This window comes from Lacisediminimonas profundi (assembly GCF_008831265.1).
Classification (GTDB): Bacteria; Pseudomonadota; Gammaproteobacteria; order Burkholderiales; family Burkholderiaceae_D; genus Lacisediminimonas; species Lacisediminimonas profundi.
Genome location: NZ_VTTH01000004.1, coordinates 286566 through 399513, shown reverse-complemented (window position 1 = coordinate 399513; position 112948 = coordinate 286566). Strand labels below are relative to the sequence as shown.

Here is a 112948-nt window from a genome sequence, read left to right as displayed (position 1 = left end):
GTCGTGCGCAACATGGGGCCGGAAGACAACTTCTTGCACAAAGTGCGCAAGCTGGCGACCGAACGCAACATGGTCCTGATTTTCGACGAGTGCACATCCGGATTTCGCGAGACCTTCGGCGGCCTGCACAAGAAATACGGCGTCGAGCCTGACATGGCGATGTTCGGCAAAGCCATGGGCAACGGCTATGCGATTACGGCAACAATCGGACGACGCGAAGTCATGGAAGCGGCGCAGTCCACCTTCATCAGCAGCACATTCTGGACCGAACGCATTGGCCCGACGGCCGCGCTGGCGACCCTGGAGGTAATGGAACGCGTCAAATCGTGGGACACGATTACTGCCACCGGCCTCGAGATTCGTCGCCGCTGGCAGGAACTGGCGGACAAGCATGGTCTGCAGGTCGACCACTGGGGACTCCCGGCACTGACCGGCTACACTTTCCGCAGCCCGAATGCACTGGCATACAAGACGCTGGTCACGCAGGAAATGCTGGCCAAGGGATACCTCGCCGCCAACAGTGTGTACGTCTGCACCGAACACACACCCGAAGTGCTGGACGGATACTTCCAAGCGCTGGATCCCCTGTTCAAACTAATCAGGGAATGCGAGGACGGCCGCGACGTGTCGGCCCTGCTCAAGGGGCCGGTCTGCCACGGCGGCTTCAAGCGCCTGAACTGAAACACGCGTGAAAATCGTATTTCGCGTCGATGCGTCGAACCGGATCGGCACCGGACATGTGATGCGTTGCCTGACGCTAGCGGATGCATTGCGCGCGCTGGGCGCCACCTGCAGCTTCATCTGCCGCACGCACCCGGGCAACCTGTTGCACGCCATCGAAAAACGCGGATATGAAACAACAGCCCTGCAAGCTGGCGAGGATTGCGAGGCTGGGGCGCTCGCCGACGGCGCACTGGCCCACGCCGCATGGCTGGGCGCCGACTGGCAAACCGATGCACGCCAGACCCTGGCCGCAATCGGCGAACGACAGGCTGCATGGCTGGTGGTCGACCATTACGCGATCGACGCCCGCTGGGAGTCGGCCGTGCGTCCCGCATGCCACGCCCTGATGGCGATCGACGATCTGGCCGACCGGACGCACGATTGCGAGCTCCTGCTGGACCAGAACTGGTACGGCGCCAGCACGCCGGCGCGCTATGACCGGCTGGTGCCAGAAACTTGCGAAAAGCGGCTGGGACCGCGGCATGCGCTGCTGCGGCCAGAATATGCGCTGTTGCGGGAATGGATGCCCGCGCACGACGGCATCGTGCGCCGGTTGCTGATTTTCCTCGGCGGAAGCGACCCGACCAACGAAACCGCGAAGGTGCTGGACGTATTGGACCACCCGGCATTCGACGTGCTGGCAGCGGACGTCGTGCTTGGCCCCAATCATCCGGATCCGGACGGAATCGCGAGGCGGGTTGCGGGACGGCCCGCCACCTCTTTCCACCAGGGATTACCCAGCCTGGCCGGAATGATGGCGCGCGCCGACCTGATGATAGGTGCCGGCGGCTCAACCAGCTGGGAACGCATGTGCCTGGGCTTGCCCGCCATCGTCATCAGCATTGCCGACAACCAGACGCCCACCAACCTGGCGCTGATGGAGGAAGGCTATATCGACTTCCTCGGGGAGATGGGCGACGTGACCGTTGCCCATATCGCAGCGGCACTCAAACGCGCGATGGCCAATCCGGATGCCCTCCAGCTGCAAAGCCGCAAGATGCAGCAACTCGTTTCCGGAACCGGGGCCGGCGAGATTGCCGCAACCCTTTTGAACCGCACTTTACATAACCGACCATGCCATTAAGAACCCTGGCCGAAACCGATCTCGACACCGTGCGCGCGTGGCGCAATGCTCCCGAAGTTCGCAAGGGCATGTTTTCCACGCACGAAATCACGCAGGCCGAACACCTGGCATGGTTCGCCCGCATGAATCAGGATCCGCACGTCCGTTGGTACATGCACGAGGACATGCAGGGGCAGGCCGACGGCGTGGTCGGATTCACCCAATACAGGCCCGAAATGCGGACCGCGTTCTGGGGTTTTTACCTCAAGCCCGGCGCACAGCCCGGTGCCGGCTCCCGGCTCGGGCTGGACGGACTGGATCATGCTTTTTCCATGCTGAATCTGCACAAGCTGAACGCCGAGGTGATCGCCACCAACGAGCGCAGCCTGCGCTTCCACCAGCGGCTGGGGTTTCGCCAGGAAGGTCTGTTCCGGGATGCTCACTTCGATGGCAAGCAATTTGTCGACGTGCTGCGCTTCAGCATGCTGGAATCAGAATGGGCAGCGGCACATGCCGCACTTGAACAACTCGTGACAAGCCGCGAAGCCGCCGCGCAGGCAACCGAAAAGTAACAGGAGAATTATCCAATGACGATCATGATCGACGGCAGGAAGATCGGGCACGATGCCCCGCCCTTCATCATTGCCGAGCTGTCGGCGAACCATAACGGATCGCTAGATCGCGCACTGAAAACCATCGAAGCGGCCAAAGCCTGCGGCGCGGATGCGATCAAGTTGCAGACCTACACTGCCGACACCATGACCATCGACTTCGATGGTCCCGGGTTCGTCATCGATGGCGGCTTATGGAATGGCTACAAGCTCTACGACCTGTACAAGTGGGCGCAGACACCGTTCGACTGGCACCAGGCAATGTTCGCGCATGCGCGCAAGATAGGGGTGACCGTATTTTCAACGCCGTTCGACGAGTCCGCGGTGGACCTGCTCGAGAGCCTGGATGCGCCGGCCTACAAGATCGCCTCCTTCGAGGTGACCGACCTGCCGCTGATCCGCTATGTTGCCGCTACCGGCAAGCCAATGATCATGTCCACCGGGATGGCAAGCGAACTGGAGATCGAGGAAGCCGTGACGACCGCGCGCGAGTCCGGCTGCAAGGAGCTTGTGCTCCTGCACTGCATCAGCAGCTATCCGGCGCCGATGGAACAAGCCAACCTCAAGCAGATCACAGAACTGGAGCGCCGCTTCAATACGGTCCCCGGACTGTCCGACCATACCTTGGGTACCACCGCTTCGGTTGCCGCAGTGGCCCTTGGCGCTTGCGTCATCGAAAAGCATTTCACCTTGAGCCGGGCGGACAAGGGCGCGGATAGCGAGTTTTCCATCGAGCCGGCCGAGCTGGAACGCCTCTGCAAAGACACACGCGATGCATGGTCTGCGCTGGGCAAGACCGGCTACGAACGCCAGCAGGCAGAAGAAGCCAGCAAGGTATTCCGGCGTTCGATCTACTTCGTGCGCGACCTGCCCGCCGGCACCGTCATCACCCCCGAACACATACGCCGGATACGCCCGGGACTGGGCCTTCCGCCCAAGCATTACGATTCGCTGCTGGGTCGGCGCCTGAAGAAGGAAGTGACACGGGGAACGCCGACGGACTGGGAATGCTTTGATAAATGAAGCAGCCCTGCGCACAGCGTCGCCCGCGGACCGCGAAGGCCGCGGATTTGACACGTCGACCGTCACGAACCCGAAGGTGAAGCGGTAATGCGTTCTCACGCAGCAGTCGACGACAATAGCCAGCCTTTCCTGGCGGCCACTGCCCGCGAAGATTTCTGGGATACGACCCGGCCGCTCCTGTTCCTGGGAGAGTGGTGCCTGAAATTCGAGCGCCGGGCTGCAATGCACGATCTCCGGATAGCCGGTACGGTGTCGAATCCGTACAAGGATGCCGAGCTTGTCCAGCATGCCCTGAAGCGGGTAGGCGAACTGGTCGAGCGCACGCTGGCCGCGCTTGGCGCCCGGCTGAATGCGCTGCACGGCATCGAGCATGCCCCACGATCGTGGCGAATACTTCTCGGCCCCTGGCTGCAGCTGTATGTTTCGACCGCCTACGACCGCTACCTGCATATCAAGCAGGCACAACAATCGAGCCCCGGTTTCACGACCCTGCTGTTGTCGGAGAAATCGTTCACGGTTCCACGCGACACCCTCGAATTTGCCTGCCTCCTTTCCGAAGACACTTACAACCTGCAGCTGATCTCTAAACTGCTGGTCGCACTCGGCGAAGAATTTCCGGACAAGGCGATCGATGCCGGTCCCAATACCTTGTACGGGAAGCTGTCGGGCAGTTCATGGAAATACCGGGCTGCGAGCAAAACCTTGAGCCTGGTTGGCCGGCTCAGTTCGGCGCTTCGTCCCACTGTGCTGCTGCGCACGACCTACCTGCCACGCCAGGTGGAGATGAAGCTGGCGATCAAGAGCTTCGGCCGGATACTGCCAGTACTGGACCCGGCGTCGGCGCCAGAGGACCTTGGCACCGACGCCGCCAGCCGCAGGCAATTGCAGGCTCTCGATCTCGGGGACGGCGAATTCGAAATGTGTCTCGCGCGAATGCTGCCTTCCGACCTGCCGCTATGCTTCGTCGAGCGGTTTGACGACATCGGGCGCGCTGCATCGACGATATATCCCAAACGCGTCAGGGCTGCATTCAGCGCAAACGCCTGGTATTACGACGAAGCCTTCAAGAGAGCCGCGGCCCGCTTCAGCGAACAAGGTTCGTTGCTGCTGGGGACGCAACATGGCGGCAATTATGGCGCCTTGCTCAACATGCCCAGCGAGGACCATGAAACCGCCATCGTCGACCGATACTACTCATGGGGATGGCAGCGCAAGGATTGCCGGGCAGAGGTGGTGGCCATGCCAGCCAGCAAACTGGTCGGACGCAAACCCGTCGGCGTCGACAATGACAAGCAGGGGATCTTGTGGGTAGCGACTTCCGCCTCCCGCTACCTGACCCAATACCCTTTCGTGCCTTCGCAGTTCCGGGACTATCTGGACTGGCAGCGGCGATTTGCCGAAGCCCTCCCGCCAAGGCTGATGCCGGCGGTGCGCTTCCGCCCGCATTACGAGGACTATGGCTGGGGCATCACGGACCGCCTGAAATCCAGCGTGCCGGACATCCGCATCGAATCGTGGCAGGAACCCTTCACCAACAGCCTCGAGAACTGCCGGCTGTACGTGTGCGACCATTTGTCGACCACCTTCGTCGAGGCGCTATCGGCAAACAAGCCGGCGATCCTGTTCTGGAACCCGGCATCCAATGAATTGCGCCCGGATGCACGCCCCTTCTATGATGCCTTGCGCGAATCGGGCATCCTGTTCGACACGCCAGAAGCCGCGGCCAGTGCGGCTGACATGGCCTACGACGATGTGGAATCCTGGTGGCTGGCGCCGCAACGACAGCGGGCGGTGGACCGGTTCTGCAAGCAGTTCGCACGCACATCGGACGATGCGCTGGCCTTGTGGAACGCCGAGCTGCGCCGGGTTTCTGACCAGCCGTTGTCGTTGAAAACCTCCACCTGCTAGTGCCAGTGCATCCTGCCCATTCCCTGAGGACCAGGCTGCTGGTATCGATCGGCAGCAACATGCTGCGCGCCCTGCTCGGGTTCGCAACCGGCGTCCTGATTGCCCGCGGCCTGTCCCCTTCAGGCTATGGCAACCTGATGTTCCTGCTGGGCAGCTTTGCGGCGATCCGGTCCTTGCTCGACCTGGGCAGCTCGAGCGCGTTCTACACCTTCCTTTCGCAGCGCGCGCGCGACCGGCGGTTCTTCCTCCTGTATTTCTGCTGGATGGCGGCACAGTTCCTGCTCACCTTCGGCCTGGTGGCACTGATCATTCCCTCGTCGATGCTCCAGAAGATATGGCTCGGACATGAGCGGGGAACCATCCTTCTGGCCTTTGTGGCGGCCTTCCTGCAGCAGCAGTTGTGGCCCATGGCAGGGCAGATCGGGGAATCGATGCGCAAGACCGTCAAGGTCCAGCTGATGAGCCTGGGCCTCGCATTGACCTACTTTGTCGCCGCCGCGATCTTGCTGGGCCTGGGGTTGCTCGGCGTTCAAAACGTCCTTTGGCTGCTGGTCATCCTGTATGCTGGCGGCGCTGCGGTTTCCTGGGGCGTGTTGCACGACCCGTCCGCAAGCCGATCTCCGTCAGCCGAAGCGAGCGAACACGTCCTGCGCGACTATGTGCGCTACTGCAGGCCGCTGGCAATACTTGCCGTGATCAGCTTTCTTTACGACTTCGCCGACAAATGGATGCTGCAAAAATTCGGCGGTTCCGTACAGCAGGGATACTTCCAGATCGCGGGCCAATTCGCAGCCGTCAGCCTGCTCGCCACCACGTCCATCCTCAGCATCTTCTGGAAGGAGATTGCAGCCGCATCGGCGGCCGGCGAACATCAGCGGGTCGAACGACTGTACCGCAAGGCGAGCCGGGCGCTGGTTACGGCCGGCGCAGTCCTGACCGGGATGCTGATTCCCTGGGCGGAGCCAATCGTCCGGCTGGTGCTCGGGACAGCGTATGCCGGCGCTTGGCAGGTGCTGGCCATCATGTTCCTGTATCCGATCCACCAGGCACTTGGCCAGATCGGCGGCACAACATTGCTGGCCACCGGGCAGACAAAGCGCTACCTTGCAGTCAGCGTCAGCATGATGCTGCTTTCCATTCCCGTGTCGTACCTGGTACTGGCACCGGCGGCGCAAAGCGGAATCGGCGGGCTGGAACTGGGCGCCGTCGGCATGGCGTGGAAGATGGTCCTCTTGGGTGTGGTGAGCGCCAACCTGCAAGCCTGGGCGATCGCGCGCCTGAATGGATGGCAGTTCGACTGGATCTACCAGCCACTGGCGATATGCCTGATGCTGGCGCTGGGTTTCATGGCGAAATGGTTGTGCCAGCTGATCTGGCCGTTCGGCGACATGCACCTTGCCAGCATGGTCGTGGCCATGATGCTGACGGGCGCGTTCTACCTGACGCTGGCCGCAGCCGCTATTGCAGGCATGCCGTGGCTGGCGGGAATGACACATGAAGAAGCGAGAAAGCTGATGAAAGATTTGAAAGCAGGTGTTAAGGCGAGGTTTGCATGGAGTTGACCGAGGTACAGTTCTGGGAGGACTACTGGGCAGGCTGCAAGCTTCCAAGCGAAGTCGACCAGGATTTTTCGTTCGAGCGCTGCGTGGCGAGTGCCATCAAGGAGCATCTCCCACCGGTGACGGGCGATGTGCTGGAAGTCGGATGCGCGCCGGGCAAGTGGCTGGCGTTCATGGCCAAGGAATTCGGCCTGACGCCACACGGAATTGAATATTCGGAGGCCGGTAGCCGGGCGACCCTGAAGAATTTCGAACTGCTGGGCCTGCCATCCGGGCAGGTGCAGTCGGGTGACTTTTTCAAGTTGCAGCCCGGTCGCCAATATGACGTAGTCATGTCGTTCGGGTTCATCGAGCATTTTTCCGACGTCGACTCCGTGGTGGAGTCGCACCTGCAATGGCTCAAACCCGGCGGCGTGCTGATCCTCGGCGTGCCGAATTTCCGGGGTATCTATCACCCGCTGCAACGGGTGCTGGATCCGGGCATCCTGGACAAGCACAACCTGGAGATCATGCGGCCCGAGTATTTCAGGCACCTTGCGGTGCGTTACAATCTCACCCCTGATTTCATCGGATATGTCGGCTCGTTTGAGCCGTCCCTGCCAATAGCAAAACCGGGGAGCTCCCGCCCCGCGCAGCTGTTGGTGCGGGCCTTCCTGCGGGTCATGCGCAAGGTTCGAAACCTGCACATGCTCGACACGATCAACCATCCCACATTCAGCTCATACCTGCTGTCGATATACCGCAAGGGCCCAACGAATTGACAACCCGCCTGCTGATCTTCACGGAGAATTACGCCCGCGGCGGCGGCAACCGCTACATGGTGGACCTGGCCAACTCCGTCGCCGCCGATTTCGGCGAGGTGGAGTTCGCATCCAACGCCGGCGGCATCTATGCTGAAGATCTTGCACGCCTGTCCCGGACGGCGAGGACAAGAAACGCCTTTTTCGTCACGCGCGCGGGAATCAGCCGCCGCACCGCAAACTTGCCGCGCTGGCTGCAACCTGTATTGCGCACGGCGTTGACCGTGATCGAACCACTGCTGATGCTGCTGAACGTGATTCTGCTCGTGGCGTTGGTCAAGCAGGTCCGGCCCTCGCTCATCCTGGTATGCAACGGTGGCTATCCGGCGGCACAGGCCTGCCTGGCCATGGTACTGGCCGGCCACCTGTGCAAGGTCGATACCACACTGAGCATAGCCAGCATGCCCGCGCCCAGGCGCTCACACATGCGGCTTTACGAACGCATGCTGGACCGCCTGGTCTGGAAGTCCTGCAACCTCGTGGTGGTCAATGCCCGCGCCATCGTCGAAGCGCTGGTCTCGATGAGAGAATTGCCGGTAAGCAAGGTTGCAATCGTCCGCAACGGCATCGAAGACCTGCCGGCGCAGCAGGCAGCGGGCGCACCGCAAGATGCCGGGGAGCTCGTAATCGGCTGTGTCGCGCGGATGGATGTAATGAAGGGAGCGCTGCTATTGATCGAGGCTTTCATTGAACTGGCACCGGAACATCCGCACCTGCGACTGGTGCTCGCCGGCGAAGGCGATGCCTCTGCTCGTATCGCGCAAAGGGTGAAGGAGGCTGGCCTGGAACACCGCGTCAGCCTGCTCGGCCATTTCAGCGGAGATGTGGACAAACTGCTGAAAACCTTCGACGTGTTCGCTTTCCCGTCCCTGTGGGAAGGCTTCCCGTATAGCGTAGTCGAAGCGATGCGGGCTGGCTGCGCAATCATTGCCACCGACGTCGGAGGTATTCCGGAAGCTATCGAAAACGGACGCGACGGCATGCTGGTGACGGCCGGATCAAAAGATGCGCTGCTTGCCGGAATCCGGACCATGATCTCCGATGAGCAGTTCAGGAATCGGGTCGCGGCGAATGCGCGCAAGCGGTTCATGACCGAATTTTCGCTGCCCGAGATGCATCGCCGGGCGCGCGCAATATTGATGGCGGCACAATGAGCAATCCATCCGCTCTCAAACTACAGGGCCGCCCATGACAATCAAGGCGGCCATACTTGGTGCGGGATTCATCGGGATGAACTTCCTGCGCCATGCGCTCGACCTCGGCGGCGTGCTTCATGTCCTCGACCATAATCCGCCCCCGCCCGACCTGCAGGGCAAGCTGCGCTGGACCATCGGCGACCTGGGAGATGAGCAACAAGTTGCCCAAGTGCTTGACGGTGCCGATACCGTGTTCCACTTCATCTCCAGCACGGTACCAGGCGACCAGGTAAACATCGCCTCCGAATTGCAACAGAACGTTTTCCAGACCCTGCAATTGCTTAACCTTTGTGTACAGTTGCGCGTTCGCCGGATTATTTTCGTTTCGTCATCATCCGTATACGGCGTGCAGGACACCTTGCCGATTCCGGAGACGGCGGCGACCGATCCAATCAGCGCGCACGGCGTACACAAGCTGACCATCGAAAAATACCTGCAACTGTACCGGTACACGCATGGACTGGATTGCAAGATCCTGCGCTTGAGCAATCCCTACGGCCCGGGCCAGAACGTGCACGGCCGCCAGGGCTTCATTGCCATTGCGATAGGACGGATCATCGAAGGGAAAGAGATTGCGATACGCGGAGATGGAAAGATCATCCGGGACTTCATTTATATCCAGGATGTCTGCCATGCATTGCAGGCAGCGGCGACGACCCTGTCGGACGAACGGATCTTCAACATTGGCTGCGGACAGGGCTGCACGCTGAACCAGGTGATTGCGACCATGGAGGACGTGCTGGGCAGGAAACTGAATGTCGTGCATACCGAAAGCCGCTTCGTCGACATACCGGAAAGCGTGCTGGACATCAGTCGGTCACGCAATGTTCTTGGCCTGCCGCCTGCATTGTCGCTGCGCGAGGGCCTGGTCAGGACGCTATCGCATCACGGCCTGATCTGATCCAGGCGAGACCGTGATGATTTTGATTTCGAGGAATTCTCTGGAATGAGCAGTCAAGCAACCGAGTCCGTGATCGACGGGCTCCAGATCCACGACCTGAAGCAGATTGCCGACCAGCGAGGCGCGGTCCTGCACATGCTGCGCACGGACAGCGCCGGTTTCGCCGGATTCGGGGAATGCTATTTTTCCGAAGTTGCTCCCGGCGCGGTCAAGGCATGGAAGCTTCACCGGCGGCAGACCCAGAACCTCGCCGTTCCCGTCGGGACGCTGCAGCTGGTCGTGTTCGATGACAGGAAAGGTTCGAAATCTGAAGGCAGGCTTCAGGTCATGAAGCTTGGCAGGCCCGACAACTACCGGAGAGTCACGATCCCGCCCGGACTGTGGTACGGATTCTCCTGCCTGTCCGAAGTGCCCGCACTGCTCGCAAACTGCGCCGACATTCCCCACGACCCGCAAGAATCGACGACACTCCCGGTGGACGATCCCCGATTTCCTTTCCACTGGCCTTCAACCAAAATCAGCGACCAGACCGACAAAACATGAAAGTTGTAATCCTTTGCGGCGGGTACGGTACCCGCATCCGCGACGTTGCGGACGATATCCCCAAACCAATGATCCCGATCGGACCTTATCCGATCCTGTGGCACATCATGAAATACTACGCTTCCTTTGGGCTGCAGGAGTTCGTGCTGTGCCTGGGCTACAAGGGAAATGCGATCCGCGAATTTTTCCTCAACTACGAGGCTTACACGCGGGACGTGACGCTTGAGCTCGGGAACACGTCCGCCATGTCGTTCCACAGCCATCATGCAGAGTCGGACTGGAAGGTCACGCTGGCCGATACCGGACTTAATGCGATGACGGGCGCGCGGATCCGGAAGATTGCACGTTACGTGGGCGATGACGATTTCCTGCTGACCTACGGCGACGGCGTGGGGGATATAGACCTGAATGCCCTGCTTGCATTCCACCGCAGCCACGACAAGGTCCTGACCGTCACCGGCGTGCGCCCGCCCGGCCGCTTCGGCGAATTGCGCAGCGAAGCCGGACTGGTCACCGAATTCAACGAGAAGCCGCAAGCGACCGGCGGCCGGATTTCCGGCGGCTACTTCGTCGCCAACCGGCGCCTTTTCGATTACCTCGGCGACGGTGACGATCTCGTGTTCGAACAAGAGCCGATGCGCCGCCTCGTCAGCGAAGGCAACCTGATGGTGTATGAGCACGACGGCTTCTGGCAACCAATGGACACCAGCCGGGAATACCAGGTACTGAATTCGCTGTATGCACAAGGGGAGGCCCCATGGGTACGATGGTGATGGCAGACGCCCTGCAGGCGTATCGCGGCAAACGGGTATTCATCACCGGGCACACCGGCTTCAAGGGCTCGTGGCTTGCCCGGATACTGACCCAGCTTGGCGCCGAAGTGACTGGCTATGCGCTGCCGCCGGCGACCGAGGACAGCCACTTCGAGCGGCTTGGCCTGCGGCACCAGATCCAGCATATCGAGGGTGACATCCGCGATGCCGGCCACCTCGTGGAGGCGGTCCGCGCCTGCGCCCCGGAGTACCTGTTCCACCTGGCGGCGCAAGCGCTCGTGAAGCGTTCCTACTCCGATCCGGTCGAAACCTTCAGCACCAACGTGATGGGATCGGTGCACGTGCTGGAAGCGGTGCGTGCCACGCCCTCGATCAGATCGCTGGTCTACATCACTTCCGACAAGTGCTACGAGAACCATGAGTGGATCTGGGGCTACCGCGAAAATGACCAACTCGGCGGCCATGATCCGTACAGCGCGTCCAAGGCCGCGGCGGAAATAGCGTTCTCGGCCTACTCGCGCTCCTTCCTTTCGCAACGGGGCGATCTCGGGGCTGCCACGACACGTGCCGGCAACGTGATCGGGGGTGGCGACTGGGCAGCCGATCGCATCGTGCCCGACTGCGTGAGGGCGGTGGCCGCAGGCAAGGAAGTCCTCCTGCGCAATCCGCACGCAACGCGGCCATGGCAGCACGTGCTGGAGCCGCTGTCGGGCTACCTGTTGCTCGGAGCCTGCCTCCACGAAGATCCGAAGGGCTACGCCGGGTCATGGAATTTCGGGCCTCCGTCCACGCAATGCCGGACGGTCGGGGAAGTCGCGCAGACGCTCGTCACCCGGTTCGGGACGGGCGCGGTCGCTGTCGAGAAGGGGGTGCAACAGCAGCACGAAGCGCAATTGCTTCAGCTGAACTGCGACAAGGCACACCAGAAGCTGGGCTGGTATCCGCGCTGGAATATCGAGCAGACGCTGACTGCCACGGCGGACTGGTACAAGTCGGTACTGGACGGCGAAGACGCGAGCCAGGTCACCGGCCGCCAGATTCGCGAGTACTTCCCTGAAATCAACTGATGCCGGCAGGCGAATGAAGTTACTGGTAACCGGAGCGCGCGGCTACGTCGGTGGCCGGCTATGTCGATTCCTCGCGGAATACAGCTCGCACGAGGTCGTGTGCGGCTCGCGCAGTGCCATCCACGGCATGGCGGGAGCATTCGCCGCCGCGGTCACCGACTGGTCCAGTGAAGAAAACCTGTACAAGGCTTGCGAGGGCGTAGAGGCAGTCGTCCACCTGGCGGCCATGAACGCCGCCGATTGCGCTGCCGACCCTGCCGGCGCGCTGGCGATGAACGGTGTCGCAACCGCGCGCCTGCTGCAGGCGGCGAAGAAGGCCGGCGTGCGTCGTTTCATCTACCTGTCCACTGCGCACGTCTATGGCAGCCCGTTGACCGGCACCATCAGCGAGAACAGCTGGCCGTGCCCGGTCCACCCCTATGCAACCAGTCACCGCGCGGCGGAAGATATCGTCCTCGCTGCCGACAAGCTGGGGCAGATCGAAGGCATCGTGCTGAGAATGTCGAATGCATTCGGCGCACCTGCCGACCCGGATGCCAACTGCTGGGACCTGCTGTTCAATGACCTGTGCAGGCAAGCGGTCACAACCGGCAGCATGACCCTGCATTCAAGCGGCATGCAGCGTCGGGACTTCTTGCCAATGACCGATGTCTGCCGGGCCATCCTGCATTTCCTGGACTTGCCGCTGGCCCGACAAGACCGCCGTTTGTTCAACCTGGGCGGGAACTGGAGTCCGACGGTGTTCGAAGCTGCCAACATCGCTGCCGACCGCTGCGCGACCCTGCTGGGCGCACGACCGTCCGTGAGCCGGGTGCCGCCGGCCGTCGGCGAAGTGGCGGCCGACCTCAGCTACGTGACGGATGCCCTGCAACAAACGGGGTTCCGGCTCACGGCTGACCGCACGGCCGAAATCGACTCCCTGATTTCCTTCTGCATGAAAACCTATGGCGTATCCGCATGACTGAACGGCTGGTATCGATAATCATCCCGACTTACAACAGCGCGCCGCTTCTTTCGCGGGCGCTGAAGTCGGTCGTCAACCAGACTCATCAGGACTGGGAAGCGCTGGTTATTGACAACCACTCGGCCGACAATACCGACGAGGTGGTCGCCGGGTTCGCCGACCCGCGCATCCGGCTTCTGAAAGCCAACAACAAGGGGGTCATCGCAGTATCCCGCAACATCGGCCTCGGACAAGCCACCGGCAAGTGGGCCGCTTTCCTTGATGCAGACGACTGGTGGCTGCCAGAAAAACTGGCGCTGTCGCTGAACAGCCTGCAACAGGGTGCCGATATCGTTTACCACGACCTGCTCAGGGCCGGCCCCCGCCCTCATCCATTCTCGAGGCGCGTGATCAGGACCCGGGAATTGACCAGGCCGGTCTACGACGACCTGGTCCTGCACGGAAACGCCCTGCTGAATTCCAGCGTTGTCGTGCGGCGCGACCTGCTTGCGGCTGTCGGTGGATTGTCGGAAAATCCGCGGCTGGTGGCAGCGGAAGATTTCGAGTGCTGGCTGCGACTGGCCCGCCGCACCGAGGCCTTCTGCCGCATACCGGGGCGGCATGGCTACTACTGGATAGGCAACAGCAACACCTCGTCACCAACCCGTACCCTGACTTGCCTGGGCGAACTGCGCTCGCATTACCTTGCGCCGGATCCGGCGACCGGTGCCGCCCGTTCTCCTGGCTGGCTTTCCTTCGCACTGGCGAAGGCGCACTATGACCTCGGCAATCGGGAAGAAAGCCTTGCCGAACTCGCCGTATGCCGGGCACATGAAGCGCCCGCGTTGGTTCGCATGAAGGCAGCGCTGCTGAGGACACTGATCGCGATGGGCGCAGGATCGAAACGCCAATGAACACACCGACGCGCTCCTCACCAGCAGCATCCGGCGCCACCGATCGCGGAATGGACCTGTCCGCGGCCACCCAGCCCAGCTTGGCCACGACTGCCGGCGCGATATGCCTGTATGGCTTCTTCCTCCTGCTGCCGCTCACCTATGCGCTGCAGGTCCTCACGGGGCGAGCGGAAGTGGCGATCCTGACCTACGCACTCCTGACACTGGGAATTGCCCAGACACTCTGGGCTAATTTCAACCGTGACTCTATCCGGCTACCGCATCAGTCCTCATCGGTGCAATGGCTTCCGCTGGCGTTCACTTTCATCCTTGTCCATCACTTGATCTCCGTGGCGAGCGCGACGATTGCCGGGGATATCGACCTGCCCGTGCGCGGAATGCTGCTGTTCACCGTGCCGTTGCTACTGTTCTGGGTGGTACAGGTGATGCGGCCGACCCGCTTGAAGATGCTGCTGGTCTTGCTGGCGGCAGGTGGCCTCATTGTCGCCGTGGAGATGATTTACGAAAACTTCTCGGCTCGGATCCTGCTCAGGCCCACGGCGTTCCAGATCCTGAACCACGCTTATGCTACCGCCCGCAACAGCAGCGAAATGACGCAACTGCTTGGCATTGCCTATCGCCCCCCGGGACTGCTGGAGCACCTGCATGCGGTGACGATATTTGCGGCATTGGCAGCATACGCGCATGCGGTGCTGTACTGCCTTGAAGGCCGCTGGTACTGGCTGCTTGGCATGGCCGTGTGCGCATCTGGACTGCTCCTGCATGGGGTGCGCCTGCCGGTCGCCGCTGCAGCGGTCGCGTTTACCTTGATCGCATGCGTGTTCGCATGGCGGGAGAAGGACCGGATCATCCGCCGCCGCGGACTCGCCGTACTTGCCGTGATGGTGGCGCTGGTCCTGATACAACTTTTCGTGGATCCGCTCGGCACGTCCCGGGACTACTACTGGACGGCGCTTCGCCATGGCGATTTCCAGGTTCCCAACCAGACTGGCCTTCAACTGGTCCATCAAGAGGCAAGGACGCTATATACCCAGTCTGAATGGGGGAAACTTTTCCTGGGGCAGTCCAGCGACTTGCAGGGTGCGCTGCTTGGACACGGCATTATTGGATGGATGCAAGGCGCTTCCGGCTCGAGCGACGATTTGTTCGCGCTCGCTCTCCTTGCGCAATACGGCATTCTCGGCGCCGCAGTGTTCTTCGGCCTGCTGGCAACGACAATTTATCATGCTGTTGCCGGCCTGCTCCGGACCCGCGACATGGACGCAATGAGCCGGGCGCTGCTCTATTTTTCGGCTGGCACGCTGGTGATACTGGCACTCAGCATTGCGCACAGCGGCGTTTTGCAGCGTAAAGCCATTTATCCCTTCTTCCCGCTCGCAGCGGGCTTGGCCTGGCGCTTTTCCCGGCCCAGTACCGCCCCCGGACTGTGATGGATCAGCCAAATCAGGTCCGGGTCGTCACGAAGGACGCCCCCATGCAATTTCCTCCGCCAGTACCGACGATCGCGGTGTCCGGGGCAAGCGGCTACCTTGGCACCCGCTTGATTTCAGCGCTTGTCTCCGAAGGCGGCTACAGGGTACGCGCGCTGCGTCACCGGGCGGCAGCAGCGCACGATGCTTGCGTCGACGAGTTGCAAGGGAATTTGCTGCAACCGGAAACGCTGCCCCCCTGGCTGGCACCCGGCTGCACGGTCGTCCACCTGGCCTACATGTGGCACGCATCGCCCGAGGAAAATATCAGGGCCACGTCGAACCTGGTGGATGCCTGCGCCAGTGCCGGCGTTGCCCGTCTCGTGCATGTGAGTACCGCAGCCGTCATCGGCCGCGCCGCTACTTCCTGGGTGGATGAAAAGACCCCATGCAGCCCAACCACTCCCTATGGCCGTACCAAGCTGCGGATCGAGGAAGTGATCCATGAGGGCGCCCGTCGCCATGGATTCGACCTTGTCGTGGTGCGGCCGACGTCGGTCTACGGCCCGGGCGGCGCACCGCTGATGAAGCTTTGCCACGACCTGCAGCACGCCCGATGGCAGAAAAATTACCTGAAGAGCTGCCTGTTCGGACGGCGGGCGATGAACCTGGTTCATATCGATAACGTGGTCGCTGCATTGCGCTTCCTGATCGGGCAAGCGCAAAGCCTGGACGGCGCCACCTGCATCGTGTCCGAAGACGCCGATCGCGCCAACAACTTCCTGGACGTCGAGCAAGTCATCCGCAATACGCTCGGACTCCCCGCTTACCCAGTGCCCATCATGGCGCTGCCGCCAGCAGTGCTGGCGGCGACCCTGCGTGTGATGGGGCGAAACATCGTCGATCCACGGTGCCGCTTCAGCCAGGCCACCATCGAGTCACTGGGCTTTTCGCCGGTCCGGAGTTTCGCCGACGGCCTGGCAAATTTCCTTGACTGGTATCGCAAGGAAATGTCTGCGGACAAACGCTCGAATGCCCAGCCCGGAACCGCCAATGGATGACTCATGCAGGTATTGAACGTCGTCTCCATCCTTTCTGCCCGGGAGGGCGGTGGCAATGCGGAACGTACCATGCAACTGTCGCGCGCGATTTCCGCCGCCGGCGTCGGTTGCACTGTCCTGACGCTGGACATTGGCGACCCGCACGCGCGCCAGCCGCAACTGGGCGACGCCGAACTGGTGGTCCTGCCGACTTTGAACAAGCGTTACCAGGTCCCGCGGCTGCGCTGGAAGGCTGTTGAAGCACAGGTACGAAAGGCCGACGTAATCCACTTCATGGGCTACTGGAGCCTGCTGGCCGTCTTCGTGTTCCTCGTCGCCAGGCGCACCGGTGTGCCGTATGTCGTCAGCCCGGCCGGCGCCCTTGCAATCTTCGGCCGCTCCAAAGCACTGAAGCAATTGTTCAACCTTGTGTTCGGGCGGCGCTTGTTGCGCGGGGCTGCAGGGTGGATTGCGGTTACGGCCGGGGAGTTGCCGGATTTCGAGAGCCACGGCATCGACCCAGCCCGGGTGAAAGTGCTGCCTAACGGTGTGGTCGAGTCAGAATTCGAACCTGTGCCGGGCGTCTCCTTGCCGTGGCCCGGGATGATCGCATCGGACTCGTGCATCCTGTTCATGGGAAGGCTGGATCCGATCAAGGGCCCGGACCTGCTGCTGGAAGCTTTCATCCGGATCGCGCCCCAATTTCCCGGCGCCACGCTGGTATTTGCCGGCCCGGATGGCGGCTTGCAGGCCTCGCTTGAACAGCGTGCGCGCGAGGCGGCGCTGGCGCAGCGGGTGCACTTCGCGGGCTTCGTCTCCGGTCCGATGAAAACCGCGGCCTATCGCGAGGCAAGCATCCTGGTCGTTCCGTCCCGGCGCGAAGCAATGTCGATCGTGGCGGTCGAAGCCGGCGTCTGCGGCACTGCGGTCCTGATGACGGACCAGTGCGGACTGGACGACGTACGCGAGATCGAGCCGCGACTGGTGGTGCCGGCAACAGTGGAAGGCCTGGCAAGCGCCCTCTGCTTTGCGCTGGAGGACAAGGAGCGGCTGCAGGCATGGGGGGAGCGCTGGCAGGATATCGTCCGCCAACGCTACCTGTGGCGCGACATCGGACAGCGCTTTGCCGACTACTTGTCGATGCTGGCCCGGCAAAGGAGGACTTGAGTGCGCCTGCTCGTCCTGTCCCAGTACTTCTGGCCCGAATCGTTCCGCATCAATGAATTGACGGCCTCGCTCGTCGAACGAGGGATACAGACCGACGTCCTGACCGGCAAGCCAAATTATCCGGATGGCCAGGTCTTCCCTGGTTACCGCGCGGGCGGATGCACCCAGGAAAGCCGGGGCGGAGCGCGCATTTTCCGTGTTCCTCTGTTTCCGCGTGGCCGCAAAAGCAGGATACGCCTTGCCCTGAACTACCTGTCCTTCGTTGTCTCCGGCGCGGTGTTCGGCCCGTGGCAACTACGGGGCGTGCGCCCGGACGCGATCCTCGTCTATGCACCGTCTCCACTGCTGCAAGCATTGCCTGCCTTGCTGATCGGCCGTCTCAAAGGTGCTCCGGTGGTCCTGTATGTGCAGGATCTATGGCCCGAAAGCCTCGAGGCTACTGGCTACGTGAGCAGCCGTCCCATCATCTGGATGGTGGAACAGTTGGTGCGATTTATCTATCGCCGCGCGGACCTGATTCTGATATCGTCGCGGCCATTCGAGGCCTCGATCAAACGCTTTTCGCCTCGCGCCCGCATCATTTACTATCCGAATTCGGTAGACGCTTCGTTTTGCAATCCGGACACGGGCCTGCAACCAAAGGTGACGGAACTGGAGGACGGCTTCTCCGTCGTCTTTGCCGGCAATGTCGGTTCGGCGCAGGCGGTGAGCGTGATCGTCAAGGCCGCCTCGCTGCTCAAATCGCAGCCCGGGATTCGACTGGTGGTGTTGGGTTCTGGTAGCGAACTGGCATGGATGCAAGAGCAGAAACAGTTGCTCGGCCTCGACAATCTGTATCTGGCCGGGCGATTTCCGGTCGAGGCAATGCCTTACCTCCTGTCGAAGGCATCGGCGCTCCTGGTGACACTCGCCGCCCGCCCGATTTTCGCGGCAACCGTGCCGAGCAAGGTCCAGGCATACATGGCGGTGGGAAGGCCCATCATTGCGTGCATGAACGGTGAAGGAGCCCGGCTGGTCGAGGAAGCGCGTGCGGGGCTGGCGGTGCCGGCCGAAGATGCAGAAGGGCTGGCAACGGCCATTCTCCGGCTTTTTGCGATGCCCGCCGGAGAGCGGGCCCAGCTGGGAGCCAATGGAAGAACCTACTATCGCGAGCATTTCGACAACGACAAGCTCGTCTCGGAGCTGATCTCGCATCTGCAGGACGCGATTGGGAACAAATCATGAAAGTATTAATACTGGGTGCAAACGGAATGTTGGGAAGCATGATGCTGCATGTGCTCTCCGAAAGGCCGGAATGGAATGTGACCGGCACCGTGCGCAGTGACGCCGGCAAGCAGAAACTCGGCGCCTCCCTGGCAAACAAGCTCATCTCCGGCATCGACCTGACCAATACCGATCACGTGGCCGCGCTGTTCGATCGCGCCCGGCCGGATGTGGTCGTCAATTGCGCGGGCCTGACCAAGCATCTGCCCGAGGGCAATGCACCGATTCCGGCGCTGACGGTGAATGCGCTGCTTCCGCATCGGCTTTCACAGCTTTGCCGCCTGGTCGGCGCGCGACTGGTCCACGTCAGCACGGACTGCGTCTTTTCAGGAAAAACCGGGAATTACCGGGAAACCGACCAGCCCGACGCCAGCGATGTCTATGGACAAACCAAGCATCTCGGGGAAGTTTCCGGGCCCGGCATGATCACGCTGCGCTCCTCCATCATTGGCCCTGAACGGGGAAGCCAGTACGGCCTGCTCGAATGGTTCCTGGCCCAAAGCCAGTGCAAGGGGTTCAAACGGACGATATTTTCCGGCCTGCCCACGGTAGAATTTTCCCGCCTCGTACGCGATGTGATCATTCCGCGGCCTGAGCTTTACGGGCTGTATCACGTCGCCTCCCGGCCCATCGACAAATACTCGCTGCTCTGCCTGATCGCCCGCACATATGGCAAGGACACGAAAATCATGCCGGACGACGAACATGTGCTCGACCGGAGCCTGAACGCCGACCTGTTTACTTCGGTCACCGGATACCATCCTCCGGAATGGCCTGAACTGGTGCAGATGATGCACGACTATAAAATCTAGTAGAGGTTGTTAGATGTTTGACGACAAAGTATTGATGATCACAGGCGGGACCGGTTCATTTGGCAACACGGTCCTGAATCGGTTTCTGGATACCGGCGTGAAGGAAATCAGGATCTTCAGCCGCGACGAGAAAAAGCAGGAAGACATGAGGATTGCGCTGAACAATCCGAAGCTGCGCTTCTACATTGGCGACGTCCGGGATCCGGACAGCGTTTCGCAGGCAATGAAAGGCGTCGACTACGTTTTCCATGCCGCCGCGCTGAAGCAGGTTCCGTCCTGCGAGTTTTATCCGATGGAAGCGGTGCGCACCAATGTGATTGGCACCGAGAACGTGCTCAACGCCGCCACTGCGAACGGCGTGCAGCGGGTGGTGGTGCTCAGCACCGACAAGGCCGTCTATCCCATCAACGCCATGGGAATATCCAAGGCGATGGCAGAGAAATTGATGGTCGCCAAGGCCCGGCTCCAGGCCGCGGGCGAGACGGTGTTCTGCGCGACACGTTATGGCAACGTGATGGCGTCCCGGGGTTCGGTCATACCGCTGTTCGTGTCGCAACTGAAAGCGGGCAAGCCGGTCACCGTCACCGATCCGAACATGACTCGATTCCTGATGTCCCTCGAGGATTCCGTCGACCTGGTGCTGTACGCATTCACGCACGGCCGGCAGGGCGACATTTTCGTACAGAAGGCACCGGCTTCCACCGTCGGCGACCTGGCGGAGGCGCTGAAGGACATGTTCGGCGCAAAGAGCGAGACCCGGGTGATCGGCACGCGCCACGGCGAAAAGCTTTACGAATCCCTGATCTCGCGCGAAGAGATGGCCCATGCCGAGGATATGGGCGGCTACTACCGGATACCGGCCGACAATCGCGACCTGAATTATGCAAAATATTTCAGCGAGGGCGAGGAGACCATCTCCCATCTCGACGACTACACCTCGCACAACACGCAGCGGCTCGATGTCGAACAGGTCAAGGCCTTGCTGCTGAAGCTGGACTATATCGAGAAAGAACTCCGTGCTTAAAGTCATGACCATTGTGGGCACACGCCCCGAGCTGATCAAGATGTCGCGCGTGATCGCGGAGTTCGACCAGCACACGAAGCATGTGCTGGTGCACACCGGGCAAAACTACGATTACGAATTGAACCGGGTATTTTTCGAAGACCTGGGGATACGCGAGCCCGACCATTTCCTGGAAGCGGTCGGCGACAACGCTGCGCAAACCATCGCGCGAGTCATCGAGAAGTCCGATGCCGTGATGGAGCAGGAAAAGCCGGATGCGCTGCTGCTGTATGGCGACACCAATTCCTGCCTTGCCGTGATCGCCGCGAAACGACGCAAGATCCCGGTGTTTCACATGGAAGCCGGAAACCGCTGCTTCGACCAGCGGGTGCCCGAGGAACTGAATCGCAAGGTGCTTGACCACCTGAGCGACATCAACCTCGTGCTGACCGAGCACGCGCGGCGATACCTGATCGCCGAAGGCATACCGCCGGAGACGATCATCAAGACCGGCTCCCACATGCGCGAAGTGCTGGACTACTACCGGCCGGGCATACAGGCCTCGGACGCGCTCGATCGCATGCAACTGGAAAGCGGGCGCTACTTCATCGTCAGCTGCCATCGGGAAGAAAACGTCGACACGCCGCAGAACCTGCGCGACTTGCTGGAGACGCTGAACGCCTTGGCCGCGGCTTGGGACGTGCCGGTGATCGTATCCACCCATCCCCGTACCCGCAAGCGGCTCGACGCCATGGACCTCGGACCGATAGACCCGCGGATCCGCTTCCTGAAACCGTTCGGGTTTTCCGATTACGTCAGGCTGCAGATGGAAGCGCTGTGCGTGGTCTCTGACAGCGGCAGCCTGACTGAAGAGGCATCGCTGCTCAATCTTCCTGCGATCACCATCCGTCACACGCACGAGCGTCCGGAGGGAATGGACGTGGGCACGCTGGTGATGACCGGCCTGAAAAAAGATCGCGTGCTTGATGCGGTCAGGGTGGTCGTCGCCCAGCACGACCGTACGGTACGCGTGATGCCGCCGGTTCCGGACTACGAGGCCGGGCCTGTCTCCAAGCAGGTATTGCGGGTGGTGCTGAGCTACGTCGATTACGTAAACCGCACCGTGTGGTCCAAACCAGTCTGAAGCGAACCAGCGAAACGAGAATGTCAGCTGTCCTGGTCACCGGAGCCAACGGATTTGTCGGCCGCACACTCTGCCAATGCCTTGAGGCAAGCGGCAAGCAGGTCAGGCGCGCCGTGCGCCGTCCCGGCCCGGGCGCAGATGTCGTTGTTGGCGACATCGGGCCTGCGACCGACTGGCAGCTTGCGCTGGAAGGATGCAGCACGGTCATCCACCTCGCCGCGCGCGTGCACGTGATGCAGGACACCGCCACTGACCCGCTGGCAGCCTTTCGTGAAGTGAACACGCATGGCACGCTGAACCTGGCCCGACAGGCGGCCCGACAAGGGGTGCGCCGGCTGGTCTTCGTCAGCAGCGTAAAGGTAAATGGCGAAAGCGGGGCGTTCACCGGTCGCGACCAGCCTGCGCCCGAGGACCCGTACGGATGCTCCAAGGCCGAAGCCGAGCTGGGCTTGCAAGCCATCAGCAAGGAAACGGGCATCGAGATCGTCGTGGTCAGGCCGCCGCTGGTCTACGGCCCCGGCGTTGGCGCAAATTTCCTGCGCCTGGTTCGGGCAGTTGAGCGCGGACTGCCTTTGCCGTTCGGCGCCGTGGAAAACCGCCGCAGCCTGGTTTACATCGGCAACCTGGCCAGTGCGATTGCCATCTGCGCAGACCACCCCGCTGCGGCCGGAAAAACCTACCTTGTCAGCGACGGCAGCGATGTCTCGACCAGGGAACTGGTGCAGTTGATTGCTCGACAGTTGGGCCGTTCGCCACGTCTGGTGGGCGTACCCGCTCCCCTGCTCAGGCTGGCGGGCCGTATCTTTGGCAAGCAACAGGAAATCGAACGGCTGCTGGGCTCGCTGACCGTCGACAGCGGGGAAATACGGCGCGACCTGGGCTGGATCCCGCCCTTCACGCTGCAGCAAGGCCTGGAGCAGACAATTGAATGGTATCGCCGGACTGACGATCGATGAAACGCACTTTCGACCTGTTGCTCGCCATTGTCGCGGGCCTGATCCTGCTGCTGCCGCTCGCCGCCGTCGCATTGGCGATTCGACTGACCTCACCCGGCCCGGTGCTGTACTGGAGCGACAGGATAGGACGTGGCAATCACATATTCCGCATGCCGAAGTTTCGTAGCATGCGCGTTGGCACGCCGGCTGTGGCCACGCATCTGCTTGCCAACCCGGAAGCCCACCTGACCCCCATCGGCTCCTTCCTGCGAAAATCGAGCCTGGATGAACTTCCGCAACTGTGGAGCATCTTCAATGGCGACATGAGCTTCGTCGGTCCCCGGCCCGCCCTGTTCAACCAGGATGACCTGATCGCGCTGCGTACCGAGCAAGGCATTCATGAACTGGTCCCCGGCCTGACTGGATGGGCGCAGGTAAATGGGCGGGATGACCTGCCTATCCCTGACAAGGTCAAGCTGGACGCGGAATACCTCCGTTCCCGCTCTTTCCTGCTGGACCTGAAGATCCTGTGGCTTACCGCCGCCAAGGTCCTTGCCCGGGATGGCGTTTCGCACTGAACCGCGACATTAGCCGGCCAAGTGCCGGCGAGTACTTGCTATCGCGGCGATGCAGGCAATCTCCGGCCTGCCGCTTCGCCAAAGCCGTCGCCTTCGTTGCCATTTTCCAGATGCACCCAATCGACGATATCGCCGCTCGGGCTGTAGCCGGATACGAGTTGCGCCAGTAACTGGCGCATCACACCCACATCATTGATTTCGAGCGCCATCCGTAGCGCCTGCAGCTTTTCTTCCAGTTCACGCAATGGCAGGAAGCTTTCGCGAGCGCGCATGATTCGCGGGTGGGACGTCGCCTGCGGATTGTCACCGATCAGCAGCTCTTCATACAGTTTTTCACCCGGCCGCAGGCCTGTGATGTTGATGGCGATGTCGCCGTCCGGATTGCATTCGTCCTGTATCGTCAGCCCGGACAGTTCCGCCATGCGCCGCGCAAGGTCCACGATACGCACTGGCTCGCCCATATCGAGCACAAACACGTCTCCGCCTTTGGCCATCGCACCGGCCTGGATCACGAGTTGGGCCGCCTCGGGGATGGTCATGAAATAACGCGTGATATCCGGATGGGTCAGCGTGATCGGGCCGCCGTCCTTGATCTGCTGCCGGAATTTCGGCACCACGGAACCGGAGGAGCCCAGCACATTGCCAAATCGGACCATCGAGAGCTGGGTGCCCCGCTTGCCTGATTTCCCTTCATCGACCTCGGCTGACAGTGCCTGCAGCACCATCTCCGCCAGCCGCTTGCTTGCTCCCATTATGTTGGTGGGCCGCACCGCCTTGTCGGTACTGATCAGCACGAAATCGCTGGCGCCGGCATCGATCGCCGCCTTCGCGGTCGTATAGGTGCCAAACACGTTGTTCTTGATCCCCTCCGCAGGATTGTGCTCGACCAGCGGAACATGCTTGTAGGCAGCAGCGTGGTAGACGGTATGCGGCCGCCACGTGAGCATCACTTCCCGCATGCGCTCCTCGTCCTGCACCGAAGCAAGCAATGGCACCAGCTTCACGCCGGACAGTCCCTCCAGGACCAATTTTGCCAGCAATTCCTGATGCATCTCATACAAGGCGAATTCGCTCTGCTCGACCAGCAGCAATGTATGAGGCACCTGCATCACGATCTGACGGCAGAGTTCACTCCCGATCGACCCGCCGGCGCCCGTGATGAGCACTACCTTGCCCCGAACGTTCTTGCCCAGCAGGATATGGTTCGGCGTTACCGGATCACGTCCCAGCAGATCCTCGATCTCCAGCTCATGCACGTCTGTGGTCGAGACACGTCCCTGTGCAAGGTCGATCAGGGTGGGCAGGGTCCGGACTGAAACTTTGGCATCCAGCATCCCGTTGAGTATCTCGTTGCGCCGCTTGCGGGTCGCGGACGGAATGGCCAGCAGCACGTGGCTCACGCCAAGGGATTCGACCAGGGCGGCAACGTCATCCGGGCTGTATATGGGCAAGCCATTGAGCACGTTACCCTGCAGGCGGATGTCGTCATCCAGAAAACCGATGGCTTGCATTTCGTGACTATTGACCATCGCTGTGGCCAGTTCACGGCCTGCGCTGCCCGCGCCGTAGATCAGCACCTTCGGCAGGCGCGCACGCTGCAAATGGCTGCGATACATTCCGCCCAGCCAGAAAGTAGCAAGAGCCCGCGATGCGCCGACGGCGAGCAGGAGCAGGATTGGCTGTATCAGCCCTATCGTACGTGGCACGCCATGCATGCCAATGGCGGTAAAGATCGTGGCGTAAGCCAGCCCGTACACCAGGATTGCCTTCGTCACGGCCAGCAGGGCCGGCCATCCTGAGTATCGGAAGATCGCCCGGTAGAGCCCGGAGACGATGAAAATGGGCAGCGCAATACCGATCGAGGCCAGCAGCGCCTGCATGCCGTCGCCTCGCATGGAAGTCCATTCACCAAGGCGAAGGTAAAAAGCGAGCCACACCGTCAACGCACAAAGACTCGCGTCGACGATGAGTACCAGCAGCCGCTTGGCTAGGCGGGGAAGAGCAAGGACAGGGACAGCGACGCGTTGAAGGGACATCGAAATTTGAGTGAGTTGTTGGAGCGCCGCCCCGGAGTTGCCAGGCCAGCCCGTTTATTCAACGCGTCTGAGTCGAGCGGCCGGAATGGCCATGCGAACTGGCTTGCTGAGCAATTCGATCAGCACAAGCGCGCGGGCATCGCCATCCAGCATCTGGTACACCCCTTCCAGGCCTGCGAAAGGACCAACTGTGCAGCTAACCCGGTCGCCCGGCGTGAACAAGGTACGAGGCGGCTGTGCTTCGCGAGCCTGGAGCGACTCTATCAAGGTGTCGTCTATCCGGGCAGGCTGGTTGCCAAATGTAACAAGCCGGGAAACACCTTTTGTGGAACGGATAGGAGTCCAGCTCTTTCCGGTCACGGACGAATCAAGGCGTACGAACAAATAGCGTGGGAACAATGGCTCTTCAGCCATCTCCACACTGCCACCCCGGACCATCTGCATCCGCAGCACCGGAAGGAAACACGAATACCCTTGTTGCTCCAGATTCTGCAGGGCCCGAAATTCCTGACGTGGCTTCGTATGGACAACGTACCAGAACATGGAGAAACCCGATCGGGTAAAAGCCCGATTCTATATCGGCCACGGCCAGTGATCAAACCAAGGGTACCAAACGAACAACGAACGCGAGAACACACCGGGGGAAGAATGGAGGGGAGCAATGCGCCGGTCGTGGGATGGAATCGGAACAGTTCGCGCAAATCACCTGAAGGTCGCGCCCCTGCGCGTCCCGTCCCACGGCCGCCGCACTCTCTGGAAAGAGCATAGCGGCCGCCGCTGGCAAGGCTTTGTCGTCTGTCAACTGCAAACGCACCGAAAATCAAGCGAAGCAAGCCGATAGGCCGGATTCTGTTACGGCGACCGGCGAACCGGGCGCTATGACAGCCATTCATCTAGGCCTGCGATTGCTCGCAGGCTCAAGCTTCCTACCCGCACGCTCAGCGAGCAGCATCATCGCGTGCCTATTTGGAATTGCTCCGGGTGGAGGTTACCGCGTTTCACCCTTCGTGAGCGTTACCGGCTTGCGCCGCGCTCCCGAAGACTCGTCTCTGTGGCCCTGTTCCGCGCCTCACGGCGGACGGTCGTTAGCCGTCACCCTGCTCTGTGGAGTCCGGACCTTCCTCCCGCGCGAACTTGCATTCGCGCCAGCGGCTGTCTGGCTTGCTTCGGCAGTCATTGTATCCCACCGCCGGCCCGGCCGGTGTGCGGCCCGCGCCACCTCGATACGGACCGGCCGGCTTCGTCCCGGCGCGGGACCACGGACAGGCGAACCGCCTGCTCGGCGCGCAAGCGGAACACGGTGTCGACATCCAGGCCGGCCGGAACCCGCCTGGCAGTCACGATCAGGGTCAGGATGCCCTTCAAGCCATTGATGGCGTCCAGCAGACGCTTGCGACAGCCGGCGCGCAGTCCGGCGAAACAGTCATCCAGGATCAGGACGTCCGGCCGCTTCAGCAACGCGCGGGCAACACCGACGCATTGGCGTTCGACGAGATCAAGCAGCGCACCGCCCTCGCCGATGTCGGCGTGGTAGCCGTCGGGGTGCGCGCCCAGGGTCAGGTGCAGGTTCGCCAGCTGGCAGGCCTGCACCATGCGCTCGACATCGGCGTCCGGATTTGCCAGGCGCAGGTTGCTGAAGACCGATCCGCCAAACAGCATGGGCTCCCGCGGCACGAAGCCGATGCGGGGGCCCGGTCCAGGCAGTGGGTCGGCACACCAGCCGCCGACCCGGATCAGGCCCGACCGGGGCACATGGAGACCGCAGAGCATCTGGAGCAGCGTGGTCTTGCCGCACCCTGCCTCGCCCACCACTGCCGCCATCTCGCCCGCCCTGACATGCATGCACAGCCCCTCGAACAGCGCAGGCGCCTCCTCCGTATAGCCGAAACAGACACGATCGAGCACCACATCACCGGCGGAACGATTGTCCGGCTGTTTGTTCGGTTTCATCGATGAAGGGAAATGAGTATCAGGAAGGGCAAGGTAATCAAAAACCGCCCGCGCCGAACGCCATATTCATGGGATTTTTTGGAAGTATTAGTAATTGCACTTCCGGGGAGACGGTCAGCGAACGGAATGGCGAATATCGTCCTTGGCCATACGCGACACTACGGTCGCTCCCTCCCTTTCAAGGGGAGGGAGTTATAAGGTCGATCAGCCGTTGCGCACTTGCTGCGCCGAAAAACTGCCTGTCAGCTGAACTTGCTGAAATCCGCCTTGCGCTTCTCGAAGAATGCCGTAAAGGCTTCCTTCGCCTCGGGCGCCGTCAGCATGGCACTGAAATGGCTGGCTTCCTCGGCAATGACTGCCGGCAGGGTCTGGACCTGGGTGCTCTTCATCAGCCGCTTGGTGATACGCAGCGACGATGCCGGCAGTGCGGCCAGCGCCAGCGCCCTGGCGCGTGCATATGACGCCAACTCGCCCACTGGCAGGACCTTGTTGACCAGTCCCATCTGCAGGGCCTCTTCCGCTGAAAACGCTTCGCCAAGCAGCAGCTTTTCTGCGGCCCGATGATAGCCGGCCATCTGCGGCAGCAGGGCGCTGGAGGCAAATTCCGGGCACAGCCCGAGCTGGGTGAACGGCATCGAGAAGCGCGCATTGTCCGCCGCGTAGACCAGGTCGCAATGCAGCAGCATGGTAGTGCCGATGCCGACCGCCGGCCCGGCAACGGCGGCAATCACCGGCTTGCTGGCCTGCGACAGGTTGCGCATGAACTGGTACACCGGGCTGTCCGCGCCTTTGGGTGGCGTGCGCAGGAAGTCGTCCAGGTCGTTGCCGGCGGTGAACACCTCGGGCTTGCCCTGGAACAGCAATGCCCGCACTTCCGGATCGCGCTCGCCGTCGGCAATTGCATCCGCCATCAGCTGGTACATCACCGCAGTGATGGCATTTTTCTTGTCGGCCCGGTCGAACTCGATGACGAGTATGCCGTCTGCCTTGTTGATCGCAACGCTCATGTCCCCTCCCTGAAAAAAAGGCCGTACGACACAGGAATCGTACGGCCGCTACTGTTGCAATTGCCGGTCAGAGGCGCTCGAAAATGCCGGCGGCACCCATGCCGGTGCCGACGCACATGGTCACCATGCCGTACTTGAGGTTACGGCGCCGCATGGCGTGAATCGTCGTCGCGGCGCGGATCGCGCCGGTAGCGCCGAGCGGGTGGCCCAGCGCAATTGCGCCGCCCAGCGGATTCACCTTGGCCGGATCCATGCCCAGGTCGTTCATCACGGCCAGTGCCTGTGCGGCAAAGGCTTCGTTCAACTCGAACCAGTCGATCTGGTCCTGGCTCAGGCCGCCGGCGCGCAGCGCGGCCGGGATCGCCTCCTTGGGACCGATGCCCATGATTTCCGGCGGCACGCCGCGTACGGCGAACGAAACGAATCGCGCCAGCGGCGTCAGGTTGAACTGGCGCAGTATTTTTTCGCTGACCAGGATCAGGGCGCCGGCGCCGTCCGAGGTTTGCGAGCTGTTGCCGGCGGTGACGCTGCCCTTTGCAGCGAATACGGGCTTGAGCCGAGCCAGCGCTTCCAGGCTGGTGTCGGCGCGCGGACCTTCGTCGTCCGACACGGTGCGGGTGACAATGTCCACTTGGCCGTTTGCCAGGTTGGGAAATTTTTCGACAATCTCGACGGATGTCATCTCGTCGGCCCGCTCGCCGCTTTGCTGGGCGGCGATCGCTTTCAGGTGCGACTCCAGCGCGAATTGATCCTGCGCTTCGCGGCTGACCTTCCACTGCTTGGCGACGTTCTCCGCCGTCAGGCCCATGCCATAGGCCATGCCGACATTTTCATCCTTGAAAATGCCCATGTTCATGGAAGGATGATGGCCCATCATCGGCACCATCGACATCGACTCGGCGCCGCCGGCGATCATCACATCGGCCTCGCCGACGCGGATGCGGTCGGCGGCCATGGCGATCGCCGTCAGGCCGGATGCGCAGTAGCGGTTGACGGTCACGCCGCCCACCGAGCGCGGCAGGCCGGCCAGCAGCACCGCCATGCGCGCCATGTTCAAGCCTTGTTCAGCCTCCGGGAACGAACAGCCGATGATCGCGTCTTCGATCAGCGCCGGGTCAAGGCCGGGGACCTGCGCCACGGCGGACTGGATGGCCCGCACCAGCAGGTCATCCGGACGGACATTGCGGAACATGCCGCGCGGGGCCTTGCCGATCGGTGTGCGGGTTGCCGCTACGATGTAGGCGTCCTGAAGTTGTTTGCTCATTTGATGCTCTCCTGATTCGTTTGCGAGCCGCGCCAGCTCAGTTGCGCACCGGCTTCCCGGTCTGCATCATGCCCATGATGCGCTCCTGGGTTTTCGGGTGGCTCAACAATTCCATGAAGGCCTTGCGCTCAAGATCGAGCAGCCACTGTTCGTCGACCATGCTGCCCGGTTCGATATCGCCGCCGCTGACCACGCTGGCGATCATGCTGGCCAGTTTGTAGTCATGCGCCGAGATGAAACCACCGTCGCGCATGTTGACCAGCTGCGCAGTAATGGTCGCCATGCCGTAGCGGCCCGTGACCGGCACCAGCTTGCGTACCGGTGGCCGATATCCTGCCTCGTACATCGCGCGCGCCTGGCTGGTGGCCACGTGCAGCAGTTCATGCGGGTTGTAGACGATCACGTCGTCGGCGCGCAGGTAGCCCATCTGCTGCGCTTCCAGCGCGGACTTCGACACGTTGGCCATCGCGGCATTGGTGAAACCGGACTTCAGGAACTGCAGGATGTCGTTGCCCTTGGCCTCGGCTGCTGCGCGCAACGCCGCCTCCTTCAGGCCGCCGCCGGCCGGTATCAGGCCGACACCCACCTCGACCAGGCCGATATACGATTCGAGCGACGCCACCCGGCGTGCGGCGTGCATCAGCAGTTCGCAGCCACCACCCAGGGCCAGTCCGGCCACTGCCGCCACCACCGGCACATTGGCGTATTTCATGGAAAGGTGTGCCTGCTGCAGGCGCGACACTTCAGGTTCGATCGCCTTGACGCCGCCCGACATGAATACCGGCAGCATTGCCTGCAGGTCCGCGCCAGCCGAGAACGCGCCGCCTTCTGCAGCGTCGGCGTTCCAGATGACCAGTCCCTTGTAATTACTCTCCGCTTCGGCGATCGCACGCGCCAGGCCGTCGATGACGCCCGGGCTGATCACATGCATTTTGGTCTTCAGCGACAGCACGAGAACCTCGCCGTCCGGATGCCAGATGCGCACGGCTTCATCTTCGAACACCGTGGTGCCGCCGGTACGGCCGTCGGCCGCGCCCGATCCCAGCACCGGCGCCCGGAATACCTGGCGGCGGTACACCGGCAATTCGGAACTCGCCACGTTGCTGCGGCTTGCAGCAGACCAGGAACCATCGGCGCCGTGCACGCCGGTGCGGCCGTCGAAGACCCAATCCGGCAGCGGCGCCGTGGACAGCGCGCGGCCGGCGTCGATGTCTTCCTTGACCCAGGTCGCGACCTGTTGCCAGCCGGCTGCCTGCCAGCTCTCGAACGGGCCAAGATTCCATCCGAATCCCCAGCGCAGCGCCAGGTCGATATCGCGCGCGTTGTCGGCAATGCTCTCCAGATGGACCGCGATGTAATGGAAGCTGTCACGGAAAATCGCCCACAGGAACTGCGCCTGCGGATTGGTGGAGTCGTGCAGCGCCTTCATGCGCTTGGCAGGGTCCTTCTCCTTCAGGATGCGGCCCACCAGGTCGTCGGCCTTGCCCCCGCCGGCGACGTAGTCGCCCTTTACGGCGTCGATGCGCAGGATGTCCTTGCCCACTTTCTTGTAGAAGCCGGCGCCGGTCTTCTGGCCCAGCGCGCCGGCCTGCACCAGTTGCTGCAGGATGGCCGGGGTCTGGTAGACCGCGAAGAACGGGTCGTCCGCAAGATTGTCCTGCATGGTCTTGATCACATGACCCATGGTGTCCAGGCCGACCACGTCCGCCGTGCGGAAGGTGCCGGACTTGGCGCGCCCGAGCCGGGCGCCGGTCAGGTCATCCACCACGTCGACGCTGAGGCCGAATTTCTGGGCCTCGTGGATCGTGGCCAGCATGCCGAATACACCGACCCGGTTGGCGATGAAATTCGGCGTGTCCTTGGCGCGAACCACGCCCTTGCCCAGCGCCGTCGTAAGGAATCCTTCGAGCTGATCGAGGATGTCGGCACGGGTCGACGCGGTCGGGATCAATTCGACCAGATGCATGTAGCGCGGCGGGTTGAAAAAGTGCACGCCGCAGAAACGCGATTTCAGTTCTTCATCGAAGCCCTCCGACAGGCGGTTGATCGAAAGCCCCGAAGTATTGGTGGCAAAAATCGCGTTGGCAGCGATATGCGGCGCGACCTTCTTGTACAGGTCGTGCTTCCAGTCCATTCGCTCCGCGATCGCTTCGATGATCAGGTCGCAGCCTTGCAGCAGTGCCAGGTCGTCCTCGTAATTTGCGACCTGGATCAGCGATGCGTCGTCACGATTGCCCAGCGGCGCCGGGCTCAGCTTCTTGAGGTTCTCGATGGCACGCAGCACGATGCCGTTCTTCGGGCCTTCCTTGGCCGGCAGGTCGAACAGCACGACCGGCACACGGGCATTGACGCAATGGGCGGCGATCTGCGCGCCCATCACGCCGGCGCCCAGAACGGCCACTTTCCTGACGATGAAATTCGACATAAACAATCCTTGAGAGCAGTGGTATCAGTGCAGTGGAATCAGAACAAAGGCATCAGAGCAAAGGAATCAGAGCAAGTCTGCGTCCAGCGCCATCAGCGTGGCCGAACCGGCACGGGCCTGGCGGATCAGCATCGCCGTTTCAGGGAGCAGGCGCGCAAAATAGAATCGTGCGGTTCCCAGTTTCGACTTGTAGAAGTCATCTCCCGAGTCTTGCTTCTCGAGCGCGATCTTGGCCATGCGCGCAAAGAAGTAGGCGTACACCATATGACCCAGAACGCGCAGGTAAGGCACGGCGGCGGCGCCCACCTCGTCCTGGTTCTGGAACGCCTTCATGCCGATTTCCATCGTCAGCTTGGTCACCTTGTCGCCAAGGTCGGCCAGCGGCGTGATGAACTCGGACATCGCCTCGTCGGTGCCGTTTTCCTCGACAAAGGATTTCACCTGCTCGCCGAACTTGCGCAGCTTGGCGCCGTTGTCCATCAGGATCTTGCGGCCCAGCAGGTCCAGCGATTGCACCGTGTTCGTGCCTTCGTAGATCATGTTGATACGGGCGTCGCGCACATACTGCTCGATGCCGGATTCGACGATGTAGCCATGGCCGCCGAACACCTGCATCGCCTCCGAGGTGGCGATCCATGCGTTGTCGGTCAGGAAGGCCTTGATGACAGGCGTCAGCAGGGCGACCTGGTCAGCCGCATCCTTGCGTACCTCCTCGTCAGGATGGTTGAGTTCCTTGTCGATCTGCAGTGCGATATAGGTGCTGAACGCGCGCCCGCCTTCGGCATAGGCACGCGCCGTCAGCACCATGCGACGCACGTCCGGATGCACGATGATCGGATCAGCCGGCTTGTCAGGCGCTTTCACGCCCGACAGGCTGCGCATCTGCAGGCGCTCTTTGGCGTAGGCCAGGGCATTCTGGTACGCAACCTCGGTCAGGCCCAGCGACTGCATGCCCACGCCCAGGCGCGCGGCGTTCATCATCACGAACATCGCGTTCAGGCCCTTGTTCGGCTGGCCGATCAGCCAGCCGGTGGCGCCGTCCAGGTTGATCTGGCAAGTGGCATTGCCGTGTATGCCCATCTTCTCTTCGATCGCGCCGCAAAAAACCGGGTTGCGGGCGCCGAGCGTGCCATCCGCATCGGGAAGGAACTTCGGGACCAGGAACAAGGAAATGCCGCGCGTGCCGGTGGGCGCGTCCGGCAGCCGTGCCAGCACCAGGTGAATGATGTTGGCCGCCATGTCGTGTTCGCCGGCGGAGATGAATATCTTGCCGCCCGTGATCTTGTACGAGCCGTCGGCCTGCGGCTCTGCCTTGCTGCGCAGCAAGCCCAAGTCAGTGCCGCAATGCGGCTCCGTCAGGCACATGGTGCCGGTCCACTCGCCGGACACCAGCCTGGGCAGGTACAGCGCCTTCTGCTCGGGAGTGCCGTGCTCGTGCAGGCACTCGTAAGCGCCGTGCGACAGCCCCGGATACATGGTCCAGGCCTGGTTGGACGCGTTCAGCATTTCGTAGATGGCGTTATTGATCACCAGCGGCAGGCCCTGGCCGCCGTACTCCGGATCGCAGGACAAGGACGGCCAGCCCGCTTCCACATACTGCTGGTAAGCCTGCTTGAATCCGGTGGGCGTATGCACCTCGTGGGTTTCCTTGTCCAGCCGGCAGCCTTCCCGATCACCGACGTGATTCAGCGGGAACAGGACTTGCGAGGTGAACTTGCCGCCCTCATCGAGGACCTGGTTGATGATGTCGGCGTCGATTTCAGCGTGTTTCGGAAGCTGCTTGAGTTCGCTCTGGACATCCAGCAGTTCGTGCATCACGAACTGCATGTCACGCAGCGGCGGAACGTATTGACCCATGGATTTCTCTCCTGAATGGAATATTGTGCAGATCAGGCAGCGTTCTTGCGAACCGCAGCCTTCGTCGTTTTCGCAGGCACATCTCTTGCGGCTGGCGCACCGTAATTGCGGCAATCGGCAATCAGGCGTGCAAAGCCGGCCTCGGCGCGTTCGACGCTGCCGGGCCGCTTGATGAACCGGGCGTCGTGGTGCAGCGCCAGTACCAGTCCGTACATCTCGTAGACCAACTGCCCGGGATCGGTGTCCGGCTTCAGGTGGCCCAATTCAATCGCCTGCTCCACGCACCGGTGCAGCGCGTTTTGCCAGGCCCTGACCATGCCGACCAGCGCGTCCCGGATTTCGCCGGGCCGGTCGTCGTATTCCGCCGCTCCGCTAATGTAAATGCATCCGGAGTCGATCTCGACCGTCACGCGTTTGATCCAGCGCGCAAACATTGCTTCCAGCCGCGGCAAGCCGCGCTCGGCCTGCAGGCTCGGATAAAACACTTCCTGCTCGAACAGGTGGTGGTACAGCTTCAGCACTTCGATCTGCAGGTCGGTACGCGAACCGAAATGCGCGAACACGCCCGACTTGCTCATGTTCATCTTGTCTGCGAGCAGGCCAATGGTCAGGCCTTCCAGCCCATCGCGGCTGGCAAGACTCAAAGCGACATCGAGAATCGCGGCACGGGTGAGTTCGCCCTTGCGCATGAACTTTGTAGTGGTATCTGCCATGGGAATATTTGTGCGAACGTTCGTACTATTATTCAGCGCTCCGAAAATGTCAAAGGACATCGTTAGAGTGGGGTTTCTAAGTATTGGAGTGATTGGCGCAATCGAGGCGCATTGCAGCGCTCACAGCGCGGCCGGCCCGAAATTCTGCAGCGCAGCATCAGCCGCGGTCGAGCAGGCGCCGATCACGCTTGGTGGGACGCCCCTTGATCGCCATTGCTGGTTCGTGGAACAGGCGACGTTCCTCGGAGGCGGCTTCCCGTCGCGCCACGCTGTCGGCGGTTTCCTGGTAAAGGCCCTGCGCCACCGACGCGGGTCCGCGCTTGTCGGCCAGGCCGGTGACGACCACGTCGAAGCGCCCGCCTTCATTGTCAATGCGCAGGCTATCGCCCGGTTTGACGTTGCGCGCCGGCTTGATGCGCTCGTCAGCCAGCCGCACACGGCCGGATTCAACCGCCTGCGTTGCCAGCGAACGCGTCTTGAAGAATCGCGCCGCCCATAGCCATTTGTCGATCCTGACGCTATCCATGTTGCATCCTTCCTGGCCACGCCCTTGTTTGATTGCATGGCGCCAAGGAACAAGCGCCACGGCTCAATTATATTCACCCAGCGTGATGATCCGCATCACCGCACGGTAGAGCAGGAAGGCGACGCCGTGCCACAAACGCTGGTGCCACGGTGTGTTGCTGAATTCTTCCAGCCTGACCCTGGTTCCCTCGGCCACACCGGTCATGATGTGCTCGCGCAGTGAAGCCGCAAATCCGGCGTCGCGCACGACGATGTTGGCTTCCTGGTTGACGAACAGGCTGAGCCCATCGTAATTGCTGGAGCCGACCGTCGCCCATTCGCCGTCAATGACTGCGACCTTGCCGTGCAACTGGGTCTTGCGGTACTCGACGATACGCACGCCGGCACGCAGAAGCTTGGGGTAATAGGACTGCGCCACAGCATCCTGCATGACGAACTGGCCGACACCGAGCAGCAATGTCACTTCCACGCCGCGCAATGCCGCGGACTCCAGCGCCGCGCGCAGCTTGCGTCCGGGAGCAAAGTAGGGTGTGACCAGCAACGCCTCCCTGCGCGCATGCCCCAGCGCATGCAGGTAGGAGCGCTGGATCGTGGTGCGGTTGCGGAAGTTGTCGCGCACGACCAGGCCCGCGACTGCCGGCGCATCGCCGGATGCAGCCCGGGTGCCGCGCATGTTCGCCAGCCGCTCGATGCGCGCAATCAGGGGCAGCGGGCCAAGGCGTGCCCATTGCCCTTGCAACTCCTGCTGCAGCACGACCACCAGCGGCCCATTGATCTTGATCCCGAAGTCCCAGCGTGGCGCCGGCAGCCGCACCTGCGGGTCGCCGTCGTCCACCATGTCGTCGATGATGTTCAGGCCGCCCAGGAAGGCCACTGCACCATCGACCACGCACATCTTGCGGTGCATCCTGGTCAGGCCGCGGCGGAACCAGGGATTGAAGTTCCGGTGCGCGACGCCGGTCTGTCCGAACTCGCGTTTGAGTCTGGCCGACTCGCGATGACCGGTGCCAACCCAATCGGTCACCACATGCACCGCAACCCCACGGGCAGCCGCCCGTCCAAGGGCATTGCGTACTGCGTCACCGGTGCCATCGAGCGCAAAAATATATGTTTCAAGCCAGATCTCGGCCCGGGCCGCGTTGATGGCGCCGATCAGTTCAGGGAAATATTCATCTCCGCGATGCAGCAGCGTAATCTGGTTACCGGCAGTGTAGGTGACTGAACGCATCAGTGCGGGGGCGCAAGAAAGGACCAGCGCCATTCTATGCGCATTGGGATGCGGCCATGCCGGATTCAGGAAATGGCGGAGATCAGGGGGCGGAGATCAGGGGGCGGACATCAGGAGGCAGACGTCAGGTGGCGGACCTCAGGCGCAGCGTCGCAATCAGCGGTGCATGGTCGGACAGCCTGGCCCAGCGCACGCCGTGCAATACCTTGGCCGATTCGATCTCGAACCCGCGCACGTAGATCCGGTCCAGTTGCAGCATCGGCATCGCTGCGGGGAAGGTACGGGCCGGCTGGATTTTCGGACCACGGCCGGCAAGCCGGCGCAGATACGTGCCGAAGCCGCGGCTGGAAAGCCCTGCGTCCGACACCTCGCACACCTGGAGCTGGTCGAAGAGGGTCTGGCTCAGGCGGTTTTCCCAATCGTTGAAATCGCCGGCGATGATGACCGGCGCCCCTGCCGGCGCCGAATTCGCCACCGCCTCGACCAGCGCTTCGGTCTGCCGCTTGCGGCTCCCTGCGAACAGGCCAAGGTGAACGACAAAACAGTGGATATCGGTGTTTTCTGCCCGGGTCACGCAATGCAATATGCCGCGTGCCTCATAGGCGTGGTCCGACACATCCTGGTTACGCGAATGGATGATGGGAAAGTTGGACATCAGCGCATTGCCATGGTGTCCGTGGTCATAGGCCGCGTTCAGGCCATAGGCAACGTGCTGCCCCTCGCCAGCAAGGAAATCATGCTGCCCTTCCATCGGCCAGCTGCCGGCATAGCGCAGCGCATGCAGGTCGTGCCGCCCCTGGACTTCCTGCAGGAAGATGATGTCCGCATCCATCGAACCGATCGCGGCTTTCAGTTCTTGCACACGGGGACGGCTCCCGATCGAGGAAACGCCCTTGTGGATGTTGTAGGTGGCAATTTTCAGCTTCATCTGGTTCCGTTCTGATCATGCCTGCAAGCAGGCAACCGGGCCGGCAACTGCAAGATCGCTTCGGCGTTGGAGGGCGAGAAGCAGCGGTCAGCCGCTTCCCGCCAGGGCAGCCACAAATAGCGGCTGTGCTCACGCGGCGAAAGCGCCAGCGGCACCGTGCGCGGCACCTGCAGGCCGAACACATGTTCAAGGTTTTTCGTCACGCCGGGCGCATAGCGATGCCGCCACACAGGATAGATTTCATAGAAGTTCGAAAGTTGCCAGTCCACCAGGCATTCGGCCGGCACATTGCCGTCCGCGCCGATCCGGATACCGGTTTCTTCCTGCACCTCGCGCACCGCCGTCGTGCGCAACTCTTCCTCGGGAAAATCCTTGGATCCGGTCACCGATTGCCAGAAGTCTTGCCGGTCGGCTCTTTCCATCAGCAACACGTCCAGTTCGGGCGTGTGGATCACCACCAGGACCGACTCGGGGATCTTGTGCGTGCGCTCTTGCATGGAATGGAATCAGTGGAATAACAGGACAGAGACGAAATCGGGACAAACAGTGACAAAAAAAGGCGCGAGAAACTCGCGCCTTGATTATGCCGCATGCCGCCCGATCAGGCCTTGACTGCCGGTTCGACGTTGCGCAAGCGGATGTGCAGTTCGCGCAACTGCTTCTCGTCCACCGGCGACGGCGCCTGGGTCAACAGGCACTGGGCGCGCTGGGTTTTCGGGAAAGCAATCACGTCACGGATCGATTCGGCACCGGTCATCATCGTCACGATGCGGTCGAGGCCGAACGCCAGTCCGCCGTGCGGGGGCGCGCCGTACTGGAGGGCGTCGAGCAGGAAGCCGAATTTCAGTTGCGCCTCATCATCCTCGATCTTGAGTGCGCGGAACACCTTGCTCTGGACATCGGCACGGTGGATACGAACCGAGCCACCGCCCAGCTCCCAGCCGTTGAGCACCATGTCATAAGCCTGCGCGATCGCGCGGCCCGGATCAGTGTCGATGAAATTCTCGTGCCCCGGCTTGGGCGCCGTGAACGGATGATGCAACGCGACCCAGCGGTCAGCGCCCTCGTCATATTCGAACATCGGGAAGTCGACCACCCACAACGGGCGCCAGTCTTCGTCGAACAGGCCGTTCTTGCGGCCGAAGTCGCTGTGGCCGATCTTGACCCGCAGGGCGCCGATAGCGTCGTTGACTACCTTTGCCTTGTCGGCGCCGAAGAAAATCAGGTCGCCATCCTCGGCGCCGGTGAGTTCGACGATGCGCGCCAGGGCGGCGTCATGCAGGTTCTTGACGATCGGCGACTGCAAGCCCTCGCGCCCCTTGGCCTTTTCGTTGACCTTGATGTAGGCCAGCCCTTTGGCGCCATAGATTGCAACAAACTGGGTGTAGGCATCGATCTCCGAGCGCGGCATGCTGCCGCCGCCGGGAATGCGCAGGCCCACGACCCGCCCGCCCTCGGCATTGGCGGCGCCGGAAAACACCTTGAAATCGACATCCTTCATCACCTCGGTCAGCTCGGTGAACTGCAGCTTGACCCGCATGTCCGGCTTGTCCGACCCGTACATGCCCATGGCGGTGGCAAAGTCCATCACCGGGAAAGGACTTGGAAGCTCGACCCCCAGCGCATTGCGGAACACGGTTCGCAGCATGTCCTCGAACATGTCACGGATCTCCTGCTCGGTCAGGAAAGACGTCTCGCAATCGATCTGCGTGAATTCCGGCTGGCGATCGGCGCGCAGGTCTTCGTCGCGGAAGCATTTGGTGATCTGGTAATAGCGGTCAAAGTTGGCGACCATCAGCAGTTGCTTGAACAGCTGCGGCGACTGCGGCAGCGCAAAAAACTCTCCGGCATTCACCCGCGACGGAACCAGGTAGTCGCGCGCACCTTCCGGGGTCGACTTGGTCAGCATCGGCGTTTCGATGTCGATGAAGCCGTTCTGGTCCAGGTACTTGCGCACTTCCATCGTCACTTTGTAGCGCAGGCGCAGGTTCTTTTGCATCTGCGGCCGGCGCAGGTCGAGCACGCGGTGGGTCAGGCGCGTGGTTTCGGACAGGTTGTCGTCATCGAGCTGGAAAGGCGGCGTGACGGAAGGATTCAAGACCTCCAGTTCGTGGCACAGCACTTCAATCTTGCCCGACGTCAGGTTGGTGTTGGCCGTGCCTTCCGGACGCAGGCGAACGATGCCGGTCACACGCAGGCAGAATTCGTTGCGCACCGCCTCGGCCGCCTTGAAAACATCGGCGCGATCGGGGTCGCACACCACCTGCACCAGGCCTTCGCGGTCGCGCAGGTCGATGAAGATGACGCCGCCATGGTCGCGGCGGCGATGTACCCAGCCGCACAGGCTGACGGTTTGTCCAAGCAGCGCCTCGGTAGTCAGGCCGCAGTATTCAGTTCGCATTGACATGATTTTTTTCCAGTTCGTGTTCTTTTCCGGGCAGCGCCGGTCAATCGCCCGGCGGGTGCACTTTGGCCGGATCGATGATGTGGGTTTTTTCGAAATATTCCGGCGACACCACGCCCATCGAGACGATGTACTTCAGCGCCTGGTCGACGTTCATGTCGAGTTCGATGGTGTCCGCCCGCGGCACCATCAGGAAAAAGCCTGAGGTCGGGTTGGGGGTGGTCGGAACGTAAAGGCTGACGTAGTCGCCCTGCAGGTGGTTGCGCACATCGCCGCCAGGCGTGCCGGTAAGGAACGCGATGGTCCATGAGCCTTCGCGCGGATACTGGACCAGTACGGCCTTGCGAAATGCGTTGCCGGAGGACGAAAACAGCGTGTCGGAGACCTGCTTGACGCTGTTATAGATCGAATTGACGACCGGAATCCGCTTCAGCAGCAACTCCCACACATGCACCACCTGCTTGCCGACGAAATTGTGGGTCGCCAGTCCGGTGACAAAGATCACCAGCAGCGTGAGCACGGTGCCCACCCCCGGAATATTGAAGCCGAAAAACGCCGCAGGCCGCCATTTCTCGGGCAGCAGCAACAGCGACTGGTCCAGTGTTCCGATGATGAGGTTCAGCACCCACAGCGTAATCGCGAGGGGAACCAGTACCAGCAGGCCTGTAATGAAGTATTTGCGCATGGTGAAATCCTGCAGGTGGCTTTGGCTCGAATGTCAGGCGGCGGTATCGCCGGAGGAAGACGCCGGCGCGGCAGTGGCGGCGCTGCTGCTGCCGCTGCTGCTACTGGAACTTTCGGATTTTCCTGCGTCTGCGGCAACGGCGGGACTGGCCGGCACCGATGCCGGCTTTTTCGGGCCGTCCCGGAAATCGGTCACATACCAACCCGTGCCCTTTAGCTGGAAGCCGGCAGCGGTAAGCTGCTTGCTGAAGGTGGATTGATGGCACTCAGGACATTCGGTCAGCGCAGCGTCGGAGACTTTCTGCAGGACGTCCTTGGCAAAACCGCAGGAACTGCAGCGGTAAGCGTAAATAGGCATGAAGTCTTCCCTCGGGAAATCGTACAAAACCCTGAATTATAAAGGGTTTCGATCGAGGCTCGATGACTTTGCCGCCGGCGGCAGCGCAAACTGGTGATGCGGCACCCACTGTGGCAGCAGCGAGCCGGCCAGCATGCCGCCCAGACTGGCCAGTACGCCGACCAGTTGCGGCGGCCAGGTTCCGTCGGGCGCGAAAAGCTCCATCAGCACCCAACTAGAGAAAGCCAGCAGCACCGCCGCCAGTGCGCCCTGGCGGCTTGCGTGCTTCCAGTACATGCCAAAGGCGAGCGGCACGAAAGCGGCCACCAGCGTGATCTTGTAGGCATTCTCGACCATCTTGAAGATGCTGGATGTGGTGTTGAGCGCAAACAGGGTAACGATCACGGTAAAGACCAGCACCACGGTGCGCATCATGAACAGGAACTGGCGGTCCGTCTGCTTCGGCCACATTGCGCGCAGGATGTTTTCGCTGAAGGTGACCGACGGGGCCAGTAGCGTGGCGCTGGCGCAGCTCTTGATCGCCGACAACAGGGCACCGAAAAACAGCACCTGGGCCAACAGCGGAACCTTGGTCATGATCAGGGTGGGCAGGATCAGTTGCGGGTCCTTGTCGATCAGCTCGGCGACCATTGCCGGATCGATCATGGTTGCCGAATAGGCCAGGAACATCGGAATGAAGGCGAAGCAGAAATACATGACACCGCCGAGCACCGAGGCGCGGCCGGCGATCTGTTCCGTGGCGGAAGATGACACGCGCTGGAACACGTCCTGCTGGGGGATGGAACCGAGCATCATCGTGATCCATGCGGCGATGAACCACAACAGCTCCCTGGGCGTGGGCGACGGCCAGAATTCGAGCTTGCCGGCGGCCTTGGCATGGGCGATCACGTTGCCGGCGCCGCCGACCATGCCGGACACTTCCCATCCGATATACAGCATCCCGATGACGATGATGATCATCTGGAGGAAGTCGGTGATCGCGACCGACCACATGCCTCCCATCAGGGTGTACACCAGCACGCTTGCGGCGCCGATGATCATGCCGGTTTCCATCGAAATCGCGCCGCCCGACACAACGTTGAATACCAGGCCAAGCGCCTTGATCTGGGCCGCCACCCAGCCCAGGTAGGAGACGACGATGCACAGCGTGACCAGCACCTCGACCGTTCGCCCGTATTTCAGTTTGTAGTAGTCGCCGATCGTCAGCAGGTTCATCCGATACAGCGGCCGCGCGAAGAACAGGCCCACCAGGATCAGGCACATCGAGGAACCGAAAGGATCGGACACCACCCCGCTCAGCCCCTCCTTGACGAAGGTGGATGAAATGCCGAGCACGGTTTCGGAACCGAACCAGGTGGCGAATACGGTCGCGGTCACGACATACATCGGCAGCGAGCGGCCGGCGAGCGCAAAATCCTTGGAAGAATTGACCAGGCGCGCCGCATACAGGCCGATGCCGACGGAAATGACCCAGTAAATTATGACGAACCAGATCAGTGCATTCATGGGCGGTCCTTATGACGCCGGGCAGTGTCGATCGATTGGAACAGCGACGGATTATATCGAACGAATGACTGGAATCAACACATGCGGACACCGCAATTGATGCGAAAAACCGGTGCCGGCCTCAATGGAACCATTGAACCCAGCGCAATGCCAGTTGGACCACAAGCACCCCAAGCACCAAACCGCCCCCGAAGTAGATCGCCATCGACAGCAGCAGGTTGGTGCGCCGCTGTTCGGCGAGCAATTGCGCCAACAGCTGGTCCTGGCGCGAATCGCCGTGGACCGCCTTGGTCAGCGCCTGGTGCGCCAGCCGCGGCAACTGCGGCAACAGTTGACTGTAGCGCGGCGCTTCGGACTTGAGCCGCTCCAGCAGGCCGCGCCAGCCGACCTGCTCCTGCATCCAGCGTTCCAGGTAGGGTTTGGCAGTCTTCCACAGGTCCAGCTCGGGATCGAGCTGGCGGCCCAGGCCTTCGATATTCAGCAAGGTCTTCTGCAACAGCACCAGTTGCGGCTGGACTTCCACATTGAAGCGGCGCGACGCCTGGAACAGGCGCAGAAGCACCTGGCCGAACGAGATGTCCCGCAGCGGCCGGTTGATGATCGGCTCGCAGCAGGCGCGCACGGCTGCTTCCAGTTCGTCCACCCGGGTGTCTTTCGGCGCCCATCCCGATTCGATATGCGCCTCGGCCACCCGCTTGTAGTCCCGGCGGAAGAATGCCAGGAAGTTTTGCGACAGGTAGTCCTTGTCAAAGTCGGTGAGGGTGCCGACGATGCCGAAATCGAGCGCGATATAACGACCGAAAGTATCCGGAGCCACCGACACCAGGATATTCCCCGGATGCATGTCGGCGTGGAAAAAACCGTCGCGGAACACCTGGGTAAAGAAAATCTCGACGCCGTCGCTCGCCAGCTTCCTGAGATCCACGCCCTCGGCGACCAGGCGCTCCGTTTGCGAGATCGGAATGCCCTTCATTCGCTCCATCACGATCACCGATTCGGAACAATGATCCCAGATCATTTCGGGAACCATCAGCAGATTCGATCCGGCGAAATTGCGGCGCAGCTGGCTGGCATTTGCCGCCTCCCGCATCAGATCCAGCTCGTCATGCAGGTATTTGTCGAACTCCGCCACGACCGCCTGCGGACGCAGGCGCTTGCCGTCGGCCCACCAGCGCTCGACCCAACTCGCCGCAATGCGCAGCAGTTCAATATCCTCGTCGATCGAACGGTGCACGCCGGGGCGCAGCACTTTGACCGCAACCTCTGCACCGTTTTTCAGGACGGCGAAATGGACCTGCGCAATGGAGGCTGAAGCGACCGGCTCGCGCTCGAAAGTAGCAAACAGTTCGTCCGGATGCGCGCCGAGGGAACGACGAATCTGGTCGATCGCCAGGTGGGACGGAAACGGTGGCACCCGGTCCTGCAGGAGAGCCAGCTCATCGGCGACGTCGGGCGGCAACAGGTCGCGCCGGGTGGACAGCACCTGCCCGAACTTGACAAAGATAGGACCCAGCTCCTCGAGCGCCTGCCGCAGCCGCGCGCCGCGCGGGGCGGAAATGTCACGCCAGAAGAACACCTTGTCGATGAAACGGGCCAATCCCGGGGCGCCAAGCTCGGAGACCGCCATGTGGTCCAGGCCGTAGCGAAGGGTGACGCGGATAATTTTCAGTAGCCGCAGGAAACGCCGGATCATGCGCGCCCCTTCAGCTTGTCCAGGCGTTTGGCCAGACGCTCGACGTCGTCGCGCAGTTCGCTGACCGCGGCGCCGAAGTCGCGCAGCGATTGCTGGCGAACCAGGGTGGGATTTTCTTCCAGCAGGTATTCCGCCATATTTTCCATTACGCTCACATGGACGGAACGCACGGCGTCCCATCCTTTCCTGGCCGTGCCGGCAATCCGGACTGCCGCCAGGTCGCCGAACACGCGCGACAGGTCTTCCTCGGCGTCCCAGCGCAATCTGGTCAGCAGCTGCGACAGCACGCTGGCGAATTCGGCATCGCCCTCGATTCGCACATGCGAGAAGGCCCGTGTCCGGTCCTGCAGCAACAGCGGCAGGTCGCCCGCCTTGATGAAAATCGAAACATCCGGCGCTGCGGCAGGATCTGCCGCACTCACAGCACCCCCGGCCTCGACCGCCAGCCGCAGGTCGGCCACGCCAGCGTCGATGCGGGCAATCTTGCCGGCATGGGCTGCCAGCCGGCTCTTTTCAGCCGCATCCTGCTCAAGCAGATGGTTGATGGCGGCGGCGATCAGGGAAGGTGTCATCGGGATTGCAAAATAAAAAAACCGCCCGTGAGAACGGGCGGTTTCCAGTTTAACAGCTTGCACCTGCCCAACGGGCAGGCTGTGCGGATCAGTTCACTTGCTGGATCCCGGCAAGAATCCATCCGCCCTGTCCATTGACTGGCTTGACAAGGTTCCACACCTCGGTGAACGGCGCCGTGTTGGCGTCTGCGCTTTCGCGGATCAGCCCTTCGAAGCGGACGCTGGCTACGTAGTCGCTGCCCTCTTGCTCGATGCCCAGCAAATCGGCATTGACCGACACCACGTCAGTGACGTTGGCGGCCGCACCGCGCTCCTGGATTTCCAGCTTCAGTTCGGCGTACATCTCGGGGGTCGTGAACTCGGCCAGGTCCTTGATATCCGCCTTGTCCCATGCTGCTTGCAGGCGAATGAAATACGTCTTGGCATGGCGCAGGAAAGCCGGAACATCGAAATCCGCCGGTACGCCGAATGGCAGTGCGCCAGCCGGTGCGGCGGTACCGGAAGCAGCAGTATCGGCCTGGAATGCCGCCGGCTGCGCCGGTTGCTCAAGGCGTGAACCAATCTCCGGTGTCGACGAGCCCCCGTTGTAACCGCCCGCAAATGCCGGAGCAGACGGCTGGTTACCCGATTTCCGGGTGAAGAAGCGATACAGGAAGAATGCCGCCATCGCGATCAATGCAATCGTCAGGATGCTGCCGATTGCACTGGCCAGCGCGCCGCCCATCCCGAGATGCGACAGCAATGCGCCCAGGCCGAGGCCAAGCAGGGCGCCGCCCAGCATGCCGCGCCACGGGCTGGCGGGTTTTGGCGCTGCCGCGCCTGGTGCAGCAGCCGGCGCAGCCGGTTTTGCTGCCTGTTGCTGCATCGGCTGTGCCGCTTGCTTGCCGGCGGCCGGCGACTGGCGGCCGATCGAACTGCCACCGCCCAGGCGCTTGGCCTCCGCGTCGGCCACTACCATCGTCGCGCTGATGGCTACCATCATCATCGCAATAAATAATTTTTTCATAACCAACGTCTCCTAAAGTTTGATACCGGTGTGGAGTGCCGCCACACCCGCGGTCAAATTGAAATACTGAACCTGTTCAAGCCCGGCTTCCTGCATCATCTGCTTCAGGGTTTCCTGGTCCGGGTGCATCCGGATCGACTCTGCCAGATAGCGATAGCTTTCCGAGTCATTGGCGATCTTCTTGCCCAGCCACGGTAACACCGAAAACGAATACACGTCGTATGGCTTCTTCAACGGCTCCCAAACCTTCGAAAATTCAAGCACCAGGAGCTTTCCTCCCGGCTTCAGCACGCGCTGCATTTCAGCAAGCGCCCGATCCTTGTGCGTCATGTTGCGCAGCCCGAACGCAACGCTCACCCGGTCAAAATAGTTGCTGGGGAAGGGCAGGCGCTCTGCGTCACATAGCAAGGTGGGGGTAACCAGTCCGTCATTCAAGAGATTGTCGCGACCGACCCGAAGCATCGATTCGTTGATGTCGGTAAGCCAGACCTCTCCGCTGGGCCCTGCCTTGCGGGCAAATGCCCGGGCCAGGTCGCCGGTTCCACCGGCAATGTCCAGCACCTTGAATCCCGGCCGTATTCCGGCCTGGGCGACCGTAAACGCCTTCCAGATGCGATGCAGACCGGCTGACATCAGGTCGTTCATCACATCGTACTTACCCGCTACCGAGTGAAAAACCTCGGCGACCTTGTGTACCTTTTCTTCTTCAGCGACTGACTGATATCCGAAGTGCGTGGTATTGGGCATTGCTGGAAACCTGTTGACGAGAGCCGATTATAGAGTGCCGGCCCGGGAGTGGAAGGGGAGTTCTTGCGGTTTTACCGAAGTGTCATGCCGGGAAATTCTCAGTGCCCGCAGCCATGTCCGGGCTGACCGCCGGCGGCCACCATCGGCAGCTCGCGGCCGGCCTCGCGCCCAAGGCCGGCGTCGTCCAGTCGTTGCAGGTAGTTTTCCCACAACTCCGGCTGGTTCGAACCCAGCCAGTACAGGTAATCCCAGGAATAGATGCCGGTATTGTGGCTATCAGAGAAATGTGGCTGTACGGCATAGTTCCCCACCGGCTCCAGTGCCGTCAGGTCAACATTACGTTTGCCGGTTTGCAAGGTTTCCTGTCCGGGGCCATGTCCGCGCACCTCGGCCGATGGCGAGTACACGCGCAACAGTTCAAAGGGCAGTTCGAAGCGCTCCCCGCCCTCGAACTCCAGTTCCAGCAAACGCGACTGCCGGTGCACCGTGATGGCGGTCGGGACAGGTGCGGCTGAGGATGAAGCTTGTGGCATGACTACTCCTGGAGCATGGAAAATTGACGAACAAGCATGCTGCGCAGCGCCGGCAGCAGCGCCTGCCGCTGCGCCAGCGATTGCCGTTCGGGTTCACGCTGCGCCGCAGCCCAGATGGCGGCGGGGTAATGCGCGTCGTCAGAATAACGTGGAATCACATGCCAGTGCAGGTGCGGGGTCATGGTTCCGAAACTGGCGAGGTTGATCTTGTCCGGAGACATGACCTGCCGGATTGCCGCCTCGACCATGAATACCGCCCGCATCAGATGGGCACGCTCGTCCGGGGACAGGTCGGTCATCTCCCGGACATGCGCGTTCCAGATCACGCGGCAAAAGCCCGGGTAGGCCTGGTCCTCGACCAGGACCACGCGCAACCGGGCGTCCTGGCACAGCAATTCGCCGCCCGGGGCAGCGCACAATTCACAGTTTGCGCTCATCGCCTCAGACCAGGATGCGTTCGATGCCGCCGTCATTGGCGCGCGCAACATACTCGGGCAGCCAGTTCTCGCCCAGCAAGTGTTTCGCCATCTCGACCACAATGTAGTCGGCGGTGGTGCCGGCGTCCTCGTTGAAGCGCGACAGTCCCTGCAGGCAGGACGGGCAGGACGTCAGTATCTTCACGTCGCCGGCAAAACCGTCCTCGCGCAACTTCTGCGCGCCTTTTTCCATCTCGGATTCCTTGCGGAAGCGGACCTGGGTCGAAATGTCGGGCCGCGACACAGCCAGCGTGCCGGACTCGCCGCAGCAGCGTTCGTTCTTCTCGATTTTTGCCTGGCCGGCGGCAGCGATCAGCGAATTCACCGTCTTGAGCGGATCCTGCTGCTTCATCGGTGAATGGCAGGGATCGTGATACATGTAGCGTACACCGCCCACGCCTTCCATCCGCACCCCCTTTTCCAGCAGGTACTCGTGAATGTCGATGATGCGGCAGCCGGGGAATATCTGCTCGAATTCATAGCCCTGCAACTGGTCGTAGCAGGTTCCGCACGACACCACCACGGTCTTGATATCGAGGTAGTTCAGCGTATTGGCCATGCGGTGGAACAGCACCCGGTTGTCGGTGATGATCTTCTCGGCCTTGTCGAATTCGCCGTTGCCGCGTTGCGGATAGCCGCAGCACAGGTAACCCGGCGGCAATACCGTCTGCACACCGACGTGCCAGAGCATCGCCTGCGTGGCGAGTCCGACTTGCGAGAACAGCCGCTCGGATCCGCAGCCCGGGAAATAGAACACCGCCTCCGTCTCCGGCCCCGTGGCCTTCGGATCGCGGATGATCGGGACCATCTTGTTGTCTTCGATGTCCAGCAATGCGCGCGCGGTCTTCTTCGGCAGGTTGCCAGGCATTTTCTTGTTGATGAAATGGATCACCTGCTCGCGCACGGGCGCCTTGCCATGGGTCGCCGGCGGCGCCTTGGTCTGCTTGCGGGCGAATTTCTTCAGCACGTCATTGGCCAGGCGCTGCGCCTTGTAGCCCCAGCCTATCATCACCTGCCGGGTGGCATTGATGGTGGCGGGATCGGTGGCGTTCAGGAAGAACATCGATGCTGCCGTACCCGGCTTGAACGACTTCTTGTCCATCTTGCGCAGCAGGTTGCGCATGTTCATCGACACGTCGCCGAAATCGATATCCACCGGGCAGGGCGTCACGCATTTATGGCAGACGGTGCAGTGGTCCGCCACGTCCTCGAACTCCTCCCAGTGGCGGATCGAAATGCCGCGCCGGGTCTGCTCCTCATACAGGAAAGCCTCAACCAGCAGCGATGTCGCCAGGATCTTGTTGCGAGGCGAATAGAGCAGGTTGGCGCGCGGCACGTGCGTGGCGCACACCGGCTTGCATTTTCCGCAGCGCAGGCAGTCCTTGACGCTGCTGGCAATGGCGCCGATGTCGCTCTGCTGCATGATCAGCGATTCGTGCCCCATCAGTCCGAACGAAGGGGTGTAGGCATTGCGCAGGTCGGCATGCAGGCCGTCCAGGTTCAACAGCTTGCCCTTGTTGAAGCGTCCTTCCGGATCGACCCGCTGCTTGTACAGCCGGAAGTCGCGGATCTCGTCTTCGGTCAGGAATTCGAGCTTGGTGATGCCGATGCCGTGCTCGCCCGAGATCACGCCGTCCAGCGAACGGGCCAGCGCCATGATGCGTGCCACGGCTGCATGCGCATCCTGCAGCATCTGGTAGTGATCGGAGTTGACCGGCAGGTTGGTGTGGACGTTGCCGTCGCCAGCATGCATGTGCAGGGCCACGAACACGCGGCCGCGCAGCACGCTCTTGTGGATTGCGTTGCATTCGTCCAGGATCAGGCGGAACGCCGCGCCACTGAATATGTTCCGCAGGACACTGCGCACCTCCTTCTTCCACGACACGCGGATGCTGCGGTCCTGCACGACGTCGAACACGCGCGCGTCGGGCTGCTTCTCCAGCCGCAAGCCGAGTTCGGCTTCCAGCGCTTCCAGTCCGAGCCCGGCCAGTTGCGGAAGCGCATCGCGCAGCGGCAGGTCGAGTTGCGCCAGCAGCCAAGTCCAGCGGGCGCTGACTTGCTGCAGCAACTGATCAGCCTGGCTCACGCGGTCTTCCAGCACCTCGGCATCAGGAATGATCTCGCTTTCGGCGTCGTCGTTCTTGCCCAGCGGCAGGTGGCCTCGTGCAAAAAACTCCTTCAGTTCCTGCACAAGTTGCAGCTTGTTGCGTATCGAGAGCTCGATATTGATGCGCTCGATGCCGTCGGTGTACTCGCCCATGCGGTTAAGCGGGATCACCACGTCTTCATTGATCTTGAAAGCGTTGGTGTGCTTGGCGATGGCGGCAGTGCGCGCCCGGTCCAGCCAGAATTTCTTGCGCGACTCCGGACTGACGGCGACAAAGCCTTCGCCGACGCGCTGGTTGGCAATGCGAACCACCTCCGAGGCTGCCCGCGCCACCGCTTCATCGGTGTCGCCGACGATATCGCCGAACAAGGCCATTTTCGGCAGCACGCCACGCTTGGACTTGGTAGCATAGCCGACTGCCCGAAGGTAGCGCTCGTCCAGGTGTTCCAGGCCGGCCAGGATGGCGCCGCCCTGCCTGGTCTGCTCGTCCAGATAGTCCTTGATCTCGACGATTGACGGTATCGCATCGCGTGCCTGGCCGAAAAATTCCAGGCACACGGTGCGCGTGAACTTCGGCATCTTGTGCAGGATCCAGCGGCCGGACGTGATCAGGCCATCGCAGCCTTCCTTCTGTATGCCCGGCAGGCCTGCGAGGAATTTGTCGGTGACGTCCTTGCCCAGGCCCTCCTTGCGGAAGGTGCGCCCGGGAATTTCGAGCGTCTCGGTGCGAAATGGTGCCGCGGGCGCTGCGCTCCTGCCCTTTTCCGCCGGGTGGGTCCACTCGAGCTTGAAGCGCGCGACCGGCGCGTCATGGATCTTGCCCAGGTTGTGGTCCAGCCGCGTGACTTCCAGCCAGTCGCCGTTCGGGTCGACCATCCGCCAGCTGGCCAGGTTGTCGAGCGCCGTGCCCCACAGGACGGCCTTCTTGCCGCCCGCGTTCATCGCGATGTTGCCGCCGATGCAGGAAGCTTCGGCCGAAGTCGGATCGACCGCGAACACGAACCCGGCTTTCTCCGCCGCTTCCGCGACGCGCTTGGTGACGACACCCGCGCCCGAATAAATGGTCGCGTACTCGCGGTCGAGGCCGGGCAGGGTCGTCATTTCGACCGGCCCCAGGTGTTCCAGCTTCTCGGTATTGATCACCGCCGACATCGGCGTCAGCGGAATGGCGCCGCCGGTGTAGCCGGTGCCGCCTCCGCGCGGAATGATGGTCAGCCCGAGCTCGATGCAGGCCTTGACCAGGCCGGCCATCTCGTCTTCGCTGTCAGGCGTGAGCACAACGAACGGATACTCGACCCGCCAGTCGGTCGCGTCGGTGACATGGGAAACCCGCGACAGGCCGTCGAACTTGATGTTGTCACGCGCCGTGTAGCGCCCGAGCACGCGATAGGCCTTCTTGCGCAGGTCCCAGGTGCTGCGAAACTCTTCGGCGAAGGCGGAAACCGCCCCCTGTGCCGCCTTCAGCAGGATTCCGACGTTGGCGCTACGGGTCTCCGACTCGGCATCGCCGGCGTCGGCCACATCAGTCGTGACGCGCCGTTTATCGACCTCGCCCAGGCGATGGTACAAAGCCTCGATCAAGGCCTGGCGACGCTTGGGGTTGTCCAGCATGTCGTCCTGCAGGTACGGATTGCGGCGGACGACCCAGATATCGCCCAGCACTTCGTACAGCATGCGCGCCGAGCGCCCGGTCTGCCGCGCTGCGCGCAGCTTCTGCAGGAGCGTCCAGGCATCTTCCCCGAGCAGGCGGATGACAATCTCGCGATCGGAAAAGGAGGTGTAGTTGTAGGGAATTTCGCGCAGGCGGGCGCCGGCGTCGTGAGTTGACGTATCGGACAACAGGGCCTGGATTTGAGCGGGAGCGTTCATCGGTAAAAAAGGCGGGACGCTAAACATACATTCTAGCGTATTGCGTTGCACAAGCCGGGAACACCCCTACCGCGCAAGGGTTCTATCCGGCGCGATCGGCGGTAGGCAAAATGACAGGCAGTGCGGTCAGAACAGCTCGCCGACCCTCCTCCAGAACCCGTCCGGGACGTAAAGCAGCAGGCTGGTCATGCACAGGTAGCGCAGCATCTTGCCAATTGCCATATAGACCACGCACGGCCAGAACGGCAGCCGCAACCAGCCGCCCACCGTGCACAAGGGGTCGCCAATGCCGGGCAGCCAGGCCAGTAGCATGGCCTTGGCGCCAAAGCGCTGCAGCCAGCCAAACCAGACCGTCGAGCGCTGGCGCGCGAACGCCTGCTTGGCGCCGTAGCCCATCCAGTAGTCGACGATGCCGCCGGCCGTATTGCCCAGCGTCGCCACCCCAATGGCTGGCCAGAACAAGTCCGGATTGGCCTTGACGACGGCGAATACCGCCGGCTCCGACCCCAAGGGCAACAGGGTCGCGGAAATAAAGCTGATGATGAATACCGAGCCCAATCCCACGCTCGGAACGGCAAGAACGGCAAGCAACCACTCCACTGCGGTGACAAGCATAGAACCGGCGCTTTCCCTTGATCAAGGCGGTTGGTCTGAAGGCGTCCATTATAATGACCAGTTAGCTGCGACGGCTTTTCGCCGTCCTTCGCCGTTATTCGCCGTCATTCGCCGCAATCCGACCTCCCCCACCGAACCGCACAATGAGCATCGACTATCTGAAGAAAATCCTGACCGCCCGGGTCTACGATGTCGCGATCGAATCGCCACTCGATCCGGCGCCAACATTGTCTGCACGGATGGGCAATCAGATTTACTACAAGCGCGAGGACATGCAGAGCGTGTTCAGTTTCAAGCTGCGCGGCGCCTATAACAAGATGGCAAACCTGCCGCCGGCGCAATTGAAGCGCGGCGTGATCTGCGCCTCGGCCGGCAACCATGCGCAGGGCGTTGCGCTTTCGGCACGCAAGCTCGGCTGCCGAGCGGTGGTCGTGATGCCGACCACCACCCCGCAATTGAAGGTGGATGCGGTCAAGGCGCGCGGCGGCGAGGTGGTGCTGGCTGGCGATTCCTACAACGACGCCTACGACCATGCGCTCAAGCTGGAAAAGAAGCTGAAGCTGACTTTCGTTCATCCGTTCGACGACCCGGACGTCATCGCCGGCCAGGGAACGATCGCGATGGAAATACTGCACCAGCATTCGGGGCCGATACACGCAATTTTCGTCGCGATCGGCGGTGGCGGCCTGATCGCCGGCGTGGCCGCCTATGTCAAGGCGGTGCGTCCGGACATCAAGGTGATCGGCGTGCAAACCACGGACTCCGACGCCATGTCACGCAGCCTGAAAGCCGGTCGCCGGATCACCCTGAGCGAGGTCGGCTTGTTTTCGGACGGCACGGCCGTCAAGCTGGTCGGGGAGGAAACTTTCCGGCTGGCGCGCAAGTACGTCGACGAAATCATCCTGGTCGACACCGATGCGGTATGCGCCGCAATCAAGGATGTTTTCGAAGATACGCGCAGCATCCTCGAACCTGCCGGTGCGCTTGCCGTTGCGGGCGCGAAGGCCTACGTGGAGCGCGCGCGCAAGACGCGTTCGCCGGTGCGCGACCAGACGCTGGTCGCCATCGCCTGCGGCGCCAACATGAACTTCGACCGCCTGCGCTTCGTTGCCGAACGGGCGGAAGTGGGCGAAGCGCGGGAAGCCTTGTTTGCCGTGACGATACCCGAGGAGCACGGCAGCTTCCGGCGCCTGTGCGCACTGATCGGGCCACGCGCGGTGACTGAATTCAACTACCGCATCAGCGACGAGCGCTCCGCACATGTATTCGTCGGCCTGCAGGTCGCGAACCGGGACGACCCGCCAAGGCTGGCCAAGCAATTCGAGAAGCATGGATTCCCGACGCTCGACCTGACCCACAACGAAATGGCCAAGCTCCACATCCGGCACCTGGTGGGCGGCAAGAGCGTGCTGGCACAGGACGAGTTGCTGTACCGCTTCGAATTCCCCGAGCGGCCAGGTGCGCTGATCAACTTCCTGGAAAGCATGGCGCCCAACTGGAATATCAGCCTGTTCCATTACCGCAACCAGGGCGGCGACGTCGGCCGGGTGCTGGTCGGCCTGCAAGTGCCGAAGAAGGAAAAGAAAGAGCTGCAACAAGTGCTGGCCTCGTTGGGTCTTAACTTCCAGGACGAAACGGAGAACCCGGTCTACAAGATGTTCCTGTAGTGATGCCTCCGTGGCACCTCCATGGTGCCTTCGGCCTGCCCGATTCCTGCCCCGCGCTGCAGGCCGAATCAGCTATACAACGACCGAAACAAACGCAATGGCACAAGAACCGAACCAGTCCCCGCTAGGCAAACCCGCCGTCTACACCGCGGAATATGATCCGTCCCTGCTGTTTTCCATCCCGCGGGCGGACAAGCGGCTTGAACTGGGCATTACCGGCACCTTGCCGTTTTTCGGACTGGACATATGGAATGCCTATGAAGTCTCATGGCTGAACCAGCGCGGCAAGCCGCAAATCGCCATCGCGACGATCAATGTGCCCGCCGATTCCGCCAGCATCGTCGAGTCCAAATCCTTCAAGCTCTACCTGAATTCCTTCAACCAGAGCCGGCTGGCCAGTCCGGACGTGCTGCGTGAGGTGCTGAGCGCCGACCTGTCGGATGCCTTCGGCGGCCCGGTCCAGGTCAGCCTGGCGCTTCCCGAGCAATTCGGGCAACTGCCGCGCGGCGAGCTCAATGGCGTGCTGCTGGACCGGCTGGATATTGAAATCGACCGCTATGAACCGGACCCGGACCTGCTGACGGCGGCCCATCAGGCGGTTCCGGTCGAGGAAACGCTGGTATCGCATTTGCTGAAGTCGAATTGCCTGGTGACCGGGCAGCCTGATTGGGGCAGCGTGCAAATTCGCTACGCCGGACCGCAGATCGACCAGGAAGGGCTATTGAAATATCTGATCGGCTATCGCACCCACAACGAATTTCACGAGCAATGCGTGGAACGGATCTTCATGGATATACTGCGCCGGTGCCGGCCGCAGAAATTATCGGTTTACGCCCGCTACACGCGGCGAGGCGGGCTGGACATCAATCCCTGGCGCTCGAATTACACTACCGGAGAACGGCCATCGAATGCCCGATGTGGCCGCCAGTAGGCCCAGCGAAACAGTTGCCCAATATCATGGTGCTTGCGAAATTCAGGGAATAGAGTAACCGTCGCCAACCGAACAATTGGCGACAGAATTACATTGCCATTCAGGCCCCGGGGGTAATTTCGGGCATTGACATGAACGGATTAGGCCTATAATTCGGTCGAAAGCCACTTTTGTGCATCGCACCATGACGCATCTCAGCCAGATTCTCCCTCTCAAAAATGTCGTTCTCGACCTCGATGTCTCGAGCAAGAAAAGAGCGTTCGAGCAGGCTGGCCTGCTTTTCGAGAACAACTTCGGGATTGCCCGCTCGACAGTGTCCGACAACCTGTTCGCACGGGAGCGGCTCGGCTCGACCGGACTGGGTCACTCGGTGGCCGTGCCACATGGCCGGATCAAGGGATTGAAGGCGCCGCTCGCCGCATTCGTCCGCCTGGCCGAACCCATCCCTTTCGAGTCGCCCGACGGGCAGCCGGTCAAGTTGCTGATCTTCCTGTTGATCCCGGACCACGTCACGCAGCAGCACCTGGAGATCCTGTCCGAAGTGGGCGAAATGTTTTCGGATGACGGCTTCCGTACCGGCTTGGCCAACGACCCCGATGCGCAGGCTGCACATGCCCGGATTACCGGTTGGCAACCCAGTATGCAACACGTCGCCTGACCGCGGCCCGGCCCTTGCGTTCCTGATCGATGCCCCTCACCACCCCCCTTTCAATCCAGCAGCTCTACGACGAGAATCGTGAAGCCATGCAACTGGGCTGGTTTGCCGGATTTCCCGGCGGCGAGCGCCAGATTTCCGGCGATGCAGCCTCCGCCGCCGACATGGTCGGCCACCTCAACCTGATCCACCCCGGGCGGATACAGGTTTTCGGACATCAGGAAACCGACTATTACAGGCGGCTGTCGCCAGCTGCTCGCGAGCACCAGACCACCGAACTGGTCGCGGGCGAACCGCCGGCATTCATCATTGCGCAGGGACTGGAGACGCCGGAATATATCCTGACCATGTGCGACGAGAAGAACATCCCCTTGTTTTCGACGCCACTGCCTGCTGCGCAAGTCATCGACTACCTGCGCGTCTACCTTTCGAAGAAGCTGGCCGAGCGGGTCACGATGCATGGCGTCTTCATGGATGTGCTGGGCGTCGGCGTGCTGATTACCGGTGAATCGGGCCTGGGAAAAAGCGAGCTGGGGCTGGAACTGATTTCACGCAATCACGGGCTGGTAGCCGACGATGTGGTCGAATTCGCGCGCATCGCACCGCACATGATTGAAGGGCGCTGTCCGGCGCTGCTGCAAAACCTGCTCGAGGTACGCGGGCTGGGACTGCTCGATATCAAGACCATCTTCGGCGAGACCGCGGTACGCCGCAAGATGCGGCTGAAACTGATCGTGCACCTGGTCCGCCGGAGCACGCTCGAAGAAAACTACGAGCGTCTTCCACTGCATTCGCAGACTCAGGAGGTGCTCGGGCTCCAGATCCGCCAGGTCGTGATCCCGGTCGAAGCCGGCCGCAACCTGGCCGTGCTTCTGGAAGCCGCGGTCCGCAATACCATCCTGCAGCTACGCGGTATCGACACGCTGAAAGATTTCATGGAGCGGCAGCAGCGCGCCATGCTCAGCGACGACTAGCCGGTAGCGACCGGCGCGCGTCGCGCAGTGTCGGGTCTCGGGTCGTATCGGGCCGCTTGCGGTATCATCGACGACATGCGCATCATCCTCATTACCGGCATATCGGGCTCGGGTAAATCCGTGGGCCTGAATGCGCTCGAAGACGCCGGGTATTTCTGCGTCGACAACCTCCCTCCGTCACTGCTGCGCGCCCTGGTGGAGACGCGCAGCAGCGAAGGAGATCGCACGCTCGCCGTGGCGGTCGACGCCCGTAGTGCCGATTCGCTGGCAGGACTGCCAGCCGATATCCGCTGGTTGCAAGAGCAGGGACACGACCTCAAGGTCCTGTTCCTGACTGCGAAGACGGAATCGCTGATCACCCGCTTTTCCGAAACCCGCCGCAGCCATCCGCTTTCCCATCGGGTTGTAACCAAGGATGGCAAGCAGCCGACGCTGGTCGAATGCATACACGCAGAGCGCGAAATGCTGGCGGCCATTGAAGGCCAGGGCCATCTGATCGACACCTCGGGCGCATCGGCCAACAAGCTGCGGGCATGGATCCGCGACCTGGTCGCATCCGACCGCGCACCATTGACGTTGCTGTTTGAATCATTCGCCTACAAATTCGGCATACCTCTCGATGCAGACCTGGTGTTCGACGTCCGGGTCCTGCCCAATCCCTATTACGACCCGACACTGCGCCCCTTGACCGGCCGCGACCAGCCGGTGGTCAACTTTCTCAACGTCCAGCCCGAGGCAGCCGACCTGCTGGAAGATATCCGGAAATTCGTGGACAAATGGCTGCCGGCCTTCAAGAACGACAACCGCAGTTACCTGACCGTGGCGGTGGGCTGCACCGGCGGCCAGCACCGCTCCGTCTATATCACTGAAGCGCTTGCGCGCCATTTCGAAGACAAGGCCCGGGTGCTGCTGCGGCACCGCGAGCTTGTTGTCTGAGGAACGTGGCTTTTCCGACCTTGCCGCTCCCGACCATGCCTGCCGACCCTCGCTGGATTCCGCTCTTCCCCCTAAATACTGTCCTGTTCCCCGGTGGCGTGCTGCCGCTGCGCGTGTTCGAGACGCGCTATATCGACATGGTGCGCGAATGCATGCGGCGCGAACTGCCGTTTGGCGTGGTCCGGATTCTGGCGGGTTCTGAAGTGGGACAGGCGGCAGAACCGGATGCTGTCGGCTGCCTTGCCCGCATCGTCGAGTGGGACATGCCTGAACTCGGTGTCCTGATGCTGCGCACGCTCGGCGGCCAGCGCTTTCGCATACTTGAAAAGCGCGTGCTGAAAGACCAGCGGCTCGAGGCGCGGGTGGAAATGATCGAGGATGACGTGACCGAACTGGTGTCGCAATCGCACGTCGCCTGCGCGAGTGCATTGAAGACCGTGATCGCGGAAATCAACCAGAAGGGCCGTGCCGGGCACGGCGACGCTTTCATCAGCCCCTTCGACGAACCGCTGCGGCTGGACGATGCCGGCTGGGTGGCCAACCGCTGGTGCGAGATATTGCCGGTGTCATTGCAGGCAAAACAGAAGCTGCTGGAACTGGAGGACGCACAAAGCCGGCTCGCAATCGTGCACCAGTACCTGCAGCAACACAAAATCCTCTGAGGATCAGGCCCCGTCGGAGGCCAGTTCCGAAGCCAGATCTGCGGCGAAGTCCGGCAACTCCGGCTCAAGCAGCAGGCGCGCCAGCATTTTCCGGACTGGCGCGGGAAGGGGTGCACCGGGGAGCGATGCGGCGGCATGCCAGGCGAACGCCGATGGTTCGGATGTCATCACGCGCTTTTCCCGTACGCGCACCAGCCAGGGCCGGATGTGCAGGGTGAAGTGCGTAAATCCATGCGTCAACTGCTCAAGCCGGCCGGCCTGCGCTACCGGCCCGAAAGCGGATGCAAAGCTGACTACCTCGTCGTTCGCACCGACTTGCGTCCCCTCCTGCGCAGCAGCGGACGGTATCTCCGGCAAGGACAGCAAACCGCCCCAAATACCGCTTGGGCCGCGCTGCTCCAGCAGCACTTCGTCGCCGCATACGGCGATGATCATGTCGGTCCACTTTTCCGGCACAGGTTTGCGCGCCTTGCGGACCGGCAGCTCCGCAGTGCGCCCGGCGCTGCGGGCGACGCATCGTTGCTGTAGCGGGCACGCCTCGCACTTCGGCCGGCTGCGGGTGCAGACCGTCGCACCCAGGTCCATCAGGCCCTGGGTATAGGAATGGATGTCCTGTACCGGAAGCAGTGCCTCCGCCCGCATCCAGAGCAGGTTTTCGACGGCTTTTTCCCCGGGATAGCCGTCAATGCCGAATACCCGGCAGAACACGCGCTTGACGTTGCCGTCGAGGATGGCGGCACGCTCGGCATAGGCAAAAGCAGCGATTGCCGCTGCGGTCGAGCGGCCGATCCCCGGCAGGGTCGCCAGCGTCGTCGCTGCCGCGGGAAATACGCCTGAATGCTCGTCGCGAACCAGTTGCGCGCAACGATGCAGGTTGCGTGCGCGTGAGTAATAGCCCAGCCCGCTCCACAAGCCCATGACGTCGGAAACCGGTGCATCGGCAAGCGAAACAACTGTCGGAAATCGCTCCAGGAAGCGCAGATAGTAGGGAATGACTGCAGCGACCTGCGTCTGCTGCAGCATGATCTCGGACAGCCAGATGCGATAGGCGTCCGATGTGTTCTGCCAGGGCAGGCTATGCCGGCCGTGGCGCTGCTGCCACTCGATCACTTGCCGTGAAAAAGCGGGGTCTGCGAACGATCCGTTGATCGTCGCGGTCGAGGCCAGTCGCTTCATTGTCAGGCGGCACGACGCAGCAGCGCGAGCTCCGAATTCACGGCGCGTTCGAGATCGCTTTCGGCCCGTTCAAGGCTGCGGGACTGCTGTTCCAGCTGCTGTTGCATGGCTTCCAGCGCCTGCACCTTCTCTTCGAGTCCGTCGGTCGCGGCATGGATGCGCTCCACCGACAGCCGGCGTTGCTTGAGCTGTCCGCGATGCTCGCGTATCTGCGCTTCGAGCGGCGTCATCACCACCTTCAGCCACGCCTCGACATCGCGGTTGGCCTGATGGTAGGTGTGCTTCACCCGCGAGGCTATCGAATCGAAGAATTTCTGCATCAGGACGACCTGCGGCGTGGTCAGCATTGCCGTCGTCCCGAACTGCTTCTGGTAGATCGCTTCGGTGGCGCGAATTTCGTCGACGTAGCCCTGCATGGAGCACGGCATCGGCGCCGCCAGCGTCATCCCGTGCTCGGCAGAGAAGCGGCGATACATGACTGCCATCATCTCGGAAATTTCGTCGATCTTTGCTGCTGCAGCCGACAGGTTGACGGAGGCGTTGAGGAAAAACTCGCGCACCGCGTCGCGCATGCCAGTCGAAAACATGCTGCGGTCCACCGCTTCGCGCACGGCCAGGATCTCTCCCTTCAGCACGTCCATTCCGAGATGCTGGAACACCTCGGCCGACAGCCTGCTGAACACGGCACGCGTGCCCTGCAGTTTCATCAGGCTGTCGTCAAAATCTTTGCGCTCCATGTCGATGCGCTGCATCATGTGCAGCACGATATTCTGGTTCTTGCCGCGCAGGCTCTTCAGTTCCATCAATTGCTCGGCGACGTTGCGGATGCGGCCGCCCAGCATGGCTTCCCTGCTGGACTTGATGGCGGCGAGATCGGCGTGCAGCCGGGCACGGGCGATCTCCTGGCGCGCCGGGATCAGCTGCACCGACAGCGCGGTTTCCAGCGCCGGAATGCCGGACCGCGCAAGCAGCGCCGGGTCTTCGTTCACTTTGGCGACCAATCCTTTTTGCGCCGATACCGGGAACACCTGGCTGGGTTCGACCGACAGTGACTGAGCCACCGAGCGCAACTGGCCTTGAATCTGACGCTCGATTTCGGCGGGCGTACTCAACTCGTCCCACAGGCTGTCGATCTTGTTCATCACCACCAGCCGGCCAGGGCCGCCACCGACATGGTCGCGCCAGACCTCGGCATCGCTGCGGGTGACACCGGTGTCGGCGCCGACCACGAACAGCACGGCATGCGCGCTGGGAATCAGGTTCAGCGTCAGTTCAGGCTCGGTACCGAGCGCGTTCAGGCCCGGCGTATCGATGATCACCAGTCCCTGCCGAAGCAAAGGATGCGGAAAATTCACGATCGCGTGCCGCCACTGCGAGATTTCGACCAGCCCGTCGGCGCCGACCGCCTGCGCCATGCCGGGATCGTCATCGCGGTAAAGCCCGTAGCGGCGCGCATCCTCCACCGGCACCCGCTTGGTCATGCTGACCTGGCGGAACGCTTCGAGCATGCCGTCGCTGGAGGAAATATCGAGTGGAGTGACCGTCCACGCCTGGGCCTGGGAACGAAAATCGCTGGTCGATTGCGCTTGCGCCCGGGTCTCGATCGGCAACAGCCGGATCGATGGAGGCAGCGTCTCGTCGTACATCAATTCGGTCGGGCACATGGTGGTGCGACCGGCCGATGAGGGCAGGATGCGCTGGCCGTAATCGGCGAAAAATATTGCGTTGATCAGCTCGGATTTACCGCGCGAGAATTCTGCGACGAACGCAATCACCAGCCTGTCCTCGGACAGGAGAGCGATTGCGCGGTCGAGACGCTGTTCGAGGGCAGCATCCAGAAGATCCGCACCGGCGGCGGCGGAACGATACTGTCCAAGGACAGAAACAAGCGCCGTGCGCCACATGCTGTACTGCTCGAAACTTTGAACCAGGCTGTTCACATTACCCTCTCTGCCGATACCGTCACCGGATATCGTTTCCTGCTCGCAGATACGGGCAGGTTTCCTGACAGCACGTTAGCATCCGTTCCTACTTTTGACAATTTACGCAGTAGAAGGTGGAACGCTGTCCCTGGCGTATCTGGCGGATCGCTGCCCCGCAGTGCAGGCAAGGCTGGCCCGCCCGATCGTAGACAAAATAGCTTTGCTGGAAGTATCCGGCCCGGCCATCAGCGCCGACGAAATCGCGCAGGGTACTGCCGCCCTTCTCTATGGAAGCTGCGAGAATCCGGCGTATGGCAGCGGCCAGCCGCTCGTAACGGGCCAGTCCGATGCGGCGAGCAGGTGTGTTGGGATTGATGCCTGCTTCGAACAGGCTTTCCGACGCATAGATATTGCCAACCCCGACCACGATGTCTCCGGCAAGCAACACCTGTTTTACAGGCGCAGTGCGGTTCCTTGTGCTTTTGTACAAAAGCCCGGCCGAGAATTTTTCATCGAACGGTTCCACGCCGAGGCTGCGCAGCAGCAAATGGTTGTCAACCTCGCCGTCTTCCGCCGGATGCCACAACACCGCGCCGAACCTGCGCGGATCGTTCAGCCGCAAGCACTGACCGCCAAGCACCAGCTCGAAGTGGTCGTGGACACGCGCCGGAGAGGATGAGGGAAGCACGCGCAGGCTGCCCGACATGCCCAGATGCAAGATCAGCGTTCCGTGGTCGAAATGAAGCAGAAGGTATTTCCCCCTGCGGCCGGTGGCGCGCACGGTCCGGTTCAGCAGCATTTCGCGCAGTCCGGCCGGGAAAGGCCAGCGCAAGCCTTCATGCCGGAGCACCACATCGGTCACCAACCGGCCTTCCACATGCGGGGCGACTCCGCGACGGGTTACTTCGACTTCAGGTAGTTCGGGCATGCGGTCAGGAACATATCAAGGTGCACAGCGACAATAGGCAACACAATGCGGAAGAAGCGGCCTGCCCCCGGCGAGCCGCTTGAGCGTAAAATCAACTTTTGCTTTCCCGTAAAGAGTATGGCGGTGAAAAAACTGTTCCTCATTTTAACGCTGCCGGCCTTGCTGGCCGCATGCGCGAGCGCGCCGGCCAGCAAGGTTCCGGAGCAGGTGACGCCAGGCCAACCCCGGACCATCCCCCAACAGGCGGCGCCAACCCAGGCCCAGGCCACGCAACAGCAGGCTGCGCCAGCCCAGGCCCAAGCTCAAGCCCAGGCTACTCAGCAGCAGGCTGCAGCCCCGGCAAAAGCACGACGGGCGCGCCCCCCGGTGAAAGCAGCTGCGCCAGCCGTGGAAGAGTTGCCGTCCGTACCGCTCACCGCCGATGTGATGGTGAAATTCCTTGCTGCGGAGATCGCCAACCAGCGCGGCCGCTGGCAGGGTGCCTACGTCTACATGCTCGGACTGGCCCAACAGACCCGTGACCCGCGCATAGCGCGCCGGGCGGCAGAAATCGCCCTCAACGCGCGTCAGGCTCCGGAGGCACTTGCCGCCGTGCGCCTGTGGCGGGAGCTGGCACCCGCTTCAGACGAGGCAACCCAGTTCTACCTGGGCCTGCTGATGCTCGCGGACAATCTCACCGAAGCCCTTCCCCTGCTGCAGCAAAAACTCGCGGAGACCCGACCGGCCTTGCGCGGCTCGGCCATGCTGCAAATCCAGAGGCTGGGCTTGCGTGCACGTAACAAGGCGGCTGCATTCAACATGCTGGAGGACTTGTTCGCTCCGTACGACAATATCGCCGAAGCCCATGTGGCGCTGGCCCAGCAAGCATCCGCGATGGGCGACGGCGCCCGGGCTGTGCAGGAAGCGCGCAGGGCGCTGGCACTCAGCCCCGCATCCGAACTCGGCATACTCACGCTGGCACAGGTCCTGCCGGAGAAAGAGCAGTCGCTGCGCGTGGTTACCGACTTTCTTCGCGCCAATCCGAATGCGCGGGAAGTCAGGCTGGCTTACGCACGCATGCTGGTGGAGGAGAAACAATATGATGCCGCACGCGAGCAGTTCCACACCCTTCTCAAGTCCCAGCCGGAAGACCTGACTGTCCTGTATGCGCTCGGCCTGCTTGGAACCCAGCGCAACGACCTGGCAGAGGCCGAGCGTTACCTGACCGCCTATCTGAAAATATTGGCCTCCCATCCGGAGGACGAGCGCGACCCGACCCAAGCCTTGATGATCCTGTCGCAGGTGGCGGAGCAGCGCAATGACATCGCCGGCGCGCTCAAATGGCTGGACCAGATCGATCCTGCTTCGCAAAAAACCTACATCACCGCGCAAGTGAAACGGGCCCAGTTGCTGGCCAAGTCGGAAAAGCTGGCCGAGGCGCGTGCCGCCTTGCACGAAACGCGGGCGGAGGGCGAAGAAGACCGGGTGCAGTTGCTGGTCGCGGAAGCACAGATCCTGCGCAGCGCCAATCAGGTCGAGGAAGCGATGACGGTGCTTGAAGCCGGCATCGCGAAACTACCCGAGAATCCGGACCTGCTGTATGACTATGCGATGCTGGCCGAGAAGCTCGACAAGCTCGACGTGATGGAAACGGCGTTGCGCAAGGTGATCAGGATCTCGCCGACCAACCAGCACGCCTACAACGCGCTGGGCTACTCGCTGGCCGAAAGGAACATGCGGCTGGAGGAGGCATTCACGCTGATCGAGCGGGCGCTGAGCCTGGCGCCCGAGGATCCTTTCATCATGGACAGCATGGGCTGGGTGCAGTTCAGGCTCGGCCGCCTGAAGGAGGCCGAGGCATTGCTGCGCAAGGCGTATTCGATACGACCCGATCCGGAAATCGCCGTGCATCTCGGCGAGGTGCTTTGGGTAATCGGCCAGAGGGACGACGCCCGCAAGTTCTGGCGTGATGCGAGCACCAAGGACCCGAAAAACGACGTGCTGCGCAGCACGCTGGCGCGCTTGCAGGTGAAGCTCTGACCCATCCCGCGTTTCCAGGTTCGCCGTTTCCAATGCTCTCAGCTCTGGGTAGATATGTTGCGCTTGTGGCACTGGCCGGCATGCTGGGCGCATGCTCGCTGGCCCCGGTTCGCCCGGCCACGGATCAGCTGGCAAAGGCGCCACGCGTCTATCGTGACGCGATCGATATTGGCGGCCGCCTGTCGGTCCGCTACCAGCAACAGGGCGAGCAACTGGTCAACGGCAATTTCAGCTGGATCCAGCGCCCGGACGATACCGAGGTCACTTTGCTGTCGCCGTTCGGGCAATCGGTGGCTCGCATCACGATCAACCCCGGTCTTGCCAGTTTCGAGCTCGCCGGCAAGCCGCCCCAAACGGCGTCCGACGTCGATGAACTGGCCGCCAGGACGCTCGGCTGGCCGCTGCCGGTCAGCGGCTTGCGGTCATGGCTGCAAGGCTTTGTTTCGACCGCCGCAGGCATCCCGGTGGCAGCCAGCCCCATAGGGCAAACCGCGCTGACCAGCGCCGATGGCTGGCGCATCGTCTATAGCAGCTGGACTGAGGATGAATCGACTTTCGCCATGCGGCCGCGCCGCATCGACCTGCTCCGAAACACACCGGAAGCGGGCGAGGTGGAACTGCGCATCGTCATCGATACCTGGCAGCCGGTGACGAGGAGTGCGCCGCAATGAGCCACGAACCTGGTCGCCCCCTGAGCCACACATCGAGCCGCACACTGACCGGCTGCCTGGCACCGGCCAAGCTGAACCTGTTCCTGCACGTCGTGGGCCGCCGCGCGGACGGATTTCACCTGTTGCAGACAGTGTTCCAGCTCCTGGATTTCGGCGACAGCCTTGATTTTTCGGTACGCGAGGATGGCCGGATACACCGCATTACCGGCCTGGCGGGAGTGCCCGAGGATGCAGACCTCGTGATCCGGGCCGCCCGGCTGCTGCAAGAGACTTCCGGCTCGCCCCTGGGCGCGGACATTTCGCTGCACAAGCGACTGCCGATGGGCGGAGGACTGGGTGGCGGATCGTCCGACGCCGCCACCACCCTGATTGCACTGAACCACCTCTGGCAGACCGGCCTTTCACGCAGCCAGCTGATGCAACTTGGCCTGCGGCTCGGGGCCGACGTGCCTTTTTTCATCTTCGGCCAGAACGCTTTCGCCGAAGGGGTCGGCGAGCTGCTGTCGCCGGTCGATACGCCAGAAGCCTGGTTCGTGGTCGTGGAACCAGGCGTGCCGGTCTCGACCCCAATAATCTTTCGTTCGCAGGAATTGACACGCGACACGGAAATGGTCACAATAGCGGACTTTTCCAGAGCACCAACAAGCTTTGGGAGAAACGACCTGCAAGCTGTCGTCACTGGCATGTTCGCTCCCGTAGCCGAAGCGCTTGAAGCACTCGGCAGGTTCGGTGAAGCGAGGATGACTGGTTCTGGTTCCTGTGTATTCTGTGCCTTTGAAACTGAAGGCGCCGCCGATCAGGCAGTAGCAGCGCTCTCCGGAGCGTGGCGCGCCTGGAAAGCGCGAGGAATGAACCGGCACCCGATGTCGCAGTTGTTGGAGTCGTAACCGAATTCGTCAGGGCTGCATGGCTGTATTGATTGCGCAGTCCGGACAACAGGTTGTGTAGGGGAATCGCCAAGCTGGTTAAGGCACTGGATTTTGATTCCAGCATTCCAAGGTTCGAATCCTTGTTCCCCTGCCATTTAACGAGAAGTCAAAAAATAAAGCCGCCAATACGAGACACGCGAGACACGCAGTCCCGTATTGGCGGCTTTTCAAACTGGCTTTTGAATTCGCAACAAGCTCTCGCTCCAGGTACCCCCCAAATGGCAATCGAAAACCTGATGGTTTTTACCGGCAACGCAAATCCGGAACTAGCAGCGGGGGTCGCCAAACAGATGGGCATTCCGCTGGGCAAGGCGCTGGTTTCCCGCTTCTCCGATGGCGAGATCGTGGTCGAGATCAACGAAAACGTGCGCGGCAAGGACGTGGTGGTGCTGCAATCCACCTGCGCACCGACCAACGACCACCTGATGGAAATCATGTTGATGGTCGATGCGCTCAAGCGCGCATCCGCCGGTCGCATTACTGCCGCCATCCCCTATTTCGGCTATGCCCGCCAGGACCGCCGTCCGCGTTCCGCCCGTGTCGCGATCTCCGCCAAGGTAGTCGCCAACATGTTGCAGGAAGCCGGCGTCGACCGCGTACTGATCATGGACCTGCATGCCGACCAGATCCAGGGCTTCTTCGATATTCCGGTCGACAACATCTATGCGTCGCCGATCCTGTTGAGCGACCTGGTGAGCAAGAAGTACGAGGACCTGCTGGTCGTTTCGCCTGACGTCGGCGGCGTGGTTCGCGCCCGCGCCCTCGCCAAGCGGCTGTCCTGCGACCTGGCAATCATCGACAAGCGGCGTCCGAAGGCCAACGTGTCCGAGGTCATGAACATCATCGGCGAAGTAGAGGGCCGAAACTGCGTGATCATGGACGACATGGTGGACACCGCCGGCACCCTGACCAAGGCTGCCGAGGTGCTGAAGGAACGTGGCGCCAAGAAAGTAATCGCTTACTGCACGCATCCTGTCCTGTCCGGTCCTGCAATCGACCGCATTACCACTTCGCCGCTGGATGAGCTGGTCGTCACGGACACGATCCCGCTGTCCGCTGCCGCGCGCGCCTGCCCGAAGATCCGCCAACTGACCTGCGCCAGCCTGCTGGCCGAGACGCTCAAGCGGATCACCAAGGGCGACTCGGTGATGTCGCTGTTCGTTGACTGACCAGCAAGACTGAGCAGCGCGACTGACCAGCGCTGCAACAAGTATTTTTGAGCGTGGCCTCGGCCGCGCTTTCTTGATCTCCTGGTCGCGGGAGATCACAACCGCAGGGCAAATGCCCTGCAATTACTGGAGTTATCTCATGAAAGTTATTGCGTTCAAGCGCGATGAGCAGGGGACCGGAGCGAGCCGCCGCCTGCGTAAAGCCGGCAAAGTGCCTGGCATCATCTACGGTGGTACCGAAGCGCCGGTTTCGATCACTCTCGACCACAATGCAATGTTCCACGCATTGAAGAAAGAGACTTTCCACTCGTCGATCCTCGACATGGAAATCGACGGCAAAGTACAGCAAGTGCTGTTGCGCGACTTCCAGGTCCACGCATTCAAGGCCTTGGTCATGCACGCTGACTTCCAGCGCGTCGATGCGAGCCAGAAGATCCACGTCAAGGTGCCGTTGCACTTCGTCAACGCCGATGTGTCGCCAGCCGTGAAGCTGAGCGCCGCCGTCATCAGCCACGTGCTGGCCGAGCTGGACATCAGCTGCCTGCCGAAGGACCTGCCAGAGTTCATCGAGGTCGACCTGTCGACACTCGAAGCCGGCCAATCGCTGCACCTGTCCGGCGTCAAGCTGCCCGCAGGCGTGACGGCTGTGCTGCACCACGGCCAGGAAGACCTGACCATCGCAACCGCTGCAATCCCGGCTGGTAAAGTCGAAGCTGCTGGCGAAGCAGGCGCAGAGAAGAAGTAAAGAAGTAAAACTGTTGCCGTTGGCGCAGTACAGGAAGCCCGCCCGCAAGGCGGGTTTTTTGTATCCTGGGCCCGGAGTTGATCGGTTCCCCGAAAATGTCCATCCGACTGATTGTAGGCCTCGGCAATCCCGGGCCTGAATATGAGCAGACCCGGCACAATGCCGGCTTCTGGCTGGTCGACCGCCTGGCCGGCAAGCTGGGAGCGCCCTTGTCGCGCGAAACGCGCTACCAGGCTCTTGCTGCACGCGCCCGCATCGGCGGCGAGGAAGTGTGGCTGCTCGAACCGCAGACTTACATGAACCGCTCCGGCCAATCGGTCGGCGCACTGGCGCGTTTCTTCAAGATTGCGCCGGAAGAAGTGCTTGTCGTGCATGACGAGCTGGACCTGCCCCCGGGCGCCGCCAAGATCAAGAAAGGCGGCTCGGCGGCCGGCCATAATGGACTAAAGGACATCACCGCCGCGCTCGGCAGCCAGGATTACTGGCGGCTGCGGCTGGGTATCGGGCACCCGCGCGAACTCGGCCTGCAGCAGCCGGTCGTCGATTTCGTGCTGCACCGGCCGCGCAAGGATGAGCAGGAAGCCATCGAACGGGCGATCGACAAGAGTGTGGATGTGGTGCCGCTCCTGTGCGAGGGAAAATTCGAGGCGGCAACGATGCAGCTGCATTCCACCCGCTGACAGGGACTGGCATCCGGGGACGCGCTCTGGAGCCGGGACTGGCAGGTTGGTACAATGCTGCCTTGCCCGACAATATCAGGACAACGCGCCGCGCTGCTGCGCCGTCGCCTTCCTGCCGCAACATCCTGCATTTCCCCGCATTGTGCTTTTTTGAGCCATCCCGCCGGGTCTTTCAGGTTCACTGATTTCAAAGGAATTCCATGAGTCTCAAATGCGGAATCGTTGGCTTGCCGAATGTCGGCAAGTCCACCCTTTTCAACGCGCTGACCAAAGCTGGAATCGCAGCCGAGAACTATCCGTTCTGCACCATCGAGCCCAACGTCGGCATCGTCGAAGTGCCTGATCCGCGGCTCGATGCGCTGGCCGCGATCGTCAAGCCGGAGCGGGTCCTTCCCGCGACTGTCGAATTCGTCGACATCGCCGGCCTGGTCGCAGGCGCCTCCAAGGGTGAGGGCCTGGGCAACCAGTTCCTGGCCCACGTGCGCGAGACCGATGCGATCGTCAACGTCGTGCGCTGCTTCGTGGACGACAACGTCATTCACGTAGCCGGCCGCGTGAGCCCGCTCGACGACATCGAGGTGATCCAGACCGAACTGGCGCTGGCAGACCTGGGAACGGTCGAGAAAGCCGTCCATCGCGAGCAAAAGAAAGCCCGATCCGGCGACAAGGATGCCGCCAAGCTGGTCGCCCTGCTGGAACGCGTGGTGCCGCACCTGAATGAAGCCAGGCCGGTGCGCTCCATGGGCCTGGACGCCGAGGAAGAAGCGCTGATCAAACCCTTGTGCCTGATCACCGCCAAGCCAGCGATGTATGTGGCGAACGTGTCGGATACCGGTTTCACCGACAACCCGCTACTGGACCAGTTGACTGAATACGCCAAGACCCAGAACGCGCCCATCGTCGCGATTTGCGCATCGATGGAAGCCGAAATCGCGGATCTCGAGGATGAGGATAAGCAAGCATTCCTGGCCGACATGGGCCTGGAAGAGCCGGGACTGAACCGCCTGATCCGCTCGGCATACAAGCTGCTGGGTCTGCAAACCTACTTCACCGCTGGCGTGAAAGAGGTGCGGGCATGGACCATACACGTTGGCGACACCGCGCCGCAGGCGGCTGGCGTGATCCACACCGATTTCGAGCGCGGCTTCATTCGTGCGCAGACGATTTCGTTTGAGGACTTCATCACCTACAAAGGCGAACACGGTGCGAAGGAAGCCGGCAAGATGCGCGCCGAAGGCAAGGAATATGTGGTGAAGGATGGGGATGTGTTGAACTTCCTGTTCAACGTCTGACCACAGCCCGTTAATCACAGTCGCAAAAAGCCCCTTAAGGCCCCGCAAAGCTTTGCTTTAGCGGGGCTTTTTTGCGCTTCTATGGCTGCAGATCACCGCTCCCAGTCTCAACAAAAAAACGGGGGCGTTAGCATAGCGCCGGATGTGGAACTCCTGGATCATCAGATAGCCGGCCCGAGCCACGCGGCCGGCGACGCGCCCGAGCCAAGCGGTCCAGCCGGAATCTGCCCATTCCGGCTCACCCGGCATATCTTTGTCAAAATTACCGATTTATACCGAATTCGGCAAGAATTTCATCTGTATGTTGACCCAACCTCGGGGGAGGAGACTCTGCACACAAACGAGAACCAGAGAAATAGAATGGACTCATTACCTGAGGAACAGATCCCAGCGCCGGATCGTCAATATAACGAACCATGTCTCTATGTATTACCTGAGGTTCCTTGAAAACCTCGGGAATTGTATTGATCGGGCCAGCTGGAACGCCTACTTTTGACAATCTTTCCAACCACACACTACGCTCACGACTGCCAAATATCTGATCAAGAATTCCGTGCAGCGCCAACTTGTTTTCGACACGAGCAGAATTTTCCTTGAACCGCTGATCGAGAGCGAGATCAGGAATTTCCAATGCCTCACAAAGTCCAGCGAACTGCTTATCGTTACCAACCACAATTATCATATCCCCGTCCAGGCAGGAATATACCTTCTGTGGCTGTATATTGGGATGCGCATTACCGGTTCGAACAGGGGCTTTGTCCGACAGCAGGAAATTCATTGCCTGATTCGAAAGCACGCTGACTTGCACATCAAGCATAGCCATATCTATGTATTGCCCCTTCCCATTGGCATTACGATCAACAATAGCCGCTAGGATAGCGCAAGCACCATAAACCCCGGTCATCAAATCAACAATTGGGATACCAACCTTCTGTGGGCCGGCGCCGGGCTCACCATCAGGCACGCCGGTCACACTCATCAAGCCCCCCATCGCTTGAATCAGAAAATCATAGGCTGGCTCGTTTGATCTAGGACCAGTCTGGCCAAATCCTGTAATTGAACAATAAATCAGCTTCGGATTCAGCTTTTCGAGATCCTGCCACCCCAAACCATAACGCGAAAGCGTTCCGGTTTTGTAATTTTCCAAAACCACATCAACATGCTTGGAAAGTTCCTCTACCGTCGCACGACCATCAACCGTGCTCAGGTCCAATTCGATAGATCGCTTCCCACGGTTCGCAGCCAAGAAATACCCGGCACCAATCTTTCCCCCGTCGCGCGCCTCAAAAAATGGAGGTCCCCAGGTTCGCGTATCATCACCTTCGCCGGGACGCTCAACCTTTATTACATCAGCTCCGAGGTCCGCAAGAATCTGACCCGCCCAAGGTCCAGCCAGCACCCGACTAAGATCCAGCACCTTAATGCCGGCGAGAGGTTTAATCATATATCAATGCAATTCACTAAATAATTTGAAAAATAGCAATTTTCGGGCGATCAATTCAAGCAGGAAAATTGCCATTCAAAATCACGAAAAAAATCGAAGTCCTGACGTTTCAGCTATCCATTTGCAAAGGGCTTACTGCGCAGGCTACGGGAAACCAGCAAGCTCTTCGACCTTGACAATGATCAGATTGGATCCCAAGTGAAAACATCCCCACTTCGCTCCAGCTTGATAAACGAATTCTTGAATGAGGGCATCATCACATTTGCAAGAGAGTCAGCGGTCCAGCCGGTCGATGAATGAACACTTCGAATCGGGCGTGGTTGATCAAAAAGGAATATCTCATTCTTGCGACACCCGAAAATTTGCCCTGTGACTCCCTCCGACGAATCACTTGCGAGGAAGACCGCAAGTGGTGCAATTTTCTCGGCCGACATTGATTTAAGGCGTTCAACACGCAGCTTTTCTTCAGGTGTGTCAGCAGGTATGCTGTCAGTCATGCGGCTCCACGCAAATGGCGCAATGCAATTGGAGCGGACATTGTACCGCTCCATATCAAGCGCAATGGATTTTGAAAGACCAACCACACCCATTTTTGCCGATGCATAATTCGCCTGGCCGAAGTTTCCGATCAATCCAGACGTGGATGTAAAATGCACAAATTTTCCCCGCTGAACTTCTCTGAAATAATTTGCTGCGGCCCTGGATACATTCCAATAACCGTTCAGATGAACATCGATGACGGAGTTCCATTCATCGCTACTCATCTTGTGGAAAATTTTATCCCTCAGGAAACCGGCATTATTAACCACTGCATCGATTTTCCCGAATACTGAGATGGCTTGCTGCACCATTTCATCCGCCTGGGCAGGATCGGTAATATCCCCTGAATTGGCAACCGCGGTTCCACCAGCAGCGGCAATTTCTTTCACCAGGTCCTCTGCTACAGATGAGCTCTTACCCGACCCATCAGTACTGACACCCAAGTCATTTACAACAACCGAAGCACCTTCCTTGGCTGCCAAAAGTGCTATTTCACGACCAATACCCCGGCCTGCTCCAGTAACAAGAACAACTTGATTTTCCAAGCACTTAATCATTTCAGATTCTCAACCAATAGGAGATTGATGCAATAAAGAGTAATACTTACAGGCGCTCAAAAACTGCAGCCATCCCTTGCCCACTCCCGATGCACATTGTCTCGAGCGCATATCGTCCTTTACGGCGCTCCAACTCATGTAGCATGGTTGCAAGAATACGTCCGCCGGTCGCACCAATCGGATGACCAAGAGATATTCCTGATCCATTTACATTCAGACGTTCATCGCCAGAATCCAATCCCCATCCCTTCAATACAGCCAATACCTGGCAGGCGAAAGCCTCGTTAACTTCAATCAGATCCATCTGATCAAACCCGAGGCCAATCCTATTGAACAATTTCGCCACAGCAGGAACTGGACCAATACCCATCTTCGCTGGGTCACATCCTGCGGACGCCCACCCAACGAACATGCCCATGGGATCAAGATTGAGTTGACTTAATTTATCCTCAGCGACAACAAGACACGCTGCAGCCGCATCATTCTGCTGACATGCATTACCTGCAGTAACTGTGCCACCTCGCATCAGCGGATTAAGCTTCATGAGAGATTCAGCGGTGGTCTCCGGGCGGATACCTTCGTCTCTGCGGAAAACATGCTCAACCCCTTTCCGATCAACAGAAGTAACCGGGACAATTTCTGCATCAAATTTCCCTGATTCCCAAGCTTCAAATGCGCGCTTATGGCTCCGAGCTGCAAATTCATCCGCATCACATCTTGAGATGCCATACTCTTTTACGAGATTTTCGGCGGTTTCGATCATTCCGGATATGCGACCAAAGCGCCATTCAGGTTGAGAACGCTCTCTTCCCCTTTGCAGTCTGTCGTGCAGGGTTACTGACCCGGCCCGCTTTCCCCAACGCATGTCGGTGGTGTAGTACTCGATATTACTCATACTCTCGACACCACCCGCCAGGACAACATCTGCGGCACCGGTTTGAACCATCATTGCAGCATTTACAATCGCCTGCAGGCCACTGCCGCACCTGCGATCAACTTGATATCCGGAAACTTCGATGGGAAGATTCGCTTCCAATGCTGCGTAGCGGCCCATGCATGGAGCTTCAGCATTTCCGTACGACTGCGCAATAATTACTTCGTCTATCCTCTCTCCCGGCAAACCCGTGCGATCGAGAATCGCCTGAATAGTGGTAGCCATGATTTTTTCAGCCGGCACATTTCGAAGGGCACCCCCATAAATGGCGACTGGAGTGCGTACCGGACAAACAATTGCTGCGCGTCGTTGCTTCATAAGAACTCTAAATAAATAATCAATTTCAAACGCAATCAGTGAGAGAGGCAGAAGATGCCCCGCAACCTCGGGCTCAACCTGGATGGATGTCAGGCAGGAAGTTCAAGAACCTGTTTGGCGATAATGTCTCTTTGAATTTCATTTGTCCCGCTATAGATCGTCGGAAGGCGAGCGTTGTAATAAGCGCTCAAAACACTACGCGAATCTTTGCCGAACTCTGAAGTCTGTCTGATTGCAGCGTATGGTCCGGCGGTCTCGAATAGCAGATCAGCGATCTTTTGATATGTTTCCGTTGCCCAGATCTTTAACATGGACACATCTGACTTCAGATTGCCGCCGGATGTGGCGATTTCTGCGTATTTCTGATAAATCACAGACAGGTGCTCAACATCCAGCTGCAACTGGGCGTATTTATCTTGAAATATCGGATCAGCGGTCATGCGACGCTCTTGAGCAATATGCCTCAGCATCTGCAGTGCGTATTCAGGCAGCTTGGGGCTCCCAATGAAAATCCGCTCGAATCCAAGCAATGATTTTGCAACAGTCCACCCATTGTTAAGACCGCCCACAAGGTTGGATTTGTGAGTCTTTACATTATCAAAAAATACTTCGCAAAATTCCTCTCCTCCGTCCAGATTTTTAATCGGACGAATCGTGATCCCAGGTGTTGCCAGATCTACCAGAAGGAAACTGATTCCCATCTGCTTTTTCACATTGGCATCTGTCCTGGCCAAGACATAGATATGGGTGCAGTCATGCGCCATCGAAGTCCAGATCTTGTGGCCATTGATCACATAGTCATCGCCTTCGATTGAAGCAGAGGTACGAAGGCTTGCGAGGTCTGAACCCGCATTTGGCTCAGAATACCCCTGACACCAGCGATGCTCGCAACTAAGAATTCCGGGAAGGTACCGCTCTTGTTGCTCTGGCGTTCCATACTTGATCAGAACCGGGCCAACCATATGAATCCCATGGTCTGCAAATCGGCCCATCCCGATTCTTTCCTGCTCATCAAGGTAAATCAGTTGCTTTTTCGGAGAGATTCCGATCCCACCGTATTCCGCGGGCCAATTAGGAGCGATCCATCCTTTACTAGCAAGTCTTTGATACCAGGATCCATTTTCGGACCATTGCAGCCTTCTCTGAACATGCCGAAGATTTGGCGGATAGTTCTCTTCGAAAAATGCCCTCACATTCTGCCGGAAGTCTTCGTCAGACAGCACATCCCAATCAATCTCTTGCTCAATCCCGAATTTCATTTCATGCGCCTTTCATGCTTGCATAACGCGATCTATTAACAGCTCCATTACCAAGGTATGTGGAGAGCACTAGCGCTTTATTGAAATACAAGCTAAGGTCATATTCGTCGGTTACGCCAATCGCTCCATGCATCTGGACCGCTTGCTTGCCAACAAATAATGATGTGTCTGATGCTCGAGCTTTCGCTCCGCTGCTAACAGCTGAACGCGCTCTTGGATCGATATTCACATCATCCATATCTTCCGCTGCGGCAGCGGTAGCCGCCTTCGATATTTCCGTGTGCATCCACAAGTCAACGGCGCGATGTTTCAATGCCTGAAAACTACCGATCTGTTTCCCGAACTGTGTTCTTGTTTTCAGATAGTCCAGCGTTAACTCAAGCATTCGTTCGGTTACACCCGTCAGTTCAGCTGCAGCCGCTACCAGAGAAGTATCTATGGCAAAACCCAGAGCGTTAATGGCATTATCACCATCGTCTATCAGATTCGTGGAACTTACACGAACCGAGTCGAATGTGATCGAGCTATCGTAGCCCCAATCGGCACGTCGCTCCCTGTTCACAGTGACGCCATCCGTTGCAATTGGAACCCAGTACATCGCGAGCTCTCCGTCACGCAATGCCACGGCCACAACTGCATCCATGCCGCATGTCATCAGGGAGTTTGCAGTACCGGTAATAAGAATATCTGATCCTTCAGCAATTGCCTTCAGTGGCGTCTGCAGGGGATCAAGACTGCCACTTTCACTTTGCCAGGCAACTGCGCACAAGAGATCCCCTGACGCAATCAAAGCGAGCATGTCAATTGCCAACCCGCTTGCCTGACAGTTTGAAAGCAATGTTGCCGGCAGAACTGCTGCAGCGACATATGGCTCAGGAATTGCTGCGCGTCCTAGCTCATTAGCGACCACATTAGCTGCCGCACATCCCAAACCTAGACCACCCTTATCCTCTGAAACTAAAGCTGAAATCCAGCCTTGTTCGGCGATCCGACCCCAGACATTTTTATCAAAGCCATATTCTGACTCCCTTGCCTTGCGTACTCGTTTGGCACTGTCCTTTGTGAATGCGCATACCGCATCACGAAGCATCCTGAGTGTTTCGTCTTCCATTTTACCTATCCATCACTTGAATATTTCTGACCGGCGCAATGCTATCAAAATCCACGATCTCATGAATTACATGAAACTGGGGTCATCTATCTAATTATTGATTACCCGAAGCTCCATTGGGACTAGATATCAGTCAGCTTTCATATTCGCGCGCTGAACAATCTCTTCCCATTTTTTTATCTCACGCAACTGAAATACCTTCAATTCGTCAGGAGTGCTTCCGATTGGGTCCAGGCTTTGTGAAACAAGAGTCTTCCTTACATTTGGAAGCTTCAGAACACTAGAGACGTCTGCAGACAATTTCGCAACGATGTCTTTTGGGGTGTTCGCGGGAGCGAATAGTGCGAACCACGGAACCAACTCAAATCCTGGCACTCCAGCTTCAATCATGGTAGGAACATTGGGGGCTGCTGCACTCCGGGATGAACTGGTTACAGCAAGAGCCTTCAGGTTGCCTGCTTCTATATGCCGTGCTGATGCGTTCAATACGTTGAACATGATCTGTACATGCCCACCAAGCAAGTCAGTAAGGGCTGGAGCATTGCTCTTGTATGGGATGTGATTCATCTCGATTCCAGCAAGCATGTTCATCAGGGCGCCCCCAGCCTGCGCTGAACTGCTGCCGCCCGCGAAATTCACCTTACCCGGCCTTTTCTTCGCATGATCAATCAATTCTTTAACTGAGCTAACCGGGAGTGAAGGGTTACTCAGCAGCACCAACGGAGTAGTCGCCAGCAGGCTTACTGGCTCAAAGCTTGAGACAGGGTTATATGGCAGTTTTGAGTACATACTGGCATTTGCAGCATGTGACGATTGCGTTGCCAGGATTAGCGTATATCCATCTGCAGGAGATTTAGCTACATGTTGGGATGCAATAATCCCATTTGCACCTGGCTTGTTCTCAAGCACCACTGCGTGACCCCATTTGGCCCGCAGCTCCTCACTAAGCTGTCTGGCAAGCACATCTGTTGGCCCACCGGGTGCGAACGGAATAATGATGTGTACTGGTTTCGTGGGGTAGTTGTTTGCCAGGGAAATGTTAGAGAAAAAGACAATTCCCAACCCAGCCAATACTCGTAGAGTCTTTATTTTCAGTGATTTCATTCTGTCTCAATTAAAATCTAAAAAAATGGCTCCCAGGATGCATCCTGGATTTTCATGCCAGTTAATATTCATTGCTTTCAGTAATCTGCAGAATTCTCTATCCAGAGAAATACAACGTCCTTTAGACTCCTGCTTTTATTCCGCGCGAGTTTCATTCAGTGAAACAGGTATCGCTGTATGAGAAGTTACCCTTGTTTTAGATGGGCGTCAAGCTGAGAACGGGTTAAGAGCTGCTGAGTGACGAACCAAGCGGTGTCGGTACTAGACGAGGGTGACTCACGAACTGTTTGATCAACTCCCCGTCGACGCAAGTACCGGTTTTACCGGAATCGCAAACAACCCGAATTTTCTGTTGCACTGCAGCAGAGCATGCGCTATAGTTGAGTTGTCTCCTCCTCCCTTCCAAGGGTGGATTTAGCCCGCAGCCGCCGCAAGGCCTGCGGGCTTTTTTATTGCCGCGCAGCAGCCCACTGCTAGAATGGCCCGCTAAAATGCCCGTCCCCATCCCACCTTCCACCTTCCATTTGCCGGTATGCCCATCCTCACAGAACTCAACTTCTATCCGATCAAATCCTGCGCCGGAATCAGCTTGCGGGAGGCGACGCTTACCCCTGCCGGCCTGATGACCGATCACATCTACGACCGTGAGTGGATGGTGGTGGACCCGGATGGAAACTTCCTGACCCAACGCGAATACCCGAAGATGGCGACGATCCGTCCGCGGCTGCGCTTTGGTTCGCTGGAAGTGCGGGCGCCGGGCATGCTGCCGCTGAACATTCCGCTCGACCTGCCGGCGCCGGAAGATGAAAGAACGCTGGAGGTACAGGTCTGGAAGGACCGCGTTCTCGCCTACGATTGCGACGAGACGACCGCGGTGTGGTTCAGCAATGCCCTGGGCACCGCTTGCCGGCTGGCCCGCTTCCACCCGTCGGCGGCACGCACCGCCAATCCGGCGTGGACCGGAGGCGCCGAGGTGCCGACGCTCTTTTCCGATGGCTACCCGTTCCTGGTGATCTCGGAAGAGTCGCTGGACGACCTGAACCAGAAACTGCTGGCCGCGCAACGGCCTGCCTTGCCAATGGACCGGTTCCGGCCGAATATCGTGATGAAAGGCGCGGGGGCATTCGATGAGGACTTTGCAGCGGGGATTGCCGTGGGTCAGGCGGTTCTGCGGCCGGTCAAGCCCTGCCCGCGCTGCCCGATACCCTCAGTGGATCAGCAAACCGGCGAAATCGGCCCTGACCCGCTGGATATCCTGCGCACCTACCGGGCAGATGCCCGTGTGGACGGTGCGATTACTTTTGGAATGAACGCAATACTGGTGAGCGGCGAAGGCGCCGTCATCCGCGTCGGCCAGGACGTGGCCGTCGAACTGGCCGTCTAGACCATCTGGCACTGCCAGGGCTGCTAGACGGCAGCTGCTTGCTGCAGGCGCTCGTATTTGGCCTGCAGCTCTTCGGGCGATTCGCGCCAGGCCGGATTGAACGGGATGCAGGCGACCGGACAAACCTGCTGGCATTGCGGCTCGCTGAAATGCCCGACGCACTCGGTGCAGCGCGCCGGGTCTATCTGGTAGATCTCCGGGCCAAGAAAAATCGCGTCGTTCGGGCACTCGGGCTCGCATACGTCGCAATTGATGCAGTCATCGGTGATCATCAGGGCCATCTTGCCCGCCTGTCCTTACTTTTCCAGCGTTGCGATTTTTTCCTTGAGCCAGCGCTCGACGGAAGGAAACACGAACTTGGAAACGTCGCCGCCAAAGATCGCGATCTCGCGCACGATGGTTCCGGATATGAACTGATATTGGTCCGACGGCGTCAGGAACAAGGTTTCGACGTCGGGCAGCAGGTAACGGTTCATGCCGGCCATCTGGAATTCATATTCGAAGTCGGAGACAGCCCGCAGTCCGCGCATGATCACGCGGGCGTCATGCTGGCGGACAAAATCCTTAAGCAAGCCGGAAAAGCTGTGTACCTCGACATTCGGATAATGGCCGAGCACTTCGTTAGCGATCGTCAGCCGCTCATCCAGGGTGAAGAAGGGCTTCTTGTTCTTGCTGTCGGCGACGCCGACGATCAGCTTGTCAAACAGTCCGGAGGCGCGGCGCACCAGGTCTTCGTGACCTCGTGTCAGGGGATCGAACGTTCCGGGATAAACGGCTGTAACCATCTCTGCTCCTTGATCGAACGCGCATTATGCCACTTTAATGCACTGCAGCAAGCAGAAGTGGACTGAGCCGGCTTTGTCGCTCCTCACTGCTTGCCATCCCTCCATCCAGCCCGCTGGATGCTCTGGAAATGGCCGATCTGATTCAGCATATACCAGTCCGCCCGGCTTCAGAAGCGGCATGCAAGCCGGAAGCAAAGTGGGCAACAGGTCGAGCGAGTAGGGCGGGTCGAGGAAGATCACGTCAAAACTGGCAGCCGACGCGCTTCGCAAATACCTGGTCGCGTCTGCTTTCTGGATCACGACCTGTTGCGCATCCAGCTTGTCCTTCACCTCCTGCATGGCGCGCAAGGCGGTCACGGCATTTTCGATCATCACCACCTGTTGCGCTCCCCTGCTGGCGGCTTCGAAACCGAGGGCGCCAGTGCCAGCGAACAGATCGAGCACACGGCACCCTTCCCAACGGCCGTCGAGCAGATGGTGGAGCCAGTTGAAAACTGTTTCGCGCACCCGGTCAGGCGTGGGCCGCAAGCCCTCCGCCGACACCACCGGCAAGGGCGTCCTCTTCCAGTGGCCGCCAATGATCCGCACCTGGCGGGGGGCCGCGCTGCGGCGTCCTTTCACGGCGCTCACTGGGGCGCACCTACGATGACCGTGGACAGCGGGCTCGATCCCAGCTTGCGCCTGAACGCTGCCCGTATGTCCGCAACCGTCACCTTCTCGATGTTCGCTGTCCATGTGTCCAGGTAGTCCAGCGGCATTTCGTAAAAACCGATCATCGCCACGTTGTCGAGGATCTTGCGGTTGTTATCGATGCGCAGCGGAAAGCCGCCAACAAGGTTCGACTTCGCCGCCTTGACTTCCTTCGGAGTCGGGCCGTCGCGCAGGTAGCCGGCAATCACTTCCCGGACCAGTTTCAGGGCGTCGTCGGTGCGCTCCTTCTGGGTCTGCAGACCCGCCTGGAAAGGACCGGGCTGGGCCAGCGGGTTGAAGTAGCTGTACACGCTGTATGCAAGTCCGCGCTTCTCCCGCACTTGATGGGTCAGGCGCGACACGAAGCCGCCGCCCCCGAGCACGTAATTGCCGACCGTGAGCGGGAAGAAATCCGGGTCGCCGCGGGAAATCGCCGGCGTTCCGATCATGATGTGGGACTGCGATGCGGGATGGGGAATGCGTTGCTCGGTGCCGGTGGCCGGCTGGACCGCCGGCATGGCGGGCAGTGGCGCTCCCTGCGACAGGCGGCGGGTCAGTTCGCGGGCGATGGCATCCGCCTCCTCGCGCGTGATGTCCCCGATCATGGCAACCACTGCCCGGTTGGCAACGTAGTGCCGGCTGTGGAAGGCGACCAGGTCATCGCGGGTGACCGACTCGACCGTCTCCACCGTCTCCTGCCGGGCATAAGGGTGATCCTGGTAGAGCAGGCGCCAGAACGCCTTGCTGGCGATCGGCTCCGGCTTGGTCAGGTCTTCCCTGATCGACGACAGCGTCCTTGCCTTGTCGCGCTCGAACAGGGATTGCGGGAAGGCCGGATGGGCGAGCACCCGGGCCAGCAGGCTGACGGCGCGCTCGCGCTCCTCCTTGCTAGACAGGGTGCGCAGCGTGGCGCCCGCACGATCGATGCCGGCGCCACCGCCACGCTGTGCAGCGATGTCGGCAAAGCCGTCCGAAATCACGGCTTCCGCGACCTCGGGCTCGACCGATCCATCGGTCAGCTTTTGCTCGCGCAGGCCGCGGGCCAGCATGGCATTGGTGAGCTTGGCAACGCCGGCCTTTCCATCCGGGTCGCGGCGCGATCCGGCGTCGAACTCGACGCTGACATCAAGCACCGGAATCGAATGGTTTTCGACAAAATAAACCCGCACGCCGGTAGGCAGGGTCCATGTCTGCATTTTCAGGGTGGCATTGGCGGCGCCGGACGCAAGCAGCGCAAATGCAGACAGGATTACAAACGCAAATTTCTTGAACATGTGGAAAGGCCTCATGGTGTCGGGAAGCATCAATGCCGCGCGCCTGCAGGCGGGGCGGCTGGCTTCTGCGCCAGTGGCAGGGGAACCAGGGTGGCAATGGTCAGCGCATCATCGCCGAAATATTTCTGTGCAACCGCCTGCACCTGTTGCGCGCTGACCTGGCCGAGCCTCTCGATCAGGCGGTCGATCATGCGGTGCGGAATGCCGGACATTTCCATGGTGCCGATTTCCATCGCCTGGCCGAATATGGAGTCCCGCTTGTAAATCTGGCTTGCGATCAACTGGGTCTTTACCCGTTTGAGCTCGGACTCGGACACGCCCTCGCGCGCGATCCGCTCCACTTCGCCGCGCAGGTGTTTCTCCAGTTGCTCCGTAGTCGTCCCCTTGGCCGGCACGCCGTCGAGGATGAACAACACCGGTCCGCGGGCGATCGCATCATAGGAGGAGCCGGCAGAATTTGCCACCCGCTCGGTGCGCACCAGCCGCGCATTCAGCCGGGCGTTGTCATAGCCGTCGAGCACGGTGGACAGCACGTCGAGCGCCAGCGCCTCGTCATCCTTTTCCACATCCTTGAGCTGGGGAACCTTGAATGCCAGCGCGACATAGGGGTTCTCCGCTGGCGCCTTGACGATCACCCGGCGCAGCCCCGCCTGCGCCGGCTCGGCCTGGGGCTTGGTCACCGGAACCGACTTCGTCTTGATGCGGGAGAAATATTTCTCCGCCAGTCTGCGTACTTCTGCCGGGCTGACATCGCCTGTCACGACCAGCACGGCATTGTTGGGCGCATAGAACCGGTCGTGCCAGGCCCGTGCGTCCTCTACCGTCATGCTCTGCAGATCATTCATCCAGCCGACTACTGGATGGTGATAGGGGTGGGCGGTCCAGGCTGCCGCATTCAGCGCCTCGTGCACTTTGGAAATTGCCTGATCCTCCGTGCGCCAGCGGCGCTCCTCCATCACCACCTTGATCTCGCGTTCGAACTCGCTCTTGTCGAATTGCAGGTTCGCCATCCGGTCGGCCTCGAGCGCCATCACCTGCGCCAGCCGCGATTTCTCGATCTGCTGGAAATATGCGGTGAAGTCCCTGCTGGTAAACGCGTTTTCGCGGCCACCCAGCTCGGCGACGCGGGCGCTGAACTCGCCCGGCTTGAGCTTCTTCGTCCCCTTGAACATCATGTGCTCCAGGGCATGCGCCACGCCGGTGGTGCCGTTCACCTCGTCCATCGCGCCGATCCGGTACCAGACCATATGGGCAACAGTCGGGGCCCGGCGGTCTTCCTTCACGATCACCTTCATGCCGTTTTTCAACATGAATTCGGTAGCGGGGGCGGCACTGGCCGCGACGGCGCAACAGGAAGCAAGCAGCGCGAAAAGCAATCGACGCAGCGATTGCGGAAGCAACTGCAGGTAGAACCGGGCAACAGGATTTCTCATGACCTCACTCTGGTAAAATGACGCAGTCTCTCTTGCCCGACAGACACTGGATTCTGCAGGCAACGACAAAGGCCCTGATTTTAGCCCCATTGTCCCCGGCGTCGCCCGACGTCCACCACTCCCACTTCGCGCCTGATGTTTAGTTTCTTCAAAAGAAAGCCCAAAGATCTGCCGCCGCAGGAGCCCGCCCCGGTCACAACACCGGTGCAGCAGGAGCCGGCGCCTGCGCAATCGGCGCCAGCTGCGCCGATTGCCGTTGAACCGGCGGAACTGGCCCAAGCGGCCGTGGCGCCGGCCGCCGACGAGGAGATCGTTACCGCCGCGACCAGTGAACAGGAGAAAAAGTCCTGGTTCGCCCGGCTGAAAACCGGCCTGTCAAAAACTTCTTCCAGCCTGACCACGCTGTTCATCGGTGCCCGCATCGACGACGATCTCTACGAAGAGCTCGAGGCGGCGCTGCTGATGGCGGATGCCGGCGTCGACGCCACGCAGTCATTGCTCGATGACCTGAAGAAACGGGTAAAAGAGCAAAAGCTGACCGACGCGGCACAGGTAAAAACCGCGCTGCGCGACCTGATCGTCGAACTGCTCACGCCGCTCGAAAAACCAATGGTGCTGGGCCGGCACAAGCCGACGGTGATGATGATCGCGGGCGTCAATGGCGCCGGCAAGACCACGACCATCGGCAAGCTGGCCAAGCATTTGCAGTCGCACGGGCAAAGCGTGCTGCTGGCGGCGGGCGATACATTCCGCGCGGCCGCCCGCGAACAGCTGACCATCTGGGGCGAACGCAACAATGTCCACGTGATTTCCCAGCAATCGGGCGATCCGGCTGCAGTCGCCTTTGACGCCGTGCAATCGGCCCAGGCCCGATCCATCGACGTCGTGATGGTGGATACCGCCGGGCGGCTGCCAACCCAGCTGCACCTGATGGAGGAACTGCGCAAGGTGCGCCGGGTGATCGGCAAGGGCATGGAATCGGCGCCGCATGAGGTGCTGCTGGTAATTGATGGCAATACCGGCCAGAACGCGGTCGCCCAGGTCAAGGCTTTCGACGATGCACTGTCGCTGACCGGCCTGGTGGTGACCAAGCTGGACGGCACAGCCAAAGGCGGGGTGCTGGCAGCGATTGTGAAGGCCCGCCCGGTGCCGGTATATTTCATCGGTGTCGGCGAGAAGATCGAGGATCTCCAGCCGTTCAACGCACGCGAATTTGCCGACGCACTGCTCGGCTGAACGAGGCATGATCAAGTTCGAGAACGTTTCCAAGGATTACCCGGGCAGCGCCGGCGCACTGGCCGATGTCAGCCTGGCGGTCGCTCCCGGCAAGCTGCTGTTCCTGACCGGCCCTTCGGGCGCCGGCAAATCGAGCATGCTGAAGCTGATTGCCGCGATCGAGAAGCCGACCAGCGGTTCGGTCGTGGTGGGCGGACAGGATATCGGCAAGCTGCGGCCCTCCGCGCTACCGTGGCTGCGCCGCCGGCTCGGACTCATCTTCCAGCAGCAACGCCTGCTTTCCGACCGTAGCGTCCTTGCCAATGTGATGCTGCCGCTGCTGGTGACCGGAGGTCGTCGCGGCGATGCGCAAAAACGCGCGCTGGCTGCACTCGAAAAAGTGGGCCTGGCGCACAAGGCTAACCATTCACCCGTGACGCTGTCGGGCGGCGAGCAGCAGCGCGCCACCATTGCCCGCGCCATCGTGCACCGGCCCCAGATCATCCTTGCCGACGAACCCACCGCCAACCTCGACCGAGTAGCTGCTACCCGCGTGATGGAGCTGCTGCGGGATTTCAACCAGGCCGGCGTCACCTGCGTGATTGCGACCCACGACGAACATTTCCTCGATGCCGGCGATCATGTGCTGGAACTGAGCCAGGGCCGGCTGGTCAGCCATGCAGGGAGTATCGCGTGAGCGCCTGGTTGCGGCAGCATGCCGCCGCCTTCGCTGATGCCTGCAGGCGCGCGCGGCACACCTGGGGCAGCTTCCTGTTCAACGCGATCGTGATCGCGGCAGTGCTGATCTTGCCGTTTGCCGGACTTACCCTGCTTGATAACCTGCTGCCGGTGACGCGTGCGCTGGCCTCTGATCCGGAAATCACCGTGTTTCTCGCTCCCGCGGCAAATCCGTCCCGGACTCCGGCGCCAGCGAGCGAAATCCGGCGCCTGGCGCTGGCGGCGGACCCGCAGGCCCGGATCGAATTCATCTCCCGCGACCGCGCACTGGCTGGCCTCAAGAACCGCACTGCGATCGGTGAAGCGGTCGCGGTACTGGGCGAAAACCCGCTGCCCGACGCCTGGCTGCTGCGGCTGTCCGGCGCCGAAGAAGGCGTGCCGGCGCAACGCGCCGAAGCGCTCGCGGCCGCACTCGGCAAACTGGACGGCGTGGATCACGTGCAGGTCGATTCCGAATGGATCAGGCGACTGGCGGCGCTGGCCCGGATTTTCCGCCTGGCACTGATGATGGCCGGGCTTGCGCTCGGAATCGTGGTGGTGGCGGTGGTATTCAATACCGTGCGACTGCAGGTATTGACGCAGCGCGAGGAGATCGATCTTTGCCGCTTGTGCGGTGCGACCGATGCTTTCGTCAGCCGCCCCTTCTACTACGCCGGCGCCCTGCTGGGGCTGCTCAGCGGCGCGCTGGCCCTGGGCGCCGTCGCCGGCATGCTTCCCTGGCTCAACAGCAGCGTGGCCGAACTGGCCCGCTTGTACGGGTCGGAATTCCGGCTGCTGCCGCTGGGCCCGGCGCCGTCCGCCGGCTTGCTGGCGATGAGCGTCCTGCTCGGCTGCCTTGGCGCCGGCCTTTCGGTGCGTCGCCACCTTGGGCAATCCTGGACCTGAGCCGGAAACGCTGGCAGAACTGGCAGCTTCCGGCTTTGAGGCGCCGCAACTTCCAGGCATCCGGATACTCTAAAGTAGTTCGGTGCAATTCCAGCCGTACGGTTCATAGCAGCTAACTATTGGCAGCATGCCGCAATCAAATTAGCACTCTCTCTTTCGGAGTGCTAATATCGTCCCGAATGCTGCTTTGCAATGTGCGGATTTCCCGCAAATATGGAGAAGAACCTTATGGCTTCAACGTCTGCAACCGATGCTCTGGTCCCGACGGCCGGGAATCCGCTTGCACTCGGTTTTTCTGGCAATCTCGGCAACATCGACGCGTATATTTCCGCGGTCAACCGTCTGCCGATGCTGACCCATGAAGAAGAAATCGCGTTGGCTCAGCGCCTGCGCGAGAGCAACGACCTGGCGGCTGCCCAGAAGCTGATCCTTTCCCATCTGAGGCTGGTGGTTTCGATTGCCCGCGGTTATCTCGGGTACGGACTGCCGCATGCCGACCTGATCCAGGAAGGCAATATTGGCCTGATGAAAGCAGTCAAGCGCTTTGACCCGGACCAGGGAGTCCGGCTGGTGTCCTATGCGATGCACTGGATCAAGGCCGAGATGCACGAATACATCCTGAAAAACTGGCGCCTGGTCAAGGTGGCGACCACCAAGGCCCAGCGCAAGCTGTTCTTCAACCTGCGCAGCCACAAGGAAGGGCTGGACTCCATGTCGCCCAAGCAGGTCGACGACCTGGCCAGGATCCTGAACGTGAAGCGGGAAGAAGTCATCGAGATGGAAACCCGCCTTTCGGGACGGGACATCGCGCTGGAGTCGCCCACCGATGACGAGGACGACAAGTTCTCGCCTATCGCCTACCTGTCGTCCGAAAGCAGCGAGCCTACCCATGTCCTGGAGGCACGGCAGTTTGACCGCCTGCAATCCGAAGGGCTGGAGTCGGCGCTGGAGAAGCTCGACCCGCGTTCACGGCGCATCGTGGAAGCGCGTTGGCTGGCAAACGACGATGGCTCCGGCATGACCCTGCACCAGCTGGCGGACGAGTTCGGCGTGTCGGCCGAGCGGATCCGGCAAATCGAGGCATCGGCACTGAAGAAGATGAAAGGTTCGCTGGCAGCCTATATCTGATCTGCCCGTCCCAATCAAAAGCGCCCTTCAGTGTGTGAAGGGCGCTTTTTTATTTCCGTACTGGTCCGGCTTCAGGCCAGCGCGCTCACCTGGCTTCGGCCAGCAGTTGCTTGATATCGTGCGCGATCGGTTCGGAACCCTGCCCATGGCGGACGAAAAGCCGGATCCGTCCCTTGCCATCGAATACGTAGCTGCCGGCGGTGTGATCCATCGTGTAGCTCCCCGCCTGTTTGCCCGGCACTTTCTGGTAGAACACGCGAAATTCCTTGGCGACTTTCTCTGTCGCTGCCTGGTCTCCGCTGAGGCCAAGGAAACGGGAATCGAAAGCAGGGACGTATTTGGACAGCAGTTCGGGCGTATCGCGCTCGGGATCGACCGTGACGAACAGCACCTGCACACGAGATGCATCCGGCCCCAGTTGCTTCATCACTTCGGCCATTTCCGACATCGTGGTGGGACAGACGTCGGGACACTGGGTGTATCCGAAAAACATGACGACCACCTTGTCCCGGAAATCCTCCAGGCGGCGCGGCTTGCCATTGTGGTCGATCAGGTTGAAATCTTTGGCATAGCCGAGGCCGGTAACGTCAGTGTTCCTGAAAGAGGACTTGGCCGGCGACAGCAACATCTGGCCGCCTTCGCTGCCCTTGTCCTTGCAGCCGGCCAGCAGCAGCAATGCAAGCAGGGAACCGAACAGCAGGTGCGCGAACTTTTTCATCATAGCGGGATGTAATGGTCGACCAGCAGTGCCGCGAACAACAGCGACAGGTAGATGATCGACCAGGTGAAGGTCTTGCGTGCAATCAGGTCGGTGTAATGGCGCCAGATCTGCCACGAATGCCAGAGGAACACGGCGCCGAGCACGGCAGCGCTCACCAGGTAGATCACGCCGCTCATGCGCACGGCAAACGGCAGCATCGAGGTCGACACCAGCGCAATGGTGTAAAGCCAGACGTGAAACTGGGTGAATTTCAATCCGTGGGTCACGGGCAGCATGGGCAAGCCGGAGCGCGCGTAATCATCCCGGCGGTACATGGCCAATGCCCAGAAGTGTGGCGGCGTCCAGATGAATATGATCAGGACCAGGATCCATGCCTGCATCGGCACGTCGTTGGCGATTGCGGCCCATCCCAACGCCGGCGGCATGGCGCCGGAGAGGCCGCCAATCACGATGTTCTGCGGCGTGGCCGGCTTCAGGATGATCGTGTAGATGACCGCATAGCCGACGAAAGTGGCGAAGGTGAGCCACATGGTCAGCGGATTCACCAGGTTGTACAGCACCCACATGCCCATTCCGCCAATCACCCCCGAGAAAACCAGGGTCTGCACGACCGAGATTTCTCCGCGCGCCATCGGCCGGCGCGCAGTGCGCGCCATGCGGGCGTCGATCTCGCGTTCGACCAGGCAGTTCACGGCGAATGCGGCACCTGCCAGCAGCCAGATGCCAACCGTTGCCGCAACCACAATCTTCCAGTCGGGCAGGTCGGGCGTGGCGAGGAACATGCCAATGACGGCACAGAACACGGCCAGCTGCGTGACGCGCGGCTTGGTCAGTGCCCAGTACTGGGCGATGCGATTTTGTTCTATGGTCAATGTGGACATTGGCGAAAAATCAGACGGGGGCCGGGTGTGCAGACAACCCGCTTGCGTGGGGTGCGGAGCCGATGGCAACCCGAAAGTTTAACACGGTGAGCAGGACGACCATCAGGGCCGCGCCGCCGTTGTGCAGCACGGCGAGCGCCAGTGGCCAGTTGAGGAACACGGTCGCCATGCCGGTCAGCAACTGCAGCGCCAGCACGATCAGGATTGCGCGGGCCAACCGGCCCAGTTGCGGCACCTTCAGTGCGCGATGCGCCGTCCATCCAAGCACCAGCAGCACAGCGACCGCAAAATTCCGGTGCACCCAGTGGACTGCCGTCAGCGCGGATACCTGAAGATACTCGCCGCCTGCAGTCTTGCCCAGTTCGCGCCACAGGTGGAATCCGTTTTCCATGTCCATGTCCGGCACCAGTTTTCCATGGCAGAGCGGGAAATCCGGGCAGGCCAGCGCGGCATAATTGGTGCTCACCCAGCCGCCAAGCGCTATTTGCATGAAGACGACCACCAGCGCCGCCGCGGCTGGCAGGCGCAGGTCCCGAAAGGCGGAACCGTGCAATGCAGGAACCGGCAGCGGCGCCAGCCCCTGGCGCGAAGCATGCCAGGCCAGCATGGCCAGAAGCCCCATCCCCAGCAACAGGTGAATGGTGACGATCACCGGCTGCAATTTCAGAGTCACGGTCCATGCACCGAACGCCCCCTGCACGCAGACGAATACCAGTAACAGCATGGGAAAAGCCGGCGCAAAGCGCGCATCGGCCCGCCCCGACTGGCGCCACTTGCGCCAGGCGACGACCAGCAGCGTGATGATCAGCACGCCAACGGCCATCGCCAGGTAGCGGTGGATCATTTCTATCCATGCCTTGGCCACCGTGACCGGGCCGGTCGGCATCGCGGCCTGCGCAGCGCTGATCTGCTCATGCGCCAGGAACGGGTTCGATTCGCCATAGCAGCCGGGCCAGTCCGGACAGCCCAGGCCGGAATCCGTCAGCCGGGTAAAGGCGCCAAACATGACCAGGTCGAAAGTCAGGAACACCGTCACCCAGGCAAGCTTGCGATACTTGTCGGTGTCCTTCGACGCCCACACGATCGAAAGTGGCAACAGCGCGACCAGCAATCCCTTGATGGCAAGTTGGAGCAGCATGGTCGCGTCAGCCGATCTTGGAGGCTTTCAGCAGCTTGCCGAGGTCGCGCTTGACGCGATTCGGGTCGGCATCCTTTGGAAAACGCATCATCAGATTGCCCAAAGGGTCGATCATGTAAAGATGGTCGCTTGCGCTCGTGCCCTGTTCGACCGGAAGCCAGGCGCTGAGCTTGGCCGGGTCGACCCGCATCATGTGCGTGCCGTCGTACTCGCGCATGAGCATGGTGTCCAGCGGCTGCTTATCGGTAATCAGCCACACCCTTTCCACACGGGTCATTTCCTTGCCCTGGGTCAGGCGCAGCTGGCGCATTTCATACAGTTTCTTCTGGCAATACTGCTGGCAATCACCACTGTCTACCTGCAGGATGATCCACTTGCCCTTATAGGCATCGAGTTCCTGCGGCTTGTCGTCCAGTGTGCGCCCCTGCAGCGGGGGAATCGGGAAATTGCGCGGGTCGATCAGCGCGCCGTAGTTGTTGCGGCTTTGCGGCTTGATCACATAATAGGTGAGATAAGAGAGCAGCAGGGGCGCCGCACAAACGGCGATGACGGCCCAAAGGGCCCAATTGCCGCCTGCGCGGGGTTTACTTTGTTCCACTTCGAAATCCCGTGACAAGGAAAAACAGTAAAGCGGTCGCAGCGAGTGCGTACCACTGGAAAGCATAGCCCCGGTGCTTGTCGGAGCCGAACGATGGCTGCGGCCAGTCGCGCACCAGGCCATCGGCGTCCGGCCCGCTGACGCCGATGCCTGCCTGCTCGATTATAAAAGACAGGACTTGAATGCCGCTCGCCGCCGCGAAATCGGCCGGCGACAGGTTTTGCAGGATCGCGTTTGGCCTGATGGCGGCCGGCTGGCCCAACTGCAGCACCTGGCCGGGGTGACGCCGTATTGTCCCTCTTACCGTGACCGTACCGCGCGGGGTGCGCAAGTGCGGCAGCCGCGTGCGCTCCTGCGGGTCGCGAGGCAGCCATCCGCGCGAAACCAACACCACCGGCCCCGTACTGCCGATCCGAAACGGCATGACCAGGTAGAAGCCCGGCACCCCGCCGTGGGGCCGGTTGTCCAGGTAGACCGGCCAGTCGGCCAGGAATTCCCCGTCAGCAACGACCTGGCGGTATTCAAGCTCGGAAACCGGCGGCAGCGACTCGCCCGCCCGCAGCACCACCGGCGCGAGTACCGAGCGCTCGGCCAGCATGGCTGCAATGCCTTCCTTTTGAAGTGCGCGGCCGCGCTGCCACTCCCCCAGCGCAATGCCGACGCACATGACCAGCACGGTGGCGACGAATGGTATCCAGCGGAATCGAAAAGCGAATCGCATTACAATGACATCCCCCGGACCACCCGGCCCGCACAACCCACCTGCTTCGCCATTTCCGGCGTGCCGGACTGCATGTTCACAATGAAAATTCTCGTCGCAATAATCGGCTTTATCCTGATACTTGGCAGCCTCGGCGCCGCGCTGGTATTCCTGATGCGTGACAAAGGCAAGTCCAACCGTACTGTTACTGCGCTGGCAATGCGGGTCGGCTTTTCGATCCTGATGTTCGTGCTGATACTGGCGGCCTACAAGATGGGCTGGATCCAGCCGACCGGCATACGCTAGGCCCCAACAGTAAAAAAGCCGCACCGAAGTGCGGCTTTTTCATTTGCCTGTGTGCTTTACAGCCAGTACACGACGACATACAGGCCGAGCCAGACGACGTCGACGAAGTGCCAGTACCAGGCTGCGCCTTCGAATCCGAAATGTTGCTCCGCCGTGAAGTCACCGCGCAGCACCCGGCGCAAGACGACCGCCAGCATGATTGCGCCGAGCGTGACATGGAATCCGTGGAAGCCAGTCAGCATGTAGAAGGTGGAACCGTAGATGCCCGAGGTCAGTTTCAGGTTCAGTTCGCTGTAAGCATGCATGTACTCATAAGCCTGGAAGCCCATGAACACTGCACCCAGCACGATGGTGGCGAACAGCCAGAACGCAGTCTTGCTGCGATGGCCGGCGCGCAGGGCATGGTGCGAGATGGTCAGCGTCACGCCAGACAGCAACAGCAGCGCGGTGTTGATCGTAGGGATCGGGAACGGGCCCATCGTGGTGAACGGGTCGACGGTACCGGCCGGGCCGGCGTGACCCCACTGCCCGACGAAATCCGGCCAGATGAACTTGTGGTCGAGATCCGACAGCCATGGCATCGTGACCGAGCGCGCATAGAACAGGGCGCCGAAGAAGCCGGCAAAGAACATCACTTCCGAGAAGATGAACCAGCTCATGCTCCAGCGGAAGGAAAGGTCAACCCGCTGGCTGTACAGGCCGCCCTCGGATTCCTTGATTGCTTCGCCGAACCACTTGTACAGCACCACCAGCGTGGCGGCGATGCCGAGCAGGTTGGCGTACGAACCCCACGAGTAGCCATTGACCCAGGCCGAAGCGCCGATCATGGTCAGCAGGAGCGACGCGCCTGCAAGCACCGGCCAGGACGACGGACCGGGGACGAAATAGTAAGGTGCACTTCCGTGTTGAGAACTCATTTCCGCTCCATGTATAACTTTAATTCTTGTTGTGCCCTGGCTGCGGCCCTCAGGCCGGCGAAACCACAAGCTTCACCAGCAATACCAGCCCCGCGATGAACAGCGCGGCGCCAATCAGTCCTGCGATGATCACGTGCACCGGATTCAGCCGCTGCGAGTCCGACTCGTAATCGCTCTTCCTGCGCACGCCGAAAAAGGACCAGAACACCGCCTTCAACGTGGCCAGGAAGGACATCTTGCGCTGCGTGGCCTTCTTCAGATCGTCCATCTTGCCTCAACTCGCCTTCTTGCCGGTGCCGGCAACTTCGAAGAAGGTGTACGACAAGGTTATCGTCTTCACATCACGCGGCAGCGCCGGGTCTATATAGAACACCACCGGCATCTGCTTCGCTTCGTTCGCCTTCAATGTCTGCTGCCTGAAGCAGAAGCATTCAACTTTTTTCAGATGCTCGCCCGCCTGCTGCGGCGCATAACTTGGTATCGCCTGTCCATCGATGCTGCGCGGCTGCGTATTCACGACTTCGTACACAACCTGCGTCATCTCGCCAGGATGAACCGTCACGCTCGATACTGTCGGACGAAACCGCCACGGCCCCTGCGAATTCGCATCGAACTCGACCGTCACCGTCCGGCTCTTGTCGACCTGCGTATTGGTTGGCGCCTCGACCGTCACATCCTTTGGCGTCAGGAAATTTATGCCGGTGATCTCGCAGATCTTCTGGTAAATCGGCACCAGCGCATAGCCAAAACCGAACATCAGGACTGCAATCACCAGCAGCTTGCCCAGCATCTGTGCATTCAGATGCTTGCCGCCCGAACCGCCCCTTCCCTGTTCATCCATCTCAGCTGAACCAGGTACGCTTGATGAATACGCCGATAAAGAACACCACGGCGACAGACAGCAGGATCACTGCTGTCTTCAAATTGTTCGGCTGCTTGTTCGGCTGCTTGTCATCTGACATTTCTTTTGCGGACGGGCACCAGGCCCGCCCTCCTGCGTTGTATTTCCGAGGCCTTACTTGACCGTCGGCGGCACTTCAAACGTGTGGAAAGGTGCCGGGCTCGGTACCGTCCACTCCAGTCCTTCAGCGCCGTCCCATGGCTTGTCTTCCGCTTTCTTGCCGCCGCGAATCGACGGGATCACGACGAACAGCACGAAGTACACCTGGCTCAGGCCGAACAGCAGCGCGCCGATCGAGGCCACCACGTTGAAGTCGGTGAACTGCGCCGGATAATCGGCGTAACGACGCGGCATGCCAGCCAGCCCAAGGAAGTGCATCGGGAAGAAGGTCACGTTGAACCAGATGATGGAGTTCCAGAAGTGGAACTTGCCACGCCACTCGTTGTACATGAAGCCGGTCCACTTCGGGCTCCAGTAGTAGTAGCCCGCAAACAGGGCGAACAGCGAGCCGGCCACCAGCACATAGTGGAAGTGGGCCACGACGTAGTACGTGTCCTGCATCTGGATGTCGAGCGGCGTCACGGCCAGGATCAGGCCGGTGAAACCGCCGATCGTGAACACGAAGATGAAGCCGATCGCGAACAGCATCGGCGTCTCGAAAGTCATCGAGCCCCTCCACATGGTCGCGATCCAGTTGAATATCTTCACGCCGGTCGGCACTGCGATCAGCATCGTGGCGTACATGAAGAACAACTGGCCCGTCACCGGCATGCCGGTGGCAAACATGTGATGCGCCCAGACGATGAACGACAGGATGGCGATCGACGCGGTTGCATAGACCATCGATGCATAGCCGAACAGTTGCTTGCGTGCGAAAGCGGGGATGATCTGCGAAACGATGCCGAATGCCGGCAGGATCATGATGTACACCTCGGGGTGACCGAAGAACCAGAAAATATGCTGGTACATCACCGGGTCGCCGCCGCCTGCAGCGTTGAAGAACGAGGTGCCGAAATGGCGGTCAGTCAGCGTCATCGTGATCGCGCCAGCCAGGACCGGCATCACGGCGATCAGCAGGTAGGCGGTGATCAGCCAGGTCCAGCAGAACATCGGCATCTTCATCAGTGTCATGCCCGGGGCGCGCATGTTCAGCACGGTGGTGATGATGTTGATGGAGCCCATGATCGACGACGCGCCCATGATGTGCATCGCGAAGATACCCATGTCCATGCCGATGCCCATCTGGGTGCTCAGCGGCGCATACAGCGTCCAGCCGGCAGCGGTGGCGCCGCCAGGGACCAGGAACGAGGTCGCCAGCAGGATCGCGGCCGGCGGCAGCAGCCAGAACGAGAAGTTGTTCATCCGCGCAAACGCCATGTCGGATGCACCGATCTGCAGCGGGATCATCCAGTTTGCGAAGCCGACGAAGGCCGGCATGATGGCGCCGAACACCATGATCAGGCCGTGCATCGTGGTGAGCTGGTTGAAGAACTCGGGCCGGAACAGTTGCAGGCCGGGCTGGAACAGCTCGGCGCGGATTCCCAGCGCCAGCAGGCCGCCGATCATCAACATCGTGAACGAGAACCACAGGTACAGCGTACCGATGTCCTTGTGATTGGTGGCGTAAAGCCAGCGACGCCAGCCGTGGGGGTGGTCGTGCGCGTGGTCGTGAGAATGATCGTGTGCGTGATCAACGACGGTTGTGCTCATCTCGAACTCCTGATTTCAATTACTTGCGCGCAGCCACGACATCGGCCGGTTGAACGATGTTTTCCTGGGCCTTGTTGGACCAGCTATTACGGATGTAGGTCGAAACCGCAGCAATGTCGGTATCGGACAGTACACCCTTCCATGGCGGCATCGCCTTGCGCCCATTCAGGATGACCTCAACCTGCGGCTGCTTCGGACCGACCACGAGTTGCGCGCCGTCCAGAGGCGGGAATGCCGGCGGCACGCCCTTGCCGCTGGCCTGATGGCAGGCCACGCAATTGGCGGCATAGACTTTTTCGCCGCGCTGGGTCAGTTCCGCCACCGTCCAGGTCTTGTTCGGATCGTCGGCGGCAGCGGCCATGGCCTTCTTCTTGCCATCGACCCACTTCTTGTATTCGTCGTCGGACACGACATTCACGACGATAGGCATGAAAGCGTGGTCCTTGCCGCACAATTCAACGCAACTGCCGCGGTACACGCCAATCTTCTCGGCCTTGAACCAGGTGTCGCGCACGAAACCGGGGATCGCATCCTGCTTGACGCCGAACGACGGGATGGCCCACGAGTGGATGACGTCGTTGGCCGTGGTCACGATGCGGATCTTGCGATTGACCGGAACCACCACAGGATTGTCCACCTCGAGCAGGTAGTTGTCGCCCTTGGCCTTGACCGTGTCGACGATCTGTTCACGCGGCGTGGAAAGGTTGGACAGGAAGGCGATGCCTTCGCCCTCGCCCTTCAGGTAGTCGTAGCCCCATTTCCACTGCATGCCAGTGGCCTTGATGGTGATGTCGGCGTTGGACGTGTCCTTCATCGCGACCACGGTCTTGGTCGCCGGCAGCGCCATCAGGATGACGATGATGAAGGGGACGATCGTCCAGGCAATCTCGACCGCAGTGCTTTCATGGAAAGTCGCCGGCTTGTGGCCGAGCGATTTGCGGTGCTTGAAGATGGAGTAGAACATCACGCCAAACACGGCGAGGAAGATCACCATGCAGATGGCGAGCATCAGGTTGTGGAGCTGATAGATCTCCGACGCGATCCGGGTTACCGGTTCGTGGAAATTCAGCTGGCGGACCGCCGGACCTCCCTGGCTGTCGTTCACCGCCCAGGACGGCATGCCTGCGATCAGCAGCGATGCCCCGAGCATCAACGATTGAAGGCGCTTCGCATGTTTCATGTTTTCCTCAAATGCCCTAATTATGAATTCTTGTCATTCTTCGGCTACCGGCCCGACTGCATCAACACCAGGCTCGGCTCGCGTGTGAAATTCCGGCGCTGCATGTCACCGACTGGTCACCCGACTGGCGTGACGTGACTGCGCAATTACGCTTCAACACCCGGTCACGCCTCTGCACGGGACACGCTCCTTGCAGCATGGTTGGCCGCAGGCCATGCCACCCCCACCATTGCGGGAATCAGCCTGGTGATGCGTTGGCCAGCGTCCGGAGCATCATTGCAGTCCGCAACCGACCTGCCAGTTTGCCTGCTATCCCGGGTAAAAAGGACAGCGACGAACATGGATTACCTTGACCTGTATCAAGTAACCCCGGGAGTATAAGGCGGATGCGAAGCCGGAATCAAGGGAAAAGGGCGAAGCGCAACGCTCCGCCACGACTGGAAATCGACTGCTGCGGCTGATAGAGCGCTACTTTCGCGGCGCAAAACGCACGATGGACTCGCCTGCAGACGTCGTGCGCGGAACCGGCCGGAAGGCGTGGCCGTAGATCACTTCGATCGTCAGCGACAACTTGCCCCGGGCGTCGCGCCCCCCTTCCAGCGCACGGTAAAGATGATCCCTGGACGCGCGGCCGGCCAATCCCTGCGCTCGCGTCTGCAGCGGATTCCCGCCGAGTGCGCGCACGTCGGCAAGCATCTTCTCGACCGTGTCGTAAGTCAGGGTCAGTATCTCCATGTCCATGACGGGCGTCGCAAAACCGGCATGGACCAGCATGTCGCCAAGGTCGTGCATGTCGACAAAAGGCAGGACCTGCGGCACGCCATTCCGGTCCTTGCTCACCGCCCGCAACTCCCGGAACGTATCCGGGCCGAAGCAGGAGAACATCAGCAGCCCTTCATCGCGCAGCACGCGGCGCCACTCCGCAATGACTTCATCAGGCCGCGGGTGCCAGTGCAGGGCAAGGTTGGACCAGACCAGGCCGACGGTCGCAGGACCAAAAGGCAATCGCGCAAAATCGCCGCACAATAGTTCCGCCGGCTTCGAGCGCCCGCCTGCCGGACCTTTGGGAAGCAGCCGGGAAAACAGGCGGTTCATTGCAGTAAGCCCGCTGCGCTGGCGTTCGACCGCGCCGCCCAGCATCGCCAGCGAGCCATCGAGTCCGATCAGGCGCGCATCCGGATAACGCTGGCGCAGGACAGCAAGGTCGGCGCCTTCTCCGCAGCCCGCATCGAGCACAGCTTCGGGAGCGACGCGAATCAGGTCCAGCCGTTCGAACATTCGTCCCGCAATCTCGCGGCGCAAGAAATCCGACTCCGCAATCCGTTGCGGACGGCCGAACAAAGCACGGACATTTGCCAGCGAGATGGGGGCGCTGCCACCCTGCGCGGGCGGCGTATTGGATGTTATCAAGGCAGGCGTGGAGCAATGAGATAATTGCCGCCGAGTTTACACGTCCGGAGAATGTCACGCTGCTTGGCCGTCTGATCCCTTCCAGTTGCCCGCTGTGCTGCCAGGATTGCGAGCATGCAATCTGCGACAGTTGCTGGCGCCAGTATTTTGGCGTCGCCTGCAATCGCTGCTCGCAATGCGCGATGCCGCTTGCCGTGCGCGAGGACACGCATTGCGGAGCCTGCATCCAGCAGGCTCCCGCCTTCGATCGCACGCTGGCGGCCGTCGATTACAGCCCGCCGGTCGACCGCCTGGTGCTGGCCTTGAAATATGCAGGAAAGCTCGAACTGGCGCAGCTGTGCCGACAGGCTCTGGCCCCGCTGCTGGAGTCCGAACCGATGCGGCCGGATCTGCTCTGTGCGGTGCCGCTGGGTCCGCAACGCCTGGTGGAACGCGGCTACAACCAGGCGCTCGAGATTGCCCGTCCGCTGGCTCGTGCGCTGGACATTCCGCTGGCTGTCCGGCTGATCGAGCGGGTACGCGAAACGCAGGCACAGGCGCAATTGCCAGCCGTCTTGCGCCAGCAGAACCTGCGCAATGCCTTCGTGTTGATGCCGCGCGCAGCGGCAACAGTCGCGGGTCGTCATGTCGGCGTCGTCGACGACGTCATGACCACCGGCGCAACACTGGAGGAAATTGCCGCGACGCTGAAACGCTTCGGCGCGGCAAGAGTGACGAACATCGTCTTTGCGCGCACTCCGCCGCATTGACCTTCCTGTTTCATTGAATTTATTGCAGGTCGGGGATAGACGTAGGGAGCGTGTGGAGATCTGGGCGGAGGAGCGCAATCACATCGATTGACGATGAGCACCGAAGACCCCAGGATCGGCCCGCGCAGCAGCTCCCCCCAACCTGCCAAGGAGTCAGAATTGTTTCATGTCGTACTGGTGGAGCCGGAAATCCCGCCCAATACCGGCAACGTGATCCGGCTGTGCGCCAACACCGGCGCCTGCCTGCACCTGGTCGAGCCGCTCGGCTTTCCGCTGGACGATGCGCGGATGCGCCGGGCCGGGCTGGATTATCACGAGTATGCCGAGATGAAAGTGCATGCCGACTGGGCCGCATTCCTGGCCGCGCTCAAGCCTGACCCGGCGCGCATGTTTGCCATGACCACCCGCGGATCCAGTCCGTTCGCCGGCGTCGCATTCGAACCCGGCGACGTCTTTGTATTCGGGCCGGAGACCCGCGGCCTGCCGCCGGCGGTGCTCGACAGCTTCCCCGAAAGCCAACGCATCCGCCTGCCCATGCGACCGGGCAACCGCAGCCTGAACCTCTCCAATACCGTTGCGGTCGTCGTGTTCGAGGCTTGGCGCCAGCAAGGCTATGCGGGCGGCGCCTGAACGCTGGCATTGCTTATAATGCGGCTTGCCTTCATGTGCGCCGGCATCCGGCGCATGTCATTCTACAAACGAAAGTTGATCATGACGTTCCGCCTCCTGCCCGCGCTTGCAGCGCTCTTGTTTGCCGCCTCCGCACACAGCCATTCCTTTGACGTCGGCAGCCTGCATATCGATCATCCGTATGCCCGCCCCACTGTGGCGCAACAGCCGTCCGGAGCCGCTTTCCTGTCGATTGAAAATCGCGGGAAGACGGCTGACAAACTGGTGCGCGCCAGCGCCCCGGTAGCGAAGGAGGTACAGATTCATTCCATGAAAATGGAAGGCGATGTGATGCGCATGCGGGAACTTGACGCGCTCGAGGTCAATCCGGCCGCGACCGTCACGCTGCAACCCGGCGGCTACCACATCATGCTGATCGGACTGAAGCAGCCGCTGAAAACAGGTGACAAGTTCCCGCTGATGCTTACGTTCGAGAAAGCGGGGCAGGTCGAAGTGACCGTCGTGGTGGAAGAGCGCAGCAAAGGCGCGCCGGCCCCGGCGATGCAGCACAAGCACTAGCAGTGCCGGGCTGACCAAGGGCGGGCATCAAGCCCGCGCCCTGCATTTCAGCCTTGCGGAGACCGCACCTTCTGCAACAAACGCGTGGTCGACCGGTCGTGCTCGAAATCGATTGCCACCGCGCGCCCCCCGTATGCCTTGACGGCACGCCCTTCGGGAATGGCATCCATGTCGTAATCGCCGCCCTTGGCGTAAATATCCGGACGGCCGAGCAACACGGTTTCCAGCGCAGTATCCTCGGCGAACGGTACCACCAGCGACACCGACTCCAGCGCCGCCAGCACCGCCATCCGGTCCTCGCAAGCGTTGATCGGCCGGTCGTTGCCTTTGCCCAGGCGGCGCACCGACTCGTCGGTATTGACCGCCACCACCAGTGAAGCCCCAAGCGCGCGTGCCTGCGCAAGATAGGTCACGTGACCGCGGTGAAGTATGTCGAACACGCCGTTGGTCAGCACCACCGGTCCCGGGAGGGATGCAATGCGAGCCGCCAGTTCCTCGCGGCCGCAGATTTTTCGTTCGAAATCGGGCATGAAAAAAGCCGCGTCGAGCGCGGCTGCAAGAGTCGGCTAGGCCGGCTGGGCGCTGGCCGCGGCAGTGAGCCGAACGCCCACCTCCTTGCGGTAGCGGTTGAGTTCCTGGACCGTCGCGAATGACTTTTCGAACAGCAAGGACATGTTGTGCAGGATGCGCTCGATGACCTTCTTTTCCCAATCGCCGTCGAACTTGATCTGCTGGTCCAGCCACACCTCCAGCCAGTCCGGATCCGGCAGCCGGCTCTGTACCGTGTCATTCGGGAACAGGGCCTGGTTGACGTGCAGGTTGGTCGGGTGCAGCGGCTTCTCGGTACGGCGGGCGGAGCCCATCAGCACACCGATCTTGGCAAATGCGGCGCGGGCAACATCGCCCGATTCGTTCAGCGCTTTTTTCATGTAGCGCAGATAGGCGCCGCCGTGGCGCGCCTCGTCCTGGCTGATGATCTTGTAAATTTGCTTGATGACCGGCTCCGTATGCCAGTCGGAGGCGCAGCGGTACCAGTGATTGAGGCGGATCTCGCCGCAGAAATGCAGCATCAGGGTTTCCAGCGGTGGCGCCGGATCGAATTCGAACCGGACATTGTCCAGCTCTTCCTCGGTCGGCACCATGTCGGGCCGAAAGCGCCGCAGGTATTCCATCAGCACCAGCGAATGCTTCTGCTCCTCGAAGAACCAGACCGACATGAATGCGCAGAAATCGCTGTCGCCCCGGTTATCACGCAGGAACATTTCGGTGGCCGGCAATGCCGACCACTCGGTAATCGCGTTCATCTTGATCGTACGCGCCTGCTCATCGGTCAGGAGCGAGGCATCGAACTGGTCCCATGGAATGTCCGTTTCCATGTTCCAGCGAACCTGCTCGAGCGATTTGAATAGTTCCGGATACAACATAATGAAGCTCAACCATGAAGATGGGATAACCGCACGATTCTACCAAGAAATCGGGTGTCGAACGGGTAACGAAGGGCTAGCGACCAAAGTGCGGCCTGCCAGCAGACACCGCGGATGCGTTATAAGATCCGCAGCTTGACTCCTGCCACCAGAGTACCAGCCCATGATGAACGCTTTGTTACGCCTCATGCTCGCATCCGCACTCGCCGTGCCGGCCTCCGCCGCACTGGCACAGGCCAACCCGCCGGCGTGCGCCGGACTCTACAACCACCAGTTCAAGCGGCTGCAGGACGACGCGCCCCAGAACCTTTGCCAATACGACGGCAAGGTGGCGCTGGTGGTCAACACAGCCAGCTACTGCGGCTACACCAGCCAGTACGAAGGACTGGAGAAGCTGTACGCAAAGTACCGCGAGCGCGGACTGGTGGTGCTGGGATTTCCTTCCAATGACTTCGAACAGGAGCCGGGCGAGAGCAAGCAGATTGCCGATTTCTGCTTCAACACCTATGGCGTGAAGTTCCCGATGTTCTCCAAGTCACATGTGAAGGGCGATCAGGCAAACCCGCTGTACCAGGCGCTGGCGCGGGACAGCGGCACGGCACCGCGCTGGAATTTCCACAAATACCTGGTGGGCCGTGACGGCAAGCTGGTCGCCAACTACCCGAGCCGCGTGACGCCCGAAGACAAGTCGCTGACCGCCGCAATCGAACGGGCCCTGCAGCAGGCTCCGTCCGGACCGCGCGCCCGGTAAGAGTCAGGCGGCAGGGTGATTCGGCCAGCTCAGTAGGTGCCGGGAACCAGGATGCTTTTGTCCACCTTGCGAATATCGGTATGGCCGCAGAAGGCCATGGTGATATCCAGTTCGTTGCGGATGATTTCCAGCGCGCGGGTCACGCCGGCTTCGCCCATCGCCCCGAGTCCATAGAGAAAGGCGCGGCCGATATAGGTGCCCTTTGCGCCCAGAGCCATCGCCCTGAGCACATCCTGCCCGGAGCGGATGCCGCTGTCGAGGTGAACCTCGATCTGCGAGCCGACCGCCTCCACGATCCGCGGCAGCGCTTCAATCGACGACAAGGCGCCATCGAGCTGGCGTCCGCCGTGGTTCGACACAATCAGCGCATCCGCGCCACTTTTCACTGCCAGCCGCGCGTCTTCCTCGTCGATGATGCCCTTCAGGATCAATTTGCCGCCCCAGCGGTCCTTGATCCACTGCACGTCATCCCAGGAAAGCGCGGGATCGAACTGCTGCGCGGTCCACGATGACAGCGAAGACATGTCGCTGACGCTCTCCGCATGGCCGACGATATTGCCGAAAGTGCGGCGACGGGTGCCGAGCATGCCCAGGCACCACTGCGGCTTGGTCATCATGTTGATGATGTTGGGCAGCGTCAGGCGCGGCGGCGCCGACAGGCCGTTCTTGATGTCCTTGTGACGTTGTCCGAGAACCTGCAGGTCGAGCGTCAGCACCAGCGCGGAACATCTTGCCGCCTTGGCCCGGTCGATCAGGCGGTTGATGAAGGCGCGGTCCTTCATCACGTACAACTGGAACCAGAAAGGTGCGCTGGTGTTGGCTGCGATGTCTTCGATCGAGCAGATGCTCATGGTCGACAGCGTGAAGGGCACGCCGAATTTTTCGGCCGCCTTGGCCGCCAGGATTTCGCCATCGGCATGCTGCATGCCGGTCAGGCCGGTTGGCGCCAGCGCCACCGGCATCGCCGTCGCCTGCCCGGCCATGGTGGTCGCGAGGCTGCGGTTTTCCATGTTCATCGCCACCCGCTGGCGGAACTTGATCCGTCCGAAATCGGCGCTGTTGGCGCGATAGGTCGACTCGGTCCACGACCCGGAATCGGCATAGTCGTAAAACATGCGCGGCACGCGCTTTTGCGCGAGTACGCGCAGGTCTTCGATGTTGGTGATGGCAGCGGGCATGGCAATTCCTTTTTTTGCCCGTCACTTTACCCGAGCGGGCCGCTGCATGGCGGCCAGCAGGCGTGAAATTTCTTCACCCGATCGACCAGGATCCGGTCATCGCTGAAGAATTTCCCGGCTGCGCGAAGACGCGCGCCGGAGAAACTGGACGCCAGCCAGGTGGCGCCCATGAGGGAAAATCAGCCGATTAGTTGCCCGTTCCGGTGCCAGTGCCAGTTCCGGTGCCAGCAGCGGCAGCCGGTGCGCCGGAGTTGATGTTATTTGCCTCGACAAATGCCAGCACTCGTGTGTCCGTCGAATTGGTACTCACCCTGAAACGGACCGCGCTGCTCGCTACGCTGGGCTCGAAAGTAACCGTGCTTCCGTTGATGCTGGTCTCGATTCCGCCCAAGGTGATGGTCACCGCTCCAGTGCCGGCGGCCATGGAGAAATTCGTGCATTCCGGTGTCCTGGTGGGCGCGTCGATTCCCAGTGCAGCCCAATCGTTCGCGGCAACCGGGAATTGGCCTCTTTCCTGCACACTCACGGCAATGGCCGTCTTCAGCGCTGCAAAACAGCTGTGAACCTTGCTGAGTTTGGCGCGTATGGTGTAGTTCTGGTACTGCGGAATGGCGACAGCGGCCAGAATACCGATGATGGCCACGACGATCATCAGTTCGATCAGCGTGAAGCCGCGTTGAATCGATTTGTGTTGCATGGTGTTTCTCCTGGGATTGAAAAATGAAGCGAAGGCTTCTCGTCCTCAGGAGCAAATCAACTGCCAGTCAAAACCAGCCGATGTGCGAACTCTATTTCCTGCTGGCTCGGTCGGCAGCTCCCGGAGGGCTGCCACCCGCCAAGAACGGCAGGCTGATAAACACTGCCACCGTGATGGCAGTACATCCGGCCCTGCCAAGGAATCGCTCGCCTTCATGCAAGAAGTGGGGACGCTCCACAATTGAAGCGCCCGCACAATGCATGCAGCAGCGCATCCGAAATCCTGTGCCCGGCGCACGCCGACCGCGCCAGCCACATCAATCCAAGATTACGATCCTGCGCCAGTCCCGCGCCGTCCAGGTAGCACCGTCCCAGCCAGTGCATGGCGTCGCCGTGGCCGCTGCGTGCCGCCTGCTGCAGCCAGTACGCCGCGCCATCTGCCAGGCCGTGTTCAAGAAAGCACAAGGCGAGGTCGTTTTGCGATTCGGCACTCCCGGAATCGGCGCGGCAAAGCAAGGCCAGCCCTTCGCAATCCAGGCGCAGGCGCGCATGGGCTTCAATACTGCTCCAGGCCACCATTACCCGGCTGCCGCTGGCAACGCTGCCGATACGCGCGATCGATCCGGCAGACAGCCGGCGCCAGGCGGTACGTTCGCTCCAGCCGGTAATACTGACGACAGCGCCAAGCGTGATGGCCGGCCCTGCTTTCGCGACAATGGGGGTAAGCGGCTCTGCAAGAGATTCCATTCGTGATCCTTCCTGTGCATGCACAAGCGCAGCAAGATATGAACGAGGGGAGTAGCCGGACAGCCTTGTTAAGGCGACGCCTGGTCCTGACAGTGCAGAGTGCGCGGACAGCGCACGATGAACCAGCGGATAGACAACCCGAGCCTGTGATAACGTTGGCTTCAACTCAAGCAGCAATGACCAGTCAACAATTAGCGGCCAACAATTAGCGGCCAACAATTAGCGGCCAACAACAAGCAGCCAACAATAACCAGCATCAGCGAGGAGATCATGTTTCGCGCCATCTACCTGACCCGCAGTGAAGACAATCAGACCCACGCCGAAATCAAGGCGCTCGACGACAGCGCCCTGCCAGCCTTCGATGCCGGCGGCGTGACAGTCCAGGTCGACTACTCGACCATCAACTACAAGGACGGCCTGGCGATTACCGGGCGCTCGCCGGTCGTGCGGAAATTTCCCATGGTGCCTGGCATCGATTTTTGCGGAACCGTGACCGCCAGCGAACATGCAGGCTGGAAGGCTGGCGACAAGGTCATCCTCAACGGCTGGGGTGTGGGCGAAGCGTACTGGGGTGGCCTGGCGCAGCAGGCCCGGGTCAATGGCGACTGGCTAGTCCGATTGCCGGACGCTCTGACCGCTTTCGATGCAATGGCGGCGGGAACCGCGGGCTACACCGGAATGCTGTGCGTGATGGCGCTGCAGCGGCAAGGCGTGCAACCGGGGGACGGCGAGATACTGGTCACCGGCGCCACCGGCGGTGTCGGATCTTTCGCCGTTTCACTGTTGTCGGCGCTCGGCTACCGGGTGGTGGCATCGACCGGCAAGCAGGCTGAGGAGGGCTACCTCAAGTCCCTTGGCGCAGCGGAAATAATGGATCGGGCCGGCCTCTCGGCTCCGGGCAAGCCGCTGCAAAAGGAACGCTGGGCCGGTGTGGTCGACACCGTAGGCTCGCACACGCTGGCCAATGCCTGCGCCAGCACCCGTTATGGCGGGGTGGTGACGGCATGCGGACTGGCGCAGGGCATGGATTTTCCGGCCAGCGTTGCGCCCTTCATCCTGCGCGGCGTCAGCCTGATCGGCGTCGACAGCGTGATGGCACCAAGGGCACGTCGCGAAGAAGCATGGGCCCGGCTGGCGCGGGAGATGCCGCGCACAGCCTTGCTGGAAATTGCACAGGAGGTGTCGCTGGAGGAGGCGATCTCGGCCGCGCCGAAGATACTCGCCGGCGCAGTCAAGGGCAGGATCGTGGTTGACGTGAACCGCTAAGCGGATTGGGGCGGGAGCGGACGGCATGACACCGCTACCTGCCGCTTCCTGCCTCAGCCGCGCTTGCGACCGGCAGCCGGGCTGGCGCTGGCACGCGACCCGGCACTTCCGCCTTTTGCTTTTGCCTTTACCGCAGCCGACCTGGCCGGGCGGGCAGCGGCAGTGGTCTTTGCCGACTTTGCACTCTTCGCCGTCTTTGCATTCTTTACAGCCGTTGTGCTCTTTGCAGGCGTTGCAGGCTTGGCACCGCTGGCCGGCTTCTTCGTGGCGCCGGAAGCTTTTGCCGCCGGCCGTTTCCTTGCAGGGCCAGTCGCCGCGTCCGGCTCCATTGCTTTTTCGACCGCCTGCCTGAACTGGTCCTGCAGCAGGCTCCACCATCCGGCCGGATTGACGAATGGCGCCGCGGCGCCGGCCAGCACTGAATCGACACCGCTGCCCTCGCCAGCCGGGTCGGCCTCCTTCGCCACTGGCTCAGGCTCGGGAGCGGGCGGCTTTTCTGCGGTCGGCGGCGTGAAACTGAACGGACTGGCCGGCTGGACGGGCGCTTCTTCGGCAGGCGCCGCTCCGGCAGCAGCTGCCGCCGGCATCGCGCCCATCGGGTTCATTCCCGCCATCGATCCTGCCGCGCTCATTGCCGCGCCCATCGCTTGCTCCATCGAACCCATCGACTGGCCCATGGTCTGCCCCATCGATTGCAATGCAGTCAGCGTGGCGCTCTGCACTTCCAGCGCCTGTATCGTGCCGCGCAACATGTTCATGTTCAGCGCCAGCCAGCTTTCAACCGCCTTCAGGTCGGCGATCTGCTTGTTGATGTCGTCGACCGACAGGCTGGGCATGGTCATGCCCGGCATCTTCACGCCGCCCCACAGATCCTTCATGAAGCCGAGCGGGTCGGGCATCGGGCCCATCCCTGGTATCTCTGTGTTCGATGTCGACATCGCCGTTCTCCCGATCTCCGCTTGCGCCGTTCGCTTGGGCCGTTCGCTTAGCCGTTCACCCGTCCCGCTGTCATCAAGCCCCGTGCTGCGCACGAGGACGGGAACCATGGAGCAGCGTAGCAGATACCAACGCGTCTGGTTCGAATTCGCGCAATGGTCCTAGCGAAGCGCCGGCCGCGTCATCCTGCAACTGGTCGGCAAGGCCGTCTGTTCCTGCTTCAGGAACAAGACGGTCTGGAATCCGAAGCCGCTGCCTTCGTTATCGAAGCGCACCGACGCCTCGCCGGCGCGCCGCATTACCGAGACGTAAAGCGGCTGCAGCAACTGGTGGTCGTCGGCGCGCATTCGTGCCTGGTGGAATGCATTGGCGAATTTCCCGTTTTCGAGCGCGCGCGCAACCGCGGCCGCCTCGGTCGTCCTGGCGGTCTCGATGGCGTTGACCAGCATCTCCAGCATTACATGCATGCGCAAGTGCAGATAGTCCTCGCGCGGATCCGGGTAGCGCTGGCGGAAACTGCGGAAGTAGGCGTCGCTGGCGTCGCCGCCCACGTTCGGATGCCATTCCGCCACGGCCCGCACCTGGCCCACGCCGGCTTCGCCCAGCGCAGCCGGTGCGCCAAGGCTGTTGCCATAGAATGTATAGAATTTGACCCGCAGGCCGCTTTCGCGCGCCGCCTTTACCAGCAGGGTCAGGTCATTGCCCCAATTGCCGGTGATGACGGTGTCTGCCCCGCTGGCGCGAATCTTGGCAACGTAAGGCGCGAAATCCTTGACCTTGCCGATCGGGTGCAATTCGTCGCCGACCACCTGCATGTCCGGCCTCTTCGCCGCGAGTTGCGCACGGGCGGCACGCGCAATCTGCTGTCCGAAGCTGTAATCCTGGCCGATCAGGTAGACGCGGTGCGCCGAGTTGTCCTTGCGTATCACTTCGGTCAGCGCGTGCATGCGCATGTCGGCATGGGCGTCGAAGCGGAAATGCCAGAAACTGCACTTGTCGCCGGTCAGCGACGGATCGACCGCTGCATAGTTCAGGAATAGCACGCGATTATCGGGAACCCGTTCATTGTGCCGATTGACCGCTTCCACCAGCGCCAGCGCGACCGCCGAGCTGTTGCCCTGCAGAAGGAAGGGAATGCGGCGGTCCGTCAGGCGCCGGAATTCGATCAGCGACTCCTCGACCGCCTGCTTGTTGTCGAATGTTTCGAGACTCAGTTTATGCGCGCCATCTGGCAGCCGGACACCGCCCCGCTGGTTGATACGTTCAATGGCGAACCGAAGGTTGCGCACCACTGCATCGCCGGCGTTGGCAAACGGGCCGGAAAGGCCGTCGATCATGCCGATGCGTATCGGCGCCGGCTCCGCAGCTGCGCCTGCTGGCCCGGCTGCAAGGAAGACGCAGGCCAGCGCCAGCAAGCCTGCCCGCACAATACCTGCAACACCTGCAACACCTGAAATTCCGCGTGTGATCATCGTCATGGGTCCGGCTGAAAGGGTCGTATTCTAAGCGACCGGGGCAGCCGGCCCCGTGGCAGGCCGGCGACAACAATTCAAGCGCAGGGCCCGGCATTCGGGGTAGCGGCTAAACTACCGCGCATGTCCGCCTTTCCCCGCGCCCGCCTTCCTGCCAGATTCTCATTCAGTGCGCTGGCAGTACTGGCCCTGTCCATCCTGCTGCATGCCGTGACCCTGCGCACCGTCTCGACGCTGGGCGACGCTGGCAAGGATGGGGAACCGGCGCGCGCTCCGGATACGGTTGTCGTGCAACTGAGTCCGCAGGCCGAGCCAGCCGCCCTGCCTGTGCCGCGCGTGCGTCCCCCGAAAAAGCCAAGGCCCGCCAGGCCGAAACAAGGCCCGGTTGCCACCCCGGTTCCTCAGCCAGAGCTGGCGTCGTCAGCGCCAGTGCCGTCCGGGCCGCAGGATCAGTCCGCCGAAGTTGCGCCGGAAATCGCGCCAGCGCCCGATCTTGCGGAAATGGTCAATGACGGCCTGCCCGCAGACGAGGCGCCGCTGGCGGCCGTGCCCGACCTGGACGCACTGCAGCCGACCTATCTCGCCGATGCCCCGCCGCCGGCCGAGCTGCGCTATGCAGTGAAGGCGATCCGCGAAGGCGAGTCCTACCATGGCCGCGGCAAGATACAGTTCGTGCGGGAGCAGGGCACCTACACCATCATCGGTGAGGCAAAGCTGCTGTTCATCTCCGTCCTCGATTTTCGCAGCAACGGCGTGATCGGCGAGCGGGGGCTGGATCCGGCCATGTACACCGAGAAGCGCTTTCGCCGACCGGCGACCAACACGCATTTCCAGCGCGAGCGCAGCCTGATCAGCTTCTCGGCCTCGACCAAAACCTATCCGCGTCAGGGCGGCGAACAGGACCGCGCAAGCGTGGTCTGGCAACTGGCGGCGATCGGACGTGGCGAGCCATCGCAACTGGCCGCCGGCCAGCAGCTGACCCTGTTCGTCGCTGGCGTGCGGGATGGCGAACCGTGGATCCTGCGCGTGATCGGCGAAGAAGCCCTGGAGGTCGACGGCAAGCCGGTGCAGGCAGTCCATGTGGTGCGCTCGCCGCGTCCGGGGTCGTATGAACAGAAGCTCGATATCTGGCTCGCGCCCACGATGCAGTGGTATCCGGTAAAGTTGCTGTTTACCGAAACCAGCGGAGAGTATCTGGACATGTCCCTGTCCGAGCCACCGCTTGCGCTGCCGCGCCCCTGATCGCCCTCCATGCCACTTTTCCGTCGCGCAATTTTCATGCTGCTGTCACTTCTATTCCTGTCACTGCTCGCTTTCGGCCCGGCCGCAGCGGTGGCGGCCCCCGCCGCGGCCACGGTTAACATGCCGCCGAGCGCCCAGCTCAACTACTCGATCCAGGCCAGGCAAAGCGGCATCACGCTGTCCGGCCGCGCCCGTGTGCTGTGGCAGGTCGACGCCAGGAAATACCTGGCCAGTACCGAGACCAGCGCGATGCTCCTCGGCAAGATACTGGATGAGCGCAGCGAGGGCGCGGTGGATAGCCGCGGGCTGGTTCCCTTTGCGTACACCGAGAAGCGTTTCCGCAAGGAAGCCAGCACCACCAGCTTCGACCGCAATGCGCGCCTGATCCGTTTCGGCGACGCCCAGCATACCCAGGCGCTGCGGGGCGGTGAACAAGATCGGGCGAGTGCGATCTGGCAACTGATTTCGATCGTGCGTGCAGAGCGGAAGGCAATCAAACCCGGCGCCACATGGCGTTTCGTGGTGGCCGGCCAGCGCGATACCGATCCCTGGACCTTCACTGTCCGGGCGAAGCAGCGCATCAGCACAGCGCTGGGCGAACTGGAGACGGTGCACATCGTGCGTGCGCCGCCGGAGGACGCCAAGGAGCGGCGGCTGGACATCTGGCTGGCACCCTCGCTCGAATGGTATCCGGTGCGGCTGCGCTTCGAGGACAGCAACGGCGAATTCATCGAGCAATTCATCGAAGGGATAGAAAAGAAATGAGTACCACGACACCTGCGAGCGCGCCCGGCGGTGCGCTGGTACTTTTCTCCGGCGGCCAGGATTCCGCCACTTGCGCCGCCTGGGCGCTGGAGCGCTACCAGCGGGTCGAGACCATAGGCTTCGACTACGGCCAGCGCCATGCGGTTGAATTGCAGGTGCGCCCGGCGGTGCTGGACGGTTTGCGCGCGCTATCGCCGCTGTGGAACGAGCGCCTCGGCGCAGACCACATGATCGACCTGAAGGTCCTGGGCCAGATATCCGAAACCGCACTGACCAGCGACGCCGAAATCGAGATGCAGGCAAACGGCCTGCCCAACACCTTCGTTCCCGGCCGCAACCTGCTGTTCCTGACTCTGGCTGCCGCGCTTGCCTATCGCCGGGGCCTGGACGTGCTGGTGGGCGGCATGTGCGAAACGGATTATTCCGGCTATCCGGACTGCCGGGATGACACGGTGCGGGCGATGCAGACCGCGCTCAACCTGGGCATGGGAACCTCGCTGTCCATCGAGACGCCGCTGATGTGGCTGGACAAGGCGCAAACCTGGAAGCTGGCCGAAACCCTGGGCGGCCATGCGCTGGTCGAACTGATACGCACCGAAACCCATACCTGCTACCTGGGCGAGCGCGGGGCGCTGCATGACTGGGGCCATGGCTGCGGCCGCTGCCCGGCGTGCGTCTTACGGGCCCGCGGTTACGAGGCTTATGCGCGAGGCCAGTCCATGGCGGTGTAGCACACTCTGCAAGTACTCACTCTCGGCGAATACATTGCCAGACAAATGTTTATCAGTGAGCATCCCTTTTTCGGACAAGGTTGGGCTCAGACCACGCTACATAGCTAACCGCTATTGAATTTAAATAATCAATCAATTTCACATCAATGATGAGAATCATTATCATTTGATCGTTGAAAGGAGATTGAGATGGCAATAGCAGCAAAGTCGGTCAGTCAGGTCGTGGTCCACATGGCGATTTCGTTCACCCTGGCGTTTCTGCTCACGGGATCGGTGGCCTTCGGCGGGCTGGTGGCCGTGATCGAACCGGTCGTCAACGTCCTGCTCCTTCCGCTGCACGAGGCCGCCTGGCGTCGCATGCTGGCCAGCTGCCAGCCCGGCGGCCGGCTGGCGACGGCGTCAAAAAAAGCATCCCAGGCGGCGCTTCACTTCGTGGTCGCGGTGACGGTTCTCTATTGCGCAAGCGGCTCGTTGGCGCTTGGCGGCATGCTTGCCTTGATCGAACCGATCGCCAATGTGATCCTCCTCCCGCATCACGACCGGCTGTGGGATCGGTTGCTGGCTCGCCTCGGGACTACCACAACCGTCCGCGCCGGCAATGCAGGCCCGGCCCTGTCCTGATGCCGGACCGGCCATTTTGATGGCATCATGTTGCGCTCACCGCAACAGCTTGTGCCTGCATCCCGCAGGCGGGAACGGGCGGTGAAGCTGCCGCCTGCGCCCCTGAAGTGGAAGAACAAAACGCCCTGCCATTCCTTCGCGAGACACTGGTCTTCCTTGCCCTCGCCGGCATCCTGATTCCGCTGTTGCAGCGCTTGCGCATCAACCAGGTGCTCGGCTTCCTCGCCGTCGGCGCGCTGCTGGGGCCGGCCGGCCTTGGCCTCTGGAGCGATCGCTTTCCGTGGCTATCGCAATTGACCTTCACCGACCTGGAAGGGGTGAAGGTCCTGGGCGAGCTGGGCGTGCTGTTCCTGATGTTCATGATCGGCCTGGAACTGTCCGCCGCCCGCTTGTGGTCGCTGCGCGGCTGGGTATTCGGGGCCGGCACGGCGCAGGTCACGCTGTGCGGCCTGGCAATCGGCTTCATCGCCTGGCTGTTCGGAAATTCGCCGGGCACCTCGCTGCTGCTGGGACTGGCACTGTCGCTGTCGTCGACGGCAGTGGTGATGCAATTGCTGACCAATAGCCGTTCGCTGGCGCAGCCGCTGGGACAGGCCGGTTTCTCCATCCTGATGCTGCAGGACCTGGCCGTGGTGCCGCTGTTCCTGTTGATTGCTGTGCTGTCCGACACTGGCAACACGTCGGTCACTTCGATGGTTCTCGGCGCGATGACCAAGTCGGTACTTGCGATCACCCTGATCTACCTGCTCGGCCGGCGCGTGATCCGGCCGCTGTTTCGTTCGCTGGTCGGGCAGCATCAGCCAGAGGTTTTCATGGCACTCACCCTGCTGTGCACGCTGGGTATTGCGGGCCTGACTGCGATGGCCGGCCTGTCGCTGGCGCTGGGCGCCCTGCTGGCCGGACTGCTGCTGGCGGAGACCGAGTTCCGCCATGAGGTGGAAGTCACGATAGAACCGTTCAAGGGCTTGCTGATGGGCCTGTTCTTCATGTGGGTAGGGATGCAGACCGACATCCGGGAAATCATGAAGGCGCCAGTGCTGTTGCCGCTGTCGGTGCTCGGACTGTTCGCCATCAAGTCAACGCTGACCAGCCTGATACTGCGCGCGGGTGGCTTCAGCTGGGGCCGTGCGTTCGAGGGCGGCCTGTTGCTGGGGCAGGGCGGCGAATTCGCTTTCATCGTGGTCGGCGCGGCAATGACCGCAACGATCATGGACCGACCGACTGGCCAGTTCGTGATGCTGGTGGTTGCCCTGTCGATGTTCGCCACGCCGCTGCTGGCCCGGCTTGGCACGGCGCTGCGCAAACGCCTGGAACACCGGGAGCGGCAAAGCAGTGGCGGCGGCTTTGCCATCGAAGGGCTGGCGCCGCTGTCGGAACACGTGATCATCGTCGGATACGGCCGGGTCGGGCAGTTGCTGAGCCAGGTACTGGAGAGCCAGGGCGTGCCCTTCGTCGCGATCGAGAACGATGCCGATGTCGTCGCCCGCCTGCATCCGGCCGGGGTACCGATCTATTTCGGCAACGCCGGACGCACCGAACTGCTGGACCGGGTGCATGCGGCCCATGCGGCGGCGATTGTCCTGACCATGGACGATCCGGATTCGGCGTTGCGAGCGGTAGAGGCGATCCGGCGCAGCTATCCGGAGCTGCCACTATTTGCCCGCGCGCGCGACGAAGGCCATGCGTTCCTGCTGCTCAAGGCCGGTGCTTCGCAGGTGATTCCCGAGACGCTGGAGACCGGACTTCAACTGGCAGTCTTCGCACTGCAGTCGCTGGGCATTGCCGAAAGCGAAGCAGCGCACCTGACGCAACTGGAACGCGAACGACGGATTGCGTGCATTGACAGCGCAAGCTGATCGCAGCGCCGCCATGCTGCATGTCAGCGCTCGGCGCCTGCGCCCGGCACTTCGATAGCGCGCCGGGCAGCGGCCCTGGCGGCGGCAACCGGATCCTCGCTGCCGCCACCCGCCGGAATGGCCAATGGACCGGCAACCCCGCCAGAAGCGGCACTGAAAACTGAAGCCGTCGCAGCGGCAGCCTGGCTTGCCACGCCGGCCTGCGTCACGCCTCCGGCACTGGCCCCCGAGAACGGTGCCGGAGGCTCTGTGTCGCCAATGTACAGGGTGCCATCCGCGCCGCGCCGCACGATCCATGCGCCTTCGGCTCCGGCACTGCTGTCGCCAGGATCCCGCCACAACTCGCCGGGATCGGCCAGCATTTCGAAGCGCGGCGGCAGTGGAAAGCGCGCCTTCGCATCGAGCCGCGCCTCTTGCAGCAGTGTCCGGTAGAAATCACCAACCAGGTTGAGCGCATTGTGCGCGCCCTGCCCCCAGTAGTTGCTGCGCAAGCTCACCCGGCCATCGTTGAAACCGACCCAGGCGCCAGCAACCAGCTCCGGATGCATCATGATGAACCAGCCGTCCGTGTTGTACTGCGTGGTGCCGGTCTTCCCCGCGACGTCGGCCTGGATGCCGAAGCGGGATCTGATATTCCGCCCGGTGCCACGTGTGACCACACCGCGCATCATGTCGATCAGTTCGCGCGCCGTCGCTTCCGACATCGCCCGCGTGGGCTCGGCGCCAAACTTCGCCAGCAGGCGGCCTTTGCGATCGGTGATGCGCGTGACCACGAGCGGCTCCAGATACTGTCCGCTGCTGGCGATGGTGGAATAGGCCGAGACCATCTCC

At 61.2% G+C, this 112948-nt stretch carries 110 protein-coding genes, 1 tRNA gene and 1 other RNA gene (2 of these 112 only partly in view); 53 read left to right on the top strand and 59 right to left on the bottom strand.

Features of this window, described 5'->3' with window-relative positions:
• The 23 genes from FVE66_RS14220 to FVE66_RS14110 form a co-directional block, all read left to right on the top strand.
• On the top strand, nucleotides 1-681 hold the end of the coding sequence (locus FVE66_RS14220; protein ID WP_151448102.1) for an aminotransferase class III-fold pyridoxal phosphate-dependent enzyme. Its footprint begins 1347 nt before the window's first position; the window shows 681 of its 2028 coding nt (coding positions 1348-2028); the start codon falls outside the window, past its left edge; its stop codon occupies nucleotides 679-681.
• Nucleotides 682-688: 7 nt separating this feature from the next.
• The gene (pseG, locus tag FVE66_RS14215) at nucleotides 689-1807 is read left to right on the top strand and encodes a UDP-2,4-diacetamido-2,4,6-trideoxy-beta-L-altropyranose hydrolase (RefSeq protein WP_151448101.1); all 1119 of its coding nucleotides are present in this window, start codon (nucleotides 689-691) and stop codon (nucleotides 1805-1807) included.
• On the top strand, nucleotides 1798-2358 hold the full coding sequence (pseH, locus tag FVE66_RS14210) for a UDP-4-amino-4,6-dideoxy-N-acetyl-beta-L-altrosamine N-acetyltransferase (RefSeq protein ID WP_151448100.1): 561 nt from the start codon (nucleotides 1798-1800) through the stop codon (nucleotides 2356-2358). The genes pseG and pseH overlap by 10 nt, the downstream gene beginning before the upstream one ends.
• Nucleotides 2359-2373: 15 nt before the next feature.
• Nucleotides 2374-3420 (top strand): pseudaminic acid synthase, encoded by a 1047-nt coding sequence (gene pseI / locus FVE66_RS14205; protein ID WP_151448099.1) that lies wholly within the window; start codon nucleotides 2374-2376, stop codon nucleotides 3418-3420.
• A gap of 87 nt (nucleotides 3421-3507) precedes the next feature.
• Complete coding sequence (locus FVE66_RS14200) at nucleotides 3508-5328, top strand: LIC12162 family transferase (RefSeq protein ID WP_151448098.1); 1821 nt, start codon at nucleotides 3508-3510, stop codon at nucleotides 5326-5328.
• A gap of 5 nt (nucleotides 5329-5333) precedes the next feature.
• A complete protein-coding gene (locus tag FVE66_RS14195) occupies nucleotides 5334-6890 on the top strand; it encodes a lipopolysaccharide biosynthesis protein (RefSeq protein WP_151448097.1) in 1557 nt (518 codons plus the stop codon).
• Entirely contained in the window at nucleotides 6881-7648 is a 768-nt protein-coding gene (locus FVE66_RS14190) for a class I SAM-dependent methyltransferase (RefSeq protein WP_151448096.1), read from the top strand. Before FVE66_RS14195 ends, FVE66_RS14190 begins: the two co-directional genes overlap by 10 nt.
• The gene (locus FVE66_RS14185) at nucleotides 7645-8841 is read left to right on the top strand and encodes a glycosyltransferase family 4 protein (RefSeq protein ID WP_151448095.1); all 1197 of its coding nucleotides are present in this window, start codon (nucleotides 7645-7647) and stop codon (nucleotides 8839-8841) included. Before FVE66_RS14190 ends, FVE66_RS14185 begins: the two co-directional genes overlap by 4 nt.
• A gap of 34 nt (nucleotides 8842-8875) precedes the next feature.
• The gene (locus tag FVE66_RS14180) at nucleotides 8876-9784 is read left to right on the top strand and encodes an NAD-dependent epimerase/dehydratase family protein (protein WP_151448094.1); all 909 of its coding nucleotides are present in this window, start codon (nucleotides 8876-8878) and stop codon (nucleotides 9782-9784) included.
• Nucleotides 9785-9829: 45 nt separating this feature from the next.
• A complete protein-coding gene (locus FVE66_RS14175) occupies nucleotides 9830-10327 on the top strand; it encodes a dTDP-4-dehydrorhamnose 3,5-epimerase family protein (RefSeq protein ID WP_151448093.1) in 498 nt (165 codons plus the stop codon).
• Nucleotides 10324-11100, top strand: coding sequence for a glucose-1-phosphate cytidylyltransferase (rfbF, locus tag FVE66_RS14170; RefSeq protein ID WP_151448092.1), 777 nt, complete (start codon nucleotides 10324-10326; stop codon nucleotides 11098-11100). Before FVE66_RS14175 ends, rfbF begins: the two co-directional genes overlap by 4 nt.
• Entirely contained in the window at nucleotides 11085-12167 is a 1083-nt protein-coding gene (rfbG, locus tag FVE66_RS14165) for a CDP-glucose 4,6-dehydratase (protein ID WP_241673219.1), read from the top strand. The genes rfbF and rfbG overlap by 16 nt, the downstream gene beginning before the upstream one ends.
• 13 nt (nucleotides 12168-12180) lie before the next feature.
• Complete coding sequence (locus tag FVE66_RS14160; RefSeq protein ID WP_151448091.1) at nucleotides 12181-13128, top strand: SDR family oxidoreductase; 948 nt, start codon at nucleotides 12181-12183, stop codon at nucleotides 13126-13128.
• Nucleotides 13125-14024 (top strand): glycosyltransferase family 2 protein, encoded by a 900-nt coding sequence (locus FVE66_RS14155; RefSeq protein WP_151448090.1) that lies wholly within the window; start codon nucleotides 13125-13127, stop codon nucleotides 14022-14024. The genes FVE66_RS14160 and FVE66_RS14155 overlap by 4 nt, the downstream gene beginning before the upstream one ends.
• On the top strand, nucleotides 14021-15454 hold the full coding sequence (locus FVE66_RS14150; protein WP_151448089.1) for a hypothetical protein: 1434 nt from the start codon (nucleotides 14021-14023) through the stop codon (nucleotides 15452-15454). The genes FVE66_RS14155 and FVE66_RS14150 overlap by 4 nt, the downstream gene beginning before the upstream one ends.
• Before the next feature lie 44 nt (nucleotides 15455-15498).
• Nucleotides 15499-16494, top strand: a complete 996-nt coding sequence (locus tag FVE66_RS14145; protein ID WP_161993278.1) for an NAD-dependent epimerase/dehydratase family protein — start codon at nucleotides 15499-15501, stop codon at nucleotides 16492-16494.
• Nucleotides 16495-16497: 3 nt separating this feature from the next.
• The gene (locus FVE66_RS14140) at nucleotides 16498-17640 is read left to right on the top strand and encodes a glycosyltransferase (RefSeq protein WP_151448087.1); all 1143 of its coding nucleotides are present in this window, start codon (nucleotides 16498-16500) and stop codon (nucleotides 17638-17640) included.
• Entirely contained in the window at nucleotides 17641-18864 is a 1224-nt protein-coding gene (locus FVE66_RS14135; RefSeq protein WP_151448086.1) for a glycosyltransferase family 4 protein, read from the top strand.
• A complete protein-coding gene (locus tag FVE66_RS14130; RefSeq protein WP_151448085.1) occupies nucleotides 18861-19715 on the top strand; it encodes a dTDP-4-dehydrorhamnose reductase family protein in 855 nt (284 codons plus the stop codon). The genes FVE66_RS14135 and FVE66_RS14130 overlap by 4 nt, the downstream gene beginning before the upstream one ends.
• A 13-nt stretch (nucleotides 19716-19728) precedes the next feature.
• Nucleotides 19729-20739: a nucleoside-diphosphate sugar epimerase/dehydratase gene (locus tag FVE66_RS14125; protein ID WP_151448084.1), complete on the top strand. Its 1011-nt coding sequence runs from the start codon at nucleotides 19729-19731 to the stop codon at nucleotides 20737-20739.
• Nucleotides 20732-21862, top strand: coding sequence for a non-hydrolyzing UDP-N-acetylglucosamine 2-epimerase (gene wecB / locus FVE66_RS14120; RefSeq protein WP_151448083.1), 1131 nt, complete (start codon nucleotides 20732-20734; stop codon nucleotides 21860-21862). Before FVE66_RS14125 ends, wecB begins: the two co-directional genes overlap by 8 nt.
• Nucleotides 21863-21882: 20 nt before the next feature.
• Complete coding sequence (locus tag FVE66_RS14115; protein ID WP_151448082.1) at nucleotides 21883-22818, top strand: UDP-glucose 4-epimerase family protein; 936 nt, start codon at nucleotides 21883-21885, stop codon at nucleotides 22816-22818.
• Entirely contained in the window at nucleotides 22815-23375 is a 561-nt protein-coding gene (locus tag FVE66_RS14110) for a sugar transferase (RefSeq protein ID WP_151448081.1), read from the top strand. Before FVE66_RS14115 ends, FVE66_RS14110 begins: the two co-directional genes overlap by 4 nt.
• A 38-nt stretch (nucleotides 23376-23413) precedes the next feature.
• On the opposite strand, the gene FVE66_RS14105 is transcribed toward FVE66_RS14110, so the two are convergent.
• The 25 genes from FVE66_RS14105 to FVE66_RS13985 all read right to left on the bottom strand — a co-directional run bounded on the left by FVE66_RS14105 (nucleotide 23414) and on the right by FVE66_RS13985 (nucleotide 51878).
• Nucleotides 23414-25411, bottom strand: coding sequence for a polysaccharide biosynthesis protein (locus tag FVE66_RS14105; RefSeq protein ID WP_151448080.1), 1998 nt, complete (start codon nucleotides 25409-25411; stop codon nucleotides 23414-23416).
• A gap of 54 nt (nucleotides 25412-25465) precedes the next feature.
• The gene (rfaH, locus tag FVE66_RS14100; protein ID WP_151448079.1) at nucleotides 25466-25954 is read right to left on the bottom strand and encodes a transcription/translation regulatory transformer protein RfaH; all 489 of its coding nucleotides are present in this window, start codon (nucleotides 25952-25954) and stop codon (nucleotides 25466-25468) included.
• A gap of 279 nt (nucleotides 25955-26233) precedes the next feature.
• Nucleotides 26234-26579, bottom strand: an RNA gene (rnpB, locus tag FVE66_RS14095) — RNase P RNA component class A.
• 5 nt (nucleotides 26580-26584) lie between these two features.
• Nucleotides 26585-27361, bottom strand: a complete 777-nt coding sequence (locus tag FVE66_RS14090; protein ID WP_151448078.1) for an ATP-binding cassette domain-containing protein — start codon at nucleotides 27359-27361, stop codon at nucleotides 26585-26587.
• Nucleotides 27362-27603: 242 nt separating this feature from the next.
• Entirely contained in the window at nucleotides 27604-28368 is a 765-nt protein-coding gene (locus tag FVE66_RS14085; protein ID WP_151448077.1) for an enoyl-CoA hydratase, read from the bottom strand.
• Between the two features lie 67 nt (nucleotides 28369-28435).
• Nucleotides 28436-29632, bottom strand: a complete 1197-nt coding sequence (locus tag FVE66_RS14080) for an acetyl-CoA C-acyltransferase (protein WP_151448076.1) — start codon at nucleotides 29630-29632, stop codon at nucleotides 28436-28438.
• Nucleotides 29633-29669: 37 nt separating this feature from the next.
• A complete protein-coding gene (locus FVE66_RS14075; RefSeq protein ID WP_151448075.1) occupies nucleotides 29670-32057 on the bottom strand; it encodes a 3-hydroxyacyl-CoA dehydrogenase/enoyl-CoA hydratase family protein in 2388 nt (795 codons plus the stop codon).
• 66 nt (nucleotides 32058-32123) lie between these two features.
• The gene (locus FVE66_RS14070) at nucleotides 32124-33914 is read right to left on the bottom strand and encodes an acyl-CoA dehydrogenase C-terminal domain-containing protein (protein ID WP_151448074.1); all 1791 of its coding nucleotides are present in this window, start codon (nucleotides 33912-33914) and stop codon (nucleotides 32124-32126) included.
• A gap of 32 nt (nucleotides 33915-33946) precedes the next feature.
• On the bottom strand, nucleotides 33947-34603 hold the full coding sequence (locus FVE66_RS14065; protein ID WP_151448172.1) for a TetR/AcrR family transcriptional regulator: 657 nt from the start codon (nucleotides 34601-34603) through the stop codon (nucleotides 33947-33949).
• A 181-nt stretch (nucleotides 34604-34784) separates the two neighbouring features.
• Entirely contained in the window at nucleotides 34785-35153 is a 369-nt protein-coding gene (locus FVE66_RS14060; RefSeq protein ID WP_151448073.1) for an RNA-binding S4 domain-containing protein, read from the bottom strand.
• 63 nt (nucleotides 35154-35216) lie between these two features.
• Complete coding sequence (locus FVE66_RS14055; RefSeq protein WP_151448171.1) at nucleotides 35217-36380, bottom strand: phospholipase D-like domain-containing protein; 1164 nt, start codon at nucleotides 36378-36380, stop codon at nucleotides 35217-35219.
• 124 nt (nucleotides 36381-36504) lie between these two features.
• Nucleotides 36505-37308, bottom strand: coding sequence for an endonuclease/exonuclease/phosphatase family protein (locus tag FVE66_RS14050; RefSeq protein WP_151448072.1), 804 nt, complete (start codon nucleotides 37306-37308; stop codon nucleotides 36505-36507).
• Nucleotides 37305-37805, bottom strand: a complete 501-nt coding sequence (gene nudB / locus FVE66_RS14045; protein ID WP_151448071.1) for a dihydroneopterin triphosphate diphosphatase — start codon at nucleotides 37803-37805, stop codon at nucleotides 37305-37307. The genes FVE66_RS14050 and nudB overlap by 4 nt, the downstream gene beginning before the upstream one ends.
• Before the next feature lie 104 nt (nucleotides 37806-37909).
• Nucleotides 37910-39715 carry an aspartate--tRNA ligase gene (gene aspS / locus FVE66_RS14040; RefSeq protein ID WP_151448070.1) on the bottom strand — a complete coding sequence of 602 codons (1806 nt, stop codon included), beginning with the start codon at nucleotides 39713-39715 and terminating at the stop codon, nucleotides 37910-37912.
• Between the two features lie 40 nt (nucleotides 39716-39755).
• Nucleotides 39756-40397: a DUF502 domain-containing protein gene (locus FVE66_RS14035; RefSeq protein WP_151448069.1), complete on the bottom strand. Its 642-nt coding sequence runs from the start codon at nucleotides 40395-40397 to the stop codon at nucleotides 39756-39758.
• A gap of 33 nt (nucleotides 40398-40430) precedes the next feature.
• Complete coding sequence (locus FVE66_RS14030) at nucleotides 40431-40754, bottom strand: FmdB family zinc ribbon protein (protein WP_151448068.1); 324 nt, start codon at nucleotides 40752-40754, stop codon at nucleotides 40431-40433.
• Nucleotides 40755-40790: 36 nt separating this feature from the next.
• Entirely contained in the window at nucleotides 40791-42260 is a 1470-nt protein-coding gene (locus tag FVE66_RS14025; protein WP_151448067.1) for a high affinity choline transporter 1, read from the bottom strand.
• 121 nt (nucleotides 42261-42381) lie between these two features.
• Complete coding sequence (ubiB, locus tag FVE66_RS14020; protein WP_151448066.1) at nucleotides 42382-43953, bottom strand: ubiquinone biosynthesis regulatory protein kinase UbiB; 1572 nt, start codon at nucleotides 43951-43953, stop codon at nucleotides 42382-42384.
• Nucleotides 43950-44525 (bottom strand): ubiquinone biosynthesis accessory factor UbiJ, encoded by a 576-nt coding sequence (locus FVE66_RS14015; protein WP_151448065.1) that lies wholly within the window; start codon nucleotides 44523-44525, stop codon nucleotides 43950-43952. Before FVE66_RS14015 ends, ubiB begins: the two co-directional genes overlap by 4 nt.
• A gap of 88 nt (nucleotides 44526-44613) precedes the next feature.
• Nucleotides 44614-45531, bottom strand: a complete 918-nt coding sequence (locus FVE66_RS14010) for a Tim44 domain-containing protein (RefSeq protein ID WP_151448064.1) — start codon at nucleotides 45529-45531, stop codon at nucleotides 44614-44616.
• Nucleotides 45532-45543: 12 nt separating this feature from the next.
• Nucleotides 45544-46278 carry a bifunctional demethylmenaquinone methyltransferase/2-methoxy-6-polyprenyl-1,4-benzoquinol methylase UbiE gene (gene ubiE, locus FVE66_RS14005; protein WP_151448063.1) on the bottom strand — a complete coding sequence of 245 codons (735 nt, stop codon included), beginning with the start codon at nucleotides 46276-46278 and terminating at the stop codon, nucleotides 45544-45546.
• Between the two features lie 98 nt (nucleotides 46279-46376).
• On the bottom strand, nucleotides 46377-46811 hold the full coding sequence (locus FVE66_RS14000; RefSeq protein ID WP_151448062.1) for a gamma-butyrobetaine hydroxylase family protein: 435 nt from the start codon (nucleotides 46809-46811) through the stop codon (nucleotides 46377-46379).
• A gap of 2 nt (nucleotides 46812-46813) precedes the next feature.
• Nucleotides 46814-47248 (bottom strand): HIT family protein, encoded by a 435-nt coding sequence (locus tag FVE66_RS13995; protein WP_151448061.1) that lies wholly within the window; start codon nucleotides 47246-47248, stop codon nucleotides 46814-46816.
• Between the two features lie 4 nt (nucleotides 47249-47252).
• Nucleotides 47253-51263 carry a DUF3683 domain-containing protein gene (locus tag FVE66_RS13990; protein WP_151448060.1) on the bottom strand — a complete coding sequence of 1337 codons (4011 nt, stop codon included), beginning with the start codon at nucleotides 51261-51263 and terminating at the stop codon, nucleotides 47253-47255.
• Nucleotides 51264-51389: 126 nt separating this feature from the next.
• Nucleotides 51390-51878, bottom strand: a complete 489-nt coding sequence (locus tag FVE66_RS13985) for a YqaA family protein (RefSeq protein WP_151448059.1) — start codon at nucleotides 51876-51878, stop codon at nucleotides 51390-51392.
• Between the two features lie 143 nt (nucleotides 51879-52021).
• Between FVE66_RS13985 and ilvA the strand changes: the two genes are divergently transcribed.
• From ilvA to FVE66_RS13955, 6 genes are all read left to right on the top strand, one after another.
• A complete protein-coding gene (gene ilvA / locus FVE66_RS13980) occupies nucleotides 52022-53545 on the top strand; it encodes a threonine ammonia-lyase, biosynthetic (protein WP_151448058.1) in 1524 nt (507 codons plus the stop codon).
• A gap of 97 nt (nucleotides 53546-53642) precedes the next feature.
• Nucleotides 53643-54476, top strand: coding sequence for an NADPH-dependent 7-cyano-7-deazaguanine reductase QueF (gene queF / locus FVE66_RS13975; protein WP_151448057.1), 834 nt, complete (start codon nucleotides 53643-53645; stop codon nucleotides 54474-54476).
• Between the two features lie 184 nt (nucleotides 54477-54660).
• Nucleotides 54661-55134 carry a PTS sugar transporter subunit IIA gene (locus FVE66_RS13970; RefSeq protein ID WP_151448056.1) on the top strand — a complete coding sequence of 158 codons (474 nt, stop codon included), beginning with the start codon at nucleotides 54661-54663 and terminating at the stop codon, nucleotides 55132-55134.
• A gap of 29 nt (nucleotides 55135-55163) precedes the next feature.
• Complete coding sequence (hprK, locus tag FVE66_RS13965; RefSeq protein WP_151448055.1) at nucleotides 55164-56105, top strand: HPr(Ser) kinase/phosphatase; 942 nt, start codon at nucleotides 55164-55166, stop codon at nucleotides 56103-56105.
• Between the two features lie 75 nt (nucleotides 56106-56180).
• Entirely contained in the window at nucleotides 56181-57041 is an 861-nt protein-coding gene (rapZ, locus tag FVE66_RS13960) for an RNase adapter RapZ (protein ID WP_151448054.1), read from the top strand.
• Nucleotides 57042-57076: 35 nt separating this feature from the next.
• On the top strand, nucleotides 57077-57703 hold the full coding sequence (locus tag FVE66_RS13955) for an LON peptidase substrate-binding domain-containing protein (RefSeq protein WP_151448053.1): 627 nt from the start codon (nucleotides 57077-57079) through the stop codon (nucleotides 57701-57703).
• 3 nt (nucleotides 57704-57706) lie between these two features.
• Here FVE66_RS13955 and mutY read toward each other — a convergent pair whose 3' ends face one another.
• From mutY to mutM, 3 genes are all read right to left on the bottom strand, one after another.
• Nucleotides 57707-58879: an A/G-specific adenine glycosylase gene (mutY, locus tag FVE66_RS13950; RefSeq protein ID WP_151448052.1), complete on the bottom strand. Its 1173-nt coding sequence runs from the start codon at nucleotides 58877-58879 to the stop codon at nucleotides 57707-57709.
• Nucleotides 58880-58881: 2 nt separating this feature from the next.
• Complete coding sequence (locus FVE66_RS13945; RefSeq protein ID WP_241673218.1) at nucleotides 58882-60819, bottom strand: dynamin family protein; 1938 nt, start codon at nucleotides 60817-60819, stop codon at nucleotides 58882-58884.
• 88 nt (nucleotides 60820-60907) lie between these two features.
• On the bottom strand, nucleotides 60908-61729 hold the full coding sequence (mutM, locus tag FVE66_RS13940) for a bifunctional DNA-formamidopyrimidine glycosylase/DNA-(apurinic or apyrimidinic site) lyase (protein WP_151448051.1): 822 nt from the start codon (nucleotides 61727-61729) through the stop codon (nucleotides 60908-60910).
• Nucleotides 61730-61846: 117 nt separating this feature from the next.
• Between mutM and FVE66_RS13935 the strand changes: the two genes are divergently transcribed.
• The 8 genes from FVE66_RS13935 to ychF all read left to right on the top strand — a co-directional run bounded on the left by FVE66_RS13935 (nucleotide 61847) and on the right by ychF (nucleotide 69234).
• Entirely contained in the window at nucleotides 61847-63748 is a 1902-nt protein-coding gene (locus FVE66_RS13935; protein WP_151448050.1) for a tetratricopeptide repeat protein, read from the top strand.
• Between the two features lie 32 nt (nucleotides 63749-63780).
• A complete protein-coding gene (gene lolB / locus FVE66_RS13930) occupies nucleotides 63781-64419 on the top strand; it encodes a lipoprotein insertase outer membrane protein LolB (RefSeq protein ID WP_151448049.1) in 639 nt (212 codons plus the stop codon).
• Nucleotides 64416-65306 carry a 4-(cytidine 5'-diphospho)-2-C-methyl-D-erythritol kinase gene (ispE, locus tag FVE66_RS13925; RefSeq protein WP_151448048.1) on the top strand — a complete coding sequence of 297 codons (891 nt, stop codon included), beginning with the start codon at nucleotides 64416-64418 and terminating at the stop codon, nucleotides 65304-65306. The genes lolB and ispE overlap by 4 nt, the downstream gene beginning before the upstream one ends.
• 59 nt (nucleotides 65307-65365) lie before the next feature.
• Nucleotides 65366-65442 (top strand) — tRNA-Gln (locus FVE66_RS13920).
• A gap of 124 nt (nucleotides 65443-65566) precedes the next feature.
• Nucleotides 65567-66517: a ribose-phosphate pyrophosphokinase gene (locus tag FVE66_RS13915; RefSeq protein ID WP_151448047.1), complete on the top strand. Its 951-nt coding sequence runs from the start codon at nucleotides 65567-65569 to the stop codon at nucleotides 66515-66517.
• A 139-nt stretch (nucleotides 66518-66656) separates the two neighbouring features.
• Nucleotides 66657-67262: a 50S ribosomal protein L25/general stress protein Ctc gene (locus FVE66_RS13910; protein WP_151448046.1), complete on the top strand. Its 606-nt coding sequence runs from the start codon at nucleotides 66657-66659 to the stop codon at nucleotides 67260-67262.
• Nucleotides 67263-67357: 95 nt separating this feature from the next.
• On the top strand, nucleotides 67358-67942 hold the full coding sequence (gene pth / locus FVE66_RS13905) for an aminoacyl-tRNA hydrolase (RefSeq protein WP_151448045.1): 585 nt from the start codon (nucleotides 67358-67360) through the stop codon (nucleotides 67940-67942).
• Between the two features lie 200 nt (nucleotides 67943-68142).
• Nucleotides 68143-69234 (top strand): redox-regulated ATPase YchF, encoded by a 1092-nt coding sequence (gene ychF, locus FVE66_RS13900; protein WP_151448044.1) that lies wholly within the window; start codon nucleotides 68143-68145, stop codon nucleotides 69232-69234.
• A 262-nt stretch (nucleotides 69235-69496) separates the two neighbouring features.
• Here ychF and FVE66_RS13895 read toward each other — a convergent pair whose 3' ends face one another.
• From FVE66_RS13895 to FVE66_RS13870, 6 genes are all read right to left on the bottom strand, one after another.
• Nucleotides 69497-70678, bottom strand: a complete 1182-nt coding sequence (locus tag FVE66_RS13895; RefSeq protein ID WP_151448043.1) for a CaiB/BaiF CoA transferase family protein — start codon at nucleotides 70676-70678, stop codon at nucleotides 69497-69499.
• A 182-nt stretch (nucleotides 70679-70860) separates the two neighbouring features.
• The gene (locus FVE66_RS13890) at nucleotides 70861-71775 is read right to left on the bottom strand and encodes an SDR family oxidoreductase (protein WP_151448042.1); all 915 of its coding nucleotides are present in this window, start codon (nucleotides 71773-71775) and stop codon (nucleotides 70861-70863) included.
• A 46-nt stretch (nucleotides 71776-71821) separates the two neighbouring features.
• Nucleotides 71822-73027, bottom strand: a complete 1206-nt coding sequence (locus FVE66_RS13885) for an acetyl-CoA C-acetyltransferase (protein WP_151448041.1) — start codon at nucleotides 73025-73027, stop codon at nucleotides 71822-71824.
• An 89-nt stretch (nucleotides 73028-73116) separates the two neighbouring features.
• Nucleotides 73117-74286 (bottom strand): acyl-CoA dehydrogenase family protein, encoded by a 1170-nt coding sequence (locus tag FVE66_RS13880; RefSeq protein ID WP_151448040.1) that lies wholly within the window; start codon nucleotides 74284-74286, stop codon nucleotides 73117-73119.
• Nucleotide 74287: 1 nt separating this feature from the next.
• Nucleotides 74288-75397, bottom strand: coding sequence for an acyl-CoA dehydrogenase family protein (locus FVE66_RS13875; protein WP_151448039.1), 1110 nt, complete (start codon nucleotides 75395-75397; stop codon nucleotides 74288-74290).
• 129 nt (nucleotides 75398-75526) lie between these two features.
• Nucleotides 75527-76501, bottom strand: coding sequence for a Bug family tripartite tricarboxylate transporter substrate binding protein (locus FVE66_RS13870; RefSeq protein ID WP_151448038.1), 975 nt, complete (start codon nucleotides 76499-76501; stop codon nucleotides 75527-75529).
• Between the two features lie 532 nt (nucleotides 76502-77033).
• Between FVE66_RS13870 and FVE66_RS13865 the strand changes: the two genes are divergently transcribed.
• The gene (locus tag FVE66_RS13865) at nucleotides 77034-77885 is read left to right on the top strand and encodes an MOSC domain-containing protein (RefSeq protein WP_151448037.1); all 852 of its coding nucleotides are present in this window, start codon (nucleotides 77034-77036) and stop codon (nucleotides 77883-77885) included.
• A 23-nt stretch (nucleotides 77886-77908) separates the two neighbouring features.
• On the opposite strand, the gene FVE66_RS13860 is transcribed toward FVE66_RS13865, so the two are convergent.
• From FVE66_RS13860 to FVE66_RS13840, 5 genes are read right to left on the bottom strand one after another with little or no spacing between them, the layout of a single operon-like run.
• The gene (locus tag FVE66_RS13860) at nucleotides 77909-78166 is read right to left on the bottom strand and encodes a YfhL family 4Fe-4S dicluster ferredoxin (protein ID WP_151448036.1); all 258 of its coding nucleotides are present in this window, start codon (nucleotides 78164-78166) and stop codon (nucleotides 77909-77911) included.
• Between the two features lie 15 nt (nucleotides 78167-78181).
• The gene (gene coaD, locus FVE66_RS13855) at nucleotides 78182-78670 is read right to left on the bottom strand and encodes a pantetheine-phosphate adenylyltransferase (protein WP_151448035.1); all 489 of its coding nucleotides are present in this window, start codon (nucleotides 78668-78670) and stop codon (nucleotides 78182-78184) included.
• Nucleotides 78671-78694: 24 nt separating this feature from the next.
• Nucleotides 78695-79300 carry a 16S rRNA (guanine(966)-N(2))-methyltransferase RsmD gene (rsmD, locus tag FVE66_RS13850; protein ID WP_241673217.1) on the bottom strand — a complete coding sequence of 202 codons (606 nt, stop codon included), beginning with the start codon at nucleotides 79298-79300 and terminating at the stop codon, nucleotides 78695-78697.
• Complete coding sequence (locus FVE66_RS13845; RefSeq protein WP_206668765.1) at nucleotides 79297-80634, bottom strand: M16 family metallopeptidase; 1338 nt, start codon at nucleotides 80632-80634, stop codon at nucleotides 79297-79299. Before FVE66_RS13845 ends, rsmD begins: the two co-directional genes overlap by 4 nt.
• Before the next feature lie 29 nt (nucleotides 80635-80663).
• On the bottom strand, nucleotides 80664-82067 hold the full coding sequence (locus FVE66_RS13840; RefSeq protein ID WP_421829822.1) for a M16 family metallopeptidase: 1404 nt from the start codon (nucleotides 82065-82067) through the stop codon (nucleotides 80664-80666).
• A 135-nt stretch (nucleotides 82068-82202) separates the two neighbouring features.
• Between FVE66_RS13840 and ftsY the strand changes: the two genes are divergently transcribed.
• From ftsY to rpoH, 4 genes are all read left to right on the top strand, one after another.
• A complete protein-coding gene (gene ftsY, locus FVE66_RS13835) occupies nucleotides 82203-83303 on the top strand; it encodes a signal recognition particle-docking protein FtsY (RefSeq protein WP_151448032.1) in 1101 nt (366 codons plus the stop codon).
• Between the two features lie 7 nt (nucleotides 83304-83310).
• Nucleotides 83311-83979: a cell division ATP-binding protein FtsE gene (locus tag FVE66_RS13830; protein WP_151448031.1), complete on the top strand. Its 669-nt coding sequence runs from the start codon at nucleotides 83311-83313 to the stop codon at nucleotides 83977-83979.
• Complete coding sequence (locus tag FVE66_RS13825) at nucleotides 83976-84905, top strand: cell division protein FtsX (RefSeq protein WP_151448030.1); 930 nt, start codon at nucleotides 83976-83978, stop codon at nucleotides 84903-84905. Before FVE66_RS13830 ends, FVE66_RS13825 begins: the two co-directional genes overlap by 4 nt.
• 228 nt (nucleotides 84906-85133) lie before the next feature.
• Complete coding sequence (rpoH, locus tag FVE66_RS13820) at nucleotides 85134-86033, top strand: RNA polymerase sigma factor RpoH (RefSeq protein ID WP_151448029.1); 900 nt, start codon at nucleotides 85134-85136, stop codon at nucleotides 86031-86033.
• Nucleotides 86034-86118: 85 nt separating this feature from the next.
• Here rpoH and FVE66_RS13815 read toward each other — a convergent pair whose 3' ends face one another.
• Genes FVE66_RS13815 through FVE66_RS13795 form a run of 5 tightly spaced genes read right to left on the bottom strand, consistent with a single transcriptional unit; the run spans nucleotide 86119 to nucleotide 90092 of the window.
• Nucleotides 86119-86751, bottom strand: a complete 633-nt coding sequence (locus FVE66_RS13815; RefSeq protein WP_151448168.1) for an SCO family protein — start codon at nucleotides 86749-86751, stop codon at nucleotides 86119-86121.
• The gene (gene cyoE, locus FVE66_RS13810; RefSeq protein WP_151448028.1) at nucleotides 86751-87635 is read right to left on the bottom strand and encodes a heme o synthase; all 885 of its coding nucleotides are present in this window, start codon (nucleotides 87633-87635) and stop codon (nucleotides 86751-86753) included. Before cyoE ends, FVE66_RS13815 begins: the two co-directional genes overlap by 1 nt.
• Nucleotides 87636-87645: 10 nt before the next feature.
• On the bottom strand, nucleotides 87646-88773 hold the full coding sequence (locus tag FVE66_RS13805) for a COX15/CtaA family protein (RefSeq protein ID WP_151448027.1): 1128 nt from the start codon (nucleotides 88771-88773) through the stop codon (nucleotides 87646-87648).
• Between the two features lie 7 nt (nucleotides 88774-88780).
• The gene (locus tag FVE66_RS13800) at nucleotides 88781-89389 is read right to left on the bottom strand and encodes an SCO family protein (protein ID WP_421829818.1); all 609 of its coding nucleotides are present in this window, start codon (nucleotides 89387-89389) and stop codon (nucleotides 88781-88783) included.
• Nucleotides 89358-90092, bottom strand: a complete 735-nt coding sequence (locus FVE66_RS13795) for an SURF1 family protein (RefSeq protein WP_151448026.1) — start codon at nucleotides 90090-90092, stop codon at nucleotides 89358-89360. The genes FVE66_RS13800 and FVE66_RS13795 overlap by 32 nt, the downstream gene beginning before the upstream one ends.
• 81 nt (nucleotides 90093-90173) lie before the next feature.
• Between FVE66_RS13795 and FVE66_RS13790 the strand changes: the two genes are divergently transcribed.
• A complete protein-coding gene (locus FVE66_RS13790; RefSeq protein WP_151448025.1) occupies nucleotides 90174-90377 on the top strand; it encodes a twin transmembrane helix small protein in 204 nt (67 codons plus the stop codon).
• Between the two features lie 56 nt (nucleotides 90378-90433).
• On the opposite strand, the gene FVE66_RS13785 is transcribed toward FVE66_RS13790, so the two are convergent.
• The 7 genes from FVE66_RS13785 to FVE66_RS13760 form a co-directional block, all read right to left on the bottom strand.
• On the bottom strand, nucleotides 90434-91294 hold the full coding sequence (locus FVE66_RS13785; RefSeq protein WP_151448024.1) for a cytochrome c oxidase subunit 3: 861 nt from the start codon (nucleotides 91292-91294) through the stop codon (nucleotides 90434-90436).
• 49 nt (nucleotides 91295-91343) lie between these two features.
• On the bottom strand, nucleotides 91344-91562 hold the full coding sequence (locus FVE66_RS13780; protein WP_151448023.1) for a DUF2970 domain-containing protein: 219 nt from the start codon (nucleotides 91560-91562) through the stop codon (nucleotides 91344-91346).
• 6 nt (nucleotides 91563-91568) lie between these two features.
• Entirely contained in the window at nucleotides 91569-92135 is a 567-nt protein-coding gene (locus FVE66_RS13775) for a cytochrome c oxidase assembly protein (protein ID WP_151448022.1), read from the bottom strand.
• 1 nt (nucleotide 92136) lies between these two features.
• Nucleotides 92137-92256: a cytochrome oxidase small assembly protein gene (locus FVE66_RS20500; protein WP_241673216.1), complete on the bottom strand. Its 120-nt coding sequence runs from the start codon at nucleotides 92254-92256 to the stop codon at nucleotides 92137-92139.
• Between the two features lie 53 nt (nucleotides 92257-92309).
• The gene (gene ctaD, locus FVE66_RS13770; RefSeq protein WP_151448021.1) at nucleotides 92310-93905 is read right to left on the bottom strand and encodes a cytochrome c oxidase subunit I; all 1596 of its coding nucleotides are present in this window, start codon (nucleotides 93903-93905) and stop codon (nucleotides 92310-92312) included.
• 19 nt (nucleotides 93906-93924) lie between these two features.
• Complete coding sequence (gene coxB, locus FVE66_RS13765; RefSeq protein ID WP_151448020.1) at nucleotides 93925-95085, bottom strand: cytochrome c oxidase subunit II; 1161 nt, start codon at nucleotides 95083-95085, stop codon at nucleotides 93925-93927.
• Nucleotides 95086-95553: 468 nt separating this feature from the next.
• Nucleotides 95554-96495: a methyltransferase domain-containing protein gene (locus FVE66_RS13760; protein ID WP_151448019.1), complete on the bottom strand. Its 942-nt coding sequence runs from the start codon at nucleotides 96493-96495 to the stop codon at nucleotides 95554-95556.
• Here FVE66_RS13760 and FVE66_RS13755 point away from each other — a divergent pair.
• The 3 genes from FVE66_RS13755 to FVE66_RS13745 all read left to right on the top strand — a co-directional run bounded on the left by FVE66_RS13755 (nucleotide 96486) and on the right by FVE66_RS13745 (nucleotide 98432).
• Nucleotides 96486-97244: a ComF family protein gene (locus FVE66_RS13755; protein ID WP_151448018.1), complete on the top strand. Its 759-nt coding sequence runs from the start codon at nucleotides 96486-96488 to the stop codon at nucleotides 97242-97244. The two genes, FVE66_RS13760 and FVE66_RS13755, sit on opposite strands and share 10 nt — an antisense overlap.
• Nucleotides 97245-97403: 159 nt before the next feature.
• Nucleotides 97404-97874, top strand: coding sequence for a tRNA (uridine(34)/cytosine(34)/5-carboxymethylaminomethyluridine(34)-2'-O)-methyltransferase TrmL (gene trmL, locus FVE66_RS13750; protein ID WP_151448017.1), 471 nt, complete (start codon nucleotides 97404-97406; stop codon nucleotides 97872-97874).
• 81 nt (nucleotides 97875-97955) lie between these two features.
• Nucleotides 97956-98432: a copper chaperone PCu(A)C gene (locus FVE66_RS13745; protein ID WP_151448016.1), complete on the top strand. Its 477-nt coding sequence runs from the start codon at nucleotides 97956-97958 to the stop codon at nucleotides 98430-98432.
• Between the two features lie 47 nt (nucleotides 98433-98479).
• Here FVE66_RS13745 and FVE66_RS13740 read toward each other — a convergent pair whose 3' ends face one another.
• Together FVE66_RS13740 and FVE66_RS13735 are read right to left on the bottom strand one after the other, a co-directional pair.
• Complete coding sequence (locus tag FVE66_RS13740; RefSeq protein WP_151448015.1) at nucleotides 98480-98962, bottom strand: adenylyltransferase/cytidyltransferase family protein; 483 nt, start codon at nucleotides 98960-98962, stop codon at nucleotides 98480-98482.
• 36 nt (nucleotides 98963-98998) lie between these two features.
• A complete protein-coding gene (locus FVE66_RS13735; RefSeq protein WP_151448014.1) occupies nucleotides 98999-99856 on the bottom strand; it encodes a ferritin family protein in 858 nt (285 codons plus the stop codon).
• A gap of 163 nt (nucleotides 99857-100019) precedes the next feature.
• Between FVE66_RS13735 and FVE66_RS13730 the strand changes: the two genes are divergently transcribed.
• Nucleotides 100020-100607 (top strand): glutathione peroxidase, encoded by a 588-nt coding sequence (locus FVE66_RS13730; RefSeq protein WP_241673215.1) that lies wholly within the window; start codon nucleotides 100020-100022, stop codon nucleotides 100605-100607.
• Between the two features lie 29 nt (nucleotides 100608-100636).
• On the opposite strand, the gene FVE66_RS13725 is transcribed toward FVE66_RS13730, so the two are convergent.
• From FVE66_RS13725 to FVE66_RS13715, 3 genes are all read right to left on the bottom strand, one after another.
• Nucleotides 100637-101785, bottom strand: a complete 1149-nt coding sequence (locus FVE66_RS13725; protein ID WP_151448013.1) for an alpha-hydroxy acid oxidase — start codon at nucleotides 101783-101785, stop codon at nucleotides 100637-100639.
• Between the two features lie 187 nt (nucleotides 101786-101972).
• The gene (locus FVE66_RS13720) at nucleotides 101973-102482 is read right to left on the bottom strand and encodes a pilin (protein ID WP_151448012.1); all 510 of its coding nucleotides are present in this window, start codon (nucleotides 102480-102482) and stop codon (nucleotides 101973-101975) included.
• Nucleotides 102483-102694: 212 nt separating this feature from the next.
• A complete protein-coding gene (locus FVE66_RS13715; RefSeq protein ID WP_151448011.1) occupies nucleotides 102695-103228 on the bottom strand; it encodes an SEL1-like repeat protein in 534 nt (177 codons plus the stop codon).
• Between the two features lie 270 nt (nucleotides 103229-103498).
• Between FVE66_RS13715 and acuI the strand changes: the two genes are divergently transcribed.
• Entirely contained in the window at nucleotides 103499-104494 is a 996-nt protein-coding gene (acuI, locus tag FVE66_RS13710) for an acrylyl-CoA reductase (NADPH) (RefSeq protein ID WP_151448010.1), read from the top strand.
• A gap of 53 nt (nucleotides 104495-104547) precedes the next feature.
• On the opposite strand, the gene FVE66_RS13705 is transcribed toward acuI, so the two are convergent.
• Nucleotides 104548-105432, bottom strand: coding sequence for a PhaM family polyhydroxyalkanoate granule multifunctional regulatory protein (locus FVE66_RS13705; protein ID WP_194164392.1), 885 nt, complete (start codon nucleotides 105430-105432; stop codon nucleotides 104548-104550).
• A gap of 159 nt (nucleotides 105433-105591) precedes the next feature.
• Nucleotides 105592-106902: a branched-chain amino acid ABC transporter substrate-binding protein gene (locus FVE66_RS13700; RefSeq protein ID WP_421829880.1), complete on the bottom strand. Its 1311-nt coding sequence runs from the start codon at nucleotides 106900-106902 to the stop codon at nucleotides 105592-105594.
• A gap of 123 nt (nucleotides 106903-107025) precedes the next feature.
• Here FVE66_RS13700 and FVE66_RS13695 point away from each other — a divergent pair, with 123 nt between their 5' ends.
• The 5 genes from FVE66_RS13695 (at nucleotide 107026) to FVE66_RS13675 (ending at nucleotide 112117) form a co-directional block, all read left to right on the top strand.
• On the top strand, nucleotides 107026-108144 hold the full coding sequence (locus FVE66_RS13695; RefSeq protein WP_151448008.1) for a DUF3108 domain-containing protein: 1119 nt from the start codon (nucleotides 107026-107028) through the stop codon (nucleotides 108142-108144).
• A 36-nt stretch (nucleotides 108145-108180) separates the two neighbouring features.
• Entirely contained in the window at nucleotides 108181-108909 is a 729-nt protein-coding gene (locus tag FVE66_RS13690; protein WP_151448007.1) for a DUF3108 domain-containing protein, read from the top strand.
• Complete coding sequence (gene queC / locus FVE66_RS13685; protein ID WP_151448006.1) at nucleotides 108906-109640, top strand: 7-cyano-7-deazaguanine synthase QueC; 735 nt, start codon at nucleotides 108906-108908, stop codon at nucleotides 109638-109640. Before FVE66_RS13690 ends, queC begins: the two co-directional genes overlap by 4 nt.
• Nucleotides 109641-109829: 189 nt before the next feature.
• Entirely contained in the window at nucleotides 109830-110261 is a 432-nt protein-coding gene (locus tag FVE66_RS13680; RefSeq protein ID WP_151448005.1) for a DUF2061 domain-containing protein, read from the top strand.
• Between the two features lie 107 nt (nucleotides 110262-110368).
• Nucleotides 110369-112117, top strand: a complete 1749-nt coding sequence (locus tag FVE66_RS13675) for a cation:proton antiporter domain-containing protein (RefSeq protein ID WP_151448004.1) — start codon at nucleotides 110369-110371, stop codon at nucleotides 112115-112117.
• Nucleotides 112118-112140: 23 nt separating this feature from the next.
• On the opposite strand, the gene FVE66_RS13670 is transcribed toward FVE66_RS13675, so the two are convergent.
• Nucleotides 112141-112948 carry the 3' portion of a penicillin-binding protein 1A gene (locus FVE66_RS13670; RefSeq protein WP_241673214.1) on the bottom strand. Its footprint extends 1706 nt past the window's final position, so the window shows 808 of its 2514 coding nt (coding positions 1707-2514); its start codon lies beyond the right edge, outside the window; it ends in the stop codon at nucleotides 112141-112143.

What these genes read in the sequence shown, in the direction of transcription:
- pth (WP_151448045.1), top strand. Translation starts at nt 67,358, where the DNA reads ATGTCCATCCGACTGATTGTAGGCCTCGGCAATCCCGGGCCTGAATAT.
- FVE66_RS14030 (WP_151448068.1), bottom strand. Translation starts at nt 40,754, where the DNA reads ATGCCTATTTACGCTTACCGCTGCAGTTCCTGCGGTTTTGCCAAGGAC.
- FVE66_RS13995 (WP_151448061.1), bottom strand. Translation starts at nt 47,248, where the DNA reads ATGAGCGCAAACTGTGAATTGTGCGCTGCCCCGGGCGGCGAATTGCTG.
- FVE66_RS14035 (WP_151448069.1), bottom strand. Translation starts at nt 40,397, where the DNA reads ATGCGCAAATACTTCATTACAGGCCTGCTGGTACTGGTTCCCCTCGCG.
- FVE66_RS13755 (WP_151448018.1), top strand. Translation starts at nt 96,486, where the DNA reads ATGTTATCAAGGCAGGCGTGGAGCAATGAGATAATTGCCGCCGAGTTT.
- FVE66_RS13915 (WP_151448047.1), top strand. Translation starts at nt 65,567, where the DNA reads ATGGCAATCGAAAACCTGATGGTTTTTACCGGCAACGCAAATCCGGAA.
- FVE66_RS13785 (WP_151448024.1), bottom strand. Translation starts at nt 91,294, where the DNA reads ATGAGTTCTCAACACGGAAGTGCACCTTACTATTTCGTCCCCGGTCCG.
- rfbF (WP_151448092.1), top strand. Translation starts at nt 10,324, where the DNA reads ATGAAAGTTGTAATCCTTTGCGGCGGGTACGGTACCCGCATCCGCGAC.
- FVE66_RS14145 (WP_161993278.1), top strand. Translation starts at nt 15,499, where the DNA reads ATGCAATTTCCTCCGCCAGTACCGACGATCGCGGTGTCCGGGGCAAGC.
- FVE66_RS13845 (WP_206668765.1), bottom strand. Translation starts at nt 80,634, where the DNA reads ATGTTCAAGAAATTTGCGTTTGTAATCCTGTCTGCATTTGCGCTGCTT.
- FVE66_RS13725 (WP_151448013.1), bottom strand. Translation starts at nt 101,785, where the DNA reads ATGCCCGCTGCCATCACCAACATCGAAGACCTGCGCGTACTCGCGCAA.
- ubiE (WP_151448063.1), bottom strand. Translation starts at nt 46,278, where the DNA reads ATGCCCAATACCACGCACTTCGGATATCAGTCAGTCGCTGAAGAAGAA.
- mutM (WP_151448051.1), bottom strand. Translation starts at nt 61,729, where the DNA reads ATGCCCGAACTACCTGAAGTCGAAGTAACCCGTCGCGGAGTCGCCCCG.
- FVE66_RS13680 (WP_151448005.1), top strand. Translation starts at nt 109,830, where the DNA reads ATGGCAATAGCAGCAAAGTCGGTCAGTCAGGTCGTGGTCCACATGGCG.
- hprK (WP_151448055.1), top strand. Translation starts at nt 55,164, where the DNA reads ATGCCCCTCACCACCCCCCTTTCAATCCAGCAGCTCTACGACGAGAAT.
- aspS (WP_151448070.1), bottom strand. Translation starts at nt 39,715, where the DNA reads ATGTCAATGCGAACTGAATACTGCGGCCTGACTACCGAGGCGCTGCTT.
- pseH (WP_151448100.1), top strand. Translation starts at nt 1,798, where the DNA reads ATGCCATTAAGAACCCTGGCCGAAACCGATCTCGACACCGTGCGCGCG.
- FVE66_RS14105 (WP_151448080.1), bottom strand. Translation starts at nt 25,411, where the DNA reads ATGTCCCTTCAACGCGTCGCTGTCCCTGTCCTTGCTCTTCCCCGCCTA.
- FVE66_RS14065 (WP_151448172.1), bottom strand. Translation starts at nt 34,603, where the DNA reads ATGCGCAAGGGCGAACTCACCCGTGCCGCGATTCTCGATGTCGCTTTG.
- FVE66_RS14180 (WP_151448094.1), top strand. Translation starts at nt 8,876, where the DNA reads ATGACAATCAAGGCGGCCATACTTGGTGCGGGATTCATCGGGATGAAC.
- FVE66_RS14160 (WP_151448091.1), top strand. Translation starts at nt 12,181, where the DNA reads ATGAAGTTACTGGTAACCGGAGCGCGCGGCTACGTCGGTGGCCGGCTA.
- FVE66_RS13745 (WP_151448016.1), top strand. Translation starts at nt 97,956, where the DNA reads ATGACGTTCCGCCTCCTGCCCGCGCTTGCAGCGCTCTTGTTTGCCGCC.
- FVE66_RS13910 (WP_151448046.1), top strand. Translation starts at nt 66,657, where the DNA reads ATGAAAGTTATTGCGTTCAAGCGCGATGAGCAGGGGACCGGAGCGAGC.
- rfaH (WP_151448079.1), bottom strand. Translation starts at nt 25,954, where the DNA reads ATGTTCTGGTACGTTGTCCATACGAAGCCACGTCAGGAATTTCGGGCC.
- FVE66_RS13705 (WP_194164392.1), bottom strand. Translation starts at nt 105,432, where the DNA reads ATGTCGACATCGAACACAGAGATACCAGGGATGGGCCCGATGCCCGAC.
- ilvA (WP_151448058.1), top strand. Translation starts at nt 52,022, where the DNA reads ATGAGCATCGACTATCTGAAGAAAATCCTGACCGCCCGGGTCTACGAT.
- FVE66_RS13815 (WP_151448168.1), bottom strand. Translation starts at nt 86,751, where the DNA reads ATGAAAAAGTTCGCGCACCTGCTGTTCGGTTCCCTGCTTGCATTGCTG.
- FVE66_RS14130 (WP_151448085.1), top strand. Translation starts at nt 18,861, where the DNA reads ATGAAAGTATTAATACTGGGTGCAAACGGAATGTTGGGAAGCATGATG.
- FVE66_RS13700 (WP_421829880.1), bottom strand. Translation starts at nt 106,902, where the DNA reads ATGATCACACGCGGAATTTCAGGTGTTGCAGGTGTTGCAGGTATTGTG.
- FVE66_RS13795 (WP_151448026.1), bottom strand. Translation starts at nt 90,092, where the DNA reads ATGCGATTCGCTTTTCGATTCCGCTGGATACCATTCGTCGCCACCGTG.
- FVE66_RS14080 (WP_151448076.1), bottom strand. Translation starts at nt 29,632, where the DNA reads ATGAGCAAACAACTTCAGGACGCCTACATCGTAGCGGCAACCCGCACA.
- FVE66_RS14110 (WP_151448081.1), top strand. Translation starts at nt 22,815, where the DNA reads ATGAAACGCACTTTCGACCTGTTGCTCGCCATTGTCGCGGGCCTGATC.
- queF (WP_151448057.1), top strand. Translation starts at nt 53,643, where the DNA reads ATGGCACAAGAACCGAACCAGTCCCCGCTAGGCAAACCCGCCGTCTAC.
- FVE66_RS14090 (WP_151448078.1), bottom strand. Translation starts at nt 27,361, where the DNA reads ATGAAACCGAACAAACAGCCGGACAATCGTTCCGCCGGTGATGTGGTG.
- FVE66_RS13875 (WP_151448039.1), bottom strand. Translation starts at nt 75,397, where the DNA reads ATGGAAGACGAAACACTCAGGATGCTTCGTGATGCGGTATGCGCATTC.
- FVE66_RS13805 (WP_151448027.1), bottom strand. Translation starts at nt 88,773, where the DNA reads ATGCTGCTCCAACTTGCCATCAAGGGATTGCTGGTCGCGCTGTTGCCA.
- FVE66_RS13890 (WP_151448042.1), bottom strand. Translation starts at nt 71,775, where the DNA reads ATGATTAAGTGCTTGGAAAATCAAGTTGTTCTTGTTACTGGAGCAGGC.
- FVE66_RS13780 (WP_151448023.1), bottom strand. Translation starts at nt 91,562, where the DNA reads ATGGACGATCTGAAGAAGGCCACGCAGCGCAAGATGTCCTTCCTGGCC.
- ftsY (WP_151448032.1), top strand. Translation starts at nt 82,203, where the DNA reads ATGTTTAGTTTCTTCAAAAGAAAGCCCAAAGATCTGCCGCCGCAGGAG.
- coxB (WP_151448020.1), bottom strand. Translation starts at nt 95,085, where the DNA reads ATGAAACATGCGAAGCGCCTTCAATCGTTGATGCTCGGGGCATCGCTG.
- FVE66_RS13895 (WP_151448043.1), bottom strand. Translation starts at nt 70,678, where the DNA reads ATGATTAAACCTCTCGCCGGCATTAAGGTGCTGGATCTTAGTCGGGTG.
- acuI (WP_151448010.1), top strand. Translation starts at nt 103,499, where the DNA reads ATGTTTCGCGCCATCTACCTGACCCGCAGTGAAGACAATCAGACCCAC.
- FVE66_RS14050 (WP_151448072.1), bottom strand. Translation starts at nt 37,308, where the DNA reads ATGAAGCTGAAAATTGCCACCTACAACATCCACAAGGGCGTTTCCTCG.
- FVE66_RS13720 (WP_151448012.1), bottom strand. Translation starts at nt 102,482, where the DNA reads ATGCAACACAAATCGATTCAACGCGGCTTCACGCTGATCGAACTGATG.
- FVE66_RS14060 (WP_151448073.1), bottom strand. Translation starts at nt 35,153, where the DNA reads ATGGATAGCGTCAGGATCGACAAATGGCTATGGGCGGCGCGATTCTTC.
- FVE66_RS13775 (WP_151448022.1), bottom strand. Translation starts at nt 92,135, where the DNA reads ATGGATGAACAGGGAAGGGGCGGTTCGGGCGGCAAGCATCTGAATGCA.
- FVE66_RS14000 (WP_151448062.1), bottom strand. Translation starts at nt 46,811, where the DNA reads ATGCCACAAGCTTCATCCTCAGCCGCACCTGTCCCGACCGCCATCACG.
- FVE66_RS14200 (WP_151448098.1), top strand. Translation starts at nt 3,508, where the DNA reads ATGCGTTCTCACGCAGCAGTCGACGACAATAGCCAGCCTTTCCTGGCG.
- FVE66_RS13860 (WP_151448036.1), bottom strand. Translation starts at nt 78,166, where the DNA reads ATGGCCCTGATGATCACCGATGACTGCATCAATTGCGACGTATGCGAG.
- FVE66_RS13985 (WP_151448059.1), bottom strand. Translation starts at nt 51,878, where the DNA reads ATGCTTGTCACCGCAGTGGAGTGGTTGCTTGCCGTTCTTGCCGTTCCG.
- queC (WP_151448006.1), top strand. Translation starts at nt 108,906, where the DNA reads ATGAGTACCACGACACCTGCGAGCGCGCCCGGCGGTGCGCTGGTACTT.
- FVE66_RS13730 (WP_241673215.1), top strand. Translation starts at nt 100,020, where the DNA reads ATGATGAACGCTTTGTTACGCCTCATGCTCGCATCCGCACTCGCCGTG.
- FVE66_RS14070 (WP_151448074.1), bottom strand. Translation starts at nt 33,914, where the DNA reads ATGGGTCAATACGTTCCGCCGCTGCGTGACATGCAGTTCGTGATGCAC.
- ispE (WP_151448048.1), top strand. Translation starts at nt 64,416, where the DNA reads ATGAGCCACGAACCTGGTCGCCCCCTGAGCCACACATCGAGCCGCACA.
- FVE66_RS20500 (WP_241673216.1), bottom strand. Translation starts at nt 92,256, where the DNA reads ATGTCAGATGACAAGCAGCCGAACAAGCAGCCGAACAATTTGAAGACA.
- FVE66_RS14140 (WP_151448087.1), top strand. Translation starts at nt 16,498, where the DNA reads ATGCAGGTATTGAACGTCGTCTCCATCCTTTCTGCCCGGGAGGGCGGT.
- FVE66_RS13870 (WP_151448038.1), bottom strand. Translation starts at nt 76,501, where the DNA reads ATGAAATCACTGAAAATAAAGACTCTACGAGTATTGGCTGGGTTGGGA.
- FVE66_RS14115 (WP_151448082.1), top strand. Translation starts at nt 21,883, where the DNA reads ATGTCAGCTGTCCTGGTCACCGGAGCCAACGGATTTGTCGGCCGCACA.
- ubiB (WP_151448066.1), bottom strand. Translation starts at nt 43,953, where the DNA reads ATGATCCGGCGTTTCCTGCGGCTACTGAAAATTATCCGCGTCACCCTT.
- FVE66_RS13880 (WP_151448040.1), bottom strand. Translation starts at nt 74,286, where the DNA reads ATGAAATTCGGGATTGAGCAAGAGATTGATTGGGATGTGCTGTCTGAC.
- FVE66_RS14125 (WP_151448084.1), top strand. Translation starts at nt 19,729, where the DNA reads ATGTTTGACGACAAAGTATTGATGATCACAGGCGGGACCGGTTCATTT.
- FVE66_RS14155 (WP_151448090.1), top strand. Translation starts at nt 13,125, where the DNA reads ATGACTGAACGGCTGGTATCGATAATCATCCCGACTTACAACAGCGCG.
- FVE66_RS14085 (WP_151448077.1), bottom strand. Translation starts at nt 28,368, where the DNA reads ATGAGCGTTGCGATCAACAAGGCAGACGGCATACTCGTCATCGAGTTC.
- FVE66_RS13740 (WP_151448015.1), bottom strand. Translation starts at nt 98,962, where the DNA reads ATGCCCGATTTCGAACGAAAAATCTGCGGCCGCGAGGAACTGGCGGCT.
- FVE66_RS13830 (WP_151448031.1), top strand. Translation starts at nt 83,311, where the DNA reads ATGATCAAGTTCGAGAACGTTTCCAAGGATTACCCGGGCAGCGCCGGC.
- FVE66_RS13715 (WP_151448011.1), bottom strand. Translation starts at nt 103,228, where the DNA reads ATGGAATCTCTTGCAGAGCCGCTTACCCCCATTGTCGCGAAAGCAGGG.
- FVE66_RS13990 (WP_151448060.1), bottom strand. Translation starts at nt 51,263, where the DNA reads ATGAACGCTCCCGCTCAAATCCAGGCCCTGTTGTCCGATACGTCAACT.
- FVE66_RS13840 (WP_421829822.1), bottom strand. Translation starts at nt 82,067, where the DNA reads ATGAGAAATCCTGTTGCCCGGTTCTACCTGCAGTTGCTTCCGCAATCG.
- FVE66_RS13885 (WP_151448041.1), bottom strand. Translation starts at nt 73,027, where the DNA reads ATGAAGCAACGACGCGCAGCAATTGTTTGTCCGGTACGCACTCCAGTC.
- FVE66_RS14055 (WP_151448171.1), bottom strand. Translation starts at nt 36,380, where the DNA reads ATGCGTTCAGTCACCTACACTGCCGGTAACCAGATTACGCTGCTGCAT.
- FVE66_RS13865 (WP_151448037.1), top strand. Translation starts at nt 77,034, where the DNA reads ATGCCCATCCTCACAGAACTCAACTTCTATCCGATCAAATCCTGCGCC.
- ctaD (WP_151448021.1), bottom strand. Translation starts at nt 93,905, where the DNA reads ATGAGCACAACCGTCGTTGATCACGCACACGATCATTCTCACGACCAC.
- FVE66_RS14025 (WP_151448067.1), bottom strand. Translation starts at nt 42,260, where the DNA reads ATGAATGCACTGATCTGGTTCGTCATAATTTACTGGGTCATTTCCGTC.
- FVE66_RS14015 (WP_151448065.1), bottom strand. Translation starts at nt 44,525, where the DNA reads ATGACACCTTCCCTGATCGCCGCCGCCATCAACCATCTGCTTGAGCAG.
- lolB (WP_151448049.1), top strand. Translation starts at nt 63,781, where the DNA reads ATGCTCTCAGCTCTGGGTAGATATGTTGCGCTTGTGGCACTGGCCGGC.
- FVE66_RS13955 (WP_151448053.1), top strand. Translation starts at nt 57,077, where the DNA reads ATGCCTGCCGACCCTCGCTGGATTCCGCTCTTCCCCCTAAATACTGTC.
- FVE66_RS14150 (WP_151448089.1), top strand. Translation starts at nt 14,021, where the DNA reads ATGAACACACCGACGCGCTCCTCACCAGCAGCATCCGGCGCCACCGAT.
- cyoE (WP_151448028.1), bottom strand. Translation starts at nt 87,635, where the DNA reads ATGTCCACATTGACCATAGAACAAAATCGCATCGCCCAGTACTGGGCA.
- rpoH (WP_151448029.1), top strand. Translation starts at nt 85,134, where the DNA reads ATGGCTTCAACGTCTGCAACCGATGCTCTGGTCCCGACGGCCGGGAAT.
- FVE66_RS13735 (WP_151448014.1), bottom strand. Translation starts at nt 99,856, where the DNA reads ATGTTGTATCCGGAACTATTCAAATCGCTCGAGCAGGTTCGCTGGAAC.
- rfbG (WP_241673219.1), top strand. Translation starts at nt 11,085, where the DNA reads ATGGGTACGATGGTGATGGCAGACGCCCTGCAGGCGTATCGCGGCAAA.
- FVE66_RS13970 (WP_151448056.1), top strand. Translation starts at nt 54,661, where the DNA reads ATGACGCATCTCAGCCAGATTCTCCCTCTCAAAAATGTCGTTCTCGAC.
- FVE66_RS14190 (WP_151448096.1), top strand. Translation starts at nt 6,881, where the DNA reads ATGGAGTTGACCGAGGTACAGTTCTGGGAGGACTACTGGGCAGGCTGC.
- nudB (WP_151448071.1), bottom strand. Translation starts at nt 37,805, where the DNA reads ATGCAAGAGCGCACGCACAAGATCCCCGAGTCGGTCCTGGTGGTGATC.
- FVE66_RS14175 (WP_151448093.1), top strand. Translation starts at nt 9,830, where the DNA reads ATGAGCAGTCAAGCAACCGAGTCCGTGATCGACGGGCTCCAGATCCAC.
- FVE66_RS13790 (WP_151448025.1), top strand. Translation starts at nt 90,174, where the DNA reads ATGAAAATTCTCGTCGCAATAATCGGCTTTATCCTGATACTTGGCAGC.
- FVE66_RS13935 (WP_151448050.1), top strand. Translation starts at nt 61,847, where the DNA reads ATGGCGGTGAAAAAACTGTTCCTCATTTTAACGCTGCCGGCCTTGCTG.
- FVE66_RS14075 (WP_151448075.1), bottom strand. Translation starts at nt 32,057, where the DNA reads ATGTCGAATTTCATCGTCAGGAAAGTGGCCGTTCTGGGCGCCGGCGTG.
- ychF (WP_151448044.1), top strand. Translation starts at nt 68,143, where the DNA reads ATGAGTCTCAAATGCGGAATCGTTGGCTTGCCGAATGTCGGCAAGTCC.
- FVE66_RS13695 (WP_151448008.1), top strand. Translation starts at nt 107,026, where the DNA reads ATGTCCGCCTTTCCCCGCGCCCGCCTTCCTGCCAGATTCTCATTCAGT.
- FVE66_RS13690 (WP_151448007.1), top strand. Translation starts at nt 108,181, where the DNA reads ATGCTGCTGTCACTTCTATTCCTGTCACTGCTCGCTTTCGGCCCGGCC.
- FVE66_RS14010 (WP_151448064.1), bottom strand. Translation starts at nt 45,531, where the DNA reads ATGAAAAAATTATTTATTGCGATGATGATGGTAGCCATCAGCGCGACG.
- pseI (WP_151448099.1), top strand. Translation starts at nt 2,374, where the DNA reads ATGACGATCATGATCGACGGCAGGAAGATCGGGCACGATGCCCCGCCC.
- rapZ (WP_151448054.1), top strand. Translation starts at nt 56,181, where the DNA reads ATGCGCATCATCCTCATTACCGGCATATCGGGCTCGGGTAAATCCGTG.
- mutY (WP_151448052.1), bottom strand. Translation starts at nt 58,879, where the DNA reads ATGAAGCGACTGGCCTCGACCGCGACGATCAACGGATCGTTCGCAGAC.
- coaD (WP_151448035.1), bottom strand. Translation starts at nt 78,670, where the DNA reads ATGGTTACAGCCGTTTATCCCGGAACGTTCGATCCCCTGACACGAGGT.